We start from the raw sequence: 115,343 nt of genomic DNA on the forward strand, positions 1-115,343 counted from the left end.
CTTGTCCTGATACTGCATGGACACCCAGGCGTAGAACCCGCCGCCCGCCTTGGCGCCCATGTTCGCCCCATGGCAGCCGCTGCCGCAGTCCACCACGTTGATCACGCTGTCCGACGCCGCGTCAATGATCGCCACCTGCGAGGCCTTCCCCATCGCCACCACGACGTACCGGTTGTCCGGGCTGTTGGGGATCTGGATCGGGACCTGCGTGTGCGGCGCCGGCACCCCCATCAGCGTGCACTGCGCGCAGGCCGGCAGGTCGATCACGTGCACGACCTCGCCGCTCATCACGTTGTTCACTGTGATCGTCCCCGACACCGCGTTGGAGGTGTAGGATTTCGTGCAGTTCGACAGCGCCCCCGTCGCCACCGGGTACAGTCCCGGCGACGCCGTGATCACGTCGCTCATCGCCATCACCTGCGCCGCCGTCGGCGCGCCCGGCAGCGTGGTGAACCCGATGAAGTTCGACATCGGGAAAGGCTCGATCATGATCCCGCCGCCCAGCCCCGCCCCGCTGCAGGAAATCCACGGCCCGTGCGGGTGATGGACCGGGCCGAAGCTGTGCAGCCCGACCATCGCACTCGTTGCCGGATCGAAGATCCCGAGGTTGCCCGCCATGCCGCCCTCCAGCGTCAGCACCCCGACCGACTCGCCCGGCAGCGTGGTCATCACGTGCGTCACGTCTGCCCCCGAGAAGACTGGCGTGATCGCCAGGAACGAGTTCGTCATCCGATCAAACGTCCAGAAGTTGGACCCGTGCCACTCGGTGACGAACATCTTCTTGCCATCCCTGCTGTACCAGATGTTGTGGGCGTTATCGATGCCCTCGAACCGCCCGCCAATCTTGCGGCCGAGCAACGGCCCCGCCACCGCGACCTTCCGGATACAGGCCCCGGGGCCGATGTCCCCAAAGCAGGCGGGAGCAATGCCAGCCGTCGAGGTGCCGTCAAAGGCTCCCAGCGGCAGGTCGGTGAAGGTCTTCGCGTCAATGCAGTGCACGACGCCCGAGGGGAGATTGGCCGCCGGCTTCTCGAAGTCCCCGGTGATACAGACCTCCCCCACGCCCTGGCTAAAGCCGTTGGAAGAGGGGAGGCCCGAGGCCGGCGTGGTGGGCCCCTGGATGATGTCGGGCACCGGCCCGGCCGCCACCGTCACCCCCGGCAAGGTGATCGTCACGTTGCCCGCCATGTAGGGGTGAATGAAGCAGACATAGGGGAAGGTGCCCGGGCTGCTGAAGGTGACCGAGAACGTGCAGCCGGGCGTGCAGGCCCGGCGATCGAAGGCGCCGCCGATGACCAGCCCCGAGTCGCGGGACGCGGTGTCAATCGTCGTCAACTGGGGCGTCGCCATCTGCAGGCTCGTGATCGTGTGGGTGCCCTGCGAGATGTTCCGCCACTTGACCGTGTCGCCGACCACCCCAGACACCCGGGTCGGGTTGAACCAGGGGCTGTCGTTCGTGATCGTAATGTTAAACGTGTTGGCCTGGGCAACGGTCCCGCTGACGACGAGCCCGAGCCCGAGCAGCCCGGGAAGCACCAGCTTCCCCCAAGTCTTCATTGCACTCATGTTCCGCCTCCTCTGATATGAACCGTTCAGTCAAGGTGATCTTGCGGTTAACGCGCCAAGACTCGCACACTCCACCGCTGCTCTCGAATCACCTGATCCTGCCTCACCTCCTTCCTGGTATTACTCGCCCCCTCTGTCGCCTGCACGGCGCCTTCGCAACTGCACGGCCCCGACTCCGCCCACGCCAGCCTTCCGGGCAGAGTCGCGCGCCTGCATGACCTCCCGACTAGCCGGGCCTACAGCCCCGGCAGGGGTGGCGCGACCCCCTGCACGGCGAGCGGTCTGACGGTACAGGTCGGGCTCCCCGGGGTCGGGACCGTCGCGCAGACCCGGAAGTAGCCCCACTGCCCGGCTTCCAGATAGGGCAGCCGGTGATTCAACCAGAGGTAATTGCCCGGCAGCCCGGCCGCACCCCCCGCCCCGTCCTTCACGTACATATCCAGCATTTCCGCGGCCCCGAACTGGAAGGAGCCCAGCAGGTCGGCGCCCGGCATGAACCGCTCGAGCGGCCATTGGTGGTTCTCGATGGCAAACACCTGGTTCTGCTCGTTCGACGGGCCGAACACGTGGAACACCACCGGGTCGCCGACGAAGGCCTGGAAGACTGGCGTCGGCGGATCTCCAAACAGGTCGGCGCGGAACGCGTTCTCGGGCCCAAAGGCCTGTCGCTGGGACAGCGGCGCGGCCTTGTAGTTCACGCTTGTGAGCCCGGTCACCGCCTCCGGGTACGGGATCGTGAAGACCCCGATCTTCTCGTCTTCGTCCTGGAAGAAGAGCGCGTAGTCGCGATAGCGGCTGGCGAGCACCGTCGTGAGCGCGATCGTGTTCTGATCCGGCGTCGTGCAGAAGAGCTGGACCAGGGACGCGAGCGGCGTCGTATTCAGGATCGCCTGGATCCGGCAGAGCGTGTTCCCGATCTGGACCGGGCTGCCGACGAGGATCGGCCGGACCACATCCACCGCGACCCGGCTCTTCTTGGACACGTCCTCCCCAGTCACGGGATCGAAGTACTGCGCGCCCGGAGGCCCCACGATGATCGCGCCGAACAGCCCGTTGCGCGGGTTCGCGAACTGCGTGATGGTGAACGGGGGCGTGATCACGTCGGAGGGCAGCCCATAGTCCCGGATCAGCACCCCGCCCTCGCCGAACTGCGGGTGCGCATAGAAGACGTAGGTGCGGGATTCCCCAGGGCCTGCCGTCTGGTCGAGCGGGTTCAGCCCGACGTTGGCGCCGTAGGACTGCGCCGGATCATAGGCCATCTTCTCGACGTGGAAGGAGGCGCGGCCCGAGGCCAGCTCGTTGGTGAACTGGACGTTCACGCAGTCCCCGACGTTCACGTGAAGGACGAGCGGCTGGGGGGGCTTGGTTCCGGCCAGCACGGCCGCCTTGTCCGCCCCCAGGACGTAGATCCGCCCGTTGATGGACGTCCCGTTACCGAGATCCAGGGTCTTGTTGATCGCCGACACCTGGAAGAACTTGAACGGCGCGGTCGGCGGGCAGACCGGCGGGCTCGGCGGGATCGTCCGGCCGGGCAGCGGTTGCAGCTCCCCGACGGTCTGGCCGAACACACGCAGGAGGCCCCAGCTCCCTTCGCGGAGCTTGGAGCGGCGAGCGTTGGAGAACAGATAGTCGCCCGGTTTCTGCTGCGGGCCGCCCGCGCTCGGGATCACGAGGTCGTACCGCTCAGCGATCCCGACGTGCTGGGTGTTCTTGGGCAGCGACAGCGGGCTGAACCGCTCGCCGCGCCACCAATGGCCGTCCACGTGGAAGCTGTGGGTCTCATGCGCGCCGGTCTGGTGCATGCGGATCACGACCGGATCGCCGAGGTAGGCCTTGAGCAGATGGGTATGGGGGTCACCGTGGACGAGGCTGCTGAAGGCCACCGAGGGATCGGCCAGGGCGAAGCGCTGGGGCAGCGGCTCGACCCGCAGGTTCAGCGAACTGCCCAGCGAGCCCGACTGGCCAACCGGATTGAACTTGGTCAGAGGGTTGTCGTCCTGCATGAGCATGACGAGCTCGCGGAAGGCCCCCGTGACGTCGGTGGTCAGCTTCTCGGCGGTGTGGATGTCCGCGACGATCCCGCTCCGGATCTCCGCGCCCGTCGCGGGATCGTGATAGGTCGAGTGGGGTGGCTCGATCACGATGGCGCCGAACTGCCCGTGCTTCCACGATGCGATCCCGTTGACGTGATCGTGGAAGTACGTGATGCCGTTCTGGACATCCGGATACCAGCGGTGCCGCACGAACTCGACGCTCACCAACTCCCCCGTGCCGTGGGAGTTCTGGAGCGGCTTGGCGAGCGTGATCGTGTTGCCGGCGATCGCGACGATCCGGCCGACCTCGAACGTCGCGGGCTGCTCCATGCCGATCCCGAGCTCGATGTTGGGATGGAACCGGCTCGCATCCGCGACCGTGATGGTGGTGCTGCCGGACGGGACGCCCGCCGCCAGCGTCGTGTTCATCGGCTGCTGCATACCCGTCTGCCCGATAATGTTGAAGGGCCGGACGGAGCCTTCGTAGTTGAAGCCGGTGATCACCCCGTCGCTCCCCTGGGGATCAAACTGGACGAAGTGGATGTGGAGGTTCACCTTGCTCAGGAAGAAGTTTTCGAAGGTGTCCAGCAGCTCGCTCTTGAGCACCACGTCCACGCAGTCCCGGGCGTTCGCTCGGATCGCGAGCGGGACCTTCTTGCTGTTGTCGGCCAGGACGTCGGCCCGCTCTTCATGCAGCACGAACAGACGCCCCTCGGTGTCCACCAGGGGGAACCCGAAGACGGGATTGTTGACGTCAGGGTTGAGTGGAATCTCCACTGGCAGCGCATGGATGTTGTAGAACTTGCGCGGCGTCCCGCTCGGGTTCTCCGGGCTCCGTTCCGGACAGAGGCTCCAGAGGCCGTTCTCGCCCGGCTTGGCCGGCTCGGTGCTCCTGGTCCCATCCGAGTTCAAATGGATCGGCTCCAGAAACGGCGCGGGGCCGTGGTTGGGCGGAAACGGTGCCCGCTTCCCGAGGTGCGGATGCAAGAACGGATAGGCGAGCTTGCCGGTGGTCGGATCGAACAGGATCGGCAACCGCTGCCCCGGCGTGGGGGACGCGAAGTTCGGCCAGACCTGGGCCGTCTCCGGCTCGTTGAAATAGGTGTTGCCCGTCCGGATCCAATCGTGGACCGTCGCGTCATAGGCCTGGATCTGCCCCGCCTCCGTGAGCGCGTTCCCCGGCTTCCCCTGCGGCGGAAGCTGTTGCTCGACCCAGTCGGTCAGCGAGAACTCCGGCGGGCTCTTCGAGAGATCGGTCGGGCCGCTCACGATTTTGTACTGCGTGCCCGAAATGCCGCCCTGGGCCTGCGTGGAAAACCAGTCCACCGTCGTCCCGACTAGCGCGGCGGAAGTTACCGCGGGCTTCATCCGCCCCTGGCGGTCCGGCAGCTCCTGGAGCGGCGGCAGGTTGTCGGTGGACGCGGGCCCGTTCTGGAGCGTGTTGTACACCCGGTGGAGCGACCACATCCCGCCCAGGTAGTGGTGGGCCACGTGGCAATGCCAGAGGAAGTCGCCCGCGACCTGCTGGCAACCACCGCTCCCGCATTCGCTCTCCAGATCGAAGGTCTCGGAGGGCCCGATGGACTGCGCATCCACAAAATCGGAGAAGCTCGGCGCGGGCCGGCCGGGCTCCTGGACATCCGGCGTCAGGGGCGGAAACTTGCTTAAGCCCACGTCGAAGCGGGTGTCGCCGGTCCCGGGTTGCCGCTTCCAGCGAATCGAGCCGCCGTGGTAGTGGTGGACATGCCAGACCTCCGAGCCGCCGTGCGCCAGGCGCCACTTGATCGGATCGCCCAGATAAGAGCGCGGCATCGGGGCCGGCGGATCGCCGTTGGTGTAGGAGCCGTAGGCCATGGATTCGTCGAAGAAGCCGTGCCGCTGATTGATCAAGAGCAGGCGGTCCCGGAAAGGATCGCCCCGATAGTTCAGCACCCGCCCGCCCCACTTGTAGGCGCCGGTCACGAAGTCGGACATGATCTGGGGGTTGTTGTTCTTGTCGCGGATCTGAAAATTGTCGTTTCCGACTTCATGGTAGAAGACCGCGAACTCCCGGAAGCTCGGCCCGGAGGGCGGCACGATGGTGGCGAACCAGCCGCTCTTGAGCGGCTGCCCGGTCCACGGATTCAGGAACTGCGAGCCTGCCTTCTCCACGATCACCATGCCGAACAATCCGTGCGCGGTCTGCTCACGCATGTTCCCGTGACTGTGGAAGTAGTAGGTCCCTTCCTGCTGGTCCGGCTTGATGAACCACTGGTAGGTCACGGAACCGCCCGGGCTCGCGATGCTGGCCGGATTGGCCGCGATCGCCGGCACGTTGGCTCCCGCTACAATCGCGCTGGAGCCGTGGATGTGGATACTCGCCGGTTCGGCCAGGTTGTTGCTGAAGTTGATGACGAGGCACTCTCCCTGGTTTGCGCGGATCACCAAGGGCTGGATGATGTCACCCTGCAGCCCGATCGAGACGGCGGGCTGGCCGAGGCCAGCCCGCGCGTTGGCGTTCTGCTGGGCCTCCTGGAGCGCCTTGACGCGGTTCTCCGTGAGGACGTACATCCGCCCCTGCGGGTCGAAGTCCAGGAACCGGTTCAGCGTGATCTCCAGCGCGATTGCTGCGATGTCGTAGCTCCTGGTCGGCGTGCCGGGCGGGCAGAGGCCGCCCGTCAGCGACACGGTCTCGACCGACGGGTCCTTGGGGTACAACGAGATCATGCCGGGGCCCGAGCCCCCGCCGTGCAGGGGCACACCCTCCGACATCATGTGCCCCATCGCCATCGTCGTGAAGGGGGCGGTGGGAAACTCCTTGGCGAGCTTCTGACGGAACTGCCCATCCAACACTGGACCGGCGTCCGTCGTGATCGGCCCGGCGGCGGCGAGCTCACGCGGCCCCTGCGGCGCCTCTTCCATCACATCCGCACCGTCATGATGGTGCACGGCGGGCGCATGAGGAGCAGCGGCCAGGACCGTCGTGAAGGGAATGAACGGAAGGGCCAGCAAGACTGCGAAGACGGCGGTTGTCACGGTGGACCATCGGATCAGCATGCGAACAGTTCGTGTCGCGAGATGCGTGCAGCGAATCATCCCTCGCCCCCTCTCTTAAGATGAAACGACCCAGCACGCGCACGCGGAAGTGCGCTCCACTTTTGGCTCCGTGAGGCGTACACTAGAAGCGAAAGTTTCTGCTGACAATTCGCCAATTCCGCTGCAACGGAACGGGTTCCCCTCTGGTGGGGACAGGGATGTCCCGCAACGTTGTCAGGGGCTTCACCGGAGATGTCAGTGCATAGCCGGACATGGATTGGGCCTTCACCTTACAAAGGGTGGGCAAGCGAGGTCGCGGCCTGGTCACACCCGGGGCGGCGTACCGGCCTGGCAGTCGTCACGGAGCGATGCCGGTCGCGACGAGTGCGGCTGGCGAATGGATCGAAGGTCAGCCCGAGCCAGCCGCCGGCCCCGCGGGGAGGCCGAACCGTTGTAACGACTAGCTTCTGCTACGTATCAAGGGTGGGGCGTCTGCGGAGGGACGCGCGAGCCTGTCACGGCTCGCGCGGCGAGCCGGATGGCGCGCAGCCGTCAGCGTTTCGCGTCGGCGGCGAGGATGCTCCGGATCAGCGACTTCAGATTATCCAGCTCAAGGGGTTCCACCTTGATGTTCCCGTCGAGGATGACGGTCGGGGTGGACTGCACGTTGAGGCGCTCGCCCAGCCTTTTCCCTTCCTGCACAGCCCTCGCCGGCTTGCCGGTGGCAAGCCCGGCCTCGAACGCCTCGGGGTCCAGGCCGACTTCTCTTGCCAGGGCGGCGCGGAGCACGCGGTCGAAGATCTCGAGCCGCTCCTTGTGGATCGTGCGGAAGAGAGCCTGCTTCATCTCCGGGCCTTTCCCCATCGCCTTGGCCTGCTCGTACATCTCGAAGGCGGTGGGGAGCTTCCCCCGGATGACGGGGAAGCCGACCATCGTGATCTCCAGCTTGGCGCCGAACTCCTTCTTCAGCTCGGGGACCGCCACCTGCTCGAACAGATGGCAGTGCGGGCAGTAAAAATCGGCGAACTCGGTCAGCTTGACCTTGCCGGGTACGTGGGTCGAGGGCTCCTTGAGCTCGACGTACTTCCCCTTCAGCTCCGCCGCCCCCGCGATGGCTGCGGCGCAGGCGACGGCCAAAGCCGCGAGCGCCGTTCGCGTGATCGCACCGTGTATGAGGCTCATCGCGCCTCCCCGCTAAAGTACGCAGCTTCGGGATCGCTCGTCCGTCAGGACCCGGACTCCCGCGCGTCAGTCACCCGCATGATAGAATACCATCCATGCTGTCCGCGGGCACAGCCATCCGCACCCTGGTCAGCGGGGCGCTGCTGCTGTGCGGATGCGCGGCCGATCCGGTCGTGCCCTCTTCGCTCAAGCCCCGCCTCAACGAGCGTCTGACCTTCGCCGACCTGAAGGAGTCCCCGCAGACCTACAGCGGCCAGCTCGTGGTGCTCGGCGGCGAAGTCCTGTCCGCCAAAGTCCTCAAGCAAGGCGTCCGCATCGAGGTGCTGCAACTCCCGCTGGACGAGACGCGGGAGCCCGCCTGGGACCGGAGCCAGTCCCAAGGACGCTTCCTGGCCGTGCAGCAGGAGTTTCTGGATCCCGCCACGATCCCGCCCGGCACACGCCTTACCATCATGGGCGAGGTGCTGGGCGAGACGACCCTCCCGCTCGATGAGACCCAGTACCGGTACCCGACCTTGGAGATCAAAACCTTGAAGATCTGGCCGAGCCGCGAGTCCGCCGCCCAGCCCTACTCCCGGCGGAGGCCCTACTCCTGGGATTCCTTCCCCTACTGGCGCCCCTGGCCGGTCTATCCCTACCCGTATTGGTGGTAGCACGCCCGTCCCGCGACCGGACCTACCGGCTGCCCTGCCGCACGATCCGCTCCACCCGCTCGTCCTTTCCGCCCAGATCGAGGTACCGGTGGTAATAGACGAGGGCCTTCGCCGGGTCCTTGAGGTGCAGCTCGTAGAGCACGCCCAGGTGGTAGTGGGCCTCGGCGAGGGTGGGCTTCAGCGTGATCGCCTGTTGGTAGGCGCGTTCCGCTTCGGTCAGCTTGTTCAGGCTGGTGTACACGGCTCCGAGGTTGAGGTGCGCCTCCGCGTACTCCGGCCTCAAGCGAATAACCTGGAGGAACTGCAGGACCGCCTCCATCGGACGGTCCTGGCTTCGGTAGACAAACCCCAGATTGTAGTGCGCATCCACAAGGTCCGGCTTGGCCGTGATCGCCTGTCGGTACGCCTCGGCGGCCCGTTCCAGGTCGTTGTCCTTCTCGGCGATACGGCCGAGCAGGTACCAGGCGTCCGCATGGCGCGGGTTCGCGCGAAGCAGCCGGGTCAGCAATTCAGTCGCCTGGCGATCGTCGCCCTGGTTATCGAGCAGATAGCCCAGCCCATAGAGCGCCGCCTCATGGTCCGGCCGGACGGCCAGCAATTCCCGGTAGGCCTGGACGGCCTTGGCCGGGGCGCGCTCCTGCTCGTAGAGTCGGGCGAGCGCGAGGCGCGCGTCCGCGTCCTGAGCGTCCAGCTCGATAGCGCGCCGCAGCGCCTCCTCCGCCTCGGCGGCCTTGCCCTGGGTCTGATAGACCAGCGCAAGGTCATAGTGGGCCTTGGGCAGCCGGGGATCAGCCTGGAGCGCCCGCTGGATGGCATCCGCCGCCTCGCGGGGCTGCTTCTTGCCGTTGAAGTAGACGAGCCCGAGCAGATGATGCGCCTCGGCGAACGTCGGCTGGAGTTCAATGGCCTTCTTCAGCGCCTCCACCGCCGCGTCGTGCCGGCCTTGCTGGTAGAGCTTGAGCCCCTGCTGGTACTGGCGCGAGGCGGGGCCGGACTGAAACGGTGGGCTAGGCTGCGCCGACACGGTCGCGACCATCGCCCACAGGACAAGGACGAGGATGGGCGCGCCCGCCGCCCGGCCCCGTCGCCCTCCCGCTCCCACAGCCTTGCCCAAGCTCGTCTCCTTGAGACCGGCTCAGCACCCAGCGGCGACTATAAACAGAGCGAGGAGAGGAAATCAACGGATCCGCGGCGTTGCGGCCCAGAAGCGCCATGCCACGGCGCGGCGGCTTGCCGCAGAGAGCCTCACTTGAAGAGAACCTTGGACACGGTGGTGGCCGGAAGATCCACCTGACCGAAATCCGATTCCCCCCGGAAGCTGCCGGGAATGGCTAGGGTGAATTCCCCAGTCTTGCCGTTGGCGAGCGTGATGTGGAGCAACGGAGCACCTTGATCAGCCCCCGGTTTGGCCTCAACCTGACGGATGGTCTCGAACCGCACGTGAATCGTGGCGGTCCCGCGCTTCACGGGCAGGTGCTTCACCTCATGCGGGACGAACGCGGTTTCACTGACCTTCTCCTCCCAATAGAAGACCACGTTCCGCACCTCGGTCTCCACGCCTTGTACGTCGGTGAGGACAGCGGTGAACGGCTTGTCGGGCTTGTGCTGCGCCCAGCCGGGTCCCACGGGAGTCAGGGCCAAGACGGCCAGCGCACCGGCGGCCAGCATCAGCCGCGGCCCCTGCCGTATGCCAGATGAACTTGTCATGTCGGGTCTCCTCCTGCGTCGGTCCATGCTGCTTGGAGCCTTGGCGTTCCGTTAGGGTTTGAGCCGATAACTGATCGGCACCTGCACGACGACTTGCGGACGCCCCAGCGGGCGCGCCAACGGCAGAGGGCTGGCCTGTCGGATGATCTCGACGGCGTCGTGATCCAGGATTTGATGACCGGAGCTCTGCACGACGGTCAAATCTTCTAGGTTCCCGTCTTCCCGGATGACGACCCGGATGACGACCCGCCCCTCCAGCCGTTTCATCCTGGCTTCAAACGGGTACCGTTTCAACTGGTGGACCCGGTTCAACAGGGCATCCGCCAGCCACCCGAAGTCGGTCCTTGCGGCGGGCTGAGCGGAAGCGACCCGCTCGCCGCCCGGCGAGCCGCTCCCCGCGCTCGGCGCCAGCTTGGCAATGGCTTCCTGGGCACCCCGGGCACGCTCGTGGGCCTGCACCGGCGCCGTCAGCGGCGTCACATCCGTGAGGGGTCTGGAGACAACCGGCGACGGGGCGGCGGCTGACACCAGCGGCACAGCCGGCTCGACCGGGGCCGCGGCCTCGGCCGGCTTTGTGATAGGCTTCGGCACCTCCCGCGCCGCCACCGGGGTGACCTCCCGGACGGTCGCCTGAACGGGATCGGCAATGACCGCCGCGCCGGTCCGGGTGTCGCGGACCTGGGGAGCCGGCTCCGGGTGGAGCGGCAGCGCCTCTACAGGACGGCTGACCGCCCGGTTTGCCTCCACCGGCTGGACCGTCGGCGCGGCCTGCGCGGCTTGGATGACCGGCTGCACCGGCCTGAGCTCCTGCCGGACGAGCTCGCGGACGACCGGCTCGATCCGCTCCAGAGTCTGCATGGGCTCGACCGGCCGGACCGCCGGGACGGTCTCCACCGCCTGACGTGACAGGGCCGGCTGCGGGGCGAGCGGCGGAGCCGACGGGGCAGCGACTAGCCGCGCAGGATCGCCGCCGGCCGGTTCCGCCGGCTCCGCCCGCGTCGGCGGCGGCGCCTCCACCATGGTCACCTCCCACCGGAAGGGCTCCGGCTGAGGCACCAGCCGCAGATCGGCGACCAGGACGTATGCGGCTGCCGCGGCCAAGCCATGGACGAGCAGGGACAGGCCCCACCCGAGCAGGAGCCGTTGGGCCTCGCTCGGGTGCCGGAGCGGCAGGGTCGTCACGACCGCTCTACCTCCAGACTGACCTGCTTGAACCCCAGCCCCCGGACCTCGTCCACGACGCGGACGAATCGCTCGAGCAGCGTGACTCGGTCCGCCCGCACGACCACCAACGATTCCCGCGGATGCGGGTGCAGGCCGATCTTCAGCTCCTCCTCCGACACGGGCTGCTCGTTCAGGAACAGGCGTCCGTCGCTGGCCATCGTGATGACCAGCGGCACGTCCTTCCGATCGCCCGCGTCCTTCGCCTTGGCGAGGTCCACCGGAATCTGGCCCGTCGTGATGAAGGTGGCCGTCGTGAGCACGATCACGAGCAGCACCAGCATCACGTCCACCAACGGAATGACGTTGATCTGATCCAGCTCACGCTCCATGACGCACCTTGTAGAGGGTGACCAGTTCAGTGACCCGTCGGCGGAGCACGTTGTTCAGGACCACGCAGGGAATCGCCACCAGCAGCCCGACCGCCGTGGCCTTGAGCGCCAGGCTCAGGCCTACCATGATCGTGCTGACCGCCATCGTGCCCGAGGTCCCCATCGTGTGGAAAGTCAGCATGATGCCCAGCACCGTCCCCAGCAGGCCGATGTAAGGCGCGTTGGCGGCCACGGTCCCGATGACGACCAGCCGCCTGGTCAAGGCGATCTCAAAGAGCTGCAGGCTCGGAAACTGGGCCATGTCCACGCGGCGATAGAACGCCCAGCGCTCCGCCGCCACCGCCACGGCCCAGAGACTCAAGACCAACAACAATCCGATGACGCCGTAATCCACGAGGACTTTGACTCCTTCCATCTCTCCTCCCTCCCCGACTCGCTCAGGAGCGAACGATAACCCGGTTTGGCTCGCCCGAAAACAGGGGGTTTTGCGGCCGCGACACGCCCCGCATCCGCTCTCGGTGCGGCAATCCGGAGGGCGGTGTTGGCAGCACGCCCGCCGCTAGACCGGGTGACGCCGGCCGGCCCTTCCCAGTCATTGAGGGGGCGTCAGTCAGGGAGGACGGGCGGCGGGGCGCGCGAGCAGGACCGGAGCGGGAGCAGGACCCCGCTCCGGCAGGAGGCGGGAACCTCGACAGCGGTCACGAAGGCGACCCGGAGCAGGCCGGTGTCGGCCGCGGTTTCGAGCGACTCTCCGACAACATGGAGCCATGTACATCCGACCGGGACGTGGGGCGTCGCGTCGTGCCGCACGTGCTCCATCGCGTGGCCCACGGCCTGCACGGACACAACGACCTGCACCACGGCGAAGCAACTGGCGAAACACCACGCAATGAATCGGCGACCGTGCAGGCTCATCCCTTTCACGTTACCGGACGGCGGCGGCTTGGGCGGCGAGCCGGTCCTTGATGCGGCTCACCACCTCTTGAATCTTCTGTTCAGTCAGCAGCCCCCCCTTAATGTACTCCTGTACAACGCCATTTTCATCTACAAAGACACTGACGGGCAGACCGAAGACCCCGTACTGGTTGGCGACCCGATTGTCGTGGTCGAGCAGCACCGGAAAGGTGTGGCGGTAGGTCTGGATATGCTCCCGCACCTTGGCCTCATCCTCCAGCTCGTTGACGGCCAAAACGACGAAATTCTGGTCCCGCAGCCGATCGTACATCGCCTGCATCGCGGGCATCTCAGTCGTGCAGGGTTTGCACCAGGTCGCCCAAAAGTTGATCAGCACGATCTTGCCCCGGAAGCTGCTCAAGCTTTGCGTGCGGCCCTGGAGGTCCGCCAGGCTGAAGTCCGGCGCCGGCATCCCGACCACGGGTGGGCGCTCCCCCATGCTCCAGGCAGAACCCTGCCCGAGCGGAGCCAGCACGGTGACGGCCGCCAGCACCAGTGTCCTGATTCGCGTTCTGCTCATGACCATGCCTCCTGCGCCGGCCCCGGCTCACGAGACGCCCGGAACCTGGAAATAGTAGGTCAGCCCGAAGGTAAAGCTCACGTCCTGAGCCAGGTTGTTGTTGAAATCGCGGACCACAGGAATCTGCGAATAGAAATAGATCTGCGTCTTCTCGCTCGCAGTGATCATGAACCCCGGCGTAAAGGCCAGATAGGTCGAGCCGGTGTTCGGCACCCGCCGGTTCCGGATGGCCGCATCCAGGACGATCGGATCGCCCGGAAACCCGGGATCGCTTGGAGTTTGAGAGCGTTCGAGTGACGCACTGATGTTGTCGTGGACCAGGTAGCGGTAATTCACCTGAGCGGTCAGCACGAGCCAGGGGACCGTGACGATATTCACGCCTCCGTTCAGCAGATACTCGTCCCCGAACTGATAGCCGGCATTGTTGCGGAACGTGTGGCGGTAAGAGGCGAAGGAGAACTGGTTGAGGCGGTGGGGGATGAGCTCGTAGGTCTGGTAGAGGGACCCGATCAGCCCCACCTGCCCGCGGCCGAGCTGGCTCGGCGCTTCCATCACCCCACCGCTCGCGTCGCGCGAATTCCATTTCCCGGTCGGCAGCTCCACCCCGAAACCAGCCACCAGCATGCTGCGCAGCGTCGGCAGGAGGTTGTACTTGGCGGTCAGCCGCATGTCGCCCAGCCCGTTGTCGTAGAAGTCCACGTTGTCGCCGGCGCCGCCGTTGGTCTCGCCCAGCCCGTCAATATGGTGGTGAATCCGGCTCAAGAAGGGCACCGTGACCTCGAACCCGAACCGCTCTGTCACGCCGTAGTTCAAGTCGAGCGTGGCGGTTTGCGTGATCGTCCGGGTCTCCCGGTGGTGATCCAGAATTAGGCGGCGTTGATTCTGATCAATGGCCGGGATCACGCCGGAGGTGCCACCCTGCAAGCTCATGGGCGTGAAGGTATAGAACATGTTGACGGTCAGCAGCCCTTTCTGCGGGATCTGCTGCTGAGACCCGATGACGATGAAGCAGGTGACGCTGCCGCAGGCAGCGTTGCCCTCGTGCGGGAACGCCGCCAGGGCTACCAGCGCACACAGCACTCCCGCCGCCCACGCCGCGCGGGCGGCTCTCTTTTCCCCCATTGGTCATCTCCTCTCCCTGCAGCCCGACGGCCGGCCGGGCCAACGGGCGCCGTTCCCCCCATCAAGAACGCCAAAGGATGCCTGGCCCGCCCGGGAACGCCCATCCGGCCGGCGCCGGGCGACGCTGCGCCGAGACTGCACCGGGGACCCGTTGCTCTGGCGTTACAACGGCTGCAACACTCGAGACGGACCAGGGACCCGCTATCGCAGTGACGGCTTAGGCGGAGACGAGAGGAGGACCGCGGGAGGGAGAGACCACCCGGACCGCGCTCGCCCAGTGCGCGCCGGGTGGAAGACTGGCAACGGTCAGCGGACCAATAGCGACGTGCAGCGGAATCGCGGGGCCTTCAAGGACCTGGCCCGCGGAACAGACCCAGGAGCAGATCGCCGTCGCGTGGGTGGCCGCCTTGTGGTGGGCGTGCTGCACCGCGTGCTGCACCATCTGGCCATAAGCCAACGCGCCAACCGACAGCAGCCAGACGGCAAGCAGGACGGCGACCGATCGTTGAAAGAAACGGACCATCGAAGGCTCCCGGAGGTCCCGATCGTAAGTCGGTCAACGAGTCGCTGTCAAGGCATCTCCGCGGAAAAGCCCCCACCACATGAGAGGGCCTCCGAGCGGCTGACCGATCACCGCGCCAGCAGCAAGTCCGCCTCCTGCCGACGAGTCGCACGGCGCGATGGGCACGTACCGGCAAGACCGCGTCTCGTTTGCAGCATCCGTAGCCGCCTCATCGGTCTGGCCGGACCCGTCTCGCCCCATTTCGGGACATGACGCGCGGCGGTCTTCCTGGCAGATCGCAACCCCGATGCGTCGCGCACCCCCGCGATACCTGACCGCAGGTCTGGCCGCCTGTCTGCTGTCGGCCAGTGCGCCGCTCACAGCCCAGACGGTCGCGCATGCCGCGCAGCACGCCAGCCATCAGCCCGCCGCGCACGCCATGGACACCCGGCCATGGATTCAATTGCGTCCGGGACCCGCAGATCTTTCCGCAGGGACCTCAGGACACCGGCGAGACGGACCGGACCGGCTACGAGGACAACGACAGCTTGTACCAGTTCAAGTAACCGCTTCCCTTCGCTCGGCACGCCTGGCGGATGTCCGCCAGGCGGGCCGAGCAAGGGGACCCGGACGCGGGGAGGCGGCCACGCCGAGCCCCCGAGGAGATCACCGCCCGTTCAGCGCCAGCAGCTCCTCATAAACCGAATCCGCCTCACGCCCACCGGCGGCGCCGCGCGGGCTGGCCATCACCATCGAGACCGTCTCGCCGTCCTTCGTGATCGAAAACCGCTTTCCATCCCTGCACAGGACCTGCACGTGGTCCTCGTCGACGATCCGCACCAGACCAATCCCATCCGCCCCACCCTCGTGTAGATGCAGAAGCTGTATGCCGAGACGCATCAACATGCCTGTCCTCCCTCGCATGTCCAGCCGGTGAGACTCGGCGGCACCACCACCAGCGGCTGACAAGGGGCTTGCCCCCGGCCGGCTCTGGGTGAAGCTGATCACGGTAAACGAAGGTACTGCCCGATGTCGCATAGAGCAGGTCGTTGATTGGAACCCCGATGTACCTGCTCTCGCCTGGTTTCAGGACGATCTGCGCCCGCAGCACGGTCGGCGCTTCAAAGGCGCCGTCCGCGGTCATGAGAAACCCGCGGTCCACAGAGGACTTGTGCGTCACCTTGAGCACCGCCGGGCGACCTGGTCGCGTCTTTAGGTCCAGGATGGTGACGGGCCGATACCAGACCTTGACGTCACCGATCTCCGTCGCGAAGAGCTCCGCATCCACTGGCAACTCGGAAAACCGCTGGCCGACCACCGACCCTGTCTGCAAATCCCCTCCTTCCACTCCGCCGGACTGATGAGCAAATCCGGCGGAACCGATCATGCCCCCCGGGTCCCGATTCGCCGCTCGCCGCAGGCGCACCCTTCCGCCTGCGCGCCTACGGCGCGAAGGATTCGCTAGATGCTGCACAACATCCTGCGTCGAGACCGATTTCCCAGCCCCTGATCGAGCAAGGAGCCGCCCGCCCGAACAATGCCGGATGAGATTTGCTCAGGCCGGAACGGCCAGGAAGGGAAGAGGCGGGGCACGGGATCGAAGTCGAAGGACCGGGCGAGCGAAGAGAAGGAGCGAGCCGACGACGCAGAGCCAGACGGGGACCAACCAGAAGGAGACCGCCGGTACCGTCAAAACCAGTCCGGGCTCAGAATTCGCCAGGCAGGCCCAAGCACAGAGAGCGGAGTGTCCGGCAGGGACCGACTGGTGGTGCCCAGCCGATGCATGGGCGACGTGGGCGACCACACAGGCAAAGGCCAGGACGGCGAGGGCTAGGTAGGCCCCCGTCACCAAGCTGACGACCAACGGTCTGATTCGCTCCATCATCCTCATCCCCTGACGCACAGGGATCGTCACATCGCATCCAGGCCTGGGCACCGTACAGGAAAGGCGTCGGCCCGTCTACCGACGGATGCTCACCGCTGCTACAGAAAATCCACCCGGATCATCCGGGGCTCCGACCTAGTCTGGCCGCTGCACCCACCCGGTCGCGGCGTCCATCTCTCGACCCGCCGGGACGCGATCAGTTCGAGGACCGACCGGTAGAAGACGCGCAGGCTCCCCTTGCCGATCTTGGTCGCATCCAAGCGGCCTTCTTCGATCTAGCGATAGATGGTCCAACGGCTGACATTCAGTAACTTGGCGGCCTCTGTCACACGGAGTAGAGACTTTTCCATCGCACGCCCCCCATGAATAGGGCCGCTGTCAACAGCCGACACGAAGCCCGGACCAATAAAATGATGGACCGCTAACCTCCCATGCGGGCACGGGGAGCCCAACCTTCCGGTTCAAAGACAGCCGCCCAATCTCCAAGACGAGGCGCGTGCCTCAAGGCACATGCGGGCTCACTGTCCTTGCCTGCCCATCAGGGTGAGACCCCGAGCCCAACCGTCTCGCGCACGTTACGCGATGGCTGGCTGCAGCTTCCGCGGGTCAGAGGGCTGCCCCGACTTCCGCACGCCATCGGCCGTGGTCAGCAGCTTCCGCGCCAGGACCGCCACGGCGATCTTCTTGCCTCGCCGCCTCGCGATCCGGATGAAGAACTGTTGCAACGGCTTCGCCCCGTGGCTCTTCATGCGCACCACCGTATGGGCACACTGCAGCAGGACGCAGCGGACATCCATCCGCCCATCGCGGTTGATCCGCCCGAGCTGCCGGACCTCCCCACTCTTAACTCATCGGCGCCAAGGTGCCAGCGTGCACCACGGTCTGCTGGGCCTCAAACCGGCGGGCGTCATCGAGCGCGCTCACCGGCGCCGGGCCAGCTTGGTCGCCCACGTGGCCCCCGCAAAACACTGCTCCGGCCAGCGATGCCCCTTCTTGGTACACGTAGCCCCGGATCGCATTGATCAACGCGGCCCGCTTGGCCTGCAAGTGTTGCCGCGCACTGACCAACTCCCGCAATTCCCGCACGGGCCCCTCCACCACATGGACCGCTCGCGGCGGTATCCCGGCCCGCGCCAGCTCCGCCAACTTCCTGGCATCCACCTGATCCGTCCTGCCCCGACTCTCCGTGCTCCACTTCACCTTATTGGGATGGACAACAGGCACCTGGACATCCTCCAGCATCTTCAAGGCCTCGGCCACCCACTTCAACTGATTGCCGGCTTCGAAGGCCACCAGCTTCGGGCCCGGCCCACCCGCTGCATCAACGCGCGCAGCCCCGCCCGCGTCGGCGCCACCTCCCCGTCATACACACGCTGCTTCCGTTCAGTGACCGCATAGGCCACCAGGCTCTTGCCACTGATGTTCAAGCCGACGTACAACATCCTCTGCCCCCTTCGGTGGTGATGGGTTGCCACCCGTGACAGTCGGGCCTTCATACCTTGACTGTCGACCAACGTAACGGGGGCCCTATTCATAGAATCTCCTTGGCTCCTCCGACGCCCGCCTCAGAACCCCAGGGTCAGGCCCGCATAGAAGGCCCGCCCGTAGCCCGCGAAGAAGGCCTGTTTTGAGCCGTCCGGCGTCGCATCCGAAATGGGCACAGCCGAGGCCACATAGATCTTGTTGAAGACGTTGTCCAGCTCGAAATAGGTCTTCGCGAACTTGACGAAGCTGTTGTTCGTGACGTGGTACGTGTCATGGACGTTCAAGTTGAACAGCCAGTAGGCCGGGGTCTTGAGCGTGTTGTTGTTGTTGACGAAGAAGCTGTCCACCCAGCTTGCCTCGACCCACCCGCCCCAGCCGGTGGGATGCTCATAGGACACTTTGCTGTTCAGGACGTTCTTCTCCACCGCCGGCACCGCGTGCCCTGCCTGGTTGATCTGGGTAATGGTCCCACCAAGGTTGAGCTGATCCACGAATTTGACGTACTTGCTGTCCATATGGGTGTAGGCCCCGGTCCAGCGCCAGCCGGCCGCCGGCAGCCAGGTCCAGCTCACCTCCACGCCGCGGTACTGGGACTCCGGCGCGTTGACCGAGATAGAGCCGGTCCCCCCCACCGGCGTCGTGACCGTCTGGGTAATGATCTCGTTCTCGAAGAAGATCCAGAAGCCAACCAGTTGCATGGAAAACCGCTCGTGCAGCCTGCCTTCGCCGCCCAGCTCGAAGTTCATGTTCCGCTGGGGCTTCAGGTCGAAGTTCGTCCCGGCCAGCCCGGTGGTCGGATCCGTCGTCAGGTTCCCGAAGCCGGGGATCGCATAGCCGGTCGAGTAGCGAGCCCAGTAGCGTTGCTGATCCGTTGGCCGGTAGGTCAACGCGAACTCCGGTGCATAGTTGTTGAAGTCCCGGTTGACCCCGGCTCGCGAGCTGACCGCCCCTGCGGCCGTATAGCTGATCGTATTGACGTACACGGTGGAGTGCTCGAAGTTGAACCGGGCGGCCGCCGTCCACTGGGGCAGGAAGGTCCATTCCTCCCCGATCCGGGCCCCCAGGTTGCGGATCAAACCGTTGGAGTTCTGGGCGAGCGTCCCGCGCGTCCCGGTGAAGTTGTTCAGGTTCGTGAACGTGTTCCCCTTCTGCTCCATATAATTGAAGAAGTAGCCGACGTAGCTGCGGAGCGGCCCGCCCAGGAGCGTCCCGTCGTGCCGGAGATCCGTGTAATGCTTGAAGTTCGGGTTGGTGTTGTCGCTGATCTGCGCAAAGACCTGGTGAATGTCCTTCAGATCGAAGTCGCCCTCCATGACCAGGACGGTGTGGGCCCCGATCTGCCGCTCGTACAGGCCGCCGATGATCGTCCGCCGGTCCCGCCGGCCCTGATCGAGCGAATTCGCGGTAGTCGTCCCGAGGCCCCCGGCCTGGCGGGGGTTGGCGCGGAACTGCCCGAACGTCAACCGCAGCGGCACCCTCGCCCACAGGTCGTTGTTGATCGCCTTGAAGTAGACCGTCTGCCGGTCGTCGATGCGGAAGCGCAGGTTCAGGTTAACCGTGGAAGTCCAGTAGTTGCTGTGCTGGATAAACCCGTCCTCCCCGATGTAGCTCCCGAACAGGGCCACATCCAGGTTGCTGGACTGCCGGCCGACCGCCAAGGCGTGCTTGTGAAACCCGTACGAGCCGCCGGCGTTCAGCAGCTCGACGCCGTTGATGTCCTTCCCCCGGCGCGTCCTGAACTGGACCATCCCCCCCAAGCAGTAGTTGTCGAACATGGAGGAGCAGGCTCCGCGCAGCACCTCCACGCCCTCCATGAACCAGGGGTCGTGGAGATCCAGGCGGGAGAGGCCGTCGGATTGGGTCTGGGAGATCCCGTCTTCGTAGAGCTTGACGTTGCGGATCCCGAAGGTGGTTTTGGCCCCGGACCCGCGAATCGAGATGTTGAAGTCCCGCGGGCCGTTCCCCTGCCGGACGACCATCCCGGGCAAGGACTCCAGGGATTCCCGGAAGTGCCGGGTCGGCTGCTCGGTCGTCTCGCTGCGCTCGGTTGCCGAGATGGTCACGCCCTCCGGCCGTTTCACCGGCTTGCCGCTGACGATGCTCACGTCAGAGAGCTCCAGTTCCGGGGCCACGCCCGGCTCCTCCGGCTCGACCCGCCCCCTGATGATGCTGGTGCCTGCGGAAGTCCGCCCCCCTTCCGCCGGCGGCTCCTCCCGTTGCAGTTCATCCAGCTCGTCTAAGATCTGCTTCAGTTGCTGTTCCAGTTTCTCCTTGCGCTGGGCCCGTTCCTCCTGGGTCTTCCGCGGCCGCTGCTCCTGCGCCCAGACGGGCCCGCTGCTTTCGACCAGCGCCGCGAACACCAACCCGCAGGTAATGAGATGTCTCAGCAATGAGAGGCGATGCACAGTCGTCTCCTTTCTCGCGCACGCTGCCGTACGCGCCCTTCGCGCGAGACATCGAACGAGGATGACCGGGATAAGTCAGGCCGAGCGGAGGGAGGGAGGTGCTCGGGAGAGGGCGGCGCCCAGCGGCAGGCGGGCGCGAGCCGCGCAGCGACCGATCGAGAGCAGGAGCAGGATCCGCAGCCTCCCGACCGGCAGCCAGTTCGACGTCACCGTGCTGGTGGAACCTACCTGGCAGGCCCAGACGCAGAAGGCCGCTTGCAAGGCACCCGCTGGATGCTGGTGGCGCGCCCCGTGGGAAGCGGTATGGTCGAGAGGACAGGCCGCGGCAGCGAGCGCCAGGGTCAGGTAGAGACCCGCCGCCGCAAGCGCGAGCAAGGCTGGCCAGCGCCTCATGGCACCGCCTCGATAAGACTTCGAACCAATGCGACGGCCTCCGGGCTATCCCAGGCCCGCGGCCCGACCGCCCGGCCGACCAACTTCCCGTCCCGGCCGATGAGAACCGTCGTGGGCAGGCCACGGACCAGATAGGCGGCCGACATTTCCTGCTCTTCGTCCAACAGGACGGGCAGGCCCAGGCCCAGGCTGTTGAGGAATGTTTGGATCTCGCGGGGGCGGACTTCGGTCGTGACGGTCAGGAGGGCGAAGTGCGCCGGGTCGAACTGCCGACGCAGCCGATCGAGCGCCGGCATCTCCTCCCTGCAGGACCCGCACCAGGTCGCCCAGAAGTTCACCAGCACTACCCTGCCGGTCAGCTCCTCCAGCCGCACCCGCCGCCCGTCAAGCGCCTTCAGATGGAACGCCGGCGCCTCGCGGCCGGCCCCGAGGCGGCTGAGCCTCAACGCGGCGAACGGATTCGGCGTCGAGGCCGAGCCGGACAGCACGAGCCCCAGGAGGCTCACCAGCAGGGCCATGAGCAGGCCCGCGACCCGGCCCGGCCGCCGCCCGGCACGCTCACCGTCCACGTTCCGCCACCCCTTCCGGACGCCCTAGGCGGGCGAACTGGACCACCAGCTTCCGTCCGGGCCGTACCTGCTCGATCCAGGCCAGCGCGACAAGCCCCTGGTCGTTCATCGCGACGGCCGGGCCTTCCCCCTTGCGTTCCTTCAACCGCTGCGGGGGGCTGAACGTCTGCCCGCGGTCGAGCGAGTAGCTCAGCACCACCTCCCGGCGCACCGGGGACTGCTCCTCCCAGACGACGACTAGCCGCCCCTTCCGATCCACCGCCATTTGCGGATGGTCGGGAAAGGTACCTTTGGACGAGTTCAGTTGGCGCTTCGGTGAAAAGGTCCGTCCGCCGTCGTCCGAGACGGCCAGGTAAATGGCCGGCGTCTCGTCGGGACCCTCCGTGTACCAGACGACGTAGAGCCGGCCCTGCCCATCTACTCCGATGGAGGCGGGGCGGTGCGGGCAGGCCGGAAACGCCCACCGGTCGTGCCCGACGATAACCGATTCGGAAAACGTGCGCCCCCCGTCCGTGGACCGGGCAACCACCGTCTCCCGCACGTGGCCCTCGAAGACCTTCCGCCAGGCCACGTACACCGTCCCGTCCGGGGCCGTAGCTACGGCGGTCCGACAGCAGACGCACGTGTCCTCGTCCACCTTCACGTTCTTCGCCACGCTGCGGCCCTGGTCGGTCGAGCGGGTGGCGAAGGTCGCCGGCTCCTTCTTGCCCTCCCGGGCGTCAATCCAAGCCAGGTGCACGGTGCCGTCCAGCGCCACGGCGAGGTGGTCGAAGGAATGGTTGGTCACGACCGCATCGTCGTTGACGGTGATGGGCGGGGCGAAGGTCCGCCCGCCGTCCTGCGACCAGCTCAGGTGGAGCAGGCTCGTGAAGGGCGTTCCCCGCGCCTGCGGGTGGGGGGACGACCAGGAGAGATAGATGGCCCCCTCCCGTCCCAGCGCGAGACCAGGTGGCTGATGGACGGCCGCCACCGGCTGGTCGGCTGGATTGACCTGGACGGGCATCGCCGGCTCCCCGCTCGTTTCGTGGAGGCCGAGATAGTAGAGCCGGCGATCATCCTCCCGTTCTTCCTCGATCCAGGCCAGATGCAGCCGCCCGAGGCCGTCCAGTTGGATTGCAGGCCCGGAGACCGGTTTGGTTCCCTCCCGGACGACTCGTTTGTCGCCGAGTTGCCACCCCATCACAGGAGGGACCGCGTTGTTTGCCAGTCCGGCGCCCAGCCCCAACGCCAGCGCCGCGCTCACTCCCGTTACCAGGCTCAAAACCACCCGTGTGCTCATAGGGCCCTCACTGCTCCAAGCGATAGACGATCGGGACCTGGATGCCCACCTGCGGACGCCCCAAGGCGTGCGTCAGCTTCAACGGGCAGGCACGCCTGATCATCTGGACCGCGTCCTGATCGAGCAGTTCGTGCCCGGAGCTCTCCAGGATGTCCACATCCTCAAGCGCACCCTGGTCATTGATCACCACGCGAAGGACCACGCGCCCTTCCAGGTGCCGGACCCGGGCCTCGTGCGGGTAGCGCCGCAAGCGGTGGATCCGATGCCAGAGGCTTTCAGCCACCCACCTGTAGTCGGTCGTCAGCCCAGGGGATACCATCGCCACCGGCTCGCCACCGGGCACCTGCGCCGCCCGGCCCGAAGACCGGGCCGCGTCCGGCACGGCAGGCGCCGGTGCACGCGCCGCCACCCGCTCGTCCCTCGGCCGGACCACCGCCGTCTCCTTCACAGGAGCCGAAGCGGTCACGACGGGCTGCGGGAGCGGCGTGGCCGCCACGGTCTGCACGGTCTCCGCGGTCTGCGGGGCCTGCGCCGTTTGCTGGACCACGGTGGTCTGCTCGACGACCGGAGGGACCGCGGCGACCAGCGACTGATTCGGCTCGGCTGTTTGGGTCCGGCTGACGTCCGTCACCTGGGCCAGGGCCTGCTCCATGCGGACGGTCTGGACAGCTTGGGTAGGGCGCACCGCAGGCACCTGCACCTCCTTGACGGACGAGGCTTCGACAGGCCGCCTCGCCTCAACCCTGGGCCGGGCCTCCACCTTAGCCGGCTCAAACGGCGCCATCTGCGCGAGTTCCTGCCGGACTGCTTGACGAACGACCTGCTCGACGGGCTTGACCGTCCGGACCGACTCCGTCCTGCGGACGGGTTGGACCGCCTGGACTACCGGCTGCACTGGCTGGGCCACCGGCTGCGTCTGGACCGGCTGAGGCGCCGGAGACGGCACCATCTCTGCAGCGGACGCCTGAACCTCGGGGGTCTCTCGTGCAGGGAGCGCCGGCGCCTCGACCAGAGCCACCTCCCATCGGAAGGGCTCCGGCTCAGGCACAGGTCGTAGGTCGGAGACCAGCGCCAATGCGCCCGCCGCGACCAGGCTGTGCACGAGCAGGGACAGGCCCCACCCGTAAAGCAGCCGCTGCCCCTCGTCCGGCTGCTGGAACGACACTGTCGTCATGGCGGTACCCCATCACGCCAGAGGCCGCCATCCCGCCAGCCGCCCTGATCCCTGGCGCCTGCGGGCCGCCGCCTCGCGGCGATGAATCACCCCACCCCAACGGCGACCTGGTCACAGAACATGGCGCCGTGCGGGAGGATCGCGAAAAGAATGCACCCTCTCTTAAGGAATGTCCGCTAAACGGACCGGGCAGGAGGACCGCGGGAGGGAGAGACCACCCGGACCGCGCTCGCCCAGTGCGCGCCGGGTGGAAGACTGGCAACGGTCAGCGGACCAATAGCGACGTGCAGCGGAATCGCGGGGCCTTCAAGGACCTGGCCCGCGGAACAGACCCAGGAGCAGATCGCCGTCGTGTGGGTGGCCGCCTTGTGGTGGGCGTGCTGCACCGCGTGCTGCACCATCTGGCCATAAGCCAGCCCGCTCACCGTCAGCAGGCAGACGGCAAGCAGGAGGGCGGCGGAACGCTGCAGGGGGCGGCTCATCGTAGGTTCGTTTCTGGCAGATGCCCCGCTCAGGCAAGAGCAATCTTAGGGAAGGAACAACCGCACTGTCAAGCCGAGACTCCCGCAACGCGAGGGCATCATTTGCGAGGCACTGGATGTGGTGATCGGGTCCGGCGGGCGGTTTTGCTGTTGATTCGGAGATGGTTTACGGTATACTCAGTTGATCCGTCGAAGTTCCCGTGAAGCCTGAATCGGTTAGCCCGTCATGCTCATCCGCCTGCTCAACATCCTATTCGGCAGCAAGAACGACCGCGAGATCAAGCGGATGAGGCCGATCGTGGACCAGATCGCCGCGCTGGAACCGTCGCTGGCCGCCCTGTCCGACACCCAGCTCCGAGACAAGACCGAGGAGTTCCGCAAGCGACTGGCCGGGGGAGCGACGCTGGATGACCTGCTCCCCGAGGCCTTCGCGACCTGCCGGGAGATGTCCAAGCGTTGCCTGGGCATGCGGCACTTTGACGTCCAGCTCCTCGGGGGCATCGTCCTCCACCGGGGCCGGATCGCCGAGATGAAGACCGGTGAGGGCAAGACGCTCGTCGCCACCTTGCCGCTCTACCTGAACGCGCTGACCGGAAAGGGCGCCCACCTGGTCACGGTGAACGACTACCTGGCCAAGCGCGACGCCCAGTGGATGGGGCCGCTCTACCACGCCCTGGGCCTGTCGGTCGGCGTGATCCAGCACGACGCCTCGTTCCTCTACGACCCGACTTACGACGCAGCGGACAAGCGGCTGCAGCACCTGCGCCCCTGCACCCGCCAGGAGGCCTATCGGGCGGACATCACCTACGGCACCAACAACGAGTTCGGCTTCGACTACCTGCGCGACAACCTGATCGTCACCGACATCAGCCAGTGCGTCCAGCGGGAGCTGCACTACGCGATCGTGGACGAGGTGGACAGCATCCTCATTGACGAGGCCCGCACCCCGCTGATCATCTCCGGCCCGACGAACGAGTCCACCGACCTCTACTACCGGATCAACGCGATCATCCCCCAGCTCAAGCGCGACCGCGACTACACGATCGAGGAGAAGACCCGCACGGCCGCCCTGACCGAGGAGGGGAACGCGCGCGTCGAGAAGCTCCTGGGGGTGGACAACCTCTACGACCTCGCCCACATGGATTTGGTCCACCACGTGATCAAGGGCCTGCAGGCCCACGCGCTCTACAAGCGCGACGTGGACTACGTGGTCAAGGACGGCGAGGTCATCATCGTGGACGAGTTCACGGGCCGGCTGATGCCGGGCCGGCGGTGGAGCGACGGCCTGCACCAGGCGATCGAGGCGAAGGAAGGCGTCAAGATCGCCAACGAGAACCAGACGCTCGCCTCGATCACGTTCCAGAACTACTTCCGGATGTACGAAAAACTCGCGGGCATGACCGGCACGGCCGACACGGAGGCCGCCGAGTTCGCAAAGATCTATAACCTCGACGTCAACGTGATCCCCACGAACCGGCCGATGATCCGGATAGACTATCCGGACGTCGTCTACCGGACGGAGCGCGAGAAGTTCACCGCGATCGTCGAGGAGATCAAGGACTGTTACGAGCGCGGGCAGCCGGTCCTCGTCGGCACGATCTCGATCGAGAAGTCCGAGCGCCTCTCCGGCTACCTGAGCAAGCACGGCATCAAGCACAACGTGCTCAACGCCAAGTACCACGAGAAGGAGGCCGAGGTCATCGCGCAGGCGGGCCGCAAGGGCGCCGTCACGATCGCGACCAACATGGCGGGCCGCGGCACGGACATCCTGCTGGGCGGCAATCCCGACTTCCTGTTCAAGCGCGTCCTCTATCAGGACGAGGAAGGGAAACTGACCGAGGCCGACAAGAAGAGGATCTACGAAGAGATCAAGGCGGAGTGCGAGAAGAACAAGCAGGAGGTCCTCGCGCTGGGCGGCCTGCACATCCTCGGCACCGAGCGCCACGAGAGCCGACGCATCGACAACCAGCTCCGCGGCCGCGCCGGCCGGCAGGGCGACCCCGGCTCCTCCCGCTTCTACCTCTCCCTGGAAGACGACCTGCTCCGCATCTTCGCGTCTGAGCGTATCTCCAACCTCATGCTCAAGCTCGGCATGGAGGAAGGCGTGCCCATTGAGCACCGGATGGTCACGCGGGCGATCGAAAACGCACAGAAGAAGGTGGAAGCCCACAACTTTGAGATCCGAAAGCAGCTCCTCGAGTACGACGACGTGATGAACAAGCAGCGCGAGGTGATCTACCAGCACCGCCGCGCCATCCTCAAGGGCGAAGACCTGTCCGAGGAAATCCAGGGAATGATGGCGGATCTTGTGGATGCCCTGGTCTCCGTCTACTGCCCGGCCGACCAGTATCCAGAGGAGTGGGACACCGCCGGGCTGCTGGAGGCGCTGACCGCCCAGTTCGGGCCCGAGCCCGTCCAGGCCGAACCGGTCACGGCGGAAGAAATGAAGAACCTCGGACGCGAGGCGCTCCGCGAGGACCTGCTCGCGCGCGTCCAGCGCGCCTACCGGCGCAAGGAAGACGAGTTGGGTGCCGACCTGCTGCGTTACCTCGAAAAGGCCGTCCTCCTCCAGGTCATTGACCACCATTGGAAGGACCACCTGCTGGCGATGGACCAGCTCCGCGACGGGATCGGGCTGCGGGGCTATGGCCAGAAGGATCCGCTGATCGAGTACAAGCGGGAAGGCTTCGACATGTTCGCCGCCATGATGGACCGGATCAAGGCCGACGCGCTCGAGCGGCTGTTCAAGGTCCAGGCCGTCCGCGGCGAGGCGCCGGCCCCGGTCGCCCAGCCCCAGCCCCCCGTCCGGCTCAGTCTCAACCGCGGCGCCGAGCCCGCCGCGCCCCAACCCGTCCACCGGACGCATGAGAAGGTCGGCCGCAACGACCCCTGCCCCTGCGGCTCCGGCAAGAAGTACAAGAAGTGCCACGGGAAATGAGAGGCGACGCCCGGTTGCAGAGGGCCTTATGGATCATCCCGTGCATCACAGCCACACGAGCATACCCGCTGTCCCGAGCGCGGCCACCTACACCACGTGCACGCCGGCCACGCGGACGAGCATGGCCTGACGGTCGCGTAGCTGTTACAGGAAAAGCGAGCGTCCGGCTTTACGGAGGGCGGCGCAAGACTGCACGGCTGATCCCTTCGGCCAAGATTCTTTGGAGCCAGTTCGCCTGCTACTCCGCGGGAAGATGCTTTTTCACCGCAAAGTCCCTTCCGCCGGCAAATGTGGCATAATGACGCGACTCCGCACCGGTTGATGATTGGGAGGGTTCGTGTTATGCCACGATTGCTCGATAGGGCGCTCGGCATCAGCGCAGGGCTCGTTCTGACCCTCGTCTCGGCCGCCTGCACCGCCACCCACGGGAGGACCGCCATGACCGACTCCAATGCGACGCGTTCCGGGGACCTCGGGGCCGTGTTCGACGCCCATGTCCAGCACGAGTTCGTGGACCACGACGTGGAGGCCACGATGCGGACGATGACCGCGCAACCGTACCTCCTCCACCTGCCGACGTTGACGGGCGGCGCCGGGGCGGGCGAGGTGCGGGGTTTCTACGAGCGCTATTTCGTCGGCAAGTGGCCGGCTGACACGAAGGTGGTGCGCGTCTCCCGCACAGTCGGCCAAGACCAGGTCGTGGATGAGCTAGTCATGAGCTTCACGCACGACGTGCCGCTCGACTTCATGCTGCCAGGCGTGCCGCCGGCTGGGAAACACGTTGAGCTGCCGGTCGTGGTCGTCATGAAGTTCGAGGGGGGCAAGATCGCCCACGAGCACATCTACTGGGACCAGGCGTCCTTGCTGGTGCAGGTGGGTTTGCTGGACCCTCGGACCCTGCCGGTTGTCGGGATCGAGCAGGCGCGGACGCTGCAGGATCAGTCGCGGCCGCTGAACGCCCTGCTGAAAGAGCGGCCGTAGTCCGGTCGCTCGTTACTGGCCGCCCCCGCTGGGGTCCACGTTGTCCGGGAAGCAATAGTACCGCGTGCCTTTGAGGATCGGGCGGCCGTCCCGCGCTTTCACGGTGTAGAAGATTGTCTCCCCCGTCCGATCCACGCTGGCCCCTAGGGACGCCAGGGCATTGAGCAGGGACAGGACCTGGTCGCGCTTGTTCCGCTCACAGGCCCCTTCGGAGTCAGCGGTCAGCACCCTCGTCCAGGTCCCGGGCATCCGGCGGCCGTCGGAGGTTTCGTAGGAGTAGGCCCAGAGGATCCAAAGAGCCGCGAGGCCGAAGAGGACTGCGATCGGTCGCCGGGTCATGGCCTCGTGTCCCACCCCCTTTCACGGCTCCTCAGGCAGTGCAATGGGTCCGGCCCACTCTCCCCTGGTCAGCTTCACTTCCTGAAAGGTCCCGTCCGGCCATTGGAATAGGCCGGTCTCGTCCACCTGAACGATGAGCGGGTCGGCCTCCCGTGCCTCTCCCCGATACCAATACCACCCGGCTTTCAACGGCTTGTCTGTGGTCCAGGTCAGTCTTCCCACAGCGTCCCTCCTCGCCTCCTGCCCGCCTGTACCTCTGGCCCATTTCTCGCCGCCGGTCAAGGGGGAACGCCCTTTTAGAGCAGGGCCCAGCCAGTCTACCGATCTATCGGTCTTTCAAGGTCTTTTGGCTTGACTTGGTCGCGAGGCCAAGGCTAATGTATCACTTCTTTGTCCCCAGCCCCCGGAGGAGGGTGAAGTTTGCCCGGTGATTTTCCGAGGCAGCCATGTGCCCTGTGACAATCGGTCATCCCGATTTGGTCAGCGCGATCGCCGATGAGATCCAGATCTCCGGTCCGATTCCGTTCGCACGCTTCATGGAGCTGGCGCTCTACCACCCGCAGTTCGGCTATTACATGCGGCCGCTTGAAGGGCAGGGTGGCCCGGGCGCGGAGCGAATTGGATGGACCGGCGACTATTACACCAGTTTTGACGTCCATCCCATCCTGGCTCGCGCCATCGCCCGCCAGGTCCGGCAAGTGGACGACCTCCTTGGCCACCCCGACCCCTTGACCGTCGTGGAGATGGGGCCAGGCAAGGGGCTGCTGGCACGGGACTTTCTCGCCGATTGCGAAGCCGAAGCTCCGTCGTTCCTCGCGCGGCTCCGCTATGTGCTGATCGAGCGCAGCCCAGCCATGCGGGTCCGGCAGCAGGCCAACCTCGAACGCTGGTTGGGCGAACCCGGCCGGATCGCGTGGGTCGAAGGCCTGGAGGCGTTTGCCTCCGGCGCCGTGACCGGCGCGCTGGTGTCGAACGAGCTGGTGGATGCCTTCCCGGTCCATCGCATCGCGGTGACCGGGGGCACGCCCAAGGAGATCTTCGTGGACTATCGGGGCGGGCGCTTCTGCGAGCGCCTGGAGCCGCTGTCCACGCCGGCCCTGGCGGAGTTTCTGCGCCGACTGGCCGACCTGGGGATCACGTTGCCGGACGGCTCCCGGACGGAAATCAACCTGGCGGCGATGGCCTGGATGAAGGAAGTCGGCCGAGTGCTCGGTCGCGGGATCGCCCTCACGATTGATTACGGCCACACGGCCCAGGACCTCTACGGCCCAGAGCGGCGCCGCGGCACGTTCCTCTGCTACTACTCGCAGATGGCCAACGAGGAGCCCTATGTCCGGGTCGGGCTCCAGGACATGACCGCGCACGTGGACTTCACGAGCCTGGCGGCCGCGGGCGCGGAGGCGGGCCTGGAGGTGACCGGCTTCACGAACCAGATGAGCTTTCTGACGGGGTTGGGGGCCGAACAGATGATGGAGGCGCTGGACCCCGAGTCACCCGAGTTCCGGGCGGCGATCCATCTGCTGCGCCCAGAAGGGATGGGGCGCACGTTCAAGGTTCTCATCCAGCACAAAGGCCTAGAGCGTCCGGACCTCGACGGGCTGCGGTTCAAGCCCTTCTTCGGCACGGCGCTCACGCTCAACCAGGCCCGGAGCGAGAGGCACGGGGCCAGGGGTCTGAACGAAACCTCTAGCCGCTTGCCCCTCGCCTCTAGCCCGCGAGCATAAACGAGTATGGGCAGCGAAGCCGTTCCGTTAAACTACGTTCCGATCCTGATCTTCATTGCGATCGCGCTCGCGTTCGGCGTGGTCTCGCTGCTGGCGGGCTGGATCGTCCGGCCGAGCCGGCCCTACAAGGCCAAGTTGAAGCCCTACGAGAGCGGCAGCCCGCTCTTTATGGATGCCCGCGTCCAGTTCCCGATACGCTACTACATCATCGCGATGCTGTTTGTTATCTTTGATATAGAGGTCGTGTTCCTGTTTCCGTGGGCGGTGGTGTACCGGAAGCTGGGCTTGGTCGGATTGGTGGAAATGGCCCTGTTCATCGGCATCCTGGTGGTCGGGTTCTGGTACGCGTGGAAGAAAGGCGCTCTGGAGTGGGACTAACGGAAGAAGGGGGGATGGGTCATGGTTGATGGTTACGGAAGAGGAGGGAGCCCAGAACGTCCGTGCCTTCGTCATCGGCCATTGACCATTAACCATTGGCCGTAGGTGTTTTTGTGGGGCTCTTCGACCGACAGCTCGAAGCCAACGTCATCACGACCAATCTCGATGCCCTCGTCGGGTGGGCGCGGAAGTCGGCCCTCTGGCCGATGACGTTCGGGCTGGCCTGCTGCGCGATCGAGATGATTGCGACGGTCTCCTCCCGGTACGATATTGACCGCTTCGGGGCGGGCGTCTTCCGCGCCTCCCCCCGGCAGGCGGACCTGATGATCGTCGCCGGCACCGTCACCCGGAAGATGGCCGAGGTCATCCGCCGGATCTACGACCAGATGCCGGAGCCGCGGTACGTCATCTCGATGGGCTCCTGCGCCACGTCGGGGAACCATTACAACAGCTATAGCGTGGTCCAGGGCGTGGACCAGATCGTGCCGGTGGACGTGTACATCCCCGGCTGCCCGCCCCGGCCGGAAGCGCTCCTCGACGGGCTGCTCAAGCTGCAGGAGAAGATCCAGCGGGAGAAGGTCTTCGTGAAATAAATGGGAACCAGCAGAGGTATGATCAAAAGGTGTGGAAATAGGAACAAGGCGGTGGCAACCTTTCGGGTCATGCAACCCGGCCGGAGCGAGTCCGGCCATGACATGAAAGGAGGCACCGCCATGCAGGAGCAGAACACAGGAGCCACGTCGTCGTCAAGCCAGGAGTGGTGGGACCATCTGGAGGAATGGGCGCGGGGCCACATCCAGCAGTGGTTGCAGGCGCTGTTGGAGGAGGAAGTCACCGCGCGGTTGGGGCGGAAGAAATCGGAGCGCCGGGCCGCCGTCGATGCTCCAGAGGGGTACCGCAATGGGTATGGCAAGCCCCGGCGGCTGGCCTTGAGCTGCGGGACGATCACGGTGCGGCGGCCGCGGGTGCGCGGGCTGGCCGAGCGCTTCGTCAGTCGGATCCTGCCGCTGTTCCAGCGGCGGACGAAGGAGGTGGGCGAGCTCCTGCCCCGCTTGTACTTGCATGGCCTCGCGCACGGGGACTTCGAGCTGGCCCTGCGAGGCCTGCTGGGTGAGGGGGCGCCGCTGTCAGCGGCCTCCCTCCAACGGCTGAAGGCCCAGTGGCAGCAGGAGTACGAGGCCTGGAAACGGCGGCGCCTCGACGACCTGGAAGTCGTGTATGTCTGGGCGGACGGGCTATACGTGAAGGCCGGCCTCGAGGACAGCAAGGCGGCGCTGCTCGTGCTGGTGGGGGCACTCACAGATGGCCGCAAGGTCGTCCTGGCGGTGGAGAGCGGCCAACGCGAATCCAAGGAGTCCTGGGGGGCGGTGCTGCGGGATCTGGGGGCGCGGGGGCTGAAGCCTTGGCGCTGCACGGTGGCCGATGGCCACCTCGGGATCTGGGCGGCGTTGGCCGAGCAGCAGCCGACGGCCGCCGAGCAGCGGTGCTGGAACCATAAGATTCTCAACGTGCTGGACGCCATGCCGAAGACGCACCAGGCTGAAGCGAAGGCCTTGCTGAAGGCGATGCCGTATGCCGAGACGCAGGCCGAGTGCGAGCGCCTCCGGGACCAGTTCAGCCGCCGGTATCGAGGGCTAGCCCCGAAGGCCGTCGAGCGCTTACACGCTGACTGGGAGCGCCTGGTCACGTTCTATCGGTTTCCTCGTGAGCATTGGCGCCACTTGCGGACCACGAACATGATCGAGTCCCCGTTCGCCGCCGTGCGGCTGCGGACCACGGCGGGCAAGCGCTACAAGCGGATCGACTCCGCCACGGCGCTGATCTGGAAGGTGCTCCAGGTGGCGGAGGGCCACTTCCGGCGCCTGAATGCCCCGGAGCTGCTGCCCCTGGTCTACGCGGGCGTCCAGTTTGTCGACGGCGTGAAGCAGTCAACCATGGTCACCCGACAGGAGGCCGCCGCCTGATTCCATTTACACACCTATTGACAAGACCTCGAACCAGCAGCCATTGGTCATTGGTCCATTGCACGACCGGAGTGGCGAGCGATGCCTCAGGAGTCTTCACCATTGACCAACGACTACTGACCAATGACTCACGATGCATCCCTTGCTTGACACGTTGAAGAGCCGCTTCCCGGATGCGGTGCTAGCGGTCCACGAGGACCAGCGACGGGGGGAGCTGTCGGCGCAGGTGAAGGCCGACCGCATCCGAGACGTCGCGGCGTTTCTCCACGACGATCCCGCGGCGGCCTTCGACCACATCACGGACGTGTGCTCGGCTGATTATCCCGATGCTCCCGAGCGATTCGAGGTGATCTACCACTTGCTGTCGCTGCCGCACCGGACCCGCATCCGCCTGAAGGCCCGGGTGCCCGAGGACGACCCCGTCATTGACACGGTGACGGACATTTGGAAGGGTGCCAACTTCATGGAGCGGGAGGTCTACGATCTCATGGGCATCCGCTTCAAGGGCCATCCGGACCTGCGGCGGATCCTGATGCCGGAGCACTACGACGAAGGGTACCCGCTCCGGAAGGACTTTCCCGCAGAAGGCCGGGGCTGGCGCAGCACCTTCGACTTCCTCCCCCGGCTGGACGAGCCGCCGACCCGCGACCCGGCCCCGGACCTGCCGGAGGCGGAGAAGAAAAAGTTCCTCGCCGACGACGGCACCTCTGCCGCCTACCGGACCGAGGAGCTGCTCCTGAACCTGGGCCCGCAGCACCCGAGCACCCACGGCGTGCTCCGCGTCGTCCTCGAGCTGGACGGCGAGCGGATCGTGAAGGCGACCCCTGACCTCGGCTACCTGCACCGCGGCGTCGAGAAGCTGGCCGAGGGGCTCGCCTACATGCAGATCATCCCCCACACCGACCGCCTCGACTACGTCTGCTCGATGACCAACAACTACGCCTACGTTCGCGCCGTCGAGAAGCTCGTCGGGATCGAGGTCCCCGAGCGCGCGGAATACATCCGCACCATCGTCGCCGAGATGCAGCGGATCGTCGGGCACCTGTTCTGGCTGGGCACCCAGGCCCTGGACATCGGCGCCATGACCGTCTTCTTCTGGACCTTCCGCGAGCGCGAGGTCCTGCTCGACCTGTTCGAGAAGCTCTGCGGCGCGCGGCTGACCCTGAACTACTACCGCATCGGCGGCGTGGACAGCGATTTCACGCCGGACCTCGTGGCGCGTCTGAAGGCGTTCCTGGAAACCTTCCCGGCGCACATTGACGAGTACAACGAGCTGCTCGAAAGCAACCGCATCTGGCTGGCCCGCACCAAGAACGTCGCGGTGATCTCCGCCGAGGACGCGATCAACTTCGGGCTCACGGGGCCGGTCCTGCGCGGCTCCGGCGTGGCCTACGACGTGCGCAAGTTCGAGCCCTACGGCGCCTACGACAAGGTGGACTGGGAGGTCCCGATCGGCAAGAACGGCGACACCTACGACCGCTACTGGGTGCGAATCGAGGAGATGCGGCAGAGCGCCCGGATCATCAGACAATGCCTGGACCAACTGCCCGCCGGCCCGATCATGGCGGACGTCCCGCAGGTCATCCCGCCGCCCAAGCCGAAGGTCATGCGGGACATGGAGAGCCTCATCCACCACTTCATCATCTTCACGCAGGGATTCAAACCGCCCAAGGGCGAGACCTATTGCGCGACCGAGGCCCCGAAGGGCGAGCTGGGGTTCTTCATCATCAGCGACGGGAGCCCGCGGCCCTATCGGCTCAAGATCCGTGCCCCGTCGTTCGTGCACATGGGCGCCTTCGACCACATGGCGCGGGGGTACCTGATCTCGGACATCATCACGATCTTCGGCACCTATGACATCGTCATGGGAGAATGCGACCGCTAGAAGCAGCTCTTCCACCAGAAGAATCATGTTGCGCGAGAAGTACAAGGACGAAATCGAGCAAATCTTGAGCCGCTACCCCGTGCGGCGGTCGGCCCTGCTGCCGCTGCTGTGGATCGCCCAGCAGGAGGAAGGGTACGTGAGCGAGGCGGCGATGAAGGAGATCGCCGCGATCCTGCGGCTCACGCCGCCCCAGGTGTACGAGGTCGTAACCTTCTATACGATGCTCCGGCTCAAGCCGATCGGCAAGTTCCACATCCAGGTGTGCAAATCGCTCATGTGCGCGCTCGTCGGGTCCGATACCCTGCTCGGGTGGCTGAAGGCGCGGCTCGGCATTCGGCCCGGAGAGACGACCCCGGACGGGCTGTTCACGCTCAGCACGGTGGAGTGCCTCGCCTCCTGCGGCACCGGGCCGATGATGCAGATCAACGACGACTATTACGAGCGGATCACGGAGGAGACGCTGGACCGGATCCTGGCCGACTTAAAGCGGGACGGGACCTCGCCGCTCAAGAGCGGCCCGTTCATGCTCCCAGAACCGTCATTGGTCAAAGGTCAATCGTCAAGGGACAGAAAAGCATCAGGGTCCGCCTCCCCCATTGACCAATGACGACCGACCATTGACCGAATACGCGACATGGCGAAGTACGAGGTCATCCTGACAAAAAATATGATGCGGCCGGGCTACACCGGCTCGCTGACCGACTACGAGCGTGCGGGCGGCTACCAGGCGCTACGGAAGGTGCTGGGCAAGGTCGCGCCCGCCGAGATCACCGAGTTGGTCAAGCGGTCCGGCCTGCGGGGCCGAGGCGGCGCCGGCTTCCCGACCGGCGTGAAGTGGGGGTTCCTGCCCAAGGATTACCAGGGCCCCAAGTACCTGTGCTGCAACGCAGACGAGAGCGAACCGGGCACCTTCAAAGACCGGCAGCTCATCGAGCGGGACCCGCACCAGATCCTGGAGGGGATCCTGCTCGCCTGCTATGCCATCGGGGCGGAGACGGCCTACATCTATATTCGGGGCGAGTTCGCGCTGGGCGCCGCGATCCTGGAGCGGGCGCTCGCCGAGGCGCGCGCGGCGGGCTACGTCGGCCGGAACATCCTCGGCACCGGGGTGAACGTCGAGGTCTGGGTCCACCGGGGCGCCGGGGCCTACATCTGCGGGGAGGAGACCGCACTGCTGGAATCGCTGGAGGGCAAGCGCGGACTGCCGCGGGTCAAGCCGCCGTTCCCCGCCACGCACGGGCTCTACAACAAGCCGACCGTCGTGAACAACGTCGAGACCCTGGCGAACCTACCGCACATCGTCGTCCGGGGCCCGGAGTGGTTCGCCGCGATCGGGTCGCCGCCGAAGAGCACGGGGACCCGGATCTTCAGCGTCAGCGGGCACGTGAAGCGGCCGGGCAACTACGAGGTCCCGATGGGCATCACCTTCCGTGAGCTGATTTTCGAGCATGCGGGCGGCATGCGCTCGGACAAGCCGCTCAAGGCCATCATCCCGGGCGGGGCCTCCGCGGCCTTCTTCACGCCGGAGCACCTGGACGTGAAGCTGGACTTCGAATCCGTCGCCCAGGCCGGCTCCATGCTTGGCTCGGGCGGCGTGACGGTGATGGAGGAGGGGACCAGCATGGTCTGGGCGGCGCTGCGCCTCATGGAGTTCTTCTTCCACGAGTCCTGCGGCAAGTGCAGCCCGTGTCGCGAGGGCAGCTCCTGGCTCGTCCAGACGCTGCGCCGCATCCTGAGCAAACGGGGCCGCAAGGAAGACCTTGAAACCCTCGTGGATCTGTGCCAGAACATCGCCGGCCGGACGGTCTGCGCGTTCGGGGACGCCGAGGTCGCACCGATCCTGAGCACCCTGAAGTACTGGCGTCACGAATACGAGGCGTTGATCCGTGAGGCGGAAGCCCTGGGGCTCGCAGGGGTCCCGGAGCTGGTGATGCCGGCGGGGCACTGAACAGCATGGTTGATGAGGGATCACTCCGTCAGCCATGAACCAGTAGCCATTTTCGGTTTCAGGTATGCTTACGACCACTGACACCGTCCGCTTGACCATTGACGGACACCATGTGACCGTGCCCAAGGGCACGCTCGTGATCGAGGCGGCGCGCCAGGCCGGCGTCATGGTTCCGCACTTCTGCTACCACCCCAAGCTCAAGCCGGACGCCAACTGCCGCATGTGCCTGGTGGAGATCGAGAAGATGCCAAAGCTCCAGACCGCCTGCAGCACGCCGGTGGCCGAGGGCATGGTGGTCCGCACCGCCACGACGGTCGTCAACCAGGCGCACAAGTCGGTGCTCGAGTTCATCCTCGCGAACCACCCGCTGGACTGCCCGGTCTGCGACCAGGGCGGGCGGTGCGACCTGCAGGACTTCTCGCACGAGTACACGCCGACGACCAGCCGGTTCATCGAGGTCAAGCGGGTCTTCCAGAAGGAGTACTTCAGCCCGCTGATCGAGACCCAGATGAACCGCTGCGTCCAGTGCCTGCGCTGCGTCCGGTACTGCGACGAGGTCATGGACGTCAAGGCCTTGGCCCCGGCCGGGCGCGGCACGATGACCGAGATCAAGCACTTCACCGCGCACGAGCTGGACTGCGAGTTCTGCGGGGGATGCGTCCAGATCTGCCCGGTGGGTGCGATCACCAGCCGGCTGTCCATGTACGAGTACCGGCCCTGGATGCTCAAGCGCGCGGACTCCATTTGCGCCTACTGCGGGGACGGGTGCGCCCTCACGATCCAGACCAAGCAGAACCAGCTCATCGAGGTCATGTCCGCCTTCGGCGCCGGCCGCAACAACGGGGATCTCTGCGCCCGCGGCTACTTCGGCTACCACGCGAGCACGCATCCCGACCGCCTAACCCGACCGCTCGTCCGGCGTGATGGAGCGCTCGTCGAGGCCACCTGGGAGGAAGCCCTCGAGTCCGTTGCGGCGTCCCTGAGCCGGATCAAGCTGCAGCACGGCCCCGGCGCCATCGCCGGGCTGATCTCCTCGCGCTGCACCAACGAGGACCTGTACGTCTTCCAGAAGGTCATGCGGCTGGCGCTCGGCACGAACAAGCTCGACAGCGGCGCGCGGTACGGCCAGATCAACGGGGTGCGCGCGCTCCGCCGCGTCCAGGGCACGCACCGCTGGACCGTGACCTTCGAGGACATCGTGGCCGCCCACGCGCTCCTGCTGGTGGGGACCAACGTCACCGAGACCAACCCGATCACCGGCCTCAAGGTCAAGGAGGCGGTCAAGAAGCGCGGCGCCCAGCTCATCACCATCGAGGCGCTGGAGCCCGCGATCGGCACGATCAGCAACATCGCCAACCTCGCCGCACACCACCTCGGGACCCGACCCGACCGGTTCGCCCACGCCGTGCTCGGGCTCGTCAAAGCCGTCGTCGAGGAGGGGCTCATGGATCAGGACTTGGCCCGGCGCGCGCCTGGGTACGTCCAGGCAGTCGCCGAGGCCGTCGCGGCACTGTCCTGGGAAGAGATCGAGGCGACGATCGGGCACCGGCGGGACGCAATCGCCGCCGCCGCCCGCACGTTCGCGGGAGCCCCGCGCGCCGTGGTCGTGGTCGGCCAGGGCGTGCTCAGGCAGCCCGGCGGCTACGGCACGACGGTCAGCCTCCTGGACCTGCTTCTGCTGACAGGGCAGCACGGCCGGCCCGGCTGCGGGCTCGCGCCCCTGGCGGAGGAGAACAACGACCAGGGTGCCGTGGAGATGGGGACGGTCGCCGAATACCTCCCAGGGCCTTGCGAGCCAGGCGACGGCGGAAGTGTCGAGCGGCTCACGACGCTCTGGAAAGAGGAGCTGCCCAAGGGACCGGGCCGGACCTTGATGGAGATTCTGGAGGACGCCCGCGCGGGCCGCGTCAAGGCGCTGCTCGTCGTCGGGGAAAACCCGGTCGGCTCGCTCCCACCCTCAGCCGGTGTCGTCGAGGCGCTGGAGCGCCTGGAGCTGCTCGTCTGCCAGGAGCTGTTCCTGACCGAGACCGCGGCGCGCGCACACGTGGTCCTGCCCGCCTGTTCCTCCGCCGAGAAGGACGGCACCTTCACAAACACCGAGGGCCATGTCCAGGCGATCCACCAGGCCATTGACCCGATCGGCGAGAGCCGACCGGACTGGGAGATCCTCTCCGCCCTCTCCGTGCTGCTGGGCTATCCGATCGAATATGGGGATGCCAAAGAGATCCTGAAAGAGATTCGAGCCTTGATTCCGGGCTACGGGCTTCTGGGTCCCGGGCCGATGCCCCCGCGCCCGAACCCAGCAGCGGTCGAACGCTATCTCGCCGAGGGCTTCCAGGAGGATCTGGCGGCCCGGTACCGGCCCCCGCGCCCGGCCGACAATCCGGCCGGACACCTGACACTGCTCGCGGCCCAGAGCCTGTTCCATTCAGGGAAGTTTTCCACCCGAGCCAAGGGGCTGCTCCGGGTGCAAGCCGCCGGCGTCCTGAGCTTGAACCCGGCTGACGGCGAGCGGTTGGGCGTCGCCGACGGCGACCAGGTCCGGCTGTCCAATGCGCGTGGGGCGATGACGACGCCGGTGAAGTTGCTGGACCGGATCCCGCAGGGCCTAGCGGTCTTTCCGGAGCATTTCGACCAGGAGGCGCGCAGGCTCTTCGAGGTCGTCACGGACCCGCAGACGGGCGTGCCCTATTACAAGTCGGTGCAGGTGAAGGTGGAGCGCGTGTAAACCAGTCATTGGTCATTGGTCATTGGTCAATCGTAACGAGGAAACCCGGCCTCGTCTGACAAATGACAAGTGACCAATTGACCGATAACGTTGTTCGGGTGGAGGGGTTGTGGCTGAACTCGGACTGAAGCTGGCCTTGTCGCTCGCCCAGATCAGCGTCGTGCTGGGCGTGGTGCTGCTCACGGTGATGGTGCTGACGCTGGCGGAGCGCAAGGTGCTCGGCTGGATGCAGGACCGCATGGGGCCCATGGAGGTCGGCCCGTACGGCATCCTCCAGCCGATCGCCGACGGGCTGAAGCTCTTCTTCAAGGAAGACATCATTCCCGCCGGGGCGAACAAGTTCCTGTTCAGCCTCGCGCCGATCCTCGCGCTGGTACCGGCACTCATCGGCTTCGCGGTCATCCCGTTCGGCCCGGCGATCACCGTCGAGGTCGGCGGCGTGGAGTTCAAGCCCTTCGTCATCAGCGACATCAACATCGGGATCCTCTACATCCTGGCCTTCGCCTCCATCGGCGCCTACGGGATCATCCTGGGCGGATGGGCGTCGAACAGCAAGTACTCGCTTCTGGGCGGGCTGCGCTCCGCCGCGCAGGTGATCAGCTACGAGCTGAACATTGGGCTCGCGATCGTCGGCGTGCTCCTGCTCGCCGGCTCCCTGAGCCTGGTGAAGATCACCGAGGCCCAGAGCGGCTGGTTCTGGAACTGGTTCGCCTTCGCCCCGCCCTTCCCGCAGATCTTCGCGTTCGTCGTCTACGTGATCTCCGCGGTCGCGGAGACCAACCGGCTGCCCTTCGACCTGCCCGAGGCCGAGAGCGAGTTGGTCGCCGGGTTCTTCACCGAGTACAGCGGGATGCGGTTCGCCTTCTTCTTCATCGCGGAATACGCGAACATGATCCTGGTCTCCTGCATCGCGGCAGCCCTGTTCCTCGGAGGCTGGAACGCGCCGGCACCGTTCCTCCAGTTCCACGGCTCGCTGGAGCACCTGGCCTGGCTGTCCGGGATCTTCTGGTTCACCGTCAAGGTGTACTTTTTCCTGTTCCTGTTCTTCTGGCTGCGCGCGACGCTGCCGCGGCTGCGCTACGACCAGCTCATGCGGTTTGGGTGGAAGGTCATGCTGCCGATCGCCTTGGGGAACATCCTGATCACCTCGATCGCCGCGTATCTGTTCCCGAGATGACGCAACTAGCGAACCGCACACAGCCAAGAGCTCCGATTTGGCTATCTTCTATGCGCTATTCGCGACCCGCTCAGCCATGATGCGATTCAAACAGTGGCTCAAGACGATCACCTTCTACGAGATCCTCGTGGGGATGAAGGCCACGCTCCGGCACCTGCTGCGCTATCGGCCCATCACGCTCCAATACCCCCACGAGAAGCGGGAGCTGCCGGACAGCTACCGGGGCATGCTGGCGCTGCTCCGGTACGACGACGGCACGGAGAAGTGCGTCGGGTGCGACCTCTGCGAGGCGGCGTGCCCGTCTCGCGTGATCCGGGTCGTCAGCGCCGAGGTGCCCGGTGAGCCCACGAAGCGGTACGCCAAGGAATATTACATGGACATGACGCGCTGCCTGTTCTGCGGCCTGTGCGTGGACGCGTGCCCGGTGGACGCCCTGGGCATGACCCGGGAGTTCGAATGGGCGGTGTACGACAAGCGCCAGCTTCTCTTGAACAAGCAGCAATTGCTCGCGATCGGGGACCGGTCGTTCCCGGTGCGCGAGAAGCGGTTGGAATGGCAGCACCCGAACGTCGCCTTCTTCAACGTGGCCTTCAAGCACCTGCCTCCGAAGGAAACGTAGCGCGATCCGCCTCGCCCTGCTTGTCGGGCGAATACGAGTGACAGTGGACTGACGCGCGAGAAGGGGGGGGGAAAGAGGGTCTAAAGCGTGGCCGAGCTTTTCTTTTTCTACTTTGCCGGGGTGATCGTCGCGACCGCGGTGCTGGTCGTGGCGCTGCGCAATCCGATCTACAGCGCGCTCTCCCTGCTCATCCTGTTCTTCCACGTGGCGGGCCTCTACGTGACGCTGCACGCCGAGTTTCTGGCAGCAGTCCAGGTCATCGTGTACGCCGGCGCCATCCTGGTCCTCTACCTGTTCGTCGTGATGCTGTTGAACCTCAAGCGCGAAGATCGCTACCACTCCCAGTTTCCCGCCGCCGCGTTGCTGGGCATCACCTTGATCACCGAGGTGCTCCTGCTGCTGTACCGGCACGAGCTCACGGGGCCTGCCCTGAACCGGGTCGAAGGGTCTGCCCTGAGCCAGGGACCCGTTGCTTTTTCAGTTGCAACGGGGGGTGAGGGGAACACCGAAACCATCGGCGAAGTCCTGTATTCCACGTATCTGTTCCCCTTCGAAGTGGCCTCGCTGATCCTGCTGGTCGCGATGATCGGCGCGATCATTTTGGCCAAGCGCGACCTCTACGAGCGTTCGCGGTAGAGACAACGGTCATCAGTCAATAGACAATGGTGAGGAGCAGCGTCAGCTCTAGACGAGTTCGCAACCCAGTGACCAGTGACCCATGACCATTCCCCTCTCCTACTACGTCATTTTGAGCGCGATCGTGTTCGTGACTGGGCTGGTCGGCGTGCTCATGCGCCGGAACATCATCATCATTCTGCTCTCGGTCGAGCTGATGCTGAACGCCACGAACATCAACTTCGTCGCCTTCTCGCACTACTACCAGAACGTCGCCGGGCAGGTGTTCGTCTTCTTCGCGCTCACGGTCGCGGCGGCGGAGGTGGCAGTCGGGCTGGCCATCATCATCGCGCTCTACCGCAGCAAAGCCAGCATCAACGTGGACGAGTTCCGGTTATTGAAATGGTGAATCGCAAGCTATCCGCCGTCAGCTTTCAGCTTTGAGAAAGAAAAAGTGGGCCGGCAGCCGATGATGAGTGGCGAGGACCATCGTTGTCCACGATTCAACGGATTCGACAGAGGATACGCGACGGAGACTACGAGATCGCAGTCCCCCATTTTCTTGAAGAAATGCTCAACGACGACCTGCAGATGAACGCCATCGATGCTGTGATCCTGTCAGGCAGGATCAGACGTCGCTTTACCGACGATCCTCGCGGCATCCGCTACGAGGTGGTCGGTCCGACTGCGGACGGCCGCCAGGTTGCCGTCATCCGCAGGCTCAAGGAGACCGGCACACTGCTCCTGATCACAACCTACGTGCTGGAGCCAGGCATATAAAGGGGTCCCCATGTACGACTATGGCCGTTGCCACATCTGCGAGGGGAAGGTAGAGCCCAAGCGGGTTGCATTGGACATCCGCGTGAAGGACAGGCTGCTCGTCGTGGACCAGGTCCCCATCGGACAGTGCACGCGGTGTGGCGAGAAGATCGTGCGGGCAGAGGTCGGCCGCCAGCTCGCCGCCTTGGTGGCTGGAGCCAAGCGTGCGCGAAAGAAGAAAACCCTGGCCGTTCCGGTCATCGCCTATACGGCCAATGTGGCGTGAGACCGGCACGGGTTCCGCTCCCCGGGCTTTTCCATGGGAAGGCCAGCATCAACGTGGACGAGTTCCGGTTATTGAAATGGTAGATCCTGCCCTACCCTCTCCCGTCAGGGGCGAGGGAGTATCTAGGAAGGGCCAGAGGTAATGACCTACGTACTGATCCCTTTGCTCCCCTTCGCGGCCTTCCTGGTCCTCGGCCTGGCCGGCCACTGGATCAGGGACCGGGCGCACCTCGTCGCCGTGCCGGCGGTGCTGGGCTCGCTCGTCCTGTCGGTCCTGGCCTTCACCGACGTCGCTCGCGGCGAGCCCGTCACGGTTCCGCTGTACACCTGGCTGGCGTCGGGCAACCTCACGATCGGGCTCGGCCTGACGGTGGACCGGCTCACCGCCGCGATGCTCCTGCTCGTCACCATCGTTAGCGCGCTCGTGCACGTCTACACGATCGGCTACATGCACGGGGAGAAGGGCTACGCGCGGTTCTTCGCCTATATCGCGCTCTTCACCTTCTCCATGCTGATGCTGGTCCTGGCCAACAATTTCCTTCAGCTCTTCATCTTCTGGGAGGCGGTCGGCCTCTGCTCCTACCTGCTGATCGGGCACTGGTACGAGCGGCCGAGCGCCTGCAGCGCGGCGACCAAGGCCTTCGTGGTCAACCGGATCGGCGACTTCGGGTTCCTGCTCGGTGTCCTGCTGATTTTCTACACCTTCGGTTCCCTGGAATACCGGCACGTCTTCGCCCAGGCAGGCGACTTCGCCGACGACCGCACCAACCTGCTGCGTCCTTTCGGCGGCGCCTGGGAGGTCTCTACCGTGACGCTGATCTGCCTGCTCCTGTTCGTGGGCGCGGTAGGCAAGTCCGCCCAGGTGCCGCTCCACGTCTGGCTCCCCGACGCCATGGAGGGTCCGACCCCGATCTCGGCGCTCATCCACGCCGCGACCATGGTCACAGCGGGCGTCTTCATGGTGGCGCGGCTGGCGCCGCTCTACAACCTCTCGCCCGCCGCCCTGGACGTCGTCGCCGTCACCGGCGCCGCCACGATGGTCCTCGGCGCCACCATCGCGCTGACCCAGCACGACATCAAGCGAGTGGTCGCCTACTCCACGGTCAGCCAGCTCGGCTACATGATGATGGCCTGCGGGGCCGGCGCCTACGCTGCGGGGATTTACCACCTGCTCACGCACGGCGCCTTCAAGGCCCTGCTCTTCCTCGGTTGCGGGTCGGTCATCCTGGCGCTCCATCACGAGCAGGACATGCGCCGGATGGGAGGCCTCAAGGACCGGTTGCCGGTCACCTACTGGACCTTCGTCGTCGGCTCGCTCGCGCTGGCGGGCTTCCCGCTGACGGCCGGGTTCTTCAGCAAAGACGAGCTCCTCCTCGGCGTGTGGGCGGCGGGGGCCCTGGGCCGGGTGCTGAGTCTGCTCGGCGTCGCGACGGCGGGCTTGACGGCGTTCTACAGCTTCCGCCTGGTGTTCGTCGTGTTCTGGGGCGAACCGCGGGTGGACCCGGAACGCGCCGCCCACCTCCACGAGCCGGGGCGCGTCGTCACGGTTCCGCTCGTGATCCTGGCCGGGTTGTCCATCGTCGCGGGCTACGTGGGCATCGCGGGGTTCCTGGCGCCGGCGCTCCCCGGCCCACCCGGCCACGCGGCGACCCACGGTGGCCCGGCGGCCTGGGGCCTCATGGCGCTGGCAACGCTCGCCGGAGTGGCAGGCATCGCGGCCGCCTATGGGGTCTACGTGCGGGCGCCGGGCCTGGCGGACCGGCTCGCGGCCCAGTGGCGGCGGGCCTACGAAGGCTCGCTCAATAAGTGGTACGTGGATGAAGCCTACGACCGGAGCGTGGTCCGGCCGACCTTCGCGCTCGCCGAACACCTCTGGCGGCGCGTGGACGTCGGGGGCATTGACGCAGCGGTCAACGGCGTGGCCCGCGCTGTCGCCCTGGGCGGCTGGATCCTGCGCCTGGCGCAGAGCGGGCAGACCCAGCACTACGCGCTCGGGATGACGCTGGGCGCCGCCATCATCCTGACAATGTTCCTCCTCTTCTGACGCAGGGAGTGGGTCATGGTCGGAGGTAGAGGTGAATGGTCTCTGGTCAGTGGTCGGTGGTCAGTGAAGCTCTGTTTCCGTTTATGAGCGAGCTGAGCCTCCAGAGCGCGGGCTTTCCCTGGTTGACGCTCGTCGTGTTCCTGCCGCTGGCCGGGGCGGTCGCGCTGTTTTTCCTGAGCGAGGCCGCGGTCCGCTGGACCGCGCTCGCCGTCTCGCTCGCCACGTTCCTCCTGTCGCTGCTGCTCTGGTTCCTCTTCGACCCGACCACGCCGCGCATGCAGTTCGGCGAGGAGGTCGCCTGGATCACCGCGCCTCCGATCAGCTACCGGCTCGGCCTGGACGGCATCAGCCTGCCGCTCGTCCTGCTGACCACGCTCCTGACCCCCTTCTGCGTGCTCGTCTCCTGGCGCGCCATCGAGACCCGCGTCACGGAGTTCATGGCCAGCCTCCTGATCATGGAGACGGCGATGCTCGGCGTCTTCGTCGCCCTCGATTTTGTCCTGTTCTACGTCTTCTGGGAGGCGATGCTCGTCCCGATGTACCTCATCATCGGGGTCTGGGGCGGACCGAACCGGATCTACGCGGCGATCAAGTTCTTCCTCTACACCCTGGTCGGCAGCATCCTGCTGCTGGTTGCGATCCTCGTCCTGTACTTCCACGGCGGGCAGACCTTCGACATCCTGCTGCTGAGCCGGGTCGCGTATCCCTCCTGGCTCCAGCACTGGCTGTTCTGGGCGTTCTTCTTCGCCTTCGCCGTGAAGGTGCCGATGTTTCCGTTCCACACCTGGCTGCCGGACGCCCACGTGGAGGCGCCGACCGCCGGCAGCGTGATCCTCGCGAGCGTGCTCCTGAAGATGGGCGCCTACGGCTTCCTGCGGTTCACGCTGCCGATGCTGCCCCAGGCCGTGGAGACGTTTACGCCGGTCGTCGTCGGGCTGTCCCTGGTCGCGATCCTCTACGGCGCTTACATGGCGCTGGCCCAGAGCGACCTCAAGAAGCTGATCGCCTACTCGAGCGTCAGCCATATGGGCTTCGTCACGCTGGGCATCTTCGTGCTAAACGCCCAGGGGATCGAGGGCGCGATCCTCCAGATGATCAACCATGGCCTCACGACCGGCGCGCTGTTCCTGTGCGTGGGGCTGATCTACGAGCGCACGCACAGCCGGCTCATCGCCGACAACGCTGGCCTCGCCGGCCCGATGCCGCGCTACGCCACCTGCCTCGTGATCTTCGCGCTCTCCTCCCTCGGGCTACCGGGCACCAACAGCTTCGTGGGCGAGTTCCTCGTGTTGGTCGGGGCGTTCGCCTGGAGCAAGCCGGCGGCGGCCGTCGCCGCGCTGGGCGTGATCCTCGCCGCGGCCTACCTCCTCTGGATGGTGCAGCGCGTCGTGTTCGGGCCGCCGGGGCGCCGGGCCGCGCACCTCTTCGACCTGAACCTACGCGAGATGGCGGTCCTGACCCCGCTGGTCGTGCTCGTCTTCTGGATTGGGCTGTTCCCGAATCCCGTGCTCGCGCCCATGCACGCGAGCGTGAACCACTTGATCGAGCACGCCGAGCCGGCTGGCGACGCCGTCGCGCAGCGCGGCAAGGGGGCAGTCAATGGCCCTGGGCCAATGGTCAATGGTGGGGACACACCATCATCAGCCCCCGGACTATTGACCAATGACGAGTGACCGATGACGCTGCCGTTGGCCGACATCCTCGCGGTGCTGCCCGAGCTGATCGTAGTGACAGCGGCCTGCCTCGTCCTCGGGCTGGACCCGGTGCTCGCGCCGGCGCGCAAGGGTTGGCTGGCCTGGCTGAGCCTCGGCGCGCTGGTCCTCTGCCTCGGCCTCACCTCTGGGCAAATGGGGAACCGGGTCACGGCGTTCAGCGACCTCGTCGTCGTGGACCCCTACGCCTGCTTCTGGAAAATCCTGCTGTACCTGGTGACGGGCCTCACGATCCTGCTGTCCCACGTGTACCTGAAAGCGGAGCGGATCAACCTGGCGGAATACTACGGCTTCCTCCTGCTGTCGCTGTCGGGCATGATGATCATGGTCTCGGCGGCCGACCTGCTTCTCATCTACCTGGGCCTGGAGCTCATGTCCCTGTCGCTGTACGTGCTGGCCGGCTTCAAGCGGGCCGAGCCGCGCTCGCTGGAGGCGGCGGCCAAGTACTTCGTGCTGGGGGCCTTCTCCTCCGGCATCCTCCTCTACGGCATCTCGCTGCTGTTCGGCGTTGCGGGCAGCACGCGCCTGCCGGCCGTCGCCGCGACGATCGGCCCGCGGAGCCTGGACGATCCGGGGCTCCTCCTGGCCACGATCCTGCTGGTGGTCGGGTTCGGGTTCAAGATCGCGGTCGTACCCTTCCACATGTGGACGCCGGACGTCTACGAGGGCTCGCCGACCTCCGTCACCGCCTTCATGGCTGTGGCCTCCAAGGCGGCGAGCTTCGGCGCCTTCCTGCGCGTGTTCCTCGAAGGGCTCGGCGGGCTCAAGGCGAACTGGCATGCCCTCTTCCTGGTGGTCTGTCTGGCAACCTTGGTCCTCGGCAACGTCGTCGCGATCGTCCAGACGAACATCAAGCGGATGCTCGCCTACTCCAGCATCGCCCACGCCGGCTACGCGCTGATCGGACTCCTCGCAGCGGCGCAGACGGACGGAGATGCCGAGACGCGGACGCTCGGGGTCGCGAGCGTCCTGCTGTATCTGGCGGTGTACGCCTTCATGACCCTGGGCGCCTTCGCCGTGGTGGCCATGTTGCGGAAGGACGGGCTGGAAAGCGATGAGATCGAAGACTACACGGGGCTCGCGAAGCGGCAGCCGGTCCCGGCGTTCCTCATGCTGGTGTTCATGGTGTCGCTGGCGGGCATCCCGCCGACCGCGGGGTTTATCGGCAAGTTCTACCTCTTCCTCGCCGCGGTCAAGGGCGGGCTCGCCTGGCTGGCCGCCGTCGCGCTGCTCTTCGCCGCGGTGTCGGCCTATTACTATCTCCACGTCGTCATGGTCATGTACATGCGGGAGCCCCACGGCCCGCCGCAGTTCGCTCCGCGGGTCGCCACCTCGCCGGTCATGGCCTTCGTCCTGGCCTGCGCGCTCGCCGGCGTGGTCCTCCTCGGGCTCTTCCCCAACCCGCTGGTCTCGCTCGCCACCACCGCGGTGATCGGCCTCCGGTAGCGCGGGCCGTCATTCGGCGCTTGACCCGCTGCACGAATCCCGGCATCCTAGCCCGGTGTTTGCGGTCCTCCGACTGGTGCGCGGTGCCCTCGCCGACTTCTGCCGGCACGGCGGGATCAGCCTGGCCGCCTCGCTCGCCTTCTTTTCCCTCCTGTCCTTCTTCCCCCTGATCTTCCTGCTGCTCTACTTCATCGGGTTCTTCGTGAGCAGCGACCGGATCGGGTCGGAGTTCCTGTTGAAGTTCCTGGAGGGGTTTCTGCCGCACCTGGGCACGGACCTGGCCAACGAGATCAGGCGGGTCTCCTCCGAGCAGATCATGCGGTGGGGCGTCTTCTTCGCCTTTCTGTGGTTCGGGCTGCTGGTGTTCTACGAGATGCAGTACGCCATTAACGTCGTCTTCGACCCGGGCAAGCGCCGGCCCATCGTCGCGTCTGTGGGCCTCTCGGTGGCGCTGGTCGGATTGGTCGAGATACTGATGGTGCTGTCCTACGTCGTGACCAAGGCCCTGCGCCTCCTCGTCGCCTACGCGCCCGACTTCGGTGGCCTGAACTGGCTTGCGCTCGCGGCCCACGACTTCATGGTTCCCTACGTGCTCCCGTTCTTCCTGATCTTCCTCTCGGCCACGTGTCTCTACCGGTACCTGCCGGTGGAGCGGCCGGCCTGGCCCCACGCGGCGGCCGGGGCCCTGGTTCTGGCCCTGCTCTGGGAATCCGCCAAGCACTTGTTCAAGACGTACCTGGAAGGCCTGAGCATCTACGGCCGGATGTACGGCTCGCTGCTCACCGTGGTGCTCTTCCTGTTATGGATCTACTACGCGTCGGTGCTGCTGCTGGTGGGGGCCGCATTGGTGCGGCGGCTGCAGAAAGGATCAGGAAACAGTGGTTAGGGGTCACAAGCCCAGCCCCCGCAGGCGGAGGAACTGAGCGATCGCGGAGCGGGTGACGAACCCGACGAGCCGGCCATCTTCGACGACGGCCAGGCGGCTCCGCCCGTCGCGCAGCATGCGCTCGAACACCGTGACGGCGGTCGCCTCGGGCGCGACCTCCAGCACCGGCGACCAGGGCTGCATCATGTCCCGGACCCGGCGCCACGGCCAGAGCGACTGCGGGAGCGCCTGGACCTGCCGCACCGAGATCATGCCGACGAGGCGGCCGTCCTCGCCGACCGGGAACTCCTCGGCCCCGTGCCGGAGAAAGTGCTGGGTTACGGCCTCGTCCACGCTCAGGTCGGGGTGGAGGATCGGCACGTCGCTCACCATGAGGTCCCGCACCGTGACCGACGCCAGGGCCGTCCGCAGCAGGGCCTGACGGCGGGTCCCCGCGGCCGCGGCGAACAGGAACACCCCGACCAGCAGGATCCAGCCACCGTTGGCGGCGAGCGGCCCGGGGATCGTGCCGGTCATGGCGCCGAGCAGCAGCACGGCGCCGAGCACCCCGAAGACCAGCCCGAAGCCCTGTCCGGCTAGCGAGGCATGCCGCGTGGCCCGGTTAAAGTCGCGCAACCAGGCCCAGAGCCCCGCCCGCAGGACCCGCCCGCCGTCCAGGGGAAAGCCCGGGATGAGGTTGAACAACCCGAGTTGCAAGTTGACCGTGCCCAGGAGAAAGCCCAGGACCATCAACCCGTGCAGGTTCTGCGCCGACTCGGCCATCGAGGCCAGCCAGAGCAGCGCGCCGCCGAGCGCGAAGCTCACGGCCGGGCCGGCAATCGCGATCAGGAACTCCGCGCGCGGCCCGGGAGGCTCCCGGTGCATCTGCGCCATCCCGCCGAAGACGAACAGCGTGATCTGCCCGATCGGGATCCGATAGCGCAGCGCCACCACCGAATGACCCAGCTCGTGCAGCAGCACCGACCCGAACAGCAAGAGCGCCGCGACCCCGCCCATCCCCCAATACCGGGCGGCCGAGAGCCCCGGCAGCGCGTCCGGGAGGTAGCCCGTCGCCAGGCTCCAGGTGACGAACGCGAACACCAGGAACCACGACGCGTGGACTTTGATCGGAATGCCGAAGATGCGGCCGATCTGCCAGTCGGGACCCTGCATGGATCGAGACCCCCAGCCGTTTGGCGAAGAGTCCTTATCCTGACCCATCCGGCGACCTGGCGTCAATGCGGATGGCCCGGTCCGCGCAAATCCTGTATACTGCCGGCGCCAGGGCGGGGCCCCGGCCCGTCGGGTCGGACAATGGAGGGCATAGCATGACGGTCCGCCACACGGCGATCCTGCTCGGCTGGGCCTGGCTGCTCACAGCCGCCTGCAGCAGCCTCCCGGCGACCAGCCAGACCGGCGTCGTCCATGAGGTCATCATCGGGGAGACCGTCTCGCCGCGCAACGTCACGGTCAATCCGGGCGACGAGGTGCGCTGGGTCAACCGGCGGACCGTGCCGGTCTGGGTGAACTTCCTCGAGGACGACCTCGACGAGCTGTCCTGCCAGCGCGGCTTCCACTACGTCTGGGGGATCGAGGAGACGGCCAAGATCGAGCCGGGCCAGTCGGTGAGCGCCTGTTTTGCGAAGCCCGGCCTCATCGGGTTCCAGGTCGAGAAAGAAGCGCTGGAGAAGGGGAGCGGGCCGGAGGGGGCCATCGCGATTCCCGAGGCTATCCCCGGGTCCGTCCGGGTTGTGGACGCACCGGCACCGCGGCGGCCGGGCCCGCCCGACTCCATCCCCCCGCCGCGGCCCTGACTCTGTCACGTCCGTTCCGGTATACTATCTCCATGCGCTCCCGCGCACCGTACCGGTTACGTCTGATCGCCGCCCTCGCGTGCCTCGCAGCCGCGGCCCCCGACACCGAGTCCGCGGCACAGGTCATCCGCGCGGGGCCGAAGACCTGTCGAGCCGTCGCCTTCACCTTCGATCTCTGCCCGGTGCGGGCGGGGAGCGGCTACGACGCCGCGCTCGTGGCGGCCCTGGTCGCCCGCCGGATCCCCGCCACCTTTTTCCTGTCCGGCCGGTGGATGGCGACGCACGACCGGGAAGTCCGCGCGCTGCTCGCGGTCCCCTACTTCGAGGTCGGCGGGCACGGGCAGGCTCACGCCCACCTGCCGCTGTTGAGCGCCGAGGAGCAGGCCGCCGAGATCGCCGGCCCGATCACTTTGCTCCGCACGCGGTACGGTCGCGAGACCCGCCTGGTCCGCCCGCCCTATGGCGAATACGACGAGACGACCGTGGCCCTCGCCGCGCGGCTGGGCCTGCGGCTCATCCTCTGGAACGCGGTCTCCGGCGACCCGGATCCGGCGCTGAGCGCGAAGGCGATGCTCCGGGAGCTGACGGCGGCGGGGCGGGGCGGCAGCATCATCGTCTTTCACGCGAACGGGAAGGGCCGGCACACGCGCGAGGTCGTGGAAGCGCTCTACGAGGAGTTGGCCGGAAGGCGGGGCCTCCGGCCCGTCACGGTCACGGAGCTGCTGGACCGGTGCGAGCCTGGCGCGCGCCCATGATCCCCGCCGCGCGAATCCACATCCGTCCCTACGAGGACCGGGACCGGGCTGCCGTGGTCCGGATCCTCGGCGAGTCGGAACCCTGGAGGACGTTGGGCTACCGGACGGCGGACTGGGAGCGCCTCTTCTCAGCGCTCGCCGACGGGCGGGAAGGCTACGTGCTCGAGGCGGACGGCGCGGTCGCCGGGCTCGCACTCCTCCGGCGGCGCTTCCTCTTCGGCGACTACCTCGAGCTGCTGGCCGTCGCGTCCGAGACGCGGGGCAAGGGGCTCGGCGGGGCCCTGCTCGCCCACCTGGAACAGATCGTCTTCGCGCGGGCGCCCAACCTCTTCCTCTGCGTCTCGGACTTCAACCAAGGGGCGCGCCGGTTCTACCGCCGGCACGGCTATGAGGAGATCGGGCCGATCCCGAACCTGCTCGTCCCCGGCACAGCCGAGATGCTCATGCGGAAGACCGTGGGCCCGGCCCGGAAGGCAAGTCAAGAGTCAGTGGTCAATAGTCACGGGTGAAGACATGACGGCTCGCGAGCCTCTTGTACCATTCGCCATTGCCTGCTGACCATTGACCAATGCCCCCTGCACCAGAGGGAGAGGCGATGCGCGTGAAGAAACTGCTGCACACCCGGATGCGGGTGAGCGACATGGACCAGACGATCGCGTTCTACCGGGACGTCCTGGGCCTGGAGGTCGTCGAGCGCAAGACCTCACCGCGCGGCTCGCACCTGGCGTTCCTGGCGGTGCCCAACAGCGAGGAACTGATCGAGCTGTGCAGCTTCCCCCCGAGCGGCCCGGTGAAGGTTCAGGAGGACCTCGTGCACCTCGCCTTCGAGGTGGAGAATCTGGACGACACGATCCAGGCCTTGACCGACAAGGGCATCCCCATCACCGACGGCCCCACCCGGACCGCCTCCGGCAGCCGGTTCATCTTCATTGACGCGCCGGACGGCTACGAGATCGAACTGATCGAACGACCGCCGGGGACGGCCATCGTCTGAGAGGAGAGCCTGTTGCTCAAACCCATGATTGAACCCTTTGGTCACCAGAAATTGTATTGTGCTCCCATCTGGGCCACTCGCTGCCGAGCCCGCGAGGGAGCGTGGCCGTCGAAAGGGTCATCCCCTCGTCTTCTTTCCACTTCCCCGGCCAAGCCGTCGCGGCTCGCTGCCTCTGCGCCGACCGGTCCAGGCCGCCTTCCCGCTCCGCCAGAGCTTCAACAAATTATGCGTCGCGCAGAGCAGTTTCCATTCGCCGTCACAGGCTTGGCGGCCCCGGCGCATGAAGCGATCACAGCCACGGGTGCTCTTGATCTGGCCGAATACCGGCTCCACCGTCTGGCCGCGCTTCGTGTACAGACGGCGTCCGCGCTTCGTCAGCAGTGTGCGCTCCATGCGGTCGCGGGCTGTCAGCCCCTTCGGACAGCGGCCGCGTGGCGGTGGCTGCTCCCGCAGCGCCTGGCGCTGTTTCCAATCTTGGTTCGGCGCGATCAGCAACTCAGGTCCGGCGGGATCGGCCTCCGTCAGGTTGGCCTCGCTGCAATAGCCGGCATCCGCCAGGGCGGTCCCGAGGGGCTGCGGGTGCTCGATGGCCTGCAGATTTTCCTGCGCCTCGGTCAGCATCGGATGCAGTTGGCGGATATCGTTCGCCTCCTGCGTGACGGCGGCCGCGACGATGATCTGGGCCTCCGTCACGACCGCTTGGGCATTGTAGCCTTGCACGTACCCGGCCGGTGTCTTCATGATGCGGCTCTCTGGGTCCGTCACGTTCGCCTTGGCCGTGGCATCCGCTGCCGCTTCGGCCGCCTTCGGCTTGCGGCCCCGCTTCTTCTGCCCGGTGGCGGCTTCCTCGGCCTGGCGGGCCTCAAGCTTGGCCTGCTGCTGGGCGGTCGCCTCGGCCGCCGCTTGCGTCAACCGTGCCTGGCACGCCTGCAACCGGGCCAGTCGGCTCCGCCGATCCCGCAACGCCTCCGGCAGTTCGTCGCCCCGCTGCTCCGGTCCGTACAGCCGATCCTCGGCGGCATCGGTGGCCTGAGCCTCGGTCAGCATCCGCGTCACCTCCGCCGCAATCGTCTCGGCGGTCCGATTCGCTGCCAGCGCCGCGTCGGCCTTGATCTTCGTGCCATCCAGGGCCACCACCCCGACCTTCACCAACCCCGCCGCCGCACACAGCGTCAGCACCTGCGTAAACAGGGCGGCCAACGCGGCCTCATGGGTCTGCCGGAATCGGGCGATCGTGGTGTGATCGGGCCGCTGATTGGCCGCGAGCACCCGAAAGGCCACATCCCGCTCGCACAGCCGTTCGATCCGGCGGCTGGAGCGCTCGCCCAGACAGTAGGCATACAGCAGCAGCGCCACCATCATGGCCGGCTCGTAGGCCGCTTGGCCCCAGCCATCGGCTCGGTACGCCCGCTCGATCTTCCTCAGATCCATCTGGGCCACCGCATCCAGGATGAACCAGGCCAGATCGCCCTCCGGCAGCCAATCCTGCAACGCCGGCGGCATCAGAAACAGTTGCTCACGATCACATGGCAGAAAGTTATAGCCCATGGCACCCTCCCTTCGGTCATGACGAGGGAAGAGAGTATACATAGAATTGCCTAGGTGTCAAGGGGTTTGTGCAACAGGCTCAGGAGTCAGAGGGGTGTCACAGGATGACGAGCGCGCGACAGCCGTCCAGCTCATGACCATTGACCAATGACCGTTTCATCCGAGCTTCAAGCGAAGCTTGACCGCCTGCCCGAGCAGCCCGGCGTGTACCTGATGAAGAACGCCCGGGGCGAGATCCTCTACATCGGGAAGGCCCGGGTGCTCGCTGACCGCGTGCGCTCCTATTTCCAGAAGGGCGCCGACCATACCCCCAAGACCGCGCTGCTGCTGAGCCAGGTGGTGGACCTCGAGACCATCGTGACGCGGTCGGACCTGGAGGCGCTGATCCTGGAGAGCAACCTGATCAAGCGGCACCGGCCCCGCTTCAACGTCGTGCTGCGGGACGACAAGCAGTATCCCTACCTCCGCTTGCCGGTGAAGGAGGACTTCCCCCGCCTCTCGATCGTCCGCCGCGTGCAGAAGGACGGCGCGCTCTACTACGGGCCCTACACGCCAGCCGGCGCCCTGCGCGAGACCCTCAAGGTGATCCGCCGGGTCTTTCCCCTCGCGACCTGCGAGATCGAGATTGATGGGACGGCGGAGCGGGCCTGCATGGAGTTCGAGATCAAGCGCTGCATGGCGCCCTGCATCGGGAACCAGACCCGCGAGGAGTACCACCAGATCGTCACGCAGGTGCGGCAGTTCCTGGAAGGGCGCGACACGGAGCTGCTGGAGGACCTGCGCGCGCAGATGCAGGCAGCGGCGGACCGCGAGGAATTCGAGGAAGCGGCCCGGCTGCGGGACCGGATCTTCAAGATCGAGCGAACGCTGGAGAAACAGCGGGTGGCCCAGACCGCATCGGCCGATCAGGACGTGGTCGGCCTGGCCCGACAGGGGACCGCCGTGGATCTCCAGATGCTCTTCGTCCGCGGCGGCTTGCTGATCGGCCGCAAGGACTTCTTCTGGCCCGACGCAGCCGACGCGTCGGACCAGGAGCTGGTCCGCTCGGCCATCGAGCAGTTCTACACCAAGGAGGTCCTGCCGCCCAAGGAACTGCTCGTGCCCGTCGCACTGCCCGAGGCCGGCCTGATCGAAACGTGGCTGTCTGAGAAGAAGGGCGAGCCGGTGCGGCTCATCGCGCCCGAGCGGGGGGCCAAGCACCAGCTCCTGCGCCTGGCGGAGGAGAACGCAGCGGCTGCCATCGCCGAGCATCTCCGCAGCGAGGAGGCCGACCGGCAGGCCACTCTGGAGCTAAAACGGCTGCTCCGCTTGGAGAAGGTGCCGGCCCGCATCGAAGGCTTCGACATCTCCAACACGATGGGCGACCAGTCGGTCGCCTCCCTGGTCGTGTGGGAGGGGGGACAGGCCAAGAAGGCGGACTACCGCAAGTTCCGGATCAAGACCGTCGCGGGCGCGAACGACTTCGCCAGCCTGAAGGAGGTCGTCATGCGACGCTACGGGGAGGAAACTGATCTCCCCCTCCCCGACCTGGTGCTGATCGACGGCGGGCTGGGCCAGCTCGCTGCGGCGCTGGAGGGCCTCAAGGCGGTCGGCCGGCCGGACCTCCCGATCATCGGGCTGGCCAAGGCCCGCAGTGGGCGGCTCGGCCTCGAGCGCCACGCGCAACCCGAGCGAAAAGACGAGCGCCTCTTCCTCCCTGGCCGCAAGAACCCGATCATCCTGGCTCCATCTTCGCCGGCCACCCACCTCCTCCAGCGCATCCGCGACGAGGCCCATCGGTTCGCCGTGACCTACCACCGGAAGCTCCGGACCAAGGCGACGATCGGCTCGCAGCTCGATCAGATCATTGGCGTCGGCGAGCTCCGCCGCAACCGGCTCCTGCAAAAGTTCGGTAGCCTGGAACGGATCGCCGCGGCCACCGACGAGGAGCTGCGCGCAGCCGGCGTGGACGCCAAGACCGCCGCCGAGATCCGCCGGACGCTGGCCAGGAATCCCCCTCCTGATTCCTCCCGGGGCAGGGCCATTTAGCCCCAGCCGGGTAGGGCCAAAATTCTTCGCCCATGTTCGGGAAAACTCTGTATCCTAAAGTACCGAGTATCCGGAAAGAGGGGGCGGGCCCGCGCGGCGGACCATGGGCGGGAGCCCTCAAGCCCCCCACACAACGGCCCCTGGAGCGCACCGGGAGGCTCGCGCATGAGCCAGCCAGAGCAGCCGGACTTCGACACCGCCGGGTCCAGGTCGCCGCTATCCCGATCAGTGTCCGAGCTGCAGGCGCTGGTCGCGGACCTCCGCGCCCGACTCACCGAGGCCGAACAGGCCCTCGACGCCCTGCATCCCCGGCAAGCGGAACGTAATCCGGGCGGTCCGGGGCCTCCACCACGCCAGGGACTGCCGCAAGCCCCGGGCGCGGCCGCGGACCCGCGACCGGGCCACCGCTTCGGAGAACCTGTTCACGTGTTGCAGGACAACCTGATTCAAACGATCTTCGGGATCGGCCTGGAACTGGAGGAATGCAAGCGCCTGATCGAGCAGGACCGGCCTGCCGTCATCGCAACCGTGGATCGGGCCATTGCCGGCTTGAACGACGTGATCCGTGAGGTCCGCACCCACATGCTGGCCGGCTTGGCGGAGGAGGCCCCACGTGAGCAACCAACCCGACCGGCCAATTAGGGTACTCCTCGTGGACGACCATGAGATCGTGCGGCTCGGCCTCCGCACGCTCCTGAGCCATCGGCAGGGGTTGGAGGTCGTTGGGGAAGCGGGCAGCGTAGCCGAAGCCATCGCCGAGGCGAGCCGCCTGGCGCCGGATGTCGTCCTCCTGGATCTCCGCCTGCCGGACGGGAGCGGCGTCGAGGCCTGTCGGGAGATCCTGGCCAGGGCGCCGACCACGCGCGTGCTCTTTCTGACGTCCTATGCCGACCAGGAGGCGGTGGTGGCCACCATCTTCGCCGGAGCCGCCGGGTACGTGCTCAAGGAAATCGCCAGCGAGTCCCTGCTCCGGGCAATCCGGGCCGTGGCGGCCGGGCAGTCCATCCTGGATCCCGCCGTGACCCAGCCCGTGCTGGTGCGGATGCAGGCCTTAGCGCAGCAGGGGCCGCAGAGCGACGAGCAGGGGCTGTCGCCCCAGGAATCGCGCGTGCTCGCCTTGGTCGCCGAGGGCAAGACCAACAAGGAAATCGCCGCCGCGCTTGACCTCAGCGAAAAAACCGTCAAAAACTACCTCAGCCACATCTTCCAGAAACTCAAGGTGACGCGCCGCTCCCAGGCGGCAGCGATCTACAGCCGCCAAGACCCCACCGGAAGAACGCCGACTACTTGGCCGCATGGGCCGGCGAGCGACCGCGCGCCGGGACCGAAATCCGTTGACTCATTCCCCAGTTCTTCGGTACAGAGAGATGGAGTGCCACGTGAAAGCGGACCGCAGGGCGCGGTGGCGCGCCGGGCCACCCGTTCACACAGAGAAGACTAAGGAAGCCGCCCCGATGTCCCGCCCCCTTTCGAGCCGGCTCCACGCGCGGCTCCGTCTCCTCGCGGCTCGGAGCGCCCTGCGGCTCGCCGGGCCGCTCGCGTGCCGGACCGAGCCGGACCGGGGGACGCCCACAGACGCGACCTTCCGGACGCTACTGGACGTCACGGAGGAAGGACTCTGCGGGCTCGACCGCGAGGGCTGCTGCACGTTCATCAACCAGGCCGGGGCGGCGCTGCTGGGCTATGCGCCGGAGGAGCTCCTGGGCCGCCGCTTCCACCCAGTCCACCACCATTCGCGGGCGGACGGCGCGCCCTATCCAGAAGAGGCTTGTCCGATCTCCCAGACCCTCAGGACCGGCCAGAGCTGCCGCGTCGAGGACGAGGTCTTCTGGCGCCGCGACGGCAGTTGCTTTCCCGTCGCCTATGCCGCCCACCCAATCCTCGAGGGAGAGACCCTCGCGGGGGCGATCGTTACCTACACCGACATCACCGGCAGGCAATGGACCGTGTCTGCTCTGCTGGAAAGCGAGACCCGCTTCAGAAGCGCGTTTGACCATGCCGCTGTCGGCATGGCCCTCATCGAGCCCTCGGGCCGGCTGCTCCAGGCGAACCACGCTTTCGGCGCCATGCTGGGCTATCCCCCCCAGACGTTGCAGGGCATGACCTGGCAGGAGATCACCCATCCCGAGGACCTCGAGGGGAACCTGCGCGAGTTCCGCCGCCTGCTGGCCGGCGAGGTGCCTGTGCTCCAGTTGGAGAAGCGCTACCGGCACCGGGACGGGCGGGTCGTCTGGGCCCTGGTCAACGCGACCCCGGTCCGGGACGAGCGCGGAGCCGTCCTCTACTGCGTCTCCCATGTCCTGGATCTCACCGACCGCAAGCGGGCGTTGGAGGCTTTGGAGGAGAGCGAACGGCGGTTCGCCGCCTTCATGAACAACACGACCGTCGTCGCCTGGATGAAGGACGTGCGCTTCCGGTACGTGTACATCAACGAGCCCTACGAGCGCCTGATCGGAATCCCCCGGGAACAAATCGCCGGCCGGACAGACTTCGAGGTCTTCCCCGACGCCACGGCGCGGCAGCTCCGGCGGAACGACGAGGAGGTCCTGCGCACGGATCGGCCCCTCGAGACCCATGAGATCGCACCCGACCGGAAAGGCCAGCTTCGGACCTGGTGGGTGTATAAGTTCCCGTTCCGAGACGCCGCCAGCCGGGTCTTCGTCGGCGGGATAGCCTTCGACATCACCGAGCGTGACCGCATCGAGCAGGCCCTCCGGGACCGCGGGCAGGACCTGCTCCGTCTCCTCGACGAACGGGAGCGTCTCGTCCAGGACCTGCATGACGGCATCATCCAGGAGATCTACGCCATCGGCCTGGGCTTGGTGGAGACCCGCCGCTTGACCAGGGAGGACCCCGCACAAGCGGAGCGGCGGCTCGACGACGCCGTCGCCGACTTAAACCAGGTGATCCACGAACTGCGGGCCACCTCGCCGATCAGGCGACGGAGCCCCTGACCGGCGCCGAGCTGCCCCAGGCCTTGGCCCGCTGGCTGAAGACGCTGGCAGACGTCCCGGCGCCGGTGTTCGCGGTGAACGTGGATCCCGCGGCCGCGGCGCACCTGACCCCGGAGCAGGCCACCCAGTTGTTCTACATCGCCCGCGAGCTCATGAGCAACAGCCACCGGCACGCCCGGGCGACCGCCGGACAGGTCTCCCTCTGCCTGGAGGACGACCGGTTGCGCCTGGTCGTGGAGGACGACGGCGTCGGCTTTGACCCGCAGGCGGTGGGGCGCTCCGGCTACGGGTTACGCAACCTGCGGGCGAGGGCCAGACGCCTCGGGGCCACCGTGACGATCCTGTCCAGGCCCGGAGCCGGCACCCGCATCACCCTCGAGCTGCCGCTGGGAAGACCCGACTAACCGGTCCGCTCCACGGCCCATTCGGCCCTAGCCTCAGGACCATAAATCCGGCGCGCCGCCCCGAACGGCTCTCTTTCCCATCTCCGCCCAGTCACGTATAACTCGGACCAGACCAGGGTTTCCTATCCACGGAGCCCTCGCAGGTGGTTGATCCCCTGTCGCCCGACGTCGAACACCATGGCCGTGAACGATGCGACTCCCAGCACCCGCCTCTCCCTGGTCCTGTTCGTGGTCGCGGACCGGCGCTACGCGCTCCATCTCGCCGCCGTCGAAGCTGTCGTCCACATGGTCGAGCTCTCACCCCTGCCGAGGGCGCCAGCCATCGTGCTGGGCGTCATCAACCTGCACGGCCGGATCGTGCCGGTGTTGGACCTCCCGCGCCGCTTGGGCCTCGCCTCCCCGAAGCCCGGCCTCACCGCCTGGCTCCTCATCGCACGGACCAGCCGCCGCACCGTGGCCCTGCCAGTCACCGAGGTCCTGGGCGTGGCCGAGGTGGCGGCGGGGGCGGTCGCGGAACCGGACGCGGTGTTTCCGGGCATCGGGCTGGTGGCTGGCCTGGTGACCCTGCCGGACGGGGTCCTGTTCATCCACGACCTAGAAGCGTTTCTCACGCCGGACGAGGAGCGGCGCTTGGCCGAGACGCTCGCGGAGGCGGGTCCATGAGGCTCTCGGAGGAGGTGCTCGCCCAGGCGCGGACCTTGATCACCGCCCGCCTCGGCCTGGATTTTCCGGAAGCCCGGCGAGCCGACTTGGAGCGGGGGCTCCAGCATGTCCTCGAGCGCGCTGCGGCCGGCTCGCCAGAGCGCTGGGTGGCTGCGCTCGCCACGCTGCCCGACGAGAGCCCGGAGTGGCGGCGGCTGGCCGGCGCGCTGACGGTGGGTGAGACGTATTTTTTCCGGGACCGCGCGTGCATGGAGGCGCTTGACCAGCAGCTCCTCCCCGCCCTCATCGAGGCCCGGCGCGCGGCCGGCCACTTACGGCTCAGGCTCTGGAGCGCCGGCTGCGCCACGGGAGCGGAGCCCTATAGCCTGGCCATCCTTTTAGACCAGCTCCTGCCGGACCGCGAGAAATGGGCGGTAACCATTCTGGCGACGGATATCAACGAGGCCGCGCTGGACCAGGCCCACCAGGGGCTCTATAGCGAGTGGGCCCTCCGGGAAACCCCCGGAACGATCGTGGCACGCTACTTCCACCGCAGGGGCAAAGACTCTCTCGAGCTGGATCCCGCGATCCGGCGGATGGTCACGTTCGCTCCGCTGAACCTGGCCGCGGGCGGGTTCCCGTCGCTGATCACCAACACCAGCGCCATGGACCTCATCGTCTGCCGGAACGTCCTGATGTACTTCACTGGGGAACGGCAGCGAGCCGTGGCGGCCCGCTTCCACGAGGCCCTGGTGGCCGGCGGTTGGCTGGTCGTCGCGCCGGCCGAGACCTCCATCGAGCTGTTCCGCCCCCTGGTCCCCGTGAACCTCCCCGGCACCATTTTCTACCGGAAGGCGCCGGACTCCAGCGCGCCTGCCCCGAGCATCGCGCCCGAGCCCCCGGACGCGGAACCGGCCGGTGCCTGGTGGCCGACCAGTGCCCCCGCTGACCACAGGCTCGCGCTCCCGCCGGAGGAGCCACAGGGACCGGAACGGCCCCCTCCCGACCAGGCTGAGGTCTTGCGGCAGATCCGGCGCCTGGCCGACCAGGGGCTTCTAGAAGAGGCCCGGCGCGCCTGCGAGGGCTTGCTCGCCCAAGATCGGCTGAACGCGGACGCGTCGCTCCTGCTCGCCGCGATCTGCCAGGAGCAGGGCGAGACCGCAACGGCCCTGGAGGCCCTGCGCCAGACGATTTACTTAGCGCCGAACTCGGCGCCCGCCCACTTCATGGCCGGCTGCCTGTTCTTCCGGCAGGGCGATCGGCAGCGGGGCCGGCGGTTCCTGGAAACGGTGGTGTCCCTGTTGCGGTCCGTCGCCCCAGAAGACATTGTCCCCGGCAGCGACGGCCTAACGGCGGGACGGATGCGGGAGACCGCGCGGGCCTATTTGGAGATGCAGTCGTGAACCGCCCCGCGCCCGCGCTGGACTGGCAAGAGGCGCAGGCCCGGCTGGAGCGGGTCCGGCGGGCCCTGGTATCCGGTGACGCCCGTTCCCCGGAGGAGGTCGCCCGGATCCTGCGGGCCCGGGCCCGGGCGCTGGCCAAACCCCGTGAGCCAGCGGCACCCACCGAGGAGACGCTCGTGCTCCTGGTCTTCTCGCTCGCCGGCGAGCAGTTTGCCATTGACGTAGAGCCGGTACGCGCGGTGGTCTCCGTTCGCGAGCTGATCCCTGTGCCCTGCACGCCAGCCGCCGTGCTCGGGCTGCTCCCGTACCGGGGCCGGATCCTGGTCGTCGTGGATCTGTGCCGGATCCTGGACCTTTCCGGCGCACGCGAGACGGCACCCCGTTTCTGCGTCTGGGTGGAGGCGGGGCCCCTGACGTTTGGGATCGCCGCCGACCACGTCGAGGGGATCAGGGCGGTCCCGGCTCGCGCCGTCACGGCCGCGGCAGGCTTCGCCAGTCGCCGCCAGGCAGCCACCCGTGGGGTGACAGAGGACTTCATCACGGTGCTCGACTTGGACGCCCTCGCCCGATCGCCGGAGATCCTGGTCAACGACGAGGGCGGCTCGCAGAGGGAGGCCTACCCATGAGGACCTGGTCCATCGGCCGGCAGATCGCTACGGGATTCATCGTGGTCCTGGTGCTCCTCTTGATCGTCGCGGGAGTGGGCATGTACGGGCTCTCCCGCACCGCCGGCTCCACGGAAACGACCGTGCGCTATGCGGTCACCATGCAAAAGAACCGGCTCGGGGCGCCCGGCGCCGTTGTGCTGGCGAACGCCGGGTTGCTGCGGGCCCTCCTGACGCAGGACCGCAAGCCCCTCGGCGACTGGGACCGATGGCGCGCCGACGCGCGCCGGATGCTCGTCGAGGCCCGGGAGACCACGACACAGGCGGAGAACCGGTCGGCCTGGGAGGAGATTCTCCGCCAGTTCACGCTCTATGAGGACGCGGGGCGGCTCGTCAGCGAGGCCGAGACCGCCGGCCGGCACGCCGAGGCGCTCAAGCTCCACGCCGAGCGGGTACAGCCACTCCAGGAGCAGGTGCTCGGCCTGATTGACCGGGTGATGGATGCGGAAAAGGCCGTCGTGGCCGCGGTCACGGAGGCCACCCTGACCGGCGCCACGCAGGCGTTCTGGCTGATGGTGACCGTCGCCGGGCTGGCGCTCGCCTGCGGCGTGGGCATCGGCCTGGTCGTGACGCGGTCCATCACCGGCTCCTTGCGAGAGGCCATCAACGCACTGGCCTCCGCTTCCTCCGAGATCGTGGCAGCCACGACCCAGCAGGCTGCGGGCACGGCGGAGGCCGCGACGGCGGTCCAGCAGACCTCCACGACCGCCGACGAGGTCAAGCAGACGGCCCAGGTCTCGGCCCAGAAGGCACGGGCGGTGGCCGAGGCCGCGCAGAAGACCGCGCAGGTCTCGCAGGAGGGCCGGCGGGCGGTCGAGGAAAGCGTCAAGAGCTCCCAGGAAGCCAAGCTGCGCATGGAGGCGCTGGCCGAGCGCATCCTCACGTTGAGCGAGCAGGCCCAGGCCATCGGCGAGATCATCGCGGTGGTGAACGACTTGGCCGAGCAATCCAATCTGCTGGCCGTCAATGCGGCGATCGAAGCGGCCAAGGCGGGGGAGGCGGGCAAGGGATTCGCGGTCGTGGCGGCCGAGGTGAAAAGTCTGGCCGAGCAATCCAAGCAGGCCACGGCCCGGGTCCGGGGCATCTTGAACGAAATTCATCGGGCGACCCAGGCCGCGGTCATGGCGGCCGAGCAGGGCGTCAAGGCGTCGGAAGCCGGGGAGACGGTCGCGCGCCAGGCAGGCGAGACCATTCGCCTGCTGGCTGACAGCCTGATTGAGTCCGCCCAGGCCGCCCAGCAGATCCTCGCCTCTGCACAACAGCAGGTGGCGGGCATGGACCAGATGACGCTGGCCATGCAGAACATCAAGCAGGCAACGACCCAGAACATGGCAGCGACGCGCCAGGTGGAAGAGTCGGCCCAGAACCTCAAGGAGCTGGCGCGACAGCTCATGGCCCTCGTCGCCCTCGCGGGCAACGGCCATCTGGCGCGGCCGCGGCCCGTCGAGCGGCTCCACGCAGCCGGGTGACGACAGGCATGGCCAGGCGAGACGATGACCTCAAGGCCCGCTTGCTGGCGACCTTCCGGGTCGAGGCCGAGGAGCATATCCAGACCGTGACAGGCCACCTCCTGGCCCTGGGCCGCGGGCTGCCCGAGGCCGACGCCCGGGCGGCGATCGAGGAGTCGTTCCGGGCCATGCACACGCTGAAGGGGGCGGCCCGGTCCGTCGGCTTCCTGGAGGCGGAGACCCTCAGCCAGGCCTGCGAGGGCATCCTGAGCCGGCTGTCGCGCGGCCACCTGGAGCCGGCGCCGCCGATCCTGACCCTGCTCCATGAGGCGCTCACCCAGTTCACCCACCTGCTGGCCGGCAGACAGCCCTCTCTGCAATTCAGCGAGCTGCTCGAGCGCCTGGCGCGGGTTGGCGCCGAGTCGGCGCCCCAGGCAGAGCGGCCGGCCCCCGCCTCGCCCCGGCGGGAGGCTGCGCCCAAGGCTCCGGCCGGGACAGTGGCGGGCGGGCGCCCGCCCGCCGGCCTCCTCCGGCTCGACCCCGCCCAACTCGACGCGCTGCTCCTCCAAGCCGAGGACCTCCTCCTCCCCAAGCTGGCCGCGACGGAACGAGTCCAGGAGGCACGCGCCCTGGCGGAGACAGCCGCCCGCTGCCGTGCGGCCGTCACCCGTGCCGGCGCGGCGCCCCAGTGGGCTCGCTGCCTCGCGCCAGCCGCCGCACCCGCAGAGGATCCCATGTCGGTCCTGCAGGCGCTCGAGGCGCAGGCGACGGCCTTCGCGGAGCGCCTGACGCACGATCAGCGAACGATCGTCGCCGCAGTGGACGGCCTGCAGGAGCGGCTGCGGCGGTTGCGGATGACCCCCGCAGCGGCGGTCTTGGATCTGTTCCCCGGCATGGTCCGCAACCTGGCTGACACGCTCGGCAAGCAGGTGGCCTGGGTCGTCCACGGCGCCGACCTGGAGGTGGACCGCAAGGTGCTGGAGGCGATGAAGGATCCCCTCATCCATCTCGTGCGGAACGCTATTGACCACGGCATCGAACCGCCCGAGGCGCGCCAGCGCGCGGGCAAACCCCCGCAGGGCCGGATCACCGCGACGGTCACCGCCCTCGAGGGGAACCGGATCGAGTTCCGCGTCGAGGACGACGGGCGAGGGATTGATCTGGCGCAGGTCCGCGCGGCGGCCGTCCGGGGCCGATACCTGACCGAGGAAGAGGCCCAGGCCCTATCCGAGGAGGCGGCCTTGGAGCTGGTGTTCCGGTCGGGCCTGAGCACGACCCCCCTCATCAGCCAGGTCTCGGGCCACGGCTTGGGGCTCGCGATCGTCCGGGAGCGGGTGGAACGGCTGGATGGCCACCTCCGGGTGGAGACCCGGCCCGGTGTCGGCACGGCGGTGCGGATCACGCTGCCCGTCACCGTCGCCAGCTTCCGGGGCCTGCTCGTGCGCGCCGGCGGCCAGCCGTTCCTGCTGCCCCTCGAAGCCGTCGAGCGGACAGTCCGCCTGCGTCCGGAGGAGACGAAGCGAGCAGAGGGGCGGCCGATGATCCTCTGGGACGGGCAGCCGGTTCCCGCGGCGCCGCTGCGCGAGCTGCTCGAGCTGCCGGAATCCAGCGAACGGGCCTCGCCGAATGGCCCGACTCCCTGCGCGATCCTCCGAGCGGGCGAGGACCGGTTCGGGCTGGCGGTCGAGGACATCCTCGGCGAGCAGGAGGTACTGGTCAAGGAACTGGGGGCGCCCCTGGTCCGGGTCCGCCACGTGGCCGGGGCCGGCCTCCTGGGCACCGGCCGCGTGGTCCTGATCCTGCGCCCGCGGGACCTGCTCGCGTCGCTGCGGGCCCGGCCGCGCGCGGCCATCCCGCCTCGCCCGTCCGCGGAGCGACCGCGCCAGCCGGTCATCCTGGTCGTGGACGATTCCATCACCACCAGGACCATGGAGCGCCATCTCCTGGAAGCGGCCGGCTATCGGGTGCAGGTCGCCGTGGACGGCGTCGAGGCCTGGGCGAGGCTCACGAGCGAGCCCGTGGATCTGGTGGTCTCGGATGTGGACATGCCGCGGATGAACGGGTTCGAGCTGACCGAGAAGATTCGGGCCCACCGGGAGCTGGCCCAACTTCCCGTCATTCTGGTGACCGCCCTCGAGTCGCGGGAGGACAAGGAACGGGGGCTCCGGGTCGGGGCGAACGCCTACATCGTCAAGTCGAGCTTCGACCAGTCGAACCTGCTGGAGTTCATCCGGCGGCTGTTGTGACGCGCGCCCGTGGAGGTGCGATGGTCCGCGTGCTGGTGGCGGAGGATTCGGCGGTGACCAGAGAGTACCTGGTGCGCCTCCTGAGCGAGGATCCGGCACTCCACGTCGTGGGCACGGTCCGGAACGGGCAGGACGCCGTGGCCGAAGCCGAGCGGCTGCGGCCGGACGTGATCCTGATGGACATCCACATGCCGGTCATGAACGGCTACGAGGCGACCCGCCGGATCATGGAACGGGTCCCCACACCGATCATCATGATCAGCACCAGCCTGGCGCGCAGTGAGGTCGCCATGGCGCTCGAGGCGCTCAAGGCTGGGGCTGTCACGGTGCTGGACAAGCCCCCGGGCCCGGACCACCCGGACAGGGCCAAGGCCGCCCGGCAGATCCAGGAGACCATCAGGTTGATGGCGGAGGTCAAGGTCGTGCGCCGGTGGCCGCACCGGGAGCGCGCGGCACCGGGTCCCCCCGCAGCCCCGGCGCGGGTCTCTATCCGGATCGTCGCCATCGGCGCCTCCACGGGCGGGCCGACGGTCCTCGCCGAGATCCTCAGCGCGCTCCCGGCGGACTTCCCGGTCCCGATCCTCGCCGTCCAGCACATCGCGCCGGGCTTCGCGCCGGGGCTGGCCGAGTGGGTCGGGCGGGAGACCGTGCTCCCCGTGAAGCTGGCCGAGTCCGGCGAGCCGGCGCGACCAGGTACCGTGTACCTGGCGCCCCACGGGTCCCAGATGGGCATCGGACCGGACGGGCGGATCCGCCTGACCCGGCACGAGCGGCCCGCGGCGGAGAACGGTTTCTGCCCCTCCGTCTCCTATCTGTTTTACGCCGTCGCCCGGTCGTTCGGCCGGACCGCGCTCGGCATCCTGCTCACGGGGATGGGCCAGGACGGCGCCGCCGGCCTCCTGGCGCTTCGCCAGGCCGGGGGCGTCACGATCGCGCAGGACGAGGCCAGCAGTGTGATCTTCGGCATGCCGGGCGAAGCCGTCCGGCTGGGCGCGGCCCAGTATGTCTTGTCACCCGGGCAGATCGCGGACCTGCTCCGCGGCCTGGGGCGATAGCGGGGGAACGGCTCGTGGCGACCGCCGACCAGACACAGAACCGCACCATCGAGATCCTCATCGTCGAGGACAGCCCCACGCAGGCCGCGCACCTGACGTACCTGCTCGAGGAACAGGGCTATCGGGTCGCGGCGGCGACGAACGGCCGGCAGGCCTTGGCCACCGCCCGCGCCCGGAAGCCGACGCTCATCATCAGCGACATCCTCATGCCCGAGATGGACGGCTACGCCCTGTGCACGGCGATCAAGTCCGACGCCGGGCTGAAGGACATCCCCGTGATCCTGGTGACCGACCTGAACAGCCCGCAGGATGTCGTCATGGGCCTCCAGTGCTGCGCGGACAACTTCATCACGAAACCCTACGACCCCCAGTTCCTGCTCGCCCGGATCACCCAAAGCCTAAAGAACCGGAGCCGGCGGGCGCCCGTCCAGCCCGGCGCCGCCGTCGAGGTCGAGCTGGCCGACCGGCACTATCACATCACCGCCGAGCGGCACCAGATTTTGGACTTGCTGATCCCGACCTACGAGGAAGCGGTCCGGCTCAACCAGCAGCTCCGCGAGCAGCAGCAGGCGCTCGCCCGGCAGGTGCAGGAACGGACCGCCGCCAACGAGCGGCTGCAGGCTGAAATGGCCGAGCGGCAGCGCCTGCAGGACGAGCTGGACCGCTTCTTCACGCTTTCGCTGGACCTCCTGTGCATCGCCGGGTTCGACGGCCGCTTCAAACGGCTGAACCCGGCCTGGGAACGCCTCCTCGGCTACCGGGCCGACGAGCTGCTGGCCAAGCCCTATCTGGACTTCGTGCACCCGGACGACCGGGAGGCGACGCTGGCGGAGGCGGCCAAGCTCGCGGCCGGCGGCGAGACGGTTTCGTTCGAGAACCGCTACCGCTGCAAGGACGGCTCCTACAGATGGCTGGTCTGGGCCTCCACGCCGGACCACCCGCGGCAGCTCATCTACGCAGCGGCCCGCGATGTGACCGAGCAGAAAACCGCGGAGCAGGAGCTTCGCCGCCGCTCGGAACTCCTGGAGGCCGCCAACAAGGAGCTCGAAGCCTTCTCCTATTCGGTCTCCCACGACCTGCGGGCTCCGCTGCGCCACATTGACGGCTTCGCCGACCTGCTGCGCAAGCGCGCCGCCCCATCCCTGGACGACAAGAGCCGGCACTACCTCGAGACGATCTCCCAGGCAGCCAAGCAGATGGGTGTTCTGATTGACGATCTGCTGGTCTTCTCCCGGATCGGGCGGGCCGAGTTGCGCCTGACCCAGGTCAGCCTAGACCAGGTGCTCCACGAGGCCCTGGACGCGGTGCGGCCCCTCACGCAAGGCCGCGCGATCGCGTGGCAGCTCGCGCCGCTCCCCGAAGTCCGGGGCGACCCGGCCATGCTGCGACAGGTGCTGGTCAACCTGCTCGACAATGCGGTGAAATACACCCAACCGCGCGATCCGGCCGTGATCGAGGTCGGCGTGTTACAGGGAGAGGGCGGGCGCACAGCCGGGGACAGGGGGGCGGGGATGGCGGGAAGCCTGGGAACGAGGTCGTCATCTACGTGAAGGACAACGGGGTGGGTTCGACATGCGGTACGCCCACAAGCTGTTCGGGGTCTTCCAACGGTTACACAGCACCAACGAGTTCGAGGGCACGGGGATCGGCCTGGCCAACGTCCGGCGCATCGTGGCCCGCCACGGCGGCCGGACCTGGGCCGAAGGGGAAGTGGGCAAGGGAGCCATTCTCTATTTCTCGCTGCCCGTTCAGACGGAGGCTCGGGTATGATGTCCTCACTCAAACGTATTCTCCTCGCCGAAGACAATGCGAAGGACGTGGAGCTGACGCTGGCCGCTCTGGAGGAGCACCACCTGGCGAACGAAGTGCTGGTGGTCAATGACGGGGTGGAGGCGCTCGACTACCTCTACTGCCGGGGCAAGTACAAGCTCCGGACCGCCGACAACCCAGCGGTGGTGTTGCTAGACCTGAAAATGCCCAAGCTGGACGGCCTGGAGGTCCTCAAGACCATCAAAGGCGACGCGCAGTTGAAAACCATCCCCGTGGTCATGCTGACCTCCTCGCGCGAGGAGCAGGACCTGGTCGAGAGCTACAAGCTGGGGGTCAACGCCTACGTGGTCAAACCGGTGGACTTCCAGCAGTTCATTGACGCGGTCAAGAACCTGGGCGTCTTCTGGGCGCTCATCAACGAGCCGCCGCCCGGCAGCGCCAAACGGTCGGGGTAGGCACCGTGTCCGCCACGTTCCGCATCCTGCATCTCGAAGACAGCGCCGCCGACGCGGCGCTGGTCCAAGCGCTCCTGGAACAGGAAGGCCTGGCGTTCGAGATCCTCCGCGTGGACTCGCGGGAGGCCTTCGTGCAGGCGTTGCAGGAGGGGGAATTCGACCTGATCCTCTCGGACAACACCCTGCCCGCCTTTGATGGCCTGGCGGCCTTGGCCCTCGCCCAGGAGCGCCGCCCGGATGTCCCGTTCATTTTCGTCTCGGGGACCCTTGGCGAGGAGGTCGCCGTCGAGTCCTTGAAGCGCGGCGCGGCGGACTATATCCTGAAGGAACGGCCTGCGCGGCTGGTCGCGGCTATCACGCGGACGGTGGAAGAGAGCAAGGCCCGGGCGGAACGCCGACGGATCGAGGAGGCCCTCCGGGAGGCCCAGGAACGGCTCCGGGGCATCTATGAGTCGTCCAGGGACGCGATCGGCTACACAGCGCTCGACGGCCGCCTCGTGGACGTCAACAGCGCCTTCGTGCGGCTCACGGGCTGGTCCCGCGAGGAATTGCTCGGGATCCCCTGCCTGCAGCTCGCGGCTCCGGACCACCGAGGCGTGACGGCAGACACCTGGGCGCGGGTCCTCCGCACGGGGGACCCAGCTGAATATGACATGGACCTCCTGCGCCAGGACGGCTCCCGCGTGCCCGTCTCGCTGACCGTCTTTGCGGTCATGGACCAGGGGGACCGCCCGGTCGGTGTGGCGATGATCATCAAGGACATGACCGAGCGGAAACAGCTCGAAGTGCAGCTCCGCCACGCGCAGAAGATGGAGGCCATCGGCCAATTGGCCGGCGGGATCGCCCATGACTTCAACAACCTGCTGACGGTCATCAACGGGTACAGCGAGCTGCTCCTGACTATCCTGCCAGCCGACCCAGCCTGGCGGAACCCGGTCGAGGAGATCAAGAAAGCCGGCACCCGGGCAGCGGCCCTGACCCGACAGCTCCTGGCCTTCAGCCGGAAGCAGCTCCTGGAACCGCGCGTCCTGGACCTGAACGCCGTCATCGCGCAGATGGGCCAGATGCTCCGTCGCCTGGTCCGCGAGGACATCGAGATCGTGACACGGCTCGACCCGGCCCTAGGCCGGGTGAAGGCCGACCCGGGGCAGATCGAGCAGGTCCTCATGAATCTTGTGGTCAACGCGCGCGACGCCATGCCCCAGGGGGGCCAACTGACCATCACGACGGGCAACGCCGAACCGGACTCCCTCCCCGCCGCGAGCCGCGCCACCGCCCCGCCAGGCCCCTATGTGACCCTGGCAGTGCGCGACACCGGCTGCGGGATGGACGAGGCCACCCTGGCCCGGATCTTCGAGCCCTTCTTCACGACCAAAGAGCCCAGCCAGGGAACCGGGCTGGGCCTCTCCACTGTCCACGGGATCGTCAAGCAGCACGGGGGCACGATCGCGGTGGAGAGTCGGCCCGGCCAGGGCACCACGTTCACCCTCTATCTGCCCCGGGTCGCAGAGGAACCGGCCCAGGGGCCCGATCCGCACATCTCTGGCTCGGTCGCCCCCCGGGGCTCAGAGACCATTCTGCTGGTCGAGGACGAGGCCATGGTCCGCGACCTGGTCACGACGATCCTGCGCCACGGCGGCTACACCGTGCTGGCGGCCCGGGACGGCGCGGAGGCCCTCCGGCTGTGTCGCGAGCACCGCGGTCCTCTGCATCTCCTGATCAGCGACGTGGTCCTGCCGGGTATGAGCGCCCAGGATGTGAGCCGACAGGCGGCGGCGCTGCGGCCGGAGCTCAAGGTCCTGTACCTGTCCGGGTACCAGGACGATGCCGCTGTCCGTCCGGAGGTCGCGGCCACAGGCCTCGCCTTTCTCCGGAAGCCGTTTACGCAGGAGGAGCTGGCGCGCAAGGTGCGGGCGGTGCTGGACGCGTGACGCCGCCGCAGACGCGTTTGCCCTGCAACAATTCCTGGCGCCCAAGGGGAGCGCCCGCATGGACCTCACCAATGAAGGCCCGGGGGCAGGAGTCGGCGGCACCCGGCCGTTGCGCATCCTCCATGTGGAGGACGACCCCAAGGATGCTGAGCTGGTCGCGGCCAAGCTGGCGGCCGAGGGGATCGCTTGCGACGTGACGCGCGTCGAGACCCGCGAAGCCTTCGAGGCGGCGCTGGAGCAGGGCGGGTTCGATCTGATCTTTTCGGATTTCTCCCTGCCCGCCTTCGACGGCCTGACAGCCTTGACGATCCTCCAGACGAAGCGGCTCGATATCCCGTTCATCGTCGTCTCCGGCACCATCGGCGAGGAGACGGCCGTGATCACACTTCGGTGCGGGGCCACGGACTACCTCCTGAAACACCGGCTGGCCCGGCTGGGCGAAGCGGTGCGACGGGCCCTGCACGAGCGGGAACAGCGGGGCCGGCGCCAGCGGATCGAGGAGGCGCTCCGGAAGAGCGAGGAACGGTTCGCGCTGATCTGCCAGACCGTGAACGACGTGCTGTGGGATTGGGACCTGCAAACTGACGCGGTCTGGTGGAACGAGGGCTTCCAGACCCGGTTCGGCGAGCCGGCCGAGGAGATCGGGTCGGGCATCGAGTCCTGGCGCAGCCGGCTGCACCCGGCCGATCGCGACCGGGTGCTGGGCGGCCTCGAGGCCGTCCTCGCCAGCGGGCGGGTGCGTTGGTCAGACGAATACCGCTTCCGGCGCGCCGACGGCAGCTTTGCGTCCGTGCTGGACCGCGGCTACGTGATCCGGGACGCGCGGGGCCGGCCCCTCCGCATGGTGGGCACCATGCTCGACCTGAGCGAGCAGAAGGAGCTGGAAGCCCAGTTGCGACAGGCTCAGAAGATGGAAGCCATCGGGCAGCTCGCCGGCGGGATCGCCCATGACTTTAACAACCTGCTGACGGTCATCACCGGCTACAGCCAACTCCTCCTGGAACACCTCCAGACCGACGAGGCTCTCCGGACGCAGGTGGAGGAGATCAAAAAGGCGGGTGACCGCGCTGCCGCCCTGACCCGGCAGCTCCTGGCCTTCAGCCGCCAACAGGCTGTCCAGCCCCGCCTGTTGGACCTGAATGCGGTCATTCGGAACGTCGCGCAGATGCTGTGCCGGCTGCTGGGGGAACGCATTGACTTGCACATCCACGCGGCATCCGACCTCTGGCCAGTCAAGGCGGACCCGAACCAGCTCGAACAGGTCCTGATGAACCTCGCCGTCAACGCCCGGGACGCCATGCCCGACGGCGGGCGCCTGACCATCGCGACGCAGAACGTCGAGCTCGATCGCGCCTACGCGTGTACGCACCCGTCGGTCAATCCTGGCCCCTACGTGCGGCTCGCGGTCAGCGACAGCGGCTGCGGGATGGACGAGGCCACCCTGGCCCGGATCTTCGAGCCCTTCTTCACGACCAAAGAGCCGGGCAAGGGCACCGGGCTGGGCCTCCCGACCGTTTACGGAATCGTCAAGCAGCACGGCGGCAGCATCGTGGTGTCGAGCGAACCTGGCCGGGGCAGCTCGTTCACGATCTACCTGCCACGGGCGGACGCACCCGCCTTGGTCCCGCCCGCCGAAGAGGCGGCGGCCCCATCCCGCGGCACAGAGACGATCCTCCTGGTGGAGGACGAAGAAGCCGTGCGCCGGTTCGCCCGCACGGTGCTCGAGCAGCACGGGTACACCGTTTTGGAGGCCGAAACCGGCGCAGAGGCCCTGCGGATCAGCCAGGCCTACGGAGCTCCGATCCATCTCCTCGTGACGGACCTGAGGATGCGGGGAATGAGCGGGGAAGAGTTAGCCGAGCGCCTGACGCGGCTGGCTCCAGCGATCAAGGTGCTCTTCATGTCCGGCTATTGCGACCGGCCGCTCCCGCACCACGGCATGCACGATCCGGCCGCAGCCTACCTGCAGAAGCCCCTGACGCCGGAGGGGCTCCTGCGCCGGGTGCGGGCCATCCTGGACGAGACCCAGGCCCCAGCCTTCTGACCGCCAACACGGGCGCGGACCGGCGACCGGTTGCCCCCTGCGGGCGCCGCGCTTTGTTCTCCGACGGTACGGGCCCACTCAGCTCGTTCCCACGCCAGACCGTTGAACCGGAAGGCCCAACAGGGTATGGTAGGGCCGCCACCACTAGATGATGGAGGAGTGCGGCGATGCGAAGGACGACGGGCCCATGGCTCTGGCTGGCGCCGGCGGCGCTGCTGGCGCTGCTGGCGGGCTGCGGCTACAACGAGATTCAGGCGCTCGACGAGGAGACGAACGCGGCCTGGAGCGAGGTGCTGAACCAGTATCAGCGGCGGGCTGACCTGATTCCGAATCTGGTCAACGTCGTGAAGGGATACGCTGCCCACGAGCGGGAGACCCTCGAGGCCATCACGAACGCCCGCGCCCAGGTCGCCGGGCTCAAGGCGACACCCGAACTGCTCAAGGACCCGGAGGCGTTCAAGAAGTTTCAGGAGGCCCAGGCTCAGCTCTCTTCGGCCTTGGCGCGGCTGCTCGCCGTCGCGGAGCAGTACCCGGACCTCAAGGCCAGCGAGAACTTCCGCGACCTCCAGAGCCAGTTGGAAGGCACCGAAAACCGCATCGCGGTCGCGCGCAAGCGCTATATCGAGAAGGTGGCGGCGTACAACAAGGCCGTGCGGTTCTTCCCGACGAACCTGACCGCCAAGTATCTCCTCCACATGGACGTGAAGCCGAACTTCACGCTGGCCGACGAGCAGACGGCGAGCAAGCCGCCGGACGTGAAATTCTGAGCTGCAAGGAGCCGTCAGCCATCAGCCGCCAGCTTGCAGCCGGAGCCCTGTCGCTCGCCCTGCTCGCCCCCGCCTCCGCCGCGGCGCTGGAGGTCCCCCCGCTCACCGGCCGGATCGTGGACCTCGCCCACCTGCTCCCCAGCGACCTGGCCGCGGCGCTCACGGCCGAGCTGGCCGCCCACGAAGGGCGGACGGGCACCCAGGTCGCCTTGCTGACCCTCCCCTCGCTCGAAGGGGAGTCTCTGGAGGAGTTCTCCCACCGCGTGGCGACGACCTGGCAGCTCGGGCAGCGAGGGACGGACAACGGCGTGCTGGTGCTCGTCGTCCCCGGAGACCGGAAGGTCCGCATCGAAGTCGGCTACGGCCTGGAGGGTGTGCTGACCGACGCGATGGCCGCGCGGATCATCCGCCACGAGATGGTCCCGCGCTTTCGGGCCGGGGACTACCCGGGCGGGATCGCCGCCGGGCTCCGCGCCGTCCTGGGCGTGATCGAAGGCGCGGATCGCCCGCCCGCGGCGCCCCCGCCCGATGAAGCGTTCGCCGAGACGCTGCTGCTCGCCGCGCTCGTGGGCACCTTGATCGGCGCGGTGATCGCCACCCAGGCGAGGGCCGTCGGCGGGGCGGTGGGCGGGCTCCTCGCCTTCTTCATGGCCCTGTCCGCGGGGCTCCTGCTCGCGGCGGTGGCGGCGGCGGTCGGCCTCCTCGGCGCGCTGGCGCTCGCCATGGCGATCCAGGCGACAAGCGGGCGAGCCTGGGGACCCGCCAGGCGGGTGCAGGCCGATCCCTGGGCTGGCGGGTGGAGCGGGGGCTTTAGGGAAATGGGCGACTTCGGCGGCGGGTTCTCCGGAGGCGGCGGCGACTTCGGTGGTGGCGGGGCGTCAGGATCGTGGTAAAGAAGCTGGGGCGCATGTTCTCCGACGACGAGCTGAGGCGGATCCGCGAGGCGGTGCAGGCGGCGGAACGACGGACCCGGGGCGAGATCGTGCCGATGATCGTGCCCGCCTCGGCCCGCTACCGGGAGGCGCGCCACCTCGCCGGGCTGATCCTGGCGGTCGTCGCGCTCACGGCTTTGCTGACGCTGGAGTACGGCTGGGGCCGCTGGGGCTGGGCCGCGCACCACCCCGGCTGGATCCTCGTCGGCGTCGCCGCCGCCTACGCCCTCGGCGCGGCCCTCGGGGGGCGCCCCTGGGCCATCCGGCTGCTGACGTCTCGGGAGCGCCTGGCCTTCAAGGTCCGACATCGCGCGGAGCTGGCTTTCTACGAACACGGCCTCCAACGGACCCGGGAGGCCACCGGGATCCTGATCCTGGTCTCGCTCCTGGAGCGACGCGTGCAGATCCTCGCGGACCGGGCGATCAACGAACGGGTCGCGCCGGGCACCTGGGATGGCTTGGTCGGCGACCTGGTGCGCGGGATCAAGGAAGGGCGGCCCGCAGAGGCCCTGTGCCGCGCGATCGCGGCCTGCGGCGACCTCCTCGCCGCCCATTTTCCCGCCCGGACGGGCGAGAACCCCAACGAGCTGCCCGATGAGCTGATCCAGGGCCGGTAAGCGGCAAGCGCCGATCGGTCCCGCGACCGGCCCGGACACCCGAGCCCCGTTCACCCACACGGGCCTTGTTCAACCAGAAGGAGGAATCTATGGCCAACGTGACCAATCCGTCCGCAACGATGGTAGCCACAGCCGGCCCCGGGAACCGGGGCATCAGCCGGTTCGAGCACGGATTCGAGGTGATTGTGTTCGCCAGCCGCTGGATCCAGGCCCCGCTCTATGCGGGCTTGATCGTCGCCGAGTTGCTCTATGCGTACAAGTTCCTCGTCGAGCTGTTCCACCTCGTCCACGAGGTTCAGGTGTCACCCGAAGTGGTGTTCATGCTGGGGGTCCTCTCCCTCGTGGACATCACGATGGTGGCGAACCTGCTCACGATGGTCGTCATCGGCGGCTACGCGACGTTCGTCAGCAAGCTCGACCTGGAAGGGCACCGGGACCGGCCGGACTGGCTGAGCCACGTGGACCCGGGCACGATCAAGGTGAAGCTCGCCGCGTCCCTGATCGGCATCTCCAGCATCCATCTCCTCAAGGCCTTCGTCAACGTGGGCAACGAGACCCCGGACCACATCAAGTGGAAGATCCTGATCCATCTGACGTTCCTGGGCTCGGCCATCCTGCTCGCCTGGACGGACAAGCTCATGATGAAGGACCGGAAGCATTGAGTGAGCCCGGACTATCCCCTCTTGAGGGGATTTTGGAGAAAGCAGTTGACAGTTGCCTCGCTTGCTGCTAAGGAGCGTTGCGTAAGGGTGTGGGAGTTCAAGCTTCCGGCCTGGAAGCGGTCGGACATGCCGACCGCGGCGCTCGCCCCCTCGACTTCCCCTTGCCCAGGAGGAAAGCATGGCACCAAACCGGATGCGCGTTGTCGGAGGGGCGGCCCGCCGCGCGTGGCCGCTCGCTGGCTTGCTGGTGGGCCTCCTGGTGCCCGCACTCACGTCGCCCCCGGCGAGCCAGGCAGGGGCGTTCCGGATCATTGATCAGAGCGCCTCGGCCACCGGCCAGGCCGCCGCCTTCGTGGCCCAGGCCGACGACCCCTCGGCCCTCTACTACAACCCCGCGGGGATGACCCAGTTGCGCGGGGTGCAGACCTCGATCGGCGCCACGTTCGTGGGCGGAACCACCAGCTTTACGAGCCCCACCGGCGTCAACTCGACGGGCACGTTCAACGGCAGCGTCGCCTGGCCGCCGCCGACCAACTTCTATCTCACGGCCAACCTCAAGGACCTCGGCGTCAAGGCGCTCGGCGACACCACGGTCGGCATCGCCGCCCTCTCCCCATTCGGCTCGCTCAGCCGGTGGCCCGACGATGGCCCCTTCAACACGAAGACGAAATTCGCGACGCTGCCGCTCATTGACATCAAGCCGACCGTCGCCTACAAGCTGAACGACCAGCTCTCCTTTGGCCTCGGGATGGACATCTATACGTTCTCCCGTCTCTACGGCAAGGGCCAGAGCGTGAACAAGTTCAATTGGCCGGGCGGCTCGGGCATTCCGGCGGGGACCCCGACCGAGTCCAACGGGCGGGACACGGCCCTCGGCTTCAACGCCAGCGTGCTCTACACGCCCTTGCGGAACGCGGACGGCAAGCCGCTCGCCAACATCGGCTTCCAGTACCGGAGCCAGGCCACCCTGCACCTGCGGGGCAATTTCCTGCTCAACGGCGCCCTGAACTCCGACGCCACCACGACGCTGGTGCTGCCCCAGGTCTTCACCGGCGGGATCGCCGTCTGGCCGGTCCGGGACCGCGAGCGGGAATGGAAGATCGAGCTGGACGTGGACTACACGGGCTGGAAGTCCGTCCGGAACACCGACGTCCACCTGTCCTCCGGCTCCACGCTGCCGGATGCGCAGAACTGGCGGAGCATCTACACGGTCATGGTCGGGACCGAGTATCGTTTCCTGAAACTCGACAAGCTGCCGGACTGGGAGCTGGCGCTTCGCGCCGGCTACTGGAACGCCCAGAGCCCGATTCCCGATGCGACGTTCAATCCCGCGGTGCCGGACGCGGACAACAACGCGATCTCCGTGGGCCTGGGCGTCCTCTGCAAGGGCAAGGCGCAGTTCCTGGGGCTCTTCGAGTGCGGCAACGCGACCGGGAACAAGTTCCGGCCCAGCTCCGTCGGCGTGGACGTCGCCTATCAGGCCATCCTCTTCGATCAGCGGACCGTGGCCGGCAACAACAACGCGACCGTGAACGGCACCTACCAGACGACCTACCACATCGGCGCCGTGAACATCCGCGTGAACTGGTGAGGGTCACTCGTAGCCCGGCGCAAGGCTCCCGTCGGAGCCCTGCCAGACCGGCGTCCAGGCGAGCGCGGTGAGCCGCACCGCGATGTTGGCCTTGGTCGGCCGGATCGGCACGGCCTCGAAGACCTCGGCGACTGGGTCGCTCGTCGTGGCGAGCGCCTCCGCTTCGGCCTGGAACTGCGCGTCCAGCTCGGCAAGCTGCTTGAGGATCGCCTCCTCGTTCTCCTCGGCGCGCGCGACGTCCTTGGCCTGCCGGATCGAGCGGCCGACGCCGCGCGCGGCCGTCGTCGCCCGGCCCACCGTGGAGGTGCTGAGCGCTTTCCGTCCCAGCAACGCCCCCAGCAACGTCGCGCCGACCGAGAGCGCCGTCTGCACGTACTGCTCCCTGGCCTGCTCCGCTTCGCGCTCCTTCTGCTGCCGCGCGCGCCGGAGCCGCTCCTCCAACGTCGCCCGCTTCGGGGCGTACTTCTGCCGCAGCTTCTCCATCTGCTGATCGCGCCGCTCGTGGGCGAGCTGCTGGAGCCGGATGCGAAAGTCCCGCTCCGACTCCTCGGGCATGGAGAGCAGCCCCAGGGTGGGGCTCCGGAGCAGCGCCAGCTTCTGCGTCCGATAGAGCCAGCTCGCGAAGTCTTTCCCCCAGGCCTCGTAGCTCTTCGGCTTGGCGGCCGCGGCTGGCACCGCGGCATAAGTCGCTGGCTCCTGCGGCTGCCGGTCAAGATCGGAGAGCGCGAGGGAAACCGCGACCGCGTGCTCCCAGGCGACCGCGACGGGGCCCTCGCCCACGGCGGCCAGGCGCACCACCTCCCGGGTCACGTCCACTTTGGCCTTGGCGTCGAGGAACCGCACCTGCGCCACCCCCAGGACCATCGGCCGGTAGACGAGCCGCGCCCCCGCCGGCGGCACGCTCCGGATGGGCAGGAAGTGCTGCGGGACCTCGGGCGGCAGCACAGGCCGCGTGCTCGTCAGGGACGAGGCGTGAGGGGTGAGCGGTGCTGCTTCGCGGCGCGCTGCTGACGCCTCACGCCGCAGGCCTGACGCCTTACGCGTCTCCATCAGCGCCTGGATCTGCGTCCGCGTCAGCGGGCCCCGGAGATACGACAGCGTCCAGCGGGTCTCGAACACCTCCGGCGCGGCCTCGTGGACGTTGTTCAGCAGGAAGACCCGGTTCCCCAATCCGGCCAGGAGCTGCTCCATCCGTCGGCGGTCGAAGGGCTGACCCGTCCCCGCGGCCGCCCCTTCCAGCCCGTCGAGCACCCGCGCCTTGTCCCGCTCCGTCTGGAGGCGCCCGATGAACCAGGTGCCGGCGTTGGCCAGGCCCTTGTAGTCGAGGTCCACCGGATTCTGCGTCGCGAGCACCACCCCGACGCCGAAGGCGCGGGCCTGCTTGAGCAGCGTGAGGAGCGGCCCCTTCGTGGGCGGATTGGCCACGGGTGGGAAGTAGCCGACGATCTCGTCCATGTAGACGATCGCGCGCAGGCTCGTCGTGCCGGACTGCCGACGCATCCAGCCGACCGTCTCGTTCAGCAGCAGCGAGACGAAGAACATGCGCTCCGCGTCGCTCAGGTGGGCGATCGAGAAGATCGCGAGCCGCGGCTTGCCTGCCGGCGTATGGAGCAGCGCATCAATGTCCAGCGGCTCTCCCTCCAGCCAGGCCTCGAACCCCGGCGCGGCGATCAGGTTGTTGAGCCGCACCGCTAGCTCGAACCGCTCCTTCGCCGGATAGTAGGCGTCAAGGTCCAGGGCTCCGACGCAGGTGAACGGCGGCGCCTGGATCCGCTGGATCAGCGACACGAGGTCCAAGCTCTCCCCCGCCTTCCAGGCCGCCTCGAGAATTTTCGAGAGCAGGATATGGGGCGGACTCTTGATTGGATCGGCGGACAGGCCGACGAGCCCGAGGAGGCTCGTGACCGTGGTGCCGACCTGCTCGCGCAGCAGATCGGGCTGCGCGAGGATTGCCGGGGGCGGCGGCGCGAACGCCTTGAGGATCGAGACCGGGAGGCCAGCCTGGCTCCCCGGGGTATAGATCGCGAAGTCGGCGGCCGCCCGCAGGCGGGCGATGCGCGCGCCGTCTTGGCCCCACTCGGCGAGGCCCTTCCTCCACAGATCGGCCTGCTGCCGGGCGTACTCCTCCGGCGAGAGACCCTTGCGGCGCGCATCCTCCTCGTTGATCCACGGCGCGAAGTCCTCGCCGCGCAGGTCCGGGAAGGTCAGCAGGAGGTTCCCGAGGTCGCCTTTCGGATCAATGACGAGGGCGGGGATCCCGTCAATCGCCGCCTCTTCGAGCAAGCCGAGGCAGAGCCCGGTCTTGCCGCTCCCGGTCATCCCGACGCAGACCGCGTGGGTCACCAAGTCCTTCGAATCGTAGAGGAGCCAGCCCGGCTTGCGTCTCTTCTTCGCCAGGTCGTACGGGCGGCCCAAGTAGAAGACCCCGAGCTTTTCGAACTCCTGCATCGTCTCGCGCTCCTGTGACGGCTGCCGCTCCCCCACCTTCCGGCGGCCACCCGTGGCATTCTAGGCAGGGCCCCGATGGACTGCAAGCAAGGCCTCGGCGGGCTCCCCTGGCTTCAGAGTGCTGGCACGCCGTGAGGGGGATTGCTAGGATGTGCGGATGCGGTGCCCGGCGAGATACGCCCTCGTGGTCCTGGCTCTGGGGCTGGTCGCCAGCGGACCCGGTGTCGCCCGCGCCGAATCCCCCGCGCCGAGCGTGCCCTGGGGCGCGATCGCCTATCCCGAGCACGAGCGCACCCTGACCGCCGGCCTCACGGTGAACCGCTTCACGGAATTCGACGGCGCCGGCAAACGCTACAACGACATCGCCGAGACCTCGGGTTTCAACTTCATCTCGGCGAGCTGGACCGAGCGGCTCCGCCGGCTCCCGGGATGGAACACCAACCTCACGGCCGGCGTGGGGCCGACCCAGGACGGGTTCACGCGCTTCCTGCAGAACGACGTCGTGCACAAGCTCCGGAACCTGACCCCGGTGCCAGTGGGCGCCAAGCGCACCGCGACCGACTTCATGGTCGGGGGCTCCGTGACCCGCTGGACGTCGCTGCTCGGGACGCGCGAAGAGGGGGTTCGCCGGCGTGGGGGCGGACACCGGCTCGCTCTACCACGAGGTGTACGGGCGGTTCGGCGTGCGGCGGGCGTCGCTCGCCGACGCCGCCGAGGTCTTCGGCGGCGAAGCCCCGCGGTGGCTGGAGAAGCTCTCGCGCTACCTGCGCATCTCGGCCATGGGGCGCTACGGGCGCCTCTACGGCGGGAGCGCCTATCCGGTCGTCGCACCCAGTCGTGGCTGGGCCAGGTTTCGATCGGCGTCGGCGACTACGACCGCCGCGACGGGGATCCCTCGCACTGGGAGGTCGAGCTGGCGTTCACGAAGGACTACGGGCCGACCTTCGGCGCCCGCCTCACGTTCGACCTGCTGCGGCTCTACGACTTCTGGCTGACGCGGCTGTGAGCACTAGCCTGTCTCCTCTTTGATTCTCACCTGGCTCCCAACCGCGAGAAGCAGGCAGGGCGCCCTGCACGACCGGAGGCAGCGGCGGGCCGTCACGCGCCCTTCTGTCCTGATCGTGCACGAGCATCTGCGGGGCTCGCGAGAAGGCCTGCCCGCCGCCAGCCGCCCCTCGTTCTCCTATCCCTGATCGGGGCTGGAAGGGATGGCTGGCGACACCACGCGTCATGGAGGGTGAGACAGAAGCGACACCGTTTCACCTTGCCAATTAACGCGCGGCTGGACGTGTACAACGCATGATGGCGCCAGCGAGCCCAAGCACCGCTCGTCAGCCGCGCCGACCTACCCCAGCCCCGCCTCCCGCAGCACCTGCCCCGTGTACGACCGCGCCACCCGCGCCACCTCCGCGGCGTCCCCTCGGCCACGATCTCCCCGCCCCGGTCCCCGCCCTCGGGCCCCAGGTCAATGATCCAGTCCGCGTTCTTGATCACGTCCAGGTTGTGCTCGATCACCAGCACCGTGTTCCCCGCCTCCACCAGCCGGTCCAGCACGTCCAGGAGCCGCTGGATGTCCGCGAAGTGCAGCCCGGTGGTCGGCTCGTCCAGGATGTAGAGCGTCCGCCCGGTCGCGCGCTTGGACAGCTCGCGCGAGAGCTTGACCCGCTGCGCCTCCCCGCCCGAGAGCGTCGTCGCCGACTGGCCGAGCTTGATGTAGTGCAACCCCACGTCGTGCAGCGTCTGGAGCTTGTGCTTGATGTGGGGGATATGCTGGAAGAACTCCAGCGCCTCGTCCACCGTCATGTCCAGGACGTCGGCGATGCTCTTCCCCTTATACGTGATGTCCAGGGTCTCGCGGTTGTACCGCTGGCCCTTGCAGACCTCGCAGGTCACGTAGACGTCCGGGAGAAAGTGCATCTCGATCTTGATCAGGCCGTCGCCCTCGCAGGCCTCGCAGCGCCCCCCCTTCACGTTGAAGCTGTACCGGCCGGGTTTGTAGCCCCGCACCCGCGACTCGGGGAGCGTCGCGAATAGGTCCCGGATGAAGGTGAACAGGCCGGTATAGGTGGCGGGGTTGGAGCGAGGCGTCCGGCCGATCGGCGACTGGTCAATGTCAATGACCTTGTCCAGCGCCTCCACCCCGACGATCTCTTTGCAGCCGTCAATCTTGGGTTTCTTCTGATAGAGAAGCTGCGAGAGCGAATGGAAGAGCACTTCCAGCACCAGCGTGCTCTTCCCGGAGCCGGAGACGCCGGTCACGCAGGTGAACAGGCCCAGCGGGATGCGGACCGTGATGTGCTTGAGGTTGTGCTTCCGCGCCCCGACGACGCTCAGGAAGCGCGTGGGCTTCCGCTCCCGCTTGGGCAGCGCGACGATCAGCTCGCCGCGCAGGTACTTGCCCGTGAGCGACGCCGGGTGCGCCATGATCGCGGCCGGCGGCCCCTGCGCGATGACCTGCCCGCCATGCGCGCCCGCACCGGGTCCCAGGTCCAGGATGTGGTCCGCCGCCAGCATGGTCTCCGCGTCGTGCTCGACGACGACGACGGTGTTCCCCATGTCCCGCAACCGCAGGAGCGTCTGCAGCAATCGCCGGTTGTCCCGCTGGTGCAGCCCGATCGAGGGTTCGTCCAGGATGTACAGCACGCCGACCAATCCCGAGCCGATCTGAGTGGCCAGGCGGATACGCTGGCCCTCGCCCCCCGAGAGCGTGGCGGCCGGCCGGTCCAGCGTCAGGTAATCGAGCCCTACGTTGATCAGGAACCCCAGCCGCTCCCGGATCTCCTTGAGGATCCGGTGCGCGATGAGGCGTTCCCGCTCGGTCAGATCGAGCGCGTCGAAGAAGTCCGCGGCGGCCCGGACCGAGAGCTGGGTCACCTCGGCGATCGAGCGGCGCGCGATCTTGACCGACAGGCTCTCCGGCTTGAGCCGCGCCCCCTTGCAGACGGGGCAGAGGTCCAGCAGCGTGAAGTCCTCCTCCAGGTCTCCGACCGGGCAGCCGGAGGCGACCGCGTAGCCGATCCCGTCGCAGGCGGGGCAGGCGCCATGGGGGCTATTGAAGGAGAAGACCCGGGGGGTGATCTCGGGATAACTGACCCCGCAGCGGATGCAGGCGAGCTTCTCGCTGTAGAGGACCGTCTTGCCGTCGTCGGTGAGCACGCCGACCAGCCCATCCGCGAGCTTGAGCGAGGCCTCGACCGACTCGGCGAGCCGCCGCGCCAGCGCCTCGCCGGGCTTCATAACGAGCCGGTCCACGACCACCTCGATCGTGTGCTTCTTCTGCTTGTCGAGCGCGATCTCCTCGCCGAGGTCCACGAGCCGGCCGTCAATCCGGGCGCGGATGTACCCGGCCCGCCGCATGTCGAGCAGCTCCTTCTTGTATTCGCCCTTCCGCCCGCGGACGATCGGGGCCAGGATCTGGAACCGGGTGCCCTCGGGCAGGGTCCGGATCGTATCCACCATCTGCTGGACGGTCTGGGCGGCGATCTCCTCCCCGCAGTTGAAGCAGAAGGGCCGGCCGATCCGCGCGTAGAGCAGCCGCAGGTAGTCGTAAATCTCGGTGACGGTGCCGACGGTGGAGCGGGGATTGTGGCTGGTGCTCTTCTGCTCGATGGAGATCGCAGGCGAGAGGCCCTCGATCGAGTCCACGTCCGGCTTACCCATCTGCTCGAGGAACTGCCGGGCGTAGGCGGAGAGCGACTCGACGTAGCGACGCTGCCCTTCGGCGTAGATCGTGTCGAAGGCGAGCGAGGACTTGCCGGACCCGCTCAGGCCGGTGATCACGACGAGCCGGTCCCGCGGAATCTCGACGTCGAGATTCTTCAGGTTGTGCTCGCGCGCGCCCTTGATGACGATCGAGCCGGCCATACAGCGGAGAGGCGTTCCCTCGGAAGGCGGGATTATAGCACGGGGATGGCGATCCGATCGCCGGCCCGGCAGCGCGGCGCGCCGAGCTACGCCCCCGGCGGGCGGAGCGGCAGGCGGATGTGGAAGGCGGTGCCCCGGCCCTCGGCGCTCTCCACGGCGATCTGCCCGCCATGGGCGTCCACTGCGTCCTTGACGATCTTGGTGCCAAGGCCGGTGCCGCCGACCTTTCGGCTGATCGCCTGGCCGGAGAAGAGGCTGTCGCGGATCTCGGGCGGCATGCCCCGGCCCGTGTCAATGACCGAGATGCAGATCGGACCGCCCGGCGCTTCGAGGTGTCCCCGGATCGTGACCGAGCCGCCCGGCGGCACTTCGGGAACGGCGTTGTTGACCACGTTGTAGAAGGCGTTGTACAGCCGCTGCTCGTCGGCGAGGAGCTCTGGTAAGCCGTCCAGCCCCTCCAGCCGCAGGTCAACCCCCTGCTGCTTGGCGAGCAGGCCCAGGGTCCGCACGACGCTGCCTACCACGTCCGCCAGCCGGCAGGGCGCGAACTGCGGCGGGCTGCTCAAGCCCTTCACGCAATCCGTCACCTCCTTCAGGCGGTCCCGGATCCGCCGCACCGCGTCCCGCTGGGTCTCGAGCGCCTCCGTGCAGAGCTTGTAACTGCCGCGCGCACGCTCCGCGTCGGTCTTGCGCAGGTTCCCGCACAGCCATTCGATCTCGGTCTGCAGGATCGTGCCGCTGATGGAGACGGGCAGCAGCAGATTGCTCACGTCGTGCCCGATGTCGGCGAGCCGGTGGACCAGCTCAGCCACCTTCGCCTCCTCGAACAGGCGAGCCTGTTCGATCGCCGTCGTCGCCAGCGCCGAGACGATCGTGAGGATATCCACGTCGGCCTCGTCGAGCTGCCCCCGCCGCTTGTTCATGACCTCGAGGACCCCGATCGGCGGCCGACCCCATTGCTTGAGGGGCAGCACGATCATGTCGCGGGTCCGGAACCCGGTGAGTTCGTCAATATCGGGGTAGTGACGGTGGTCCCGCTTGGCATCGGCGACGACCTCCGCTTCCCCGGACATGAAGACGGCCCCGGCGAGCCCCTTGTTCCACGGGATGGCCAGGCCGCGGATGAGCTGCGCCTTCTCGCCGACGACGTGCCGGAAGACGAGGGTCCGGGCCTTGGGATCCGCGAGCAGGATGGAGCCCGCCTCCGCATCTACCACCTCGAGCGCGACGACGAGCGCCTGTTCGATCAGCTTGTCGCTGTGGTTCTGGCGGGAAATGGCGTCGCAGATACGGCGGGCGGCGTCCAGGGCCCGATCGCGCTGGAGGAGCCGCTCGTCCTGGCGCCGGCGTGGCTGCTGGCGGCGGTCGGGGCCCGGCGAGGGCTTGGGCTGGTTCGGTTGGCTCACGACATCCGTCCGTCCTCAGCGGCCCGGGCGCGTGGGCGGGTCTGGCAAACGCGGATCACAGACCCATGCGAGGCGCGCCGAGAGCTATGCGTAAAAGGAGGATGTAGTATAGCAAGCTGGAGCGCCCCTGAATAGTCGCACAAGGCTTTGGAACACGGCCCGGGCAGGCCGATTCACCGCCGCGCCGCTTGACAAAGCCGCGGGCACGATGCTAGGGACTTGCGAGGGCTCACCCCTTGCTTCATCTCGATCAGCAAGCCCCGCACAAGCCGCCGACGCCGGTCATGGCCCCGCAGGCCGTCTCCGAGTGGTCCGGGAAGGCCCGCGAACAAGCTGTCCAGGGGATGTTCACGGCGATTGCGCGCTGGTACGACCTGAACAACTCCCTGCTCAGCTTCGGGCTCCATCACCGCTGGAAGCGCCGGGCCGCCACGCTGGTGCCGGCGACTGAGCGGGGCTGCGCGCTCGACATCGGCGCGGGGACAGGGGACTTGGCGATCCTGCTGGGCCGGCGCCTGGGGCCCGGCGGGCGCGTCGTCGCGCTGGATCTGAACGCCGCGATGCTCCGCGAGGGACGGCGGAAGATCGTCCGGCGGGGGCTCAGCGGGCAGATCACCTGCCTTCGCGCCAACGCGGACTGCCTGGGCTTCCGCGCCGAGAGCGTAGACGCCGTCACCGCGGGCTTCTGCATCCGGAACGTGGGCGACGTGCCTGAGGCCTTCCGGGAGATCCGGCGGGTGCTCAAGCCGGGCGGGCGGTTCGTCTGCCTGGAGTTTTCGCAGCCCGTGCGGGGGTGGCTCCGGCGGCTCTACGACTGGTATTCGTTCCGGCTGCTGCCCTGGATCGGCACGCTCGTTGCCCGGGACCGGACCGGCGTGTACGAGTACCTCCCCGCCTCCATCCGGACGTTCCCGGACCAGGACCGCCTGTGCCAGCTCCTCATGGAGGCCGGGTTCCGCGAGGTGCGCTACGTCAACCTGAGCGGCGGGATTGTGGCGATCCACGTGGCAGTCAAATAACAAACAGCGAATAGCTTCGGCCCCAAGAGCCGTTCGCTGCTAGTGTGCGTCCCAGAAATTCTCGTCCTAAACCGCTCGCCCTGAGCTTGTCGAAGGGCGAGCGGTGGCAGGGGCTTCCGTTCATGGTTCAACAGGCTCACCACGAACGGACTTCAGGGAGGCCACACTAGCTGCTTGCTCCCAGCTACACATATGAAGTCGATTCTCTACGTGTTCCTCCCCTGCAAGAAGGTGTACCCGATCGGGGTCACCTACCTGGCCGACTTCATCCACCGCCGGCATCCGGAGGTGCGGCAGCGGATCCTGGACCTGTCCCTCTATCCGCAGGAGGCGCGGCCGCGCGCCCTGCGGCAGGCGGCCGCTGCCTTCGCACCGGACCTCGTCTGCTTCTCCTGGCGGGACATCCAGATCTTCTCCCCGCACGAGGGCGATGCGTCGCTCGAGCACGCCTTCAACTTTTATTACGCGAGCAACCCGCTGAAGCGGATCGCGGCCTCGTTCCAGGGGCTCGCCCACCTCTATCGGTACTACCGGGACATCCGGGCTAACCTCTCGTACCCCTGGCTGATCCGGAAGGAGTTGCCAAAGGCCCAAATCATGATCGGGGGCGGCGCGTTCACCGCCTTCGCCGACCAGCTCATCGAGAAGCTGCCGGAGGGCACGATCGGCATCCTCGGCGAGGGCGAGGACGCGCTCCTCAAGGTCGTGGAAGGCCGGCCGCTCGACGGGGAACGGTACATCGTCCGTGAGGGAGGCCGGGTCTCCAAGGGTCAACAGCAATCCCCGGCTTCCCTGGACACGCTGACCGTGGACCTCCCGTACCTGACCGAAATCTTTCCCCAATACCGCGCATACGTCGGCGAGAGCATCGGCGTCCAAAGCAAGCGAGGCTGCCCCTACGACTGCGCCTTCTGCCTCTATCCCTACATCGAGGGCAAGCGCGTCCGGTACCGGCCGCCCGAGATGGTCGTCCGCGATATCGCCCAGCACTACCACCAGTGGGGAGCCCGGCGGTTTTGGTTCACGGACGCCCAGTTCATCACCGGCAAGGAAGCCTATCCTCAGTGCACGGAGATCCTGGAGCGGATCATCACGGAAGGGCTCGAGATCGAGTGGTCGGGCTACATCCGGACCTCGCTGATCACACCCGAGCTGGCCCGGCTCATGGTTCGCTCCGGCGTCGGGGACCTGGAAGTCGCGATCACCTCGGGGTCGCAGGAGATTCTGAACAACCTGCACATGGGGTTCAAGCTGGAGCGGCTCTATGACGGTTGCCGCTACCTGGCCGAGGCCGGGTTCCGCGGCAAGGTCATCCTGAACTACTCGTTGAACTCTCCCAAGGAGACGGAGGAAACCCTGCTCCAGAGCATCGAGTCCTACAAGGTCGTCGCCTCGATCCTGGGCGAGGGCCGGGTCTTTCCCCTCATGTTTTTCCTCGGCATCCAACCGAACACCGACTTAGAGCAGCGCCTGCTCGAGGAGGGCTACCTCTCCGCCGGCTACAACCCGCTGATGCTGACCCCGACCAGCATCCGGAAGCTGCTCTATAATCCCGCCCCGCTGAACAGGCTGATCGCCAAGGCCTGCCTGGCCGCCTGGCACAAGAAGCACGGCAGCCAGGACCCGCGCCCCTGGTCTGGCTCCCTCGGTCAGCAGCCCCGCCCGCAGGCCCACTCCTCTCACTATGCCGACGACAATCTCATTCGGGGAATCGAGGGTAATTCCGGGCGGGAGGCCCTCCTGACCCTCGAGCAGATCCTCCGGTCCCGGAAGGGTGTGCAGGCCCCCACCAGGTCTTGACACCGAGCCCGCATTCCGCGGCAAAATGAGCGGAACCAGCACCGCTCCCCGGGCGATAACTTGCTTGCATTCGCCGGCGAGCGGGTGCTATCATGCGTGGTCTTTTTAGCCCGGGACATTCGCAAATCGTTTCGATTTCCTTACGGTTTTTCGGAGTCCTCGGGGCGGGCGACGGTCCTGAAGGAGGCGTCTGATGTACAAGACGATCTATATCCCCGTCGACAACTCGGACCATTCCAATATGGCCGTTGAGCTCGGGGTCAAGCTGGCCAAGACGTTCGGGGCCAAGATCGTGGGCAGCCACGTCTACGCGGCCAAGATGCACGACAAACGCTTCAAGCAGATGGAAGCCGGGCTCCCCGAGGAATACCACGACGAGAAAGAGTTGGAACGGCAGCGCCAGATCCACGACTCCCTGATCACGCGTGGGCTGCAGATCATCACCGACTCCTACCTGGACTACGTCGAGAAGAAGTGCTCGGAAGCCAACCTGCCGCTGGAGCGCAAGTCCCTGGAAGGCCGCAACTGGAAGGTGCTGGTCGAGGACATCACGACCAGCCAGTACGACCTGGTCATCATGGGCGCCCTCGGCGTGGGCGCGGTCAAGGACAGCGTGATCGGCAGCAACACCGAGCGGGTCGTCCGCCGGGTCCGCACGTCGGATATGCTGGTCATCAAGCACACGCAGCCCATGAACGGCGGCAACATCGTCGTCGCCGTGGACGGCTCCCCCTATGCCTTCGGGGGGCTCCTGACAGGGCTGGCGCTGGGGAAGGCGCTGAACAAGCCGGTTGAGGCGATCTCGGCCTTCGACCCCTACTTCCACTATGCGGCGTTCCACAGCATCTCGGGCGTCCTGAACGAGGAGGCTGGCAAGGTCTTCCGGTTCAAGGAGCAGGAGAAGCTGCACGAGGAAGTCATTGACAGCGGATTGGCCAAGATCTACCAGTCCCACCTGGACATCTCCCGAGAGATCGCCCAGGCCGAGAAGACGGACATCAAAACCACCTTGCTGGACGGCAAAGCCTTCGAGAAGATCATCCAGTACGTCCGCAAGGAGAAGCCCTGGCTCCTGATCGTCGGGCGCATCGGTGTCCACAGCGACGACGACATGGACATCGGGAGCAACACCGAGAACCTGCTCCGGAGCGCCCCCTGCCACATCCTGATCTCCAACCGGAAGTACGTGCCGCCGATTGATACGCAGGCCGAATACACGATCGCCTGGACCGAGGAGGCGCTCGCCCGCATGGAGCGCATCCCCGTGTTCGCCCGCGGGGTGGCCAAGACGGCGATCCACCGGTATGCGATCGAGAAGGGCCACACGATCATCAGCAACTCGGTCGTAGACGCGGCGGTCGGCCACATCCTGCCCAAGGGCGCGATGGAGGCCATGAAAGCGCTGGGGAGCAGCCTGGACGCCGCCGGGATTGACCGGAACAAGATGCAGGCGGACGACGCGGTCGCCAAGGACCTCATGGGCAACACCCTCAGCGCGATGGTGGCTGGGATCGTCGAGGAGAAGCAGCCGACCCTGAGCGCCACCAACCAGGCCTACCTGGACCGCATGAGCCAGACCTACTACGTCTGCGAGGGCTGCGGCTACATCGGGAAGGGCGACACGCCGGTCAAGTGCCCGGTCTGCGGCGCCGAGGGCTCGCGGTTCCGGCAGGTGGACAAGAGTATCTTCGAAGCGGCGGCCAAGGCCGAGGGCGGGATCGAGACCGACGTGGCCTACGACGACATTCCCATGCAGTGGACCAAGGACGCCAAGGAGGCGATCCGGGCGGTGCCGGCCGGCTTCCAGCGGCGCCGGGCGAAGGCCAAGATCGAAAAGAGCGCGCGCAAGCTCGGCATGACCACGATCACGTTGGAGTTCGCCGCGCCGATGATCAAGGAGGCCGCGGCCGAGGACTACACCCCGATCTTCGCCAACAAGGGCGCAGGGGTCTCCCTGGAAGCGCAGGCCAAGCTCGCCGCGGTCACCGCCCCGACGGCCCAGGGCGGCGGGGCCGGGCCGGCGCCCCAGCCCTCCCCCTACACCTGGACGCCCGAGGCCCAGCAGCGGCTCGAACGGGTGCCGGAAGGCTTCATGCGGGACTGCACGCGGGCCCTCATCCAGAAGCACGCGGACAAGCTCGGCACCACCACGATCACCATCGAGGTCGCCAACGAGGGCATCGAGCAGGCCAAGCACACAATGGAAGAGGCGATGAAGACCGGCAACCTGAAGGATATTATCGCCCGCCTGACCGGGGCCGGGGCCTCCTGATTCCCACGCGGAACGATGGGCAAATCACTCCCGGTTTTCAACTTCGAGCAGCTCGCCGGCAAGTTCGGGCAGTTCGGGCAGCTCGAGCAGCAGATCAAGCGATTCGTCACCGCGTCGCCGGCGGCCACGGCCCCCGGCGACGGCCGGACCGTGGACGACTTCAAGCCCTTCCTGGTCGCGCTCAACCTCACCAAGCGCTGCAACCTCAAGTGCGCCCACTGCTACCTGGACGCGACGACGAAGGCTGGCGGCGGGGCCGACGAGCTGACCACGGCGGAATGCCTCCGGCTGATTGACCAGATCGCGGAGGTCAATCGCGGCTGTCTGCTCGTGATCACGGGCGGGGAGCCGCTCGTCCGGCCCGATATCCTGGACATCGCGCGCTACGCGGTGCAGCTCGGCTTCATGGTCGTGTTCGGCACCAACGGCATGCTGATCAACGACCGGATGGCCCGGACGCTGGTCGAGATCGGAGTGATGGGCGTGGGGATCAGCATTGACTCGCTGGACCCGAGCAAGCACGACCGCTTCCGGGGCCTGGCGGGCGCCTGGGCGGGCGCGGTGGCCGGCATCGAGGCCTGCAAGCGGAACGGGCTCCAGTTCCAGGTGCATTTCAGCGCCCAGCCCATGAACTACCAGGAGCTGCCTGCCGTGGTGGACTGGGCCCACGAGATGGGCGCCAAGGTCCTGAACGTCTTCTTCATGGTCTGCACCGGCCGAGGGGAGGAGCTGACGGACATCACGCCGGCCCAGTACGAGGAGGTGCTGGGCTATCTCGTCGCCTGCCAGGACAAGTACAAGGACATGCTCGTGCGCGCCCGCTGCGCGCCCCACTTCAAGCGGCTGGCCTACGAGCGGGATCCCAACTCCCCGATCACGAAGGCCACCGGGTACATGGGCGGAGGGTGCCTCGCGGGGACGAACTATGCGCGCGTCACGCCGAACGGCGAGGTGACCCCCTGCCCGTACATGCCGCTCTCGGCCGGGAACATCCGCCAGCAGAGCTTCGCCGAACTGTGGGAGCGCTCGGACATCTTCGATTCCTTCCGTTACCCCCACCTCAAAGGCAAGTGCGGCGACTGCGAATACAGCGAGATCTGCGGCGGGTGTCGCGCACGGCCCTACGTGGACCACGGCGACTGGCTGGACGAGGACCAGTGGTGCCTCTACACGCCGAAGGGCGGCGAGAAGGTGCGGGTCGCCTTCAACACGGCGGAAGACTACGACGGGGTGTGGGACGAGGCGGCACAGGCCCGGTTGGCCCGGATTCCCTATTTCCTGCGCGCCATGGTCAAAAAGGGCGTCGAGCGCCACGCGCGGGAGCACGGCATCCCGGTCATCACGGTCGAGCTGATGGAAGAGCTCCGGCGCCGGCGGTTCGGGACCGACGCCCCCGTCTTTAAATTCTCGCGTGATGAGTGATGCATGATGCGTGATGGGTCTGACCTGAAGACGCGGCTGCCGCTCGTATCCTGCTCATCACCCTGCACCCTTCACCCATCACGGACTGCAGCATGAGCGGCCTGCAGGACCTTCTCACCGACATCGGCCAGCTCCTGCCGATCATTAACCATTGGCTGCATCTCCTCTCGGCCGTCGTCTGGATCGGGGGCCTGGCCTTCTTCGTCATGGCCGTCACGCCGGGGCTCCGGTCGGCGGTGCCGCGGGAGTTCGTCAAACCGATCAGCGACACCTTCTACAGGTCCTTCAAGCGGCTGGTGGGGATCCTGCTGGTCGTGATCCTGTTCACCGGCGGCCTCAACCTGCACTACGTCAGCCAGCTCATGCTCGCGCAGACCGGCCTGGGGATCTCCAACAATGCCAAGTACCTCACGATCCTCTTCATCAAGCTGGCGCTCGTCCTCGGGGTGGCCACGATCTACCTCTACACGGTGATCTTCCGGACCGAGGCGACCGGCGACGAGACGCCCGAGGAGCGGGAGGAACAGCTCTACGAGCCCATCCCCTTCCAGCGCGCCGCCCTCTGGATGGGCATCCTTATCATCCTCTGCGCCGCTGCCCTCAAGCACCTGCACCAGTAAGCGCGCCGCCGCCACCTCCTGCACACCACCTCTTCCTCCAACAAGCCTATTGACAAATTCCCCCCGAAAGTATTAGGCAGGACCACGCTAGATATCTCCCGGGGCGAGCCTCATGAGACGGCCATGGCTGCTCTGACTTCATTCGCGGCGCCTCTTCTTCCTCTCTCTTTCGCTCTCGAGTTTCATAGGCGGTTCGACCGGAAAGGCGGATAACGCACGATCGCGCTTCCACGGCATCGCCAGAATCAGGCCGGCCCGACGTGAGGCGACGGCCACGCGGTTCTCCCCAGAATCGCGGTCAGGGGGCGCAGGCATGAACCAGGCGAGGAAGGTGGGACTGGCGCTGTCCGGCGGAGGATTTCGCGCGGCCTTCTTCCATATCGGGGTCCTGGCACGGCTGGCCGAACTCGGATTGCTCCGCCATGTCGAGGTCATCTCGACGGTCTCCGGCGGCGCAATCGTCGGCGCGCTCTACTATCTTCACGTCAAGCAACTGCTGGAACAGACAGACGACGGCGCCGTCGCCGACGGGGACTACGTCGCGATCGTCCAACGAATCGAAGCCGACTTTCTCAAGGCCGTCCAAAAGAACATCCGGATGCGGACGTTTCTGAATCCCCTCAAGAATCTCAGGATGGCGTTCCCGAACTACTCCCGGAGCGACCGCATCGGCGAGCTCTACGACGCGCACTTCTATCGGCCGGCTTTCGCCCCGGGACGGGCGGAGCCCGTCCAGATGCAGGAATTGAAGATTCGGCCGCACGGGGACAGGGCCGAGTTTTCGCCGCGCAAGCACAATGCCGCGCGCCGCGCCAAGGTCCCCATTCTCTTGATCAATGCCACGACTTTGAACACGGGGCACAACTGGAGGTTCGAGGCTGTCCAGATGGGCGAGCCGTTGCATGAGGGCGCCGTTGCGAACGAGGTGGACAAGAATCTCCGGCTGCGCCGACCGGGGTACGAGCAGATTCACCATACCGGGCATGACCGCTTCGAGTTGGGCCTGGCGGTGGCCGCCTCCGCCTGCGTGCCCGGCCTCTTTCCTCCGCTCGCGATCAGCAACCTCTATCCGGATCTCCGCGTGCAGTTGGTGGACGGAGGCGTGCACGACAACCAAGGCATTCAGGGGCTTCGCGACGAGGGGTGTACGCACCTGATCATCAGCGACGCCTCGGGCCGGCTGAAGGACCAACGCCATCCTCCCACCTCCATGATCCCCACGTACATCCGGAGCAATGACATCCTGATGGACCGCGTCCGGGAGGAAGAACTGTATCGCCTCTACGATGCCGATCCCAATCAATCACGCCTGGCCTTCCTGCACCTCCGCAAAGGACTGGAGGCCGAAGCTGTTTCCTGGATCGCGCCGACGGGCAAGGCGCCGCTCGAACCTCCCAAGCGTGAACGAGCTCCAGGGTTTTCATCCAGGGACTTCGGGGTCTGCGAGGCGGTGCAGGACCGCCTCTCCCGGATCCGCACCGATCTGGATTCGTTCACCGAGGTCGAAGCCTATTCGCTGATGATGGACGGCTACAGCATGGCCGGATTTGAGATCGCCAACCGAACACCTGACATCGCCGCGCTGACAGCCCCCCGCCATGCGGGAGACTGGCAGTTTCTAAAGATCAGGGAATGGATGCGGAACCCGACTTCCGAATATCTCCGGCAGCTTGAGGTCGCGCAACACAACTGGTTCAAAGTGTTCCGGCTCAGTCCGGCGGTCAGGAACGCATCCGTGCTGGTCGCCCTGGCCGCCCTCTATGGCCTCTGGATCGGCCTGGGCCCGGTGATCCTCCAGTTCCTGTGCACCCCCGTGCGGGTTGGAAGCATTCTCCTGGTGATGATCCTCTATGTGATCGGGATCGTGGCTCCCCAATGGGAGATCCTCCTGTTCCTGCGTGGCCCGGGGGAATGGGTGACCCGCGTGGTGCTTCGAGCGCTCGTGCCGGCGGTCGGGTCTCTCTTCGTCTTCCTCGACCTCCTCGTCTTCGATCGCTTGTTCATTCGCCGGGGGACGGTGGACCGGCTTCGTCGAGACGTTCAGCGCATGAGACGTGACAGCTCCTGAGGGGACTATGCGAACGCGACGAGGCGTGATCGGCTGGCTCGCGGCGTTCTTTCGCGCGATCAATCGCTTCATCCCCTGGCACAAGTTGCCGGCCTGGCCGTTTCCCCGGCTCAGCCTGCGGCTGTGGAACCTGCCGGCGCTCCGGGCGGATCTCCGGGAGCGCAACCTCTACGACACGGCGCGGCTGCCCGTTCAACCGGAGCCGCCCGGTTACACCCCTCCGCTCAACCCCGTCGGCATCCCACTGGTCAATCCGTTCCGGCCGGTGGAGCCCTTCCACCCGGACTTTCTCCGGTACCGGACGGCCGACGGCGGCTATAACGACCTCCAGAACCCGACCATGGGACGGACCGGGGCGCGCTACGCGCGCAATTTCCCCTTCGCCGAGTCCTGCCCGCGACCCGGATTCGAACACGAGCGGCCGACCCCACGGCAAGTCAGCGAAGAGCTGATGCTCCGGGACACATTCCAGCCGGCCACCACGCTCAACCTGCTGGCGGCCGCTTGGATTCAGTTCGAGGTGCACGATTGGGCCCGGCACATGACCGATCTTCGCCCTCAGCATCGCATCCACGTCCCGCTGGACGCCGCAGACCCCTGGCCGCAACGGACGTCCCGCGACACCATGGCGATTGACCGCACGCTCCCGGATCACACGCGTCCCGATCCTCAATCCCTGCCGCGGGGATGTCCAGCCGGACCGCCGAGCTTTCTCGCCGAGGGGTCGTTCTGGTGGGACGGCTCGCAGATCTACGGGAGCGATCGGGACTGGCAGCACGTCCTCCGATCCCACGTGGACGGGAAGCTCAGGCTCACCCCGGACAACCGCCTCCTCGACCTCGCCCAAGTACCAGACCCGCGGCTCGCCGGGCTTGCAGGGCTCGATCTGACCGGTTTCCCCGGCGGCTGGTGGGCCGGGCTGAGCGTGCTGCACACCCTCTTCGCGCGGGAGCACAATGCCATCTGCGACATGTTGAAAGCGAAGCATCCCGCCTGGGCGTGGGACGACGAGCGCCTGTTCCAGACCGCCCGGCTGATCAATGCCGCGCTCATGGCCAAGATCCACACGGTCGAATGGACGCCCGCGATCCTCGGGATGCCGGTCCTGAAGATCGGGATGGAGGCCAACTGGTGGGGCGTGCTCGGGGAGCAGTTTCGCAAGAAGCTCGGGCGCCTCAGCGATTCCGAGGAGCTGAGCGGCATCCCTGGCTCCCTGCTCGACCACCACGGGGTGCCCTTCGCGTTCACGGAAGAGTTCGTCTCCGTCTATCGTCTGCACCCCTTGATCCCGGACGAGTTCCGCTTCCATTCGCTTACAGTTTCAGAATTCTCGCCGCGGATGAACTATGTCCCGCACGGCACGAACCAGCCGCAGACCGTAGTCGTCAGCACCTTCGACCACATTCAAGGCCTCAACACGCGCCGGGCCATCGATGCGATCGGGATGGAGAACGTCGTCTATTCGTTCGGGCTGGCGCATCCGGGGGCGATTACCCTGCACAATTATCCGCACTTTCTCCGGAATTATCGCGCACCGGAGCAGCCGGATCGCCTCCTCGACGTGGCGACGATTGACATCCTCCGGGATCGCGAGCGCGGCGTGCCCCGCTACAACCGGTTCCGCGAGCTGCTGCGCATGCCCCGGATGAGGTCATTCGATCATCTGAACGCCCGGTGGGCGAGAGAGATCGCCGATCTGTACGACAACAAGATTGACGAGGTGGACACGATGGTCGGGCTGTTCGCGGAGGAGTTCCCCGAAGGCTTTGGGTTCAGCGACACGGCCTTCCGCATCTTCATCCTCATGGCCTCCCGGCGGCTGAAAAGCGACCGGTTCTTTACGACGGATTACCGGCCCGAGATTTACACGAAAGCCGGGCTCGACTGGATCAGCGAGAACGGGTTCGAGAGCGTGTTGCTGCGCCACTATCCGGCCCTCGCCCCGGCGGTCAAGGGCCTGGCCAATCCGTTCCGCCCGTGGCGGAGTGTGCATGAGAGGACAGTGACCTAATGCGACGGCGTCAGACACCGCTAGGATTGGCCATCCTCGTCCTATTCCAGGGGCCCATCTTTGCCCTTCTCCGTTGGTTGCTGAACCTCCTGCCCCTGCCACAACGCCTCAGCGCCCGCTGGCAATGGGCCTTGCGCAGGAGCTTCTGGAACAACCTGGCTCGGCTGAAGTTCCGGGGCAGCAGGCCCCAGCGCTTCCCCGTCCCCAGCGGCTCGCGGCGGCCGATTGGGCTCGTGGACTTCGCCGCCCAGTTCCCCGGCATCCCCATCCGGAACATCACGGTCGCCGACCGCATTCCCTGGGATGAAATGCGCGGCCGGAACTTCTTCAGGGAGTTTCCCCATAAGGTCGCGATGCGGGCGGTGACCCGGTTCCAGCTCCTGATGTACCGGTGGCTCTCGCCGATGCAGCCGGGATTGGAGGAGATCGCTCCCGATCCCTCCGAGGCGCTGCGGCAGGCCTATCCGAACAGACATGCCGCTCTGTTCGAGCCTCCTGTGATGCCCCTGGAGTTTCAGGGAAGTCTCGACCTCGGCGCACTGGCGGTCAAGGGGCCGTACCACAGGTACCTCACGCAGTACCCATGGGGGCAGACCCCGGAGCTCGACGGGCACTGGCTGGCAGCCGGCGTCGCGATCCCGCCGGGAAGGAATCACGTAGAGGGGCGCTGGCTGGACGATGTCTATGTCTGGGACTTCTGGAGTCTGAAAGATTACGAGTATCGCGCCGATGTCTACAACCTCGGATGCCGAGTTCTGTTCGCCCGGGATGTTCGGACCAGGACGGTGCGGCCGATCGGGATCCAGAGCTGCGCGCTCCAAACGCCCCACCCGGGCAGCGGCATCTCAAAACCGGGTGACCTCACGTGGGAATTCGCCAAGAAGCTGGCGCTCTGCGCTGCGACCAACCACCTGTCGCTCGTCAGCCACTTCAACGGGATCCATTTGGCCAGCGGGGCGCATCTCGCCATCGCCACGCGGAATCACCTGTGCCCCGACCATGTCCTGGGCCGCCTACTCTGGCCGTACATCTACCACACGCAACTCAGCAACTACATCGTCACCCTCGCCCAGATGGTCGAAGGCGGGGACTTCGAGAGCATCTTCAGCTTCACCTACCAAGGGATGTGCGACCTGTTCTCGGAGACGTATCCGCAATTCGATTTCGTCGTCAATGATCCCGAGGCCGACGCGCAGCGACGGGGGATCGTCGAGGCCGGCTTCGACACACCCACCCAGGACGACCTGAAGACCCTATGGGAGGCCTTCCACCGGCAGGCGGAACGGTACCTGCGTCTCTACTTCAACGGGAACGACGCCGTCCTCCAGAATGACGAACCGGTGCTGCAGTGGCTGGACGCGCTGAATGCGCCCAATACCGGAATTCCCAACGGCCTCCCGGTCACCAGAGGGAACGTGACCCTGACCGGCCTTGCGCGCCTGCTCGCCAGCTTCATGTACCTGGTGACGGTGCGTCATGAGCTCGAAGGCTCGTTCCTCTGGAACTACCAGCTCTGGGCCCACAAGCAGCCGCCGCGCCTGTATCTGGACGGCCGGCGCCTGCCCTTGGACGTGTACCAGCGGCTGGTCAACGCCAACTTCAACCTGAACGTGCCACGGACCCCGCTCCTGTGGAGAGACCTGGAAGAAGACTGGTCGGATCTGGCCCCGCCGCAGTGCGGACAGCAGTCCGCCGCCCAAGGGGTGTGGCGGGAGTTTCAGCAGGACCTCGAACGGATCGAGCAGGAGTGGCGGGCGAGGCAGCCTTGGCATGTCTGGCGGGTCTATCCCAGCATGTTGGAAGTCAACATCAACGACTGACAAACACGAGCCGCTCCCCCGGAGAAGTCAGCCCATGTGCGAGTTCCTCTGGTTTCTCATCCTGGTCGCCAGCCTGGTCGGGGCCCTCGCGCGTCCCACGGAACCCGTCGCTCCCGTCCAGGCGGCGGAGGCCGAGAGCTGGTGCGATCGACTGCGGCGGCGCGTCCCGCAGTGGCGCTGGTGGCTCATGATCGCGGTCCTCCTCCTGATCGCCATGGCCTACGCTTGGAACAACGTCACGCGGGCAGCCCTCAACCTGCTCCTGTTCTTCGAGCGGCACAACGTTGCGCTGTCCGTGTTCCTGGCGCTCAGCCTGATCGGGTTCGTCCTGGCCGTCGTCGGCGACTGGACGGTGCGGCGTCTGGTCGCGCTGGCGGTCCTCGCGGGCGGCGTGGCCTTCCTGTTGATCACCGGGCAGGACTGTCTGTTTTACGCCTTGGTCTTGCTGGCGCTCTTTGGGCTGACCTTCGCTCAGCGCGACGGCCTGCCACGGGGACTGGCGTGGTTCTGCGTGGCACTCCTCGCGGTCCTAACCCTTGCGCTCGTGCGGCACGACGCCTATAAGCTCGCGGCGTTCGCCGCGGCGGTGGCCGCGGCGGCCCTGCTCTGGGCCTATTGGCCTCGAGGGGTGCTCTGGACCAGTGTGTTGCTGACCACGTTCCTGGCCGCCGGGCTGTTTCTGGCCCGCGTCTTCCACGGTCCGCTCTGGATGGCGTACGAGCCCGGCGACTATGTGATCATGGCCATCGTGATTGGGGTGGGATCGCTCGGGCTCCTCTGGGCCATCGGCGCGCGCTTACCGCTTCTCGGCTGGGCGAGCGGGCTGTTGCTGGTGCTCTTCGTGGGGGGCCTGGGCTGGACGGAAGTGGAGCTGATGCGAGCCAAGGCCATGAATAGGCAGCCGGATGTGGATGTGCCGGCCGCGCTCGCGGCGGTCGCTGACTACGTGCTCTTCATTCTCCTCCTGGGGCTGGTCTGGAGCGCCATCGCCTGGGTCCGGCGGCTGCCCCTGCAGCCGCTCGGGTGGGTCTCGGCCGTGATGATCGTGTTCCTGGGCAGCGGCCTGTTCTTCTCGAGCATTCTCTACGGCCAACCGGAGGACTTCGCCGATATCGAGGACCAGTTCAAATACGGTTCGATCGGGTCGGACCATTTCATGGCGCGCGGTATCCCCTATTACGTGTGGGAGATCCTTCCGCAGATGCCGGGGTTCGAGCCGGAAACGGTCATTCGCAGCCGGCTGCCTGCCCAGATTCCCGAAGCCGAGAAGCGCAAGTACCGGCCGAGATACGGGATCCCGGCTTCCCCCGACGCGATCGCGGGCTGTCGAAAGACGACGCGCGACGAAGATCGGTGCAAAGGCCTGACCTATGAAGCGTTCGGGCTCGTGCGCGAGAAGCACAAGACGGCCCGGCTCAAGGGGGAAAACAGAGATGTCGCGATAGACCGGCCGATCGGCTTTTCGAAGCGGAGGGTGTTCGGCATGGACTTCGTCGGCATCAATTGCGCCTTCTGCCACGTCTCGACGATCCGGGAGGACGGGCTGAGCCGGCCTCGGATCGTCCTGGGGATGCCGGCCAACACGACGGATATCGAGCTGTTCTTCCAGTTTCTATTCGGGGCGGCGGAACGGGAGGGCTTCTCCCTTGCCACGGCCGGTCAGGTCATGGGCCGGATTTTGGAGAAACATCCCGAACTGAAGTTCGGCATAACGGTCGGCGACATCGGCATCAGGGGCGTCTGCCAGGAGATCAAGAACTCCGTCACGCGCTTTACCTACCGCCTGGGCTTGATCCCCCTCACAGGTCTCTACGCGCGGCGGCTCAAGGAAGAGTTCTACTTCATTGACCCGCACAACCCGGATCGGATCCCGCGGTTCGGCCCCGGGCGTGTAGATGCGTGGAATCCCGGCAAGCGAACCCTGGTCAATCCCCCCCTTCCCGTCGAATATCCCGGCGGGATCATTGACCATACCTCGATCTGGAACCAGAAAGCGCGTGAAGGGATGCAACTCCATTGGGACGGCAACATCCATGTCTTGGCGCAGCGGAATATTATCGCCGGGCTCGTGGTCAACGGCCCGCAGATCGAGGTCCTGGATACCGACCGGCTGGACCGAATCAACAAGTGGATCGAGGGACGTCCCGCGCCCCGGTTCGACGATTTCGTGCCTGCGGCCCAGGTTCAGGAGGCCTATCGAGGGGAACTCGTGCAACGGAGGGAACGGGGACGAGAGATCTTTCAACATTGGTGCGCAGCCTGCCATGCCGCGGGCGGAGAACGCACCGGCCGCGTGGAGCCCCTGGATGGGGGAGGGACTCGTCTCGGTGGTCCCAAGTCCGACGGCATCCAACTCGACACCGATCCGGCCCGGTTGCTGACGTTCACGGCTGAACTGGCCGAAGCCTTGAACAGGGTCAAGACCGACAGGTGGGCGCTCACGGACTTCAAGGCCCAGAAGGGCTACGTCAACATGTTGCTGGACGGCATCTGGCTGCGCGCGCCCTACCTGCACAACGGTTCGGTGCCGACCCTGCGGGATCTGTTGAACACACAAGCAGAGAGGCCGGTGCGGTTCTGCCGGGGCATCGACGTGTACGACTGGCACAACGTGGGCTTTGTCACGACGACCGAGACGCCCGACTGTCGCGGCTCGAACGGGGAACAATATTTTCTCTTCGATACCACGGAGCCGGGCAACAGCAACCGCGGCCACCTGTACGGGACCGACCTGAAACCGGACGAGAAGGACCTGCTCATCGAATTTCTGAAAACGCTGTAGGGCAAGTGGCGCCAGCATGGCCGATGATGTGAGTCGCCGTCGCAAGTGTGCGGTGCGGGTCCTAGTGTTGCTGTGCGCTCTTAATGTGTCGGTCTTGGTGCTGGACCTCATCAAGATCCTCCACGGCACCCCTGTGAGCTATTGCGCCGATGAGAAGGACGTCAAGCATTGCGATCTGGAAAAACACTTCAAGTACGGCTCGATCGGGTCGGACAATCTCAAGGCGGGTCTCCCTTACTGGCTCTTTAAGGTGCTGCCGACCGTCGTTCCACCGGGGGAGGTGATGCCGACCGTGAAAGGGCGCGGCTACGAAGCCTTCGGCTTGATCGTGGAGCGGGACCGGAACGGCAATCTGCTCATGGATCGTCCGCTCGGCTTCTCGAGACGCCGGATCGGCATCAGGATGAACCGACTCGGCGTGGACTGGGGCGTGGATGTGGTAGGCATCAATTGCGCCTTGTGTCACGCCTCGGCACTCAGAAGGCCGGGACAGTCGGAACGCCACGAGGTCATCGCGGGCATGCCGGGCCAGACCGTGGATGTGGAGAAATTTTTCGTGTACCTCTTCAAGGCGGCAAAGCACAAGAACTTCGAATCCGATACGCTGCTTCGGGCAATCGCCGAGAACCGACGCAAAGAGCTGGGAGACCCTCACCTCTCCATGGGGCTGATCCAGCGGACCGTTTACCGGTTCCTGATCACCCTCTATCGCTGGGAGATCGGCAGGCTGGAGAGAAAGTTCTGCTTCCTCCATGGCCTCGACACGAAGCAGGGAGAAGAAGACACCTGCCCCACTAAGCTCAAGAGTGACGCCGGGCCCGGACGCATTGATACCTGGGCCCCTTACAAGGTCCTCAGGCTTCAAGCTTGGACCACGTTGGGAGACCTAGCCCCCGACTTCACGTTCGAATGGATGGAGGACAGTCGTCTGGTCAATCTCCAGGAGATGCCCGTCGGCGAGGCCCAGGGCTTTGCCGACGCCGCCTCGATCTGGAATCTGCAAGTGCGGATGGGGCGGGGGTTCCACTGGGACGGCAACACGACGCAGTTGACCGAGGCCGCGATCACAGCCGCCGTCGGGGTAGGGGCGACCCCCGCCGCGCTGGACCGGAACAGTCTGGACCTGATGGTCCGCTGGGCGAAGACGCTCGCCCCGCCGAAGTACGATGCGTTCGCTCCCAAGCCACACGATCCGGATCGGAGCGCGGTGGGAAGACGAGTCTATCTCGAGCACTGCGCGGCCTGTCACAGCCCCGACGGACACCGGTTCGGGATGGTCGAGCCCATCGAGAACGTCGGCACGGATCGCCATCGCCTGGACGCCTTCACGAACGAGCTTGCGGCTAAGCTGAAGCGCAAAGTGGGAAAGGGGTACGACTGGCAGTTCCGTCTGTTCCGGACGACCGAGGGCTATAACAACGTCCCGTTGGACGGCCTCTGGCTCCGGGCGCCGTATCTCCACAACGGCTCGGTCCCGACCCTGAGAGATCTTTTGAAGAAGCCAGACGATCGTCCCAAACGGTTCTGCCGCGGCAACGACGAGTACGATTGGACGAATGTCGGGTTCGTCTCGACCCCGCCTTGCGGGACGTTCTTCTTGTACGACACCCGTATCCCGGGCAACGGCAACCAAGGGCATCTCGATGGGACCGACCTCCGCGACGACGAGAAAGAAGCGCTCTTGGAATACTTGAAAACACTATGAGCACCCTCCTCTCGAAGGACCATCCCATCACCGAACGGCCCTTCATGCTGTTCCAGCCGTTCGGGCGGCGACCAGACGGCCGCATGATTTACGACCTCAGCGGCATCGTCATCAGGGCATCCGTCGAGCACCTGGAAGACGTGATGAGCCGCCGGGGCGGCCCCGAAGCCGGGCGCCTCGCCGTGGCGGAACATGTCCGCCGCCTAAACGAGCGGATCCGCGATCCGGCCTTCCACGTGACGGAAGAGTTTCTGAAGAATCCCTGGAACGGCTATTCGTGCGAGTTCTCGGCGTTCAACGGGCAGTTCTGCCTGGACATCTCCGGGGATCGGCGGTTCAACTTCCACATGGCCCGGGAAAAGGCGATCTCGCACCTCATCCAGGTGCTGGGTCGGCCCTTCTCGGTCGCACAGATCTACAGGATGTCGGCGTACTTTTCCCAGCGGTACGCCAAGGACGCCTTCCTCGTCGAGGCCATCTCCATCGGCGACAGCCGTGGCCTGTTGCGTATGACGTTCAGCGAGCGCATGTGCGAGCACTTCGGTCCGTACCGGCGCGCCTGCGCCTATCTGTGGTGCGACGCGGTCAAGGGCTATTTCGCCGGCGTCCCGGAGCGGTTTCACAACCTGCCGCCCGCGACCGCCGAGGATCTTCGTTGTATTGCGGAGGGGGACGACTATTGCGAATGGGAGGTGACGTGGTCCGGCGAGCGGCGGCGGGCGTGGCTGCTGTTGGGCCGGGGGACCGCGCGCGAACCCAGCCAGGCGATCGCCGCGCACCTGCCGCCGGAGGCGCCGGTCCGCACCCCCGCGGACTCCGGCGGCGCAGCCGGTCCGCACGAGATCCCGATGGCGTCGGAGCCCCTGGACCTGAAGCCCGGCGGCGCCTTCCGCCGGCTTCTGGCGGCCGTCGCCCGCCGCATTCTCCGCAGCGAAATCGTGCAGCGGGAACGACTCGTCGCGGAGCAGGTGCGGGCGCTCGATGCCCGTCACGTGGAGATGCAAGAGGCGTATGTCCAGCAGCAGCAACTGATGGCCGACCTCCAGCGGCGGATCAACCAGTTGACCACCCTGCACAACACCGGCCTGGTGTTTACCTCCATCCTGGATCGGGAGGCGCTCCTGGACACGGTCCTGCACACCGTCGTGGACAAGCTGCGCTACGACCGGGCGATGATCAGTCTCTTCGATCGGCCCCGGCAAGTCATCTCCGAGACGAGGATTCTGGGGGTCCCCCCAGAGCTGGCCGCGTTCGCCCGGACGATGGAAGTGCCAGTCCAGGATCCGGACAGCATCGAAGGGACCGTCCTGCTGAAGGGCGAGCCGGTCCTGCTCCCCGACGTTCGGGAGGCCTGGGACCGGCTGCACCCCCTCCATCGGCAACTGGCGCAGCGTCTCCAGGCCAAGTCGGTCATCTCAGTGCCGTTGCGGGCCAAGAGCGAAATTCTCGGCGCCCTGACCGTGGAGCGCGTCGGAGAGCCCCGCCTCGGCCAGGACGACCTGAACCTGATCGGGACGCTCGCCGCGCAGGTGGCCATCGCGCTCGACAATACCAACGCGTACCGGCAAATCGAGGAGCTGATCGCCGGCCTGGAAGCCAAGGTGCGCGAGCGGACGGCGCAATTGGAGCGGGTCAACCAGGAGCTGGCGGCCGCGAACGACCAGCTCAAGCAAATGGATCGCCTGAGGTCCCAGTTCCTATCCCACGTGTCGCACGAGCTGCGCACGCCGCTCACCGCGATCAAGGGCTTCGTCGAAAACATGCTCGGCGGGCTCGCCGGCCCGCTCTCCGAGAAGCAGCACACCTACCTGGCCCGGGTCGCCGCGAACACGCATCGCCTGATCCGCATGATCGCGGAGCTGCTCGAGCAATCCCGGATCGAGGCGGGCAAGATCGAGCTGGTGCCGAACGAGGTGGATCTGCGGCAATGCCTCGCCGAAGCCGTGGAGCAACTCCGGCCCGAAGCGCTGGCGAAGCGGCACCGCCTCGAGGTGCGCGGGGCAGACGCGCCGTTGATGGTCTGGGCCGATGCGGACCGGCTGATCCAGATCGTCACGAACCTGGTCCATAACGCCATTAAGTTTACGCCCGAGGACGGCGCGATCACGGTCGAGGTTGCACAGGCGGACCCGCAGTTCGCGCGCGTCACCGTGCGGGACACCGGCGCCGGTATCCCGCCCGAGGCGCTCCCGCGGATCTTCGATCCCTTTTTCCGCGCCGGCGCGGAGCAGCGGGTCAAGAGCCAAGGGCTGGGCTTGGGCCTCGCCATCGTCAAGACGCTGGTCGAGTTGCACGGGGGCAGGATCACGGCCCGGAGCGAACCCGGCCAGGGGACCGAGTTCTCGTTCACGGTCCCGCTGCGCCCGGCGAGTCGGCCGGCCAGGGCGACGCCCAGCGGGGCCGGCAAGCGCATCCTGGTCGTGGACGACGACGCCGACATCCGCAAGCTTCTCCAGGATCGCCTGACCGCAGAGGGGTACTGCGTGGAGACGGCCGCCGACGGCCTGAAGGCCTTGGAGGCCTTGGCCACCCGCTCGTTCGCCGGCCTGATCCTGGACATCGGAATGCCCGAGCTCGACGGGCTCCAAGTGCTCCGGCGCATCCGCGCGACGGACCCGGCCATTCCGATCATCATGGTCACAGCCTCGGGGGCCAAGGAATGGGCGATCCAGGCCATGAGCCTGGGTGCCCAAGCCTACCTGCTCAAACCCTTTGATGCCGAACAGTTGAAGGAAATGGCGGCACGATGGTTCGGCGCTGCGTCGGCGCCGATACAGCCAGGACCCGCGTCGCCCTCGGGCTGACCCTGTCCGTCTTTCTATACTCCCCTGTACGGGATTCAATACGAGTTGCAGGTCTCCACACCGGGACTTTCTCTCCACAGGCCTGGGACGTTCTGTAGGAAATCCACGCTGTTCCGTTCCACGCCCGGTCTGAGCCACGCCCAGGCCCCGATTTTGCTTAACGGCATGCCCTTACCTGGATCGGTCGTGACGTCCACATCGCAGGGGACCTCACGCCGGGTGCCGCATGATTGAGTCGGCCCATCTCCACTATGCGCGGGGCGAGGCCACAGCCGTGAGCGTCCTTCCCGGCCCATCCAGGGCTCCGTGCATCCTCGTCGTTGACGACGATCCGGATATACGGTCGATTCTGCGCGATCGGCTCGCGGCCGAGGGCTACGCCGTGGAGACGGCAGCGGACGGCGCCGCGGCGCTCGAGGCGCTGCAGACGCAGGCGTACATCGGCGTGATGTTGGATCTCGGGTTGCCCGACATGGATGGCCTCGAGGTGCTGCGACAGCTTCGCCACTTCCATCCTGCGCTTCCCGTCATCATCATCACCGCCAATGAAAGCAGGACGCGCGAGGCGCAGGCCCTGGACCTCAACCCGCAGGCCATTCTCCTAAAGCCCTTCAATTTCTCGCTCCTCCAGGAGACCCTGGCCCGTTGCATCCCGCAAGACCGGTGAAGCACCCCGTCCGCATCCTCCTTTGCTCCCGGCGGCCTCGGTCCTGCCCAGACCGCGCGCGTGCCCGGACCGTACGCAATAACCGACAGGTCGTATCCGAACTGATAAGCAGGCTCTTCCTCCTGCACCGTCCCCGCTCAACGCCATGACTCGATCGTCTTCGCTCTTTCCCAGCAAGTCAACAGGTTCTGGTGTCAGCCCGGCTGCCCTGCTCCTGTCTGTCCCCTTTGGCACTACAATTGCTCCCCTCAAAGATGGGGATGAATTGGAAGGGTCGCAAGGCTACGCACCCACCAGCGAACCAGCTCGGTAAAGGAGGACTCACCATGGCGTGGGGAATTCTGTTCACGGCGCTGACCCTCTTCGGCATGCTCGTGCTGACCGTCGCCGCGCTCCTGCTCGACAGCGCGGCGGCTGACCAGAAGCCGGTCCGGCTCATCGAGCCGGACCCTGGCGCCAGCGCGGCGCGGTCGGCGTCGGCCGTGGGGCCGGCGGCCGATCCCTCCGCATCGAAGAAGGCAGCCTAGCCCAGACAAGGGTCATGCTACCGGCCTGTACCCCCGTCCGTTACCGTGACGGACGGGGCAAGTCAGGTGCCTCCATGGACCAGACGAAGCCACTGCAGCCACACGACGAGGCTGGGCCAGCCGGCTCGAGCGAACCCGAGGTCACCTTGCACCAGGCGAACGCGCTCAGGGCCTTGGTGGCCAAGATCGAGCGAGCGGAGCACGCGCTGCGCGACAGCGAAGAGCAGTTCCGCTCCGTGGTCGAGGCCGCGCCGGACGCGATCGTGGTGGCCGACCAGCACGGACGCATCGTGTCGTGGAACCGCGCGGCCCAGCGCCTGTTCGGCTTCACGCCGGACGAGATCCGGAATCAACCGCTGTGGTGGATCATCCCGCCGCGATTTCGGGAGGCCCATCGGCAGGGGCTGGAGCGCTACCGGACCTCGGGTGTGGCGCGGTTGCTCGGTCAGACCGTTGAGCTATTCGGGCTCCGCAAGGACGGGAGCGAGTTCCCGCTGGAGCTTTCGCTCACATCGTGGACGACGCGGCGGGGCACCTTCTTCAGCGGAATCATCCGGGACATCGCCGAGCGCAAGCGCGCGGAAGCCACGCTTCGCGAGCACGAGGAGCGGTTCCGGCAACTGGCCGAAAACATCCGGGAAGTCTTCTGGATGACCACGCCCGACAAGGACAAGCTGCTCTACGTCAGCCCGGCCTACGAAGAGATCTGGGGCCGGACTTGCAACAGCCTGTACGAGCACCCGCGGAGCTGGCTGGACGCCATCCACCCCGAGGACCGGCCCCGTGTCGAAGCGGCGGCCCTGACCAAGCAGGTGCGCGGAGCCTACCGCGAGGAGTACCGCATCGTGCGGCCGGACGGATCGCTCCGCTGGATCCTGGATCAGGCATTTCCGATCCGGAACGAGGCCGGCACCGTCTACCGTGTAGCCGGCATCGCCGAAGACATCACGGAGTGGAAACAGCTCCAGGCCCAACTCATCCAGGCGGAGAAGCTGGCCAGTCTGGGCACGCTCGTGTCGGGCATGGCCCACGAGATCAACAATCCCGTCCAGGGAATTCTCGGCATGGCCGAAATCATCCTCCAGGAGGAGGACTGCGCCAGGATCAAGGAGTGCGCCCGGGACATCGTCGAGTATTCGCAGCACGTGGCCACGGTGGTCCGCAACTTCTCCGCCTATGCCCGCCCCTCCGCGCAGGAGTCCGAAACCGAGCTGATGCTGTCCGATCGCTTGGCGGAGGCGGTCAAGATGGTCCAGCGGAGCCTCAAATTCGGCCAGGTCGAGATCGTGCTGCAGCTCGAACCCGTCCCGCCGATCCGGGCGCGCCGCACGGAGATTGACCAGATCTTCGTGAACCTCATCGCCAACGCCGTGCAGGCGATGGGCGGGCACGGCGTGCTCACCCTGGCCACGCAGCGGCGGGGCGACACCCTCTGCGTCCGGGTCTCGGACACCGGCTGCGGCATCCCGCGGTCCCTGCAAAGCCAGATCTTCGACCCCTTCTTCACCACCAAGGAGCCGGGCCAAGGCACGGGGCTGGGCCTGAGCGTCGCGCTCAAGCTGGTGACGAAGTACGGGGGCACCATCTGTGTGGAAAGCGAGGCGGGCCAGGGGGCGACCTTCGTGGTGCAATTCCCCGTTTCCCGGCCCGACACACCGGCAAAGGAGGAGTTCCATGATGAACCTGCATCGAGTCAGTCACGCCCCGGGGACGCCGGCCCGGCAGGGTCGCATCCTGATCGTGGATGACGAAGCCAAGGTCAGAAAGCCGATCGTCCTCACTCTGACGAAGGCCGGCTATGAAGTCGTCGAGGCTGAGAACGGGGAGGAGGGCATCCGGCTGATGAAGACCGGCGACAACCCGCTGATGGTGGACGCCATCCTGTGCGACATCCGCATGCCGAAGGTCGGCGGGCCTGAAGCCATCGGTTACTTCCGCACCCACTTCCCCGGCGTGCCGGTCGTGGTGATCACGGGTTACCCGGACGTCGAGCTCGCAGTGTCCCTCATGCGGCAGGGCGTGCTGGACTACCTCGTCAAGCCGATCGCCCGAGAGGACCTGCTGGCGGTCGTCAGAAAGGCCGTGGACCAGCACGTGATCCTGAAGGATCAGTTCACGACCTAGCGGCCGGTGGAGCCGCGATCTTGCCCTCCTCTCGGCTGAAGAGTAGACTCGGGGCGGCTGGGGCCTCGGGCGGCGACCAGCGGCGGCCAGCTCGGCCGCGCGAGCAGGGCGAGGAGACGCGATGCGGCCACGCATCCTCATTGTGGACGACGACCCCGATATCGTCGCGATGCTCCAGGATCGCCTACAGGCGCTGGGCTACGACACGCTCGTGGCCGGCGATGGCGAATCGGCGCTCGAGTCGGTCGAGCAGCAGACGCCGAGCCTCATGCTGTTGGACCTCGAACTGCCCAAGCTGCCTGGCCTCGGGGTGCTGCAGCGCCTCGCCGAGGGCCGGCAGGCCGGGGTGAACGGGTACGCCCTGCCCGTCATCATGATGACCGCCTTCGGGACCATCGCCCGGGCGGTCGAGGCCATGAAGCTGGGCGCCTGGGATTTCGTCACCAAGCCGTTCGACCCGGATCACCTCGCCATCGCCGTCCGCAAGGCCCTCGAGCGCGAGGTCCTCCAGCGACAGATCGAGTGCCTTCGCTCCGAGGTGGACGCCCGCTATGCGACCATCATCGGGAGCAGCGCCGCCCTCCGAGCGGTCGTGGACATCGCCCGGCGGGCCGCTGTCTCCGACGCCGGCGTGCTGCTGCTGGGCGAGAGCGGCACGGGCAAGGAGCTCTTCGCCCGCTCCATCCACCAGTGGAGCCCCCGCCGCGCCTTCCCCTTCGTCGTCATCAATTGCGTCGCCCTCACCGAGACCCTGCTCGAAAACGAGCTCTTCGGTCATGAAAAGGGTGCCTTCACCGGCGCCGACCGGCAGCAGAAGGGGAAGATCGAGCTGGCCGACGGCGGGACCGTCTTCCTCGATGAGATCGGCGACATGCCGCTGTCCCTGCAGGCCAAGCTCCTGCGCGTCCTGCAGGATCACGAGTTCACCCGGGTGGGCGGCACTCGGGTGGTGCGCGTCAACATCCGGGTGCTCGCGGCGACGAACCGGGACTTAAAGCAGGCGGTCCGGGCAGGCACGTTCCGGGAGGACCTGTATTTCCGGCTGAACGTGGTCAGCCTGACGCTCCCGCCGCTCCGGGAGCGGCCGGAGGATATTCCGGCGCTGGCAGACCATTTCCTAAAACGTCACGCGCGGGAGGCGAAGCGGCCGCACACGACGCTGACGCCCGAGGCGCTGGACGCCCTCCGTGCCCATGCCTGGCCGGGGAACATCCGGGAGCTCGACAACGCCCTCGCGCGGGCCGTCGCCCTCAGCCTGACCGACGAGATCGGACCCGCCGCGCTCGGCCTCGCCGGGCTTGAGCCGAACGCGGGCGACGAGCCCGCCTCGTACCGGGACCTGCCGTACCACGAGTCCATGGAGGCGCACAGCCGGGCGATCATCCGCCGCGCGCTCCAACGGGCCCGCGGCAATCAGACCAAGGCGGCCGACCTCCTCAAGCTTCAGCGCACCTACCTCGCCCACCTCATCAAGCAGAAGAACGTGCAGATTGACTCGGCGGTAGGCTCGTAGGACGGCGGCCGCGGTCAGCCCGCGCCAAAGGGCGGGGGCGAGCCCTTGCGCGGCGGGGCGGCCGCCCGCCGCGTGAACACCGCGCGGAGCCCGAAGTAGGCGAACGCGTCCTTGAGGTTCGAGTACAGCCGCTTGACGGCCCCCATTTCCTGGCTGGTCACGTACTCCAGCGTCAAGGCCACCCGTTCTTCCCCCTCCCCCAGCGGCGTGACGGCGTGCCAGAGCTTGTCGCCGTTGAAGATCACCAGATCCCCCGGCGCGGTGGCGAGCGAGAGTTCTTTCATTTCCCGCGACGGGTCGTCCTTGTAAAGCTGGCACACCAGCCGGCACCGCTCGGAGCGGTCCACCAGCCCCATCAAGATGGTGTACCGCGCGCCCTTGTAATAGGAGGTGTCGTAGTGAAAGCCGATGTGGTCGCCCGGCTCCGTATAGTAGTACAGCGCGCATGCATGCGGATCGTCGTCCGGGCAGAGCATGAGCCGCGCGCCCACCAGCCGGCCGAGAAAGTCCCGGAAGGCCGGCGAGCGATACAGCTCCAGGAAGACCGGCGCTTGCTCGAGGAGGGTGAAGTAGCTGACGCTCCCGCCCTTCTTGTGCTTGGGGATGTAGTTGCGGTTCAGCGCCGGCTTGAGGCGCTCCACCGCAGGGACCAGGCGGGCTTCCACGAACGCGCGCGGCAGGAACTGCGGCAGAAAGACGAACTCGTTCTGCTCCCAATATTCCCGGCGCACGCGCTCGAAGTCGAGCGACGCGATCGCCCGCTTGACGGCCTCGCCGACGGATGTCACGTCGGGTCCGATCATACCGCGTCCCGCTCTCTCCCTCTCTCGGCCCTTCGCCCCCAGCCCTCAGGCCTCGCTCACGGCGGCGTGAGCACCGGCGCCTTGACGACCTCCACGCCCGGCGGCACCGTGAACTCGAAGAGCTCGTTCTTGAGCCCGCTGTTGGGCTTGAGGCCGGTGAACTCGAACGTCGAGACGTTCCCGCTGATCTCGTGGATCGAGAGGCGCTTGATGAAATAGGTCTTCGGCTGCAGCTCCAGCACGATTTTCGCGACCGTCCGGACGGACTCGGGCACATCCGCCTTCGGAATCAGCGTCAGCTGCGGCAGCCCGCCGGCGCCCTTCGCGCCGTCCGTGGGCTGCACGTCAAACTGCTCCTCCAACCGCGCCATCCCCTGAAGCAACTGGAGCGGCGCCTGCGAGGCCGCCATCTGCGTGAGCTTGCCGACCAGCACCTGCTTGTGCTCCGGCACGTACATCTGCACGTCGTTGTGGTTGACGTAGATCTCCTCGACGTTCGGATGCAGGTAGTCCCACCGGAGCCGGCCCGGCTTCTTGAGGTAGAGCCGGCCGCTGGACTCGATCGGCGTGGTGAACCCCTCGATCCGGGTCTTCTGCGTGAAGTCCGCCTGGAGGTCCTTCGTCTGCTCGTAGCGCGCCTGGAGCTTCTTGACCGCCTCTTTGACCTCATCCGCCGCACCGGCGGCCACAACAGTGACCAGTGAAAGGTGAACGGCGAAAGGAAGAATCCAGAACCAGGTTGCACCGGGCTCCCGTCTTCCATTTTGCATTTTGCCTTTTACATCTTGCATGACATTAGGCCGGCTCGCCGCCGACCGGGCCGCGCCGCACCAGGACCTCCCGCCGCCCGTCCCGGCCCGGCGCCCCCACAATGCCTTCCTCCTGCATGCGCTCGATCATCCGAGCCGCCCGCGGATAGCCGACCCGCAGCCGCCGCTGGATCAGCGAGGCAGAGGCTTGGCCGGAGGAGATCACCAGGTCCTTGGCCTGCTCGTAGATCTCGTCCTTCTCCTGCGCCTCCGCCGCCTCTTCCTGCCGGACCGCCGCCTGCAGCTCCTCGCTGTACGCGGGGCTCGCCTGTTTCTTCACGAACTCGACCACCCGGTGGACATCCTCGTCCGCCACAAAGGAGCCGTGGACGCGGGTCAGCCGCCCCGTCCCGGCGGCTAGGTACAGCATGTCCCCCTTGCCGAGCAGGGCTTCCGCGCCGTTGGCGTCGAGGATCGTCCGGGAGTCCGTCTTCGAGGAGACCTGAAACGCGATCCGGGCCGGGAAGTTGGCCTTGATCAGCCCGGTCAGCACGTCCACCGAGGGCCGCTGCGTCGCCAGGACCAGGTGAATCCCCGAGGCCCGCGCCATCTGCGCGAGGCGCGCGATCTTCTCCTCGACCTCCTTGGGCGCGACCATCATGAGGTCGGCCAGCTCGTCAATCATCACCACGATGTAGGGCAGCGGCGCGGGCGGCGTCTGCCGCGGGCCTGCGCGGCCGGCCAGCTCCGGGGTCGCGCTCTCGCCGGCGGACAAGCGCTCCTCCTCGGACAGGTCCTCCATCGGCAGATCCTCCTGCCTGGCCGCGTCGTCGGCAGGCGACGCGGCCCTTCCCTGCGCCTGCAGGACCTGCCGGTTGTACGCGTCAATGTTCCGGACGCCGGCCTCGGCCAGGAGCTTATAGCGCCGCTCCATCTCCTGGACGACCCAGGTGAGCCCGCGCGCGGCGGATTTCGGGTCGGTGATGACCGGCCGGAGCAGGTGCGGCACCCCGTCGTAGGCCTGCAGCTCGAGCACCTTGGGATCCACGAGCAGCAGCTTGACTTCGTCGGGCCCCGCGTTGAACAGAAGGCTCAACAGCATGGAGTTCAGGCAGACGCTCTTTCCGGCCCCGGTCGCGCCCGCGACCAGCAGGTGCGGCATCGCCTTCAGGTCGGCGACCACGGGGGCGCCGAAGATGTCCTTGCCGAGCGCCAGGGTCAGCTTCGAGCGCGACCGGGTGAACGCCTCGCTGGTGATGACCTCCTTGAACGAGACGATCTCCCGGTAGGGGTTGGGCACCTCGATGCCGACGACCGACTTGCCCGGCAGGGGCGCGACGATGCGGAGGCTGGTCGCCTTCAGCGCGAGCGCGAGATCGTCGGCTAGGTTCACGATCCGGGCGACCTTCACGCCGGGCGCCGGTTCGAACTCGTACATCGTGACCACGGGGCCGGGCCGCACCTCGGTGACCTTCCCTTCGATCCCGAAGTTCTGCAGGGCGCGGGTCAGCACCTCGGACTGCGCCTTGAGCTGCTCGTCGGTGAGCCGCTGGGCCGGCTGGGGCGGCTCTTCCAGCAGCTCCCGGGGATCGGGGAGCACGTACCCCGTCGAGACCGAGAGGGTGACGACGGCCGGCGGCGCTTCCTCCATTGGAGCGGATGGGGCGGGGGATGCGGGGAGTGTCTCCGCGGTGGCCAGCGGAGCGAACTCCCCGAGCGCAGGCGCAGCCGTCGCCGCAGCCAGCTCTTCGACCGGAGCCCTCGTGATCGTGACCGGCTTCTCCTTCCGCTTCTTCTTGCCTTCCGCCTTCTTGTCCCGCTCGGCCCGGTCGGGCAACAGGGCCCCGAGGATCTCCGCGGCCCGGTCCCACCACGCCGACGTCCGCTGCGCCAGCTCGGCGAGCGACACCGGCGTGGCGAGCAACAGGGACACGGTCAGGCCTGCCAGCAGAATGATATGCGCCCCGGTGCTGGCGAAGTAACCCTTGAGGCCCTCGGCTAGGAGCGCCCCGCCTGCCCCGCCGGCCCGGCCCCGATAGACCAGCCCGCTGAACAGGGTCGGCACGGCCGTGACCTCGAGGTGCAGCAATCCGCTCAGGAAGAGGAGCGCGACGACCGCACCGGCTACACTTTTGGCGGTCAGCCGCAGCTCGCCCTCGAAGAAGCAGCGCGTGCCGAGCGAGACGAGCAGGAAGGGCAGTAAGTAGGCCCCCGCCCCCGCGAACCAGAAGAGGCCGGCTGCCAATGTGGCCCCGACCACCCCGATCATATTCCGGGTCTGGCCGGGCTGGCCGCCCGGCTCCAGCGGCGCCCCTACCAGCGGTGGGTCGGTCGGGGTGAAGGAAATCAGGCTCAGGAGGACCAGCAGGCTCAGGGTGATCAGGAGGACCCCGATCACCTCGTGTTTCCGATGGGACGATGGGCGGGAGGCGCCGCGGACCTCGCCTCGCCTCGCCGTGGTAGAAACCCCCATAGCCGGGAATGGTAACACAAAACGCGGAAGCTGTCAGCCGGCGGCGCCCGGTGCGCCACCAGCCGACCGGACAGCGATAGGCTCTGTGAGGAAGAAGCGCCTATCGCAGACCCAGCGGGAGTGGACGGAGATCACGCTCCTGCCCCTGTCTATCCGGCCTCACCCAGCGCGTCCGCCACCGCGGCGAACTCCAAGAGGCTTAGTGTCTCGGCTCGGCGCGACGGCTGGACGCCGGCGGTCTCCAGCGCCCGCCGGATCGCCTCGGGGGCCCACCCTTCGTCGCGGAGCGAGTTCGCGATTGTCTTGCGGCGGTGCGCGAAAGCGGCGCGGACGGTCCGGATGAAGGCCTCTTCATCTCGAACCGAGACCGGCCGCCGGCCCCGCAGCGTCAGCGTGACGACCGCGGATTCGACCGCGGGCTTAGGCCGGAAACAGTGCCGCGACACGGAAAAGGCCAGAGCCGGCGTTGAGAAGAACTGAGCCAGGACCGACAGCACGCCGTAGTCGGCCGAGCCGGGCGTCGCCACGAGCCGCCGCGCCACCTCCATCTGGAGCATCAGCACCAGCCGGTCGAGCCGGTCCCGCACCTCGAACAGGCGAAACAGGAGCGGCGTCGAGACGTAGTAGGGCAGGTTCGCGACAACGACCGTGCCCTTGGGCAGCGTCTCGTACGGAAACGTCAGCGCATCGCCGATCCGCAGCTCGAGGTTACCGCAGTCGGCCAGCGCGCCGGCCAAATAGGCGCCGAGCTTCGAGTCCAGCTCGACCGCGATGACCCGCCGCGCGGCGGCGCAGAGGGCCTTCGTCAGGACACCGCGCCCCGGCCCGATCTCCA

General features: G+C 67.0%; 97 protein-coding genes and 3 pseudogenes (2 of these 100 running past the window's edge). 65 read left to right on the forward strand and 35 right to left on the reverse strand.

Translation table 11 applies throughout. The annotated features are described in order from the left end of the window. The 3 genes from ACWHYQ_RS18470 to ACWHYQ_RS18480 form a co-directional block, all read right to left on the reverse strand. Nucleotides 1-1,566, reverse strand: partial view of a plastocyanin/azurin family copper-binding protein gene (locus ACWHYQ_RS18470; protein WP_447973562.1) — the 5' portion only. 204 nt of this gene lie to the left of the window's left edge; 1,566 of the gene's 1,770 nt are visible here — the first part of the coding sequence; it begins with the start codon at nt 1,564-1,566; the stop codon falls past the left edge of the window. 236 nt (nt 1,567-1,802) lie between these two features. Continuing rightward, complete coding sequence (locus tag ACWHYQ_RS18475; RefSeq protein WP_447973563.1) at nt 1,803-6,635, reverse strand: multicopper oxidase domain-containing protein; 4,833 nt, start codon at nt 6,633-6,635, stop codon at nt 1,803-1,805. 531 nt (nt 6,636-7,166) lie between these two features. Next, nucleotides 7,167-7,796 carry a DsbA family protein gene (locus ACWHYQ_RS18480; protein ID WP_447973564.1) on the reverse strand — a complete coding sequence of 210 codons (630 nt, stop codon included), beginning with the start codon at nt 7,794-7,796 and terminating at the stop codon, nt 7,167-7,169. A 95-nt stretch (nt 7,797-7,891) separates the two neighbouring features. On the opposite strand from ACWHYQ_RS18480, the gene ACWHYQ_RS18485 reads away from it, so the two are divergent. Next, nucleotides 7,892-8,449 carry a Slp family lipoprotein gene (locus tag ACWHYQ_RS18485; protein WP_447973565.1) on the forward strand — a complete coding sequence of 186 codons (558 nt, stop codon included), beginning with the start codon at nt 7,892-7,894 and terminating at the stop codon, nt 8,447-8,449. Between the two features lie 22 nt (nt 8,450-8,471). On the opposite strand, the gene ACWHYQ_RS18490 is transcribed toward ACWHYQ_RS18485, so the two are convergent. The 9 genes from ACWHYQ_RS18490 to ACWHYQ_RS18530 form a co-directional block, all read right to left on the reverse strand. After that, a complete protein-coding gene (locus ACWHYQ_RS18490; protein ID WP_447973566.1) occupies nt 8,472-9,563 on the reverse strand; it encodes a tetratricopeptide repeat protein in 1,092 nt (363 codons plus the stop codon). 131 nt (nt 9,564-9,694) lie between these two features. Then, complete coding sequence (locus ACWHYQ_RS18495) at nt 9,695-10,156, reverse strand: hypothetical protein (RefSeq protein WP_447973567.1); 462 nt, start codon at nt 10,154-10,156, stop codon at nt 9,695-9,697. A gap of 51 nt (nt 10,157-10,207) precedes the next feature. Continuing rightward, nucleotides 10,208-11,338 carry a TonB family protein gene (locus tag ACWHYQ_RS18500; protein WP_447973568.1) on the reverse strand — a complete coding sequence of 377 codons (1,131 nt, stop codon included), beginning with the start codon at nt 11,336-11,338 and terminating at the stop codon, nt 10,208-10,210. Then, nucleotides 11,335-11,709 (reverse strand): biopolymer transporter ExbD, encoded by a 375-nt coding sequence (locus tag ACWHYQ_RS18505; RefSeq protein WP_447973569.1) that lies wholly within the window; start codon nt 11,707-11,709, stop codon nt 11,335-11,337. Before ACWHYQ_RS18505 ends, ACWHYQ_RS18500 begins: the two co-directional genes overlap by 4 nt. After that, entirely contained in the window at nt 11,699-12,124 is a 426-nt protein-coding gene (gene exbB, locus ACWHYQ_RS18510) for a TonB-system energizer ExbB (protein WP_447973570.1), read from the reverse strand. Before exbB ends, ACWHYQ_RS18505 begins: the two co-directional genes overlap by 11 nt. A 191-nt stretch (nt 12,125-12,315) precedes the next feature. Continuing rightward, nucleotides 12,316-12,624, reverse strand: a complete 309-nt coding sequence (locus ACWHYQ_RS18515) for a hypothetical protein (protein WP_447973571.1) — start codon at nt 12,622-12,624, stop codon at nt 12,316-12,318. A 10-nt stretch (nt 12,625-12,634) separates the two neighbouring features. Further along, entirely contained in the window at nt 12,635-13,183 is a 549-nt protein-coding gene (locus tag ACWHYQ_RS18520) for a peroxiredoxin family protein (protein ID WP_447973572.1), read from the reverse strand. 27 nt (nt 13,184-13,210) lie between these two features. Continuing rightward, nucleotides 13,211-14,305: a transporter gene (locus ACWHYQ_RS18525; RefSeq protein ID WP_447973573.1), complete on the reverse strand. Its 1,095-nt coding sequence runs from the start codon at nt 14,303-14,305 to the stop codon at nt 13,211-13,213. Between the two features lie 217 nt (nt 14,306-14,522). Beyond that, nucleotides 14,523-14,828 (reverse strand): hypothetical protein, encoded by a 306-nt coding sequence (locus tag ACWHYQ_RS18530; RefSeq protein WP_447973574.1) that lies wholly within the window; start codon nt 14,826-14,828, stop codon nt 14,523-14,525. 377 nt (nt 14,829-15,205) lie between these two features. Between ACWHYQ_RS18530 and ACWHYQ_RS18535 the strand changes: the two genes are divergently transcribed. Beyond that, nucleotides 15,206-15,373, forward strand: coding sequence for a hypothetical protein (locus tag ACWHYQ_RS18535; protein WP_447973575.1), 168 nt, complete (start codon nt 15,206-15,208; stop codon nt 15,371-15,373). Between the two features lie 100 nt (nt 15,374-15,473). Here the strand turns inward: ACWHYQ_RS18535 and ACWHYQ_RS18540 are convergent, their stop codons facing one another. The 11 genes and pseudogenes from ACWHYQ_RS18540 to ACWHYQ_RS18590 form a co-directional block, all read right to left on the reverse strand. Continuing rightward, nucleotides 15,474-15,713, reverse strand: a complete 240-nt coding sequence (locus ACWHYQ_RS18540; RefSeq protein ID WP_447973576.1) for a hypothetical protein — start codon at nt 15,711-15,713, stop codon at nt 15,474-15,476. Nucleotides 15,714-16,790: 1,077 nt separating this feature from the next. Next, the gene (locus ACWHYQ_RS18545) at nt 16,791-16,952 is read right to left on the reverse strand and encodes a hypothetical protein (RefSeq protein WP_447973577.1); all 162 of its coding nucleotides are present in this window, start codon (nt 16,950-16,952) and stop codon (nt 16,791-16,793) included. A 315-nt stretch (nt 16,953-17,267) separates the two neighbouring features. Then, a pseudogene (locus ACWHYQ_RS18550) lies at nt 17,268-17,525 on the reverse strand (hypothetical protein); the annotation flags it as partial. A 10-nt stretch (nt 17,526-17,535) separates the two neighbouring features. Then, nucleotides 17,536-17,985 carry an IS110 family transposase gene (locus tag ACWHYQ_RS18555; RefSeq protein ID WP_447973578.1) on the reverse strand — a complete coding sequence of 150 codons (450 nt, stop codon included), beginning with the start codon at nt 17,983-17,985 and terminating at the stop codon, nt 17,536-17,538. Continuing rightward, entirely contained in the window at nt 17,958-18,134 is a 177-nt protein-coding gene (locus ACWHYQ_RS18560; protein WP_447973579.1) for a hypothetical protein, read from the reverse strand. The genes ACWHYQ_RS18555 and ACWHYQ_RS18560 overlap by 28 nt, the downstream gene beginning before the upstream one ends. 123 nt (nt 18,135-18,257) lie before the next feature. Further along, on the reverse strand, nt 18,258-20,582 hold the full coding sequence (locus tag ACWHYQ_RS18565; RefSeq protein WP_447973580.1) for a TonB-dependent receptor family protein: 2,325 nt from the start codon (nt 20,580-20,582) through the stop codon (nt 18,258-18,260). Between the two features lie 75 nt (nt 20,583-20,657). After that, the gene (locus ACWHYQ_RS18570; RefSeq protein WP_447973581.1) at nt 20,658-20,975 is read right to left on the reverse strand and encodes a hypothetical protein; all 318 of its coding nucleotides are present in this window, start codon (nt 20,973-20,975) and stop codon (nt 20,658-20,660) included. Further along, a complete protein-coding gene (locus ACWHYQ_RS18575) occupies nt 20,972-21,544 on the reverse strand; it encodes a TlpA family protein disulfide reductase (RefSeq protein ID WP_447973582.1) in 573 nt (190 codons plus the stop codon). The genes ACWHYQ_RS18570 and ACWHYQ_RS18575 overlap by 4 nt, the downstream gene beginning before the upstream one ends. Next, nucleotides 21,534-22,823 carry a sialidase family protein gene (locus tag ACWHYQ_RS18580; RefSeq protein WP_447973583.1) on the reverse strand — a complete coding sequence of 430 codons (1,290 nt, stop codon included), beginning with the start codon at nt 22,821-22,823 and terminating at the stop codon, nt 21,534-21,536. The genes ACWHYQ_RS18575 and ACWHYQ_RS18580 overlap by 11 nt, the downstream gene beginning before the upstream one ends. Before the next feature lie 7 nt (nt 22,824-22,830). After that, a complete protein-coding gene (locus ACWHYQ_RS18585; RefSeq protein WP_447973584.1) occupies nt 22,831-23,997 on the reverse strand; it encodes a TonB family protein in 1,167 nt (388 codons plus the stop codon). A gap of 176 nt (nt 23,998-24,173) precedes the next feature. Continuing rightward, nucleotides 24,174-24,479 (reverse strand): hypothetical protein, encoded by a 306-nt coding sequence (locus ACWHYQ_RS18590; RefSeq protein ID WP_447973585.1) that lies wholly within the window; start codon nt 24,477-24,479, stop codon nt 24,174-24,176. Between the two features lie 226 nt (nt 24,480-24,705). Here ACWHYQ_RS18590 and secA point away from each other — a divergent pair, with 226 nt between their 5' ends. Together secA and ACWHYQ_RS18600 are read left to right on the forward strand one after the other, a co-directional pair. Next, nucleotides 24,706-27,417 carry a preprotein translocase subunit SecA gene (gene secA / locus ACWHYQ_RS18595; protein WP_447973586.1) on the forward strand — a complete coding sequence of 904 codons (2,712 nt, stop codon included), beginning with the start codon at nt 24,706-24,708 and terminating at the stop codon, nt 27,415-27,417. A 342-nt stretch (nt 27,418-27,759) separates the two neighbouring features. Continuing rightward, complete coding sequence (locus ACWHYQ_RS18600; RefSeq protein WP_447973587.1) at nt 27,760-28,398, forward strand: nuclear transport factor 2 family protein; 639 nt, start codon at nt 27,760-27,762, stop codon at nt 28,396-28,398. A gap of 12 nt (nt 28,399-28,410) precedes the next feature. Here ACWHYQ_RS18600 and ACWHYQ_RS18605 read toward each other — a convergent pair whose 3' ends face one another. Next, nucleotides 28,411-28,737 (reverse strand): hypothetical protein, encoded by a 327-nt coding sequence (locus ACWHYQ_RS18605; protein ID WP_447973588.1) that lies wholly within the window; start codon nt 28,735-28,737, stop codon nt 28,411-28,413. 21 nt (nt 28,738-28,758) lie between these two features. Continuing rightward, entirely contained in the window at nt 28,759-28,959 is a 201-nt protein-coding gene (locus ACWHYQ_RS18610) for a hypothetical protein (protein ID WP_447973589.1), read from the reverse strand. A gap of 224 nt (nt 28,960-29,183) precedes the next feature. On the opposite strand from ACWHYQ_RS18610, the gene ACWHYQ_RS18615 reads away from it, so the two are divergent. The 19 genes and pseudogenes from ACWHYQ_RS18615 (at nt 29,184) to ACWHYQ_RS18705 (ending at nt 48,907) form a co-directional block, all read left to right on the forward strand. Continuing rightward, nucleotides 29,184-30,461: a class I SAM-dependent methyltransferase gene (locus ACWHYQ_RS18615; RefSeq protein ID WP_447973590.1), complete on the forward strand. Its 1,278-nt coding sequence runs from the start codon at nt 29,184-29,186 to the stop codon at nt 30,459-30,461. A gap of 6 nt (nt 30,462-30,467) precedes the next feature. Next, nucleotides 30,468-30,839, forward strand: coding sequence for an NADH-quinone oxidoreductase subunit A (locus tag ACWHYQ_RS18620; protein WP_447973591.1), 372 nt, complete (start codon nt 30,468-30,470; stop codon nt 30,837-30,839). Between the two features lie 113 nt (nt 30,840-30,952). Further along, a complete protein-coding gene (locus tag ACWHYQ_RS18625; RefSeq protein WP_447973592.1) occupies nt 30,953-31,432 on the forward strand; it encodes an NADH-quinone oxidoreductase subunit B in 480 nt (159 codons plus the stop codon). A gap of 120 nt (nt 31,433-31,552) precedes the next feature. After that, the gene (locus ACWHYQ_RS18630) at nt 31,553-32,803 is read left to right on the forward strand and encodes an IS256 family transposase (protein WP_447973593.1); all 1,251 of its coding nucleotides are present in this window, start codon (nt 31,553-31,555) and stop codon (nt 32,801-32,803) included. 133 nt (nt 32,804-32,936) lie between these two features. Further along, nucleotides 32,937-33,335, forward strand: a pseudogene (locus tag ACWHYQ_RS18635) (NADH-quinone oxidoreductase subunit C); the annotation flags it as partial. A gap of 129 nt (nt 33,336-33,464) precedes the next feature. Continuing rightward, complete coding sequence (nuoD, locus tag ACWHYQ_RS18640; protein WP_447975600.1) at nt 33,465-34,688, forward strand: NADH dehydrogenase (quinone) subunit D; 1,224 nt, start codon at nt 33,465-33,467, stop codon at nt 34,686-34,688. A 25-nt stretch (nt 34,689-34,713) separates the two neighbouring features. After that, on the forward strand, nt 34,714-35,295 hold the full coding sequence (gene nuoE / locus ACWHYQ_RS18645) for an NADH-quinone oxidoreductase subunit NuoE (protein ID WP_447973594.1): 582 nt from the start codon (nt 34,714-34,716) through the stop codon (nt 35,293-35,295). 27 nt (nt 35,296-35,322) lie between these two features. Beyond that, nucleotides 35,323-36,636: an NADH-quinone oxidoreductase subunit NuoF gene (gene nuoF, locus ACWHYQ_RS18650; RefSeq protein ID WP_447973595.1), complete on the forward strand. Its 1,314-nt coding sequence runs from the start codon at nt 35,323-35,325 to the stop codon at nt 36,634-36,636. 64 nt (nt 36,637-36,700) lie between these two features. After that, nucleotides 36,701-39,364 (forward strand): NADH-quinone oxidoreductase subunit NuoG, encoded by a 2,664-nt coding sequence (gene nuoG / locus ACWHYQ_RS18655; RefSeq protein ID WP_447973596.1) that lies wholly within the window; start codon nt 36,701-36,703, stop codon nt 39,362-39,364. 109 nt (nt 39,365-39,473) lie between these two features. Continuing rightward, on the forward strand, nt 39,474-40,541 hold the full coding sequence (gene nuoH / locus ACWHYQ_RS18660; RefSeq protein ID WP_447973597.1) for an NADH-quinone oxidoreductase subunit NuoH: 1,068 nt from the start codon (nt 39,474-39,476) through the stop codon (nt 40,539-40,541). Nucleotides 40,542-40,617: 76 nt separating this feature from the next. Continuing rightward, a complete protein-coding gene (gene nuoI, locus ACWHYQ_RS18665; RefSeq protein WP_447973598.1) occupies nt 40,618-41,160 on the forward strand; it encodes an NADH-quinone oxidoreductase subunit NuoI in 543 nt (180 codons plus the stop codon). A gap of 87 nt (nt 41,161-41,247) precedes the next feature. Beyond that, nucleotides 41,248-41,796, forward strand: coding sequence for an NADH-quinone oxidoreductase subunit J family protein (locus ACWHYQ_RS18670; protein ID WP_447973599.1), 549 nt, complete (start codon nt 41,248-41,250; stop codon nt 41,794-41,796). An 82-nt stretch (nt 41,797-41,878) separates the two neighbouring features. Then, nucleotides 41,879-42,184 (forward strand): NADH-quinone oxidoreductase subunit NuoK, encoded by a 306-nt coding sequence (gene nuoK, locus ACWHYQ_RS18675; protein WP_447973600.1) that lies wholly within the window; start codon nt 41,879-41,881, stop codon nt 42,182-42,184. Nucleotides 42,185-42,267: 83 nt separating this feature from the next. Beyond that, complete coding sequence (locus ACWHYQ_RS18680; RefSeq protein WP_447973601.1) at nt 42,268-42,555, forward strand: DUF4258 domain-containing protein; 288 nt, start codon at nt 42,268-42,270, stop codon at nt 42,553-42,555. A 10-nt stretch (nt 42,556-42,565) separates the two neighbouring features. Beyond that, nucleotides 42,566-42,820 carry a YgiT-type zinc finger protein gene (locus ACWHYQ_RS18685; RefSeq protein WP_447973602.1) on the forward strand — a complete coding sequence of 85 codons (255 nt, stop codon included), beginning with the start codon at nt 42,566-42,568 and terminating at the stop codon, nt 42,818-42,820. A gap of 141 nt (nt 42,821-42,961) precedes the next feature. Further along, complete coding sequence (nuoL, locus tag ACWHYQ_RS18690; RefSeq protein WP_447973603.1) at nt 42,962-44,863, forward strand: NADH-quinone oxidoreductase subunit L; 1,902 nt, start codon at nt 42,962-42,964, stop codon at nt 44,861-44,863. A gap of 83 nt (nt 44,864-44,946) precedes the next feature. Beyond that, nucleotides 44,947-46,536, forward strand: a complete 1,590-nt coding sequence (locus ACWHYQ_RS18695) for an NADH-quinone oxidoreductase subunit M (RefSeq protein WP_447975601.1) — start codon at nt 44,947-44,949, stop codon at nt 46,534-46,536. A 3-nt stretch (nt 46,537-46,539) separates the two neighbouring features. Continuing rightward, nucleotides 46,540-48,021 (forward strand): NADH-quinone oxidoreductase subunit N, encoded by a 1,482-nt coding sequence (locus ACWHYQ_RS18700; RefSeq protein ID WP_447973604.1) that lies wholly within the window; start codon nt 46,540-46,542, stop codon nt 48,019-48,021. A 55-nt stretch (nt 48,022-48,076) separates the two neighbouring features. Beyond that, the gene (locus tag ACWHYQ_RS18705) at nt 48,077-48,907 is read left to right on the forward strand and encodes a YihY/virulence factor BrkB family protein (RefSeq protein WP_447973605.1); all 831 of its coding nucleotides are present in this window, start codon (nt 48,077-48,079) and stop codon (nt 48,905-48,907) included. A 3-nt stretch (nt 48,908-48,910) separates the two neighbouring features. On the opposite strand, the gene ACWHYQ_RS18710 is transcribed toward ACWHYQ_RS18705, so the two are convergent. Continuing rightward, nucleotides 48,911-50,059: a CBS domain-containing protein gene (locus ACWHYQ_RS18710; protein WP_447973606.1), complete on the reverse strand. Its 1,149-nt coding sequence runs from the start codon at nt 50,057-50,059 to the stop codon at nt 48,911-48,913. A 155-nt stretch (nt 50,060-50,214) separates the two neighbouring features. On the opposite strand from ACWHYQ_RS18710, the gene ACWHYQ_RS18715 reads away from it, so the two are divergent. The 4 genes from ACWHYQ_RS18715 (at nt 50,215) to ACWHYQ_RS18730 (ending at nt 52,449) form a co-directional block, all read left to right on the forward strand. Beyond that, nucleotides 50,215-50,700 carry a hypothetical protein gene (locus tag ACWHYQ_RS18715; RefSeq protein ID WP_447973607.1) on the forward strand — a complete coding sequence of 162 codons (486 nt, stop codon included), beginning with the start codon at nt 50,215-50,217 and terminating at the stop codon, nt 50,698-50,700. A 32-nt stretch (nt 50,701-50,732) separates the two neighbouring features. After that, nucleotides 50,733-51,455, forward strand: coding sequence for a polysaccharide deacetylase family protein (locus ACWHYQ_RS18720; protein WP_447973608.1), 723 nt, complete (start codon nt 50,733-50,735; stop codon nt 51,453-51,455). Beyond that, entirely contained in the window at nt 51,452-51,964 is a 513-nt protein-coding gene (locus ACWHYQ_RS18725) for an N-acetyltransferase family protein (RefSeq protein ID WP_447973609.1), read from the forward strand. Before ACWHYQ_RS18720 ends, ACWHYQ_RS18725 begins: the two co-directional genes overlap by 4 nt. 86 nt (nt 51,965-52,050) lie before the next feature. Next, a complete protein-coding gene (locus ACWHYQ_RS18730) occupies nt 52,051-52,449 on the forward strand; it encodes a VOC family protein (RefSeq protein ID WP_447973610.1) in 399 nt (132 codons plus the stop codon). A 117-nt stretch (nt 52,450-52,566) separates the two neighbouring features. Here ACWHYQ_RS18730 and ACWHYQ_RS18735 read toward each other — a convergent pair whose 3' ends face one another. After that, nucleotides 52,567-53,997, reverse strand: a complete 1,431-nt coding sequence (locus tag ACWHYQ_RS18735; RefSeq protein ID WP_447973275.1) for an IS1182 family transposase — start codon at nt 53,995-53,997, stop codon at nt 52,567-52,569. Nucleotides 53,998-54,144: 147 nt separating this feature from the next. Between ACWHYQ_RS18735 and uvrC the strand changes: the two genes are divergently transcribed. Beyond that, a complete protein-coding gene (gene uvrC / locus ACWHYQ_RS18740) occupies nt 54,145-56,025 on the forward strand; it encodes an excinuclease ABC subunit UvrC (protein WP_447973611.1) in 1,881 nt (626 codons plus the stop codon). 225 nt (nt 56,026-56,250) lie between these two features. Here the strand turns inward: uvrC and ACWHYQ_RS18745 are convergent, their stop codons facing one another. Continuing rightward, nucleotides 56,251-56,451: a hypothetical protein gene (locus ACWHYQ_RS18745; protein ID WP_447973612.1), complete on the reverse strand. Its 201-nt coding sequence runs from the start codon at nt 56,449-56,451 to the stop codon at nt 56,251-56,253. On the opposite strand from ACWHYQ_RS18745, the gene ACWHYQ_RS18750 reads away from it, so the two are divergent. The 20 genes from ACWHYQ_RS18750 (at nt 56,452) to ACWHYQ_RS18845 (ending at nt 77,611) form a co-directional block, all read left to right on the forward strand. Then, a complete protein-coding gene (locus ACWHYQ_RS18750; protein WP_447973613.1) occupies nt 56,452-56,667 on the forward strand; it encodes a hypothetical protein in 216 nt (71 codons plus the stop codon). Then, nucleotides 56,639-57,466, forward strand: coding sequence for a response regulator (locus tag ACWHYQ_RS18755; RefSeq protein WP_447973614.1), 828 nt, complete (start codon nt 56,639-56,641; stop codon nt 57,464-57,466). The genes ACWHYQ_RS18750 and ACWHYQ_RS18755 overlap by 29 nt, the downstream gene beginning before the upstream one ends. A gap of 13 nt (nt 57,467-57,479) precedes the next feature. After that, the gene (locus tag ACWHYQ_RS18760) at nt 57,480-58,979 is read left to right on the forward strand and encodes a PAS domain S-box protein (RefSeq protein WP_447973615.1); all 1,500 of its coding nucleotides are present in this window, start codon (nt 57,480-57,482) and stop codon (nt 58,977-58,979) included. 23 nt (nt 58,980-59,002) lie between these two features. Continuing rightward, nucleotides 59,003-59,383: a sensor histidine kinase gene (locus ACWHYQ_RS18765; RefSeq protein WP_447973616.1), complete on the forward strand. Its 381-nt coding sequence runs from the start codon at nt 59,003-59,005 to the stop codon at nt 59,381-59,383. A gap of 177 nt (nt 59,384-59,560) precedes the next feature. Beyond that, complete coding sequence (locus ACWHYQ_RS18770) at nt 59,561-60,046, forward strand: chemotaxis protein CheW (protein WP_447973617.1); 486 nt, start codon at nt 59,561-59,563, stop codon at nt 60,044-60,046. Further along, entirely contained in the window at nt 60,043-61,428 is a 1,386-nt protein-coding gene (locus tag ACWHYQ_RS18775) for a CheR family methyltransferase (RefSeq protein ID WP_447973618.1), read from the forward strand. Before ACWHYQ_RS18770 ends, ACWHYQ_RS18775 begins: the two co-directional genes overlap by 4 nt. Next, nucleotides 61,425-62,054, forward strand: coding sequence for a chemotaxis protein CheW (locus tag ACWHYQ_RS18780; RefSeq protein ID WP_447973619.1), 630 nt, complete (start codon nt 61,425-61,427; stop codon nt 62,052-62,054). The genes ACWHYQ_RS18775 and ACWHYQ_RS18780 overlap by 4 nt, the downstream gene beginning before the upstream one ends. Next, complete coding sequence (locus ACWHYQ_RS18785; protein WP_447973620.1) at nt 62,051-63,562, forward strand: methyl-accepting chemotaxis protein; 1,512 nt, start codon at nt 62,051-62,053, stop codon at nt 63,560-63,562. Before ACWHYQ_RS18780 ends, ACWHYQ_RS18785 begins: the two co-directional genes overlap by 4 nt. A gap of 8 nt (nt 63,563-63,570) precedes the next feature. Next, a complete protein-coding gene (locus ACWHYQ_RS18790; protein ID WP_447973621.1) occupies nt 63,571-65,787 on the forward strand; it encodes a hybrid sensor histidine kinase/response regulator in 2,217 nt (738 codons plus the stop codon). A 20-nt stretch (nt 65,788-65,807) separates the two neighbouring features. After that, nucleotides 65,808-66,842 (forward strand): chemotaxis-specific protein-glutamate methyltransferase CheB, encoded by a 1,035-nt coding sequence (gene cheB, locus ACWHYQ_RS18795; RefSeq protein ID WP_447973622.1) that lies wholly within the window; start codon nt 65,808-65,810, stop codon nt 66,840-66,842. 14 nt (nt 66,843-66,856) lie between these two features. Continuing rightward, complete coding sequence (locus ACWHYQ_RS18800; RefSeq protein ID WP_447973623.1) at nt 66,857-68,392, forward strand: response regulator; 1,536 nt, start codon at nt 66,857-66,859, stop codon at nt 68,390-68,392. A gap of 22 nt (nt 68,393-68,414) precedes the next feature. Next, nucleotides 68,415-68,612, forward strand: a complete 198-nt coding sequence (locus ACWHYQ_RS18805) for an ATP-binding protein (protein WP_447973624.1) — start codon at nt 68,415-68,417, stop codon at nt 68,610-68,612. Next, nucleotides 68,612-69,067, forward strand: a complete 456-nt coding sequence (locus tag ACWHYQ_RS18810; protein WP_447975602.1) for a response regulator — start codon at nt 68,612-68,614, stop codon at nt 69,065-69,067. Before ACWHYQ_RS18805 ends, ACWHYQ_RS18810 begins: the two co-directional genes overlap by 1 nt. A 5-nt stretch (nt 69,068-69,072) precedes the next feature. Then, a complete protein-coding gene (locus ACWHYQ_RS18815) occupies nt 69,073-70,998 on the forward strand; it encodes a response regulator (protein WP_447973625.1) in 1,926 nt (641 codons plus the stop codon). A 58-nt stretch (nt 70,999-71,056) separates the two neighbouring features. Beyond that, nucleotides 71,057-73,042: a response regulator gene (locus ACWHYQ_RS18820; RefSeq protein ID WP_447973626.1), complete on the forward strand. Its 1,986-nt coding sequence runs from the start codon at nt 71,057-71,059 to the stop codon at nt 73,040-73,042. A gap of 167 nt (nt 73,043-73,209) precedes the next feature. Then, a complete protein-coding gene (locus tag ACWHYQ_RS18825) occupies nt 73,210-73,809 on the forward strand; it encodes a LemA family protein (RefSeq protein ID WP_447973627.1) in 600 nt (199 codons plus the stop codon). Between the two features lie 116 nt (nt 73,810-73,925). Then, on the forward strand, nt 73,926-74,702 hold the full coding sequence (locus ACWHYQ_RS18830; RefSeq protein WP_447973628.1) for a TPM domain-containing protein: 777 nt from the start codon (nt 73,926-73,928) through the stop codon (nt 74,700-74,702). A 14-nt stretch (nt 74,703-74,716) separates the two neighbouring features. Continuing rightward, the gene (locus ACWHYQ_RS18835; protein ID WP_447973629.1) at nt 74,717-75,358 is read left to right on the forward strand and encodes a TPM domain-containing protein; all 642 of its coding nucleotides are present in this window, start codon (nt 74,717-74,719) and stop codon (nt 75,356-75,358) included. 89 nt (nt 75,359-75,447) lie between these two features. Continuing rightward, nucleotides 75,448-76,020, forward strand: coding sequence for a TIGR00645 family protein (locus tag ACWHYQ_RS18840; RefSeq protein WP_447973630.1), 573 nt, complete (start codon nt 75,448-75,450; stop codon nt 76,018-76,020). Nucleotides 76,021-76,198: 178 nt separating this feature from the next. Next, nucleotides 76,199-77,611, forward strand: a complete 1,413-nt coding sequence (locus tag ACWHYQ_RS18845; protein ID WP_447973631.1) for an OmpP1/FadL family transporter — start codon at nt 76,199-76,201, stop codon at nt 77,609-77,611. Between the two features lie 3 nt (nt 77,612-77,614). Here ACWHYQ_RS18845 and ACWHYQ_RS18850 read toward each other — a convergent pair whose 3' ends face one another. Next, complete coding sequence (locus ACWHYQ_RS18850) at nt 77,615-80,059, reverse strand: ATP-binding protein (RefSeq protein WP_447973632.1); 2,445 nt, start codon at nt 80,057-80,059, stop codon at nt 77,615-77,617. Between the two features lie 157 nt (nt 80,060-80,216). Between ACWHYQ_RS18850 and ACWHYQ_RS18855 the strand changes: the two genes are divergently transcribed. Then, nucleotides 80,217-81,065 (forward strand): hypothetical protein, encoded by an 849-nt coding sequence (locus ACWHYQ_RS18855; protein ID WP_447973633.1) that lies wholly within the window; start codon nt 80,217-80,219, stop codon nt 81,063-81,065. 339 nt (nt 81,066-81,404) lie between these two features. Here ACWHYQ_RS18855 and uvrA read toward each other — a convergent pair. Continuing rightward, nucleotides 81,405-83,923: pseudogene (uvrA, locus tag ACWHYQ_RS18860) on the reverse strand (excinuclease ABC subunit UvrA). Nucleotides 83,924-84,009: 86 nt separating this feature from the next. Further along, entirely contained in the window at nt 84,010-85,329 is a 1,320-nt protein-coding gene (locus tag ACWHYQ_RS18865; RefSeq protein WP_447973634.1) for a GAF domain-containing sensor histidine kinase, read from the reverse strand. Nucleotides 85,330-85,565: 236 nt separating this feature from the next. Between ACWHYQ_RS18865 and ACWHYQ_RS18870 the strand changes: the two genes are divergently transcribed. The 16 genes from ACWHYQ_RS18870 to ACWHYQ_RS18945 all read left to right on the forward strand — a co-directional run bounded on the left by ACWHYQ_RS18870 (nt 85,566) and on the right by ACWHYQ_RS18945 (nt 110,483). After that, nucleotides 85,566-86,348, forward strand: coding sequence for a class I SAM-dependent methyltransferase (locus tag ACWHYQ_RS18870; RefSeq protein WP_447973635.1), 783 nt, complete (start codon nt 85,566-85,568; stop codon nt 86,346-86,348). A 192-nt stretch (nt 86,349-86,540) separates the two neighbouring features. Further along, entirely contained in the window at nt 86,541-88,148 is a 1,608-nt protein-coding gene (locus ACWHYQ_RS18875; protein ID WP_447973636.1) for a B12-binding domain-containing radical SAM protein, read from the forward strand. Nucleotides 88,149-88,341: 193 nt separating this feature from the next. Then, the gene (locus ACWHYQ_RS18880; RefSeq protein WP_447973637.1) at nt 88,342-90,420 is read left to right on the forward strand and encodes a universal stress protein; all 2,079 of its coding nucleotides are present in this window, start codon (nt 88,342-88,344) and stop codon (nt 90,418-90,420) included. A 15-nt stretch (nt 90,421-90,435) separates the two neighbouring features. Further along, nucleotides 90,436-91,842, forward strand: coding sequence for a radical SAM protein (locus ACWHYQ_RS18885; RefSeq protein WP_447973638.1), 1,407 nt, complete (start codon nt 90,436-90,438; stop codon nt 91,840-91,842). A gap of 92 nt (nt 91,843-91,934) precedes the next feature. After that, a complete protein-coding gene (locus ACWHYQ_RS18890; protein WP_447973639.1) occupies nt 91,935-92,462 on the forward strand; it encodes a hypothetical protein in 528 nt (175 codons plus the stop codon). A gap of 313 nt (nt 92,463-92,775) precedes the next feature. Then, nucleotides 92,776-94,530: a patatin-like phospholipase family protein gene (locus ACWHYQ_RS18895; RefSeq protein WP_447973640.1), complete on the forward strand. Its 1,755-nt coding sequence runs from the start codon at nt 92,776-92,778 to the stop codon at nt 94,528-94,530. Between the two features lie 7 nt (nt 94,531-94,537). After that, on the forward strand, nt 94,538-96,541 hold the full coding sequence (locus ACWHYQ_RS18900) for a peroxidase family protein (RefSeq protein WP_447973641.1): 2,004 nt from the start codon (nt 94,538-94,540) through the stop codon (nt 96,539-96,541). Continuing rightward, the gene (locus ACWHYQ_RS18905; RefSeq protein WP_447973642.1) at nt 96,541-98,361 is read left to right on the forward strand and encodes a lipoxygenase family protein; all 1,821 of its coding nucleotides are present in this window, start codon (nt 96,541-96,543) and stop codon (nt 98,359-98,361) included. The genes ACWHYQ_RS18900 and ACWHYQ_RS18905 overlap by 1 nt, the downstream gene beginning before the upstream one ends. 34 nt (nt 98,362-98,395) lie before the next feature. Next, complete coding sequence (locus ACWHYQ_RS18910) at nt 98,396-101,143, forward strand: c-type cytochrome (protein WP_447973643.1); 2,748 nt, start codon at nt 98,396-98,398, stop codon at nt 101,141-101,143. 16 nt (nt 101,144-101,159) lie between these two features. Next, nucleotides 101,160-102,848, forward strand: a complete 1,689-nt coding sequence (locus ACWHYQ_RS18915; RefSeq protein WP_447973644.1) for a c-type cytochrome — start codon at nt 101,160-101,162, stop codon at nt 102,846-102,848. Continuing rightward, nucleotides 102,845-105,652 (forward strand): ATP-binding protein, encoded by a 2,808-nt coding sequence (locus ACWHYQ_RS18920; RefSeq protein ID WP_447973645.1) that lies wholly within the window; start codon nt 102,845-102,847, stop codon nt 105,650-105,652. Before ACWHYQ_RS18915 ends, ACWHYQ_RS18920 begins: the two co-directional genes overlap by 4 nt. Nucleotides 105,653-105,878: 226 nt before the next feature. Next, nucleotides 105,879-106,319, forward strand: coding sequence for a response regulator transcription factor (locus tag ACWHYQ_RS18925; RefSeq protein ID WP_447973646.1), 441 nt, complete (start codon nt 105,879-105,881; stop codon nt 106,317-106,319). A gap of 326 nt (nt 106,320-106,645) precedes the next feature. Beyond that, the gene (locus tag ACWHYQ_RS18930) at nt 106,646-106,846 is read left to right on the forward strand and encodes a hypothetical protein (RefSeq protein WP_447973647.1); all 201 of its coding nucleotides are present in this window, start codon (nt 106,646-106,648) and stop codon (nt 106,844-106,846) included. Between the two features lie 74 nt (nt 106,847-106,920). After that, nucleotides 106,921-108,594 carry a PAS domain-containing sensor histidine kinase gene (locus ACWHYQ_RS18935; protein WP_447973648.1) on the forward strand — a complete coding sequence of 558 codons (1,674 nt, stop codon included), beginning with the start codon at nt 106,921-106,923 and terminating at the stop codon, nt 108,592-108,594. Further along, complete coding sequence (locus ACWHYQ_RS18940) at nt 108,521-108,970, forward strand: response regulator (protein ID WP_447973649.1); 450 nt, start codon at nt 108,521-108,523, stop codon at nt 108,968-108,970. Before ACWHYQ_RS18935 ends, ACWHYQ_RS18940 begins: the two co-directional genes overlap by 74 nt. Nucleotides 108,971-109,091: 121 nt before the next feature. Next, nucleotides 109,092-110,483 (forward strand): sigma-54-dependent transcriptional regulator, encoded by a 1,392-nt coding sequence (locus ACWHYQ_RS18945; RefSeq protein ID WP_447973650.1) that lies wholly within the window; start codon nt 109,092-109,094, stop codon nt 110,481-110,483. A gap of 14 nt (nt 110,484-110,497) precedes the next feature. Here the strand turns inward: ACWHYQ_RS18945 and ACWHYQ_RS18950 are convergent, their stop codons facing one another. From ACWHYQ_RS18950 to rsmA, 4 genes are all read right to left on the reverse strand, one after another. Continuing rightward, nucleotides 110,498-111,286, reverse strand: a complete 789-nt coding sequence (locus ACWHYQ_RS18950; RefSeq protein WP_447973651.1) for a 2OG-Fe(II) oxygenase — start codon at nt 111,284-111,286, stop codon at nt 110,498-110,500. A gap of 56 nt (nt 111,287-111,342) precedes the next feature. Continuing rightward, the gene (locus ACWHYQ_RS18955) at nt 111,343-111,975 is read right to left on the reverse strand and encodes a LolA family protein (protein ID WP_447973652.1); all 633 of its coding nucleotides are present in this window, start codon (nt 111,973-111,975) and stop codon (nt 111,343-111,345) included. 106 nt (nt 111,976-112,081) lie between these two features. Beyond that, the gene (locus ACWHYQ_RS18960) at nt 112,082-114,508 is read right to left on the reverse strand and encodes a DNA translocase FtsK 4TM domain-containing protein (protein ID WP_447973653.1); all 2,427 of its coding nucleotides are present in this window, start codon (nt 114,506-114,508) and stop codon (nt 112,082-112,084) included. A gap of 149 nt (nt 114,509-114,657) precedes the next feature. Then, nucleotides 114,658-115,343, reverse strand: the 3' portion of a protein-coding gene (rsmA, locus tag ACWHYQ_RS18965) for a 16S rRNA (adenine(1518)-N(6)/adenine(1519)-N(6))-dimethyltransferase RsmA (protein WP_447973654.1). 118 nt of this gene lie beyond the right edge of the window; 686 of the gene's 804 nt are visible here — the last part of the coding sequence; its start codon lies beyond the right edge, outside the window — the gene reads right to left on this strand; the stop codon is at nt 114,658-114,660.

The sequence above is a fragment of the Nitrospira sp. Kam-Ns4a genome, assembly GCF_965152595.1.

What these genes read in the sequence shown, in the direction of transcription:
- ACWHYQ_RS18475 (WP_447973563.1), bottom strand. Translation starts at nt 6,635, where the DNA reads ATGCTGATCCGATGGTCCACCGTGACAACCGCCGTCTTCGCAGTCTTG.
- ACWHYQ_RS18480 (WP_447973564.1), bottom strand. Translation starts at nt 7,796, where the DNA reads ATGAGCCTCATACACGGTGCGATCACGCGAACGGCGCTCGCGGCTTTG.
- ACWHYQ_RS18485 (WP_447973565.1), top strand. Translation starts at nt 7,892, where the DNA reads ATGCTGTCCGCGGGCACAGCCATCCGCACCCTGGTCAGCGGGGCGCTG.
- ACWHYQ_RS18495 (WP_447973567.1), bottom strand. Translation starts at nt 10,156, where the DNA reads ATGACAAGTTCATCTGGCATACGGCAGGGGCCGCGGCTGATGCTGGCC.
- ACWHYQ_RS18505 (WP_447973569.1), bottom strand. Translation starts at nt 11,709, where the DNA reads ATGGAGCGTGAGCTGGATCAGATCAACGTCATTCCGTTGGTGGACGTG.
- exbB (WP_447973570.1), bottom strand. Translation starts at nt 12,124, where the DNA reads ATGGAAGGAGTCAAAGTCCTCGTGGATTACGGCGTCATCGGATTGTTG.
- ACWHYQ_RS18515 (WP_447973571.1), bottom strand. Translation starts at nt 12,624, where the DNA reads ATGAGCCTGCACGGTCGCCGATTCATTGCGTGGTGTTTCGCCAGTTGC.
- ACWHYQ_RS18520 (WP_447973572.1), bottom strand. Translation starts at nt 13,183, where the DNA reads ATGAGCAGAACGCGAATCAGGACACTGGTGCTGGCGGCCGTCACCGTG.
- ACWHYQ_RS18525 (WP_447973573.1), bottom strand. Translation starts at nt 14,305, where the DNA reads ATGGGGGAAAAGAGAGCCGCCCGCGCGGCGTGGGCGGCGGGAGTGCTG.
- ACWHYQ_RS18530 (WP_447973574.1), bottom strand. Translation starts at nt 14,828, where the DNA reads ATGGTCCGTTTCTTTCAACGATCGGTCGCCGTCCTGCTTGCCGTCTGG.
- ACWHYQ_RS18535 (WP_447973575.1), top strand. Translation starts at nt 15,206, where the DNA reads ATGCCGCGCAGCACGCCAGCCATCAGCCCGCCGCGCACGCCATGGACA.
- ACWHYQ_RS18540 (WP_447973576.1), bottom strand. Translation starts at nt 15,713, where the DNA reads ATGTTGATGCGTCTCGGCATACAGCTTCTGCATCTACACGAGGGTGGG.
- ACWHYQ_RS18560 (WP_447973579.1), bottom strand. Translation starts at nt 18,134, where the DNA reads ATGTTGTACGTCGGCTTGAACATCAGTGGCAAGAGCCTGGTGGCCTAT.
- ACWHYQ_RS18570 (WP_447973581.1), bottom strand. Translation starts at nt 20,975, where the DNA reads ATGAGGCGCTGGCCAGCCTTGCTCGCGCTTGCGGCGGCGGGTCTCTAC.
- ACWHYQ_RS18580 (WP_447973583.1), bottom strand. Translation starts at nt 22,823, where the DNA reads ATGAGCACACGGGTGGTTTTGAGCCTGGTAACGGGAGTGAGCGCGGCG.
- ACWHYQ_RS18585 (WP_447973584.1), bottom strand. Translation starts at nt 23,997, where the DNA reads ATGACGACAGTGTCGTTCCAGCAGCCGGACGAGGGGCAGCGGCTGCTT.
- ACWHYQ_RS18590 (WP_447973585.1), bottom strand. Translation starts at nt 24,479, where the DNA reads ATGAGCCGCCCCCTGCAGCGTTCCGCCGCCCTCCTGCTTGCCGTCTGC.
- secA (WP_447973586.1), top strand. Translation starts at nt 24,706, where the DNA reads ATGCTCATCCGCCTGCTCAACATCCTATTCGGCAGCAAGAACGACCGC.
- ACWHYQ_RS18600 (WP_447973587.1), top strand. Translation starts at nt 27,760, where the DNA reads ATGCCACGATTGCTCGATAGGGCGCTCGGCATCAGCGCAGGGCTCGTT.
- ACWHYQ_RS18605 (WP_447973588.1), bottom strand. Translation starts at nt 28,737, where the DNA reads ATGACCCGGCGACCGATCGCAGTCCTCTTCGGCCTCGCGGCTCTTTGG.
- ACWHYQ_RS18615 (WP_447973590.1), top strand. Translation starts at nt 29,184, where the DNA reads ATGTGCCCTGTGACAATCGGTCATCCCGATTTGGTCAGCGCGATCGCC.
- ACWHYQ_RS18620 (WP_447973591.1), top strand. Translation starts at nt 30,468, where the DNA reads ATGGGCAGCGAAGCCGTTCCGTTAAACTACGTTCCGATCCTGATCTTC.
- ACWHYQ_RS18630 (WP_447973593.1), top strand. Translation starts at nt 31,553, where the DNA reads ATGCAGGAGCAGAACACAGGAGCCACGTCGTCGTCAAGCCAGGAGTGG.
- nuoE (WP_447973594.1), top strand. Translation starts at nt 34,714, where the DNA reads ATGTTGCGCGAGAAGTACAAGGACGAAATCGAGCAAATCTTGAGCCGC.
- nuoF (WP_447973595.1), top strand. Translation starts at nt 35,323, where the DNA reads ATGGCGAAGTACGAGGTCATCCTGACAAAAAATATGATGCGGCCGGGC.
- nuoG (WP_447973596.1), top strand. Translation starts at nt 36,701, where the DNA reads ATGCTTACGACCACTGACACCGTCCGCTTGACCATTGACGGACACCAT.
- nuoI (WP_447973598.1), top strand. Translation starts at nt 40,618, where the DNA reads ATGATGCGATTCAAACAGTGGCTCAAGACGATCACCTTCTACGAGATC.
- nuoK (WP_447973600.1), top strand. Translation starts at nt 41,879, where the DNA reads ATGACCATTCCCCTCTCCTACTACGTCATTTTGAGCGCGATCGTGTTC.
- ACWHYQ_RS18685 (WP_447973602.1), top strand. Translation starts at nt 42,566, where the DNA reads ATGTACGACTATGGCCGTTGCCACATCTGCGAGGGGAAGGTAGAGCCC.
- nuoL (WP_447973603.1), top strand. Translation starts at nt 42,962, where the DNA reads ATGACCTACGTACTGATCCCTTTGCTCCCCTTCGCGGCCTTCCTGGTC.
- ACWHYQ_RS18695 (WP_447975601.1), top strand. Translation starts at nt 44,947, where the DNA reads ATGAGCGAGCTGAGCCTCCAGAGCGCGGGCTTTCCCTGGTTGACGCTC.
- ACWHYQ_RS18700 (WP_447973604.1), top strand. Translation starts at nt 46,540, where the DNA reads ATGACGCTGCCGTTGGCCGACATCCTCGCGGTGCTGCCCGAGCTGATC.
- ACWHYQ_RS18710 (WP_447973606.1), bottom strand. Translation starts at nt 50,059, where the DNA reads ATGCAGGGTCCCGACTGGCAGATCGGCCGCATCTTCGGCATTCCGATC.
- ACWHYQ_RS18715 (WP_447973607.1), top strand. Translation starts at nt 50,215, where the DNA reads ATGACGGTCCGCCACACGGCGATCCTGCTCGGCTGGGCCTGGCTGCTC.
- ACWHYQ_RS18720 (WP_447973608.1), top strand. Translation starts at nt 50,733, where the DNA reads ATGCGCTCCCGCGCACCGTACCGGTTACGTCTGATCGCCGCCCTCGCG.
- ACWHYQ_RS18725 (WP_447973609.1), top strand. Translation starts at nt 51,452, where the DNA reads ATGATCCCCGCCGCGCGAATCCACATCCGTCCCTACGAGGACCGGGAC.
- ACWHYQ_RS18730 (WP_447973610.1), top strand. Translation starts at nt 52,051, where the DNA reads ATGCGCGTGAAGAAACTGCTGCACACCCGGATGCGGGTGAGCGACATG.
- ACWHYQ_RS18735 (WP_447973275.1), bottom strand. Translation starts at nt 53,997, where the DNA reads ATGGGCTATAACTTTCTGCCATGTGATCGTGAGCAACTGTTTCTGATG.
- uvrC (WP_447973611.1), top strand. Translation starts at nt 54,145, where the DNA reads ATGACCGTTTCATCCGAGCTTCAAGCGAAGCTTGACCGCCTGCCCGAG.
- ACWHYQ_RS18760 (WP_447973615.1), top strand. Translation starts at nt 57,480, where the DNA reads ATGTCCCGCCCCCTTTCGAGCCGGCTCCACGCGCGGCTCCGTCTCCTC.
- ACWHYQ_RS18770 (WP_447973617.1), top strand. Translation starts at nt 59,561, where the DNA reads ATGGCCGTGAACGATGCGACTCCCAGCACCCGCCTCTCCCTGGTCCTG.
- ACWHYQ_RS18775 (WP_447973618.1), top strand. Translation starts at nt 60,043, where the DNA reads ATGAGGCTCTCGGAGGAGGTGCTCGCCCAGGCGCGGACCTTGATCACC.
- ACWHYQ_RS18785 (WP_447973620.1), top strand. Translation starts at nt 62,051, where the DNA reads ATGAGGACCTGGTCCATCGGCCGGCAGATCGCTACGGGATTCATCGTG.
- ACWHYQ_RS18790 (WP_447973621.1), top strand. Translation starts at nt 63,571, where the DNA reads ATGGCCAGGCGAGACGATGACCTCAAGGCCCGCTTGCTGGCGACCTTC.
- cheB (WP_447973622.1), top strand. Translation starts at nt 65,808, where the DNA reads ATGGTCCGCGTGCTGGTGGCGGAGGATTCGGCGGTGACCAGAGAGTAC.
- ACWHYQ_RS18805 (WP_447973624.1), top strand. Translation starts at nt 68,415, where the DNA reads ATGCGGTACGCCCACAAGCTGTTCGGGGTCTTCCAACGGTTACACAGC.
- ACWHYQ_RS18810 (WP_447975602.1), top strand. Translation starts at nt 68,612, where the DNA reads ATGTCCTCACTCAAACGTATTCTCCTCGCCGAAGACAATGCGAAGGAC.
- ACWHYQ_RS18820 (WP_447973626.1), top strand. Translation starts at nt 71,057, where the DNA reads ATGGACCTCACCAATGAAGGCCCGGGGGCAGGAGTCGGCGGCACCCGG.
- ACWHYQ_RS18825 (WP_447973627.1), top strand. Translation starts at nt 73,210, where the DNA reads ATGCGAAGGACGACGGGCCCATGGCTCTGGCTGGCGCCGGCGGCGCTG.
- ACWHYQ_RS18835 (WP_447973629.1), top strand. Translation starts at nt 74,717, where the DNA reads ATGTTCTCCGACGACGAGCTGAGGCGGATCCGCGAGGCGGTGCAGGCG.
- ACWHYQ_RS18840 (WP_447973630.1), top strand. Translation starts at nt 75,448, where the DNA reads ATGGCCAACGTGACCAATCCGTCCGCAACGATGGTAGCCACAGCCGGC.
- ACWHYQ_RS18845 (WP_447973631.1), top strand. Translation starts at nt 76,199, where the DNA reads ATGGCACCAAACCGGATGCGCGTTGTCGGAGGGGCGGCCCGCCGCGCG.
- ACWHYQ_RS18850 (WP_447973632.1), bottom strand. Translation starts at nt 80,059, where the DNA reads ATGCAGGAGTTCGAAAAGCTCGGGGTCTTCTACTTGGGCCGCCCGTAC.
- ACWHYQ_RS18855 (WP_447973633.1), top strand. Translation starts at nt 80,217, where the DNA reads ATGCGGTGCCCGGCGAGATACGCCCTCGTGGTCCTGGCTCTGGGGCTG.
- ACWHYQ_RS18875 (WP_447973636.1), top strand. Translation starts at nt 86,541, where the DNA reads ATGAAGTCGATTCTCTACGTGTTCCTCCCCTGCAAGAAGGTGTACCCG.
- ACWHYQ_RS18880 (WP_447973637.1), top strand. Translation starts at nt 88,342, where the DNA reads ATGTACAAGACGATCTATATCCCCGTCGACAACTCGGACCATTCCAAT.
- ACWHYQ_RS18885 (WP_447973638.1), top strand. Translation starts at nt 90,436, where the DNA reads ATGGGCAAATCACTCCCGGTTTTCAACTTCGAGCAGCTCGCCGGCAAG.
- ACWHYQ_RS18890 (WP_447973639.1), top strand. Translation starts at nt 91,935, where the DNA reads ATGAGCGGCCTGCAGGACCTTCTCACCGACATCGGCCAGCTCCTGCCG.
- ACWHYQ_RS18895 (WP_447973640.1), top strand. Translation starts at nt 92,776, where the DNA reads ATGAACCAGGCGAGGAAGGTGGGACTGGCGCTGTCCGGCGGAGGATTT.
- ACWHYQ_RS18900 (WP_447973641.1), top strand. Translation starts at nt 94,538, where the DNA reads ATGCGAACGCGACGAGGCGTGATCGGCTGGCTCGCGGCGTTCTTTCGC.
- ACWHYQ_RS18905 (WP_447973642.1), top strand. Translation starts at nt 96,541, where the DNA reads ATGCGACGGCGTCAGACACCGCTAGGATTGGCCATCCTCGTCCTATTC.
- ACWHYQ_RS18910 (WP_447973643.1), top strand. Translation starts at nt 98,396, where the DNA reads ATGTGCGAGTTCCTCTGGTTTCTCATCCTGGTCGCCAGCCTGGTCGGG.
- ACWHYQ_RS18915 (WP_447973644.1), top strand. Translation starts at nt 101,160, where the DNA reads ATGGCCGATGATGTGAGTCGCCGTCGCAAGTGTGCGGTGCGGGTCCTA.
- ACWHYQ_RS18920 (WP_447973645.1), top strand. Translation starts at nt 102,845, where the DNA reads ATGAGCACCCTCCTCTCGAAGGACCATCCCATCACCGAACGGCCCTTC.
- ACWHYQ_RS18925 (WP_447973646.1), top strand. Translation starts at nt 105,879, where the DNA reads ATGATTGAGTCGGCCCATCTCCACTATGCGCGGGGCGAGGCCACAGCC.
- ACWHYQ_RS18930 (WP_447973647.1), top strand. Translation starts at nt 106,646, where the DNA reads ATGGCGTGGGGAATTCTGTTCACGGCGCTGACCCTCTTCGGCATGCTC.
- ACWHYQ_RS18935 (WP_447973648.1), top strand. Translation starts at nt 106,921, where the DNA reads ATGGACCAGACGAAGCCACTGCAGCCACACGACGAGGCTGGGCCAGCC.
- ACWHYQ_RS18940 (WP_447973649.1), top strand. Translation starts at nt 108,521, where the DNA reads ATGATGAACCTGCATCGAGTCAGTCACGCCCCGGGGACGCCGGCCCGG.
- ACWHYQ_RS18945 (WP_447973650.1), top strand. Translation starts at nt 109,092, where the DNA reads ATGCGGCCACGCATCCTCATTGTGGACGACGACCCCGATATCGTCGCG.
- ACWHYQ_RS18950 (WP_447973651.1), bottom strand. Translation starts at nt 111,286, where the DNA reads ATGATCGGACCCGACGTGACATCCGTCGGCGAGGCCGTCAAGCGGGCG.
- ACWHYQ_RS18960 (WP_447973653.1), bottom strand. Translation starts at nt 114,508, where the DNA reads ATGGGGGTTTCTACCACGGCGAGGCGAGGCGAGGTCCGCGGCGCCTCC.